Origin of the sequence: Salinibacterium sp. SWN248, assembly GCF_015864575.1 — a bacterium.
Lineage (GTDB): Bacteria > Actinomycetota > Actinomycetes > Actinomycetales > Microbacteriaceae > Rhodoglobus.
Window position 1 is genome coordinate 1988542 of the sequence record NZ_JADYWW010000001.1, and the last position, 82011, is coordinate 2070552.

The window sequence follows — 82011 nt, forward strand, 5'->3', positions numbered from 1 at the left end:
GCTGCGGCAGCAGTGCCTGCGTAAGCAGCACCGGTGCGGTGAGGTTGAGGTCGATCATCGCGGTGGCTTCTGCGGCGGTGGACTCTTCGAGTCGTCCAGCACGCACGTTTCCGGCGTTGTTCACGAGAAGGTCGATGGTGTCCCACGACTTCACGGCGTCAGCGACGTTCTGCGCGCCATCCGCCTGACAGAGGTCCTGAACCAGAATTTCGGATGTTCCACCGGCGTTCTTTACAAGGTCAGCGGTCTCCTGCAGGGTGGCTTCCTTGCGGCCAACGAGCAGCAGGTGTGCACCCTTGGCAGCGAATTCGAGGGCGATAGCCTGACCAATTCCTTGGCCAGCTCCGGTGATGATTCCGCGACGGTTGTTGAGATCCATTGTGGGGATCCTTCCTATTGTGGGGACGGGTCGCGAAGGCGACCCGGAAACAAACTCTCGTTATGTACCGAACGGTACCATAAACATCTGGCCGCGCTCCGAATAGGTCGGTATTCTGTTCCTCACACAATGACGTGCAACGGAAAAGAGGAGCTCATGCCTTACTTCACCGTAAATAAAAACGCCCAGCCCAACTCCGGCGACCACGAAGTTCATGATTTGGCATCAACTCGAGGCTGTCTGCCTAGTGTCGACAATCGCACCGATCTTGGCGAGTTCGCCTCGTGCAGCGATGCTGTGACTGCCGCGAAGAGCCAGCACCCGAAAGTCAACGGCTGCTACTGGTGCGCGATCACCTGCCACACGACCTAGCACTGCTGGCGCCAGTACTGTGTGACCATGCCGAACCGCATTCTCATTTCTGGCCCCGTGTCGTGGAACAGCATTGTCTATCTCGATCACTTGCCCGAACCTCGCCCGCACATGCAGTTCGCGTTAGAAGATTTCGAGACTGTCGGCGGCACCTCCGCCGGTAAGGCTCTGCACCTAGCCGGGTTGGGCCGAAGGGTCAGCTGCCTTACGGCGGCGGGTGAGGATGCGGCGTCTATCCGGCTACTCGCGGTGTTGGAATCGGCGGGGATTGAGCTGCGGTGCGTCACCGTTCCCGGCGCCAGTGAACGCCATCTGAATCTGATGACGCGGGCCGGTGAGCGAGTGTCGCTCTACCTGTCGACCCCCGCCTTCGTCGAGCCAGATGTCGCGCAGTTTCGCGCGCTGGCCGAAGGTGCGGAGGCGCTTGTTATGGACCCATCGGAGACCTCTCGAGCGCTTCTCCCTGAGGCTGTGGCATCGGGTATCCCTATCTGGACCGATCTCCACGATTACGACGGCCGGTCAGATTTTCACGAACCGTTCGTTCAGGCGGCGTCGCACCTCTTCATGAACGCCGATGGGATGCCGGACCCGCTGCCCTTCATGCGCGATCGGGTGAATGCGGGCGCAACGGTGGTCGTGTGCACGCTAGGTGCCGAGGGAGCTATGGCGCTCGACGCCGAGGGACTCCACCGAGTGGATGCCTCGCCTGCCGAAATCCGCGACACAAACGGCGCCGGTGACGCATTCTTCGCAGGCTTTCTGCACGCAACATTGTCGGGCTCCGACACGGATGGGGCACTCGCTTCGGCAGCCTCGCAGGCGGTAGTCGCGCTCGAGTCGAAGCACCTTCATCCCTGCGTTGAGAACACGCTTGGGTAGTCTTCGATTTTCTTCGCCGAAACCTGCCCCCGCGGCCATGATTCGCCAAACGCCTTCCACAGCATCGGCAGAAGCACGGCAGAAACGACCAACAAGACACCGCCGAACACTAGAAAAACAGTCGGCGCATCGGTCGCCGTCGCCAAAAGCCCTGCGAGCCCAGCGCCGACAGGAAGTGCGATACGAGCCAGCACTAGGTAGGTGCTGCTAACACGGCCGAGCATGTGAGGTTCGACGGTGGCCTGCCGGATGGTGATGGTCATCACATTCCACACCGTGACGGCTGCACCGTTGGACGCAAGCAATACCGATGCGAGCCAGAGGTCTCGTGTCCAGGTGAGGGCGATGATCGAGACCCCACTAACGAAAACGGAAATGGCTGCAGCACCTGGCGCGCCTAGTCCCCGAATGACCTGAATCGCGATGCGTGAACCGGCTAAGGAGCCGACTGCAGCCAGAGCCAGCATGATGCCGAACCCGATCTCGCCAGATTGCAAGTCGCGCAGCGCGTAGATCGCGGCAACTCCCCAAAACGCTCCGGATACTCCTGCCCATACCGCCAAGAGTAGGGACATGACGCTAAGCAGTCGAGAGTGCATCACTACGCGAATCCCCTCGGCCAGCTCCTCGAAGAAATCCCGGAGGCGCCCTTGCCGAAGCACTCGATGCGGCACAGCAGTTTCGGGCGCACCCTCCACTTCGCCCAGCGACACCAACGCAAGGGCAGCGGCAGCCAGCACCAGCACGTTCGCGAGTATCGGCAGTGGTTGAGCCACTGCGAACAGAATCCCGCCCAGCGCCCGCCCGACGAACATCTCGCCGACAATCTGCCCGGATTGCAGGTCAGAGTTCGCGCGTCCCAGATTGTCCGCAGCCACCAACCGGGGAAGGATCGCGTGTGATGCTGGATCCGAAACCGCCTCCCCCACCCCATACAGGAACGCGGCCGCGCACAGCATCGGGATATCGAGCGCCTCAAGGGCTATCGCGACCGCCACGACCGCCAACACGACCGCGCGCCCCGCCTGAGAGAACGCGATCAGCCGTCGCTTCCTTACCCGGTCTACGAAGACTCCGGCAACCTGCCCAAAGAGCAGCGCCGGCACGTACGTGAATACGGTCACCAACGCAATGAGTGTAGGGTTCTCGGTTACTTGAGTCGCCAGCAAGGGCAGTGCGACGAGACGGATGCCGTCGCCCACGTTGGTCGCAGTGACGGCGCCCCAGAAGACCCAGAACGGTCGCCCTTGCTTCTGCCCGCTGGACACTATTCGCTTCTCGTCGGACTGCCTACCGAATAGGTGAATGCGCCGAGCGAGACAATATCTCCGCCGTCGACCTCCAGCTGCCGGATGGATGCCAGTGCACTCTCCAGCAGGGCGACTGCGGCTTCTTTGCCAGCAGCATCCAACCTCACCTGCGAGACGAACAGTCGCTGGGACTGGCTTGCTTCCATCTGCGTTGCCAAGGCCCGGAGCACCGCGGGTCGGGCACCCGGTTCGCTGCCATCAGGATCGCCGGCAATGGACGGTGCCGTGATCCCCCAGAGTTGCTGTCGTCCGCCCCGAACCGTGCGCTCACCAACCTGGCGCACAATGCTGGCATGCTCGAGCACGCGCAAGTGGTAACTAATGCTGCCCTTGTGAAGCCCTAATTCGGTCGCGAGCTCGGCCATAGTCCACTCGCGATCTCGCAGCAGCCGAAGCATGTCGAGCCTTGCAGCGTTGGCAAGGGCGCGCAGGTCGCCCGTGCCGGATGAATCGTCAGCCGGAACCGAGGCCGCGCCATCTACCGAATTCGTCATCTCATTAGTGTCAATGAGTGTCGACACTAATGTCAAGAAATTGTGGACAAGCCCATTCGCGCGACGGCGAGGGCACCGCTACCGCGGCGTGCGCGACCGCTTCAGCGCCGCCATTGCCGCGCGGTCGAACCCGAAGGTACGGCGAGCAACGAATCCGCCGATAGTTGTTCCAGCCGCCAAGCCGAGGCCGGTCGCGAGTGCCATCACCATGGAGGGCAGTGCATCGGTGACGCCGAACTCAGAATCCATGAGTGCGTAGATACCGCGGTACAGCGCGAGGCCAGGGAGCAACGCAATAATGCCGACCATGTTGGTGGCGCCTTCTGGCACTTTGAGCCAGCGGTAGAGAAGGTAGCTCACGACGCCGGCCGCTGTTCCGGCAATGGCAGGAGCAAGCCCGGGCGACGACGCCAAGGGCAGCACGAACCAGTAGACGGCGTACACGAGGGCGGCACCCATCGCCATGATCGGGAGCAACCGCATCCGCACATAAGAGGCAAGGGCGAAGCCGACGGCGATGATGGCCGAGCCGACCATTCCCGAGATAACACTGCGGCTGTCCCCCAGCGTGTCACCGATCGCCACCGGAATTCCGAGGCGCAACGAGATGCTCAGCACGATTGAGATGCCGACAGCGAGACCGAGCGTCATCATGATGACCTCCATGCCGCGAGCCGTGGCGGTGACGTAGTAGCCGCCGATCGCGTCACTCGCCGCAGACGTGAGGCCGACACCGGAAAGCAGCATGATGATTCCGGAGATCACAATCACGGTCGGGCTGTTCGATCCGGGAATATCGATCCCGATCGAGCGCAGCCAAAACATGAACACCGCAATGACGCTAATAACGCCGGCAGCGGCCATCTGCGCGAAGAAGGCGGGGACAGACAAACGTTCAAGACGACGCGTCAGTATGTCTGAGAGGGCGGCGGATATTGCAGCTACAAGAACCAGCACAAAGCTGGCACCGAAGATCACAACAACACCTGCCGCGAGTATGCCCTTGCCAGCGGTGACGACCCAGCGTCGGTAGGGATGCGGCGTGGTGAGGATCGCGCCCAGCTCCTCGCGGGTCTCATCCACATCCCCAGGGCCGTCGGGCCCAGTGATCACGTCGATGAGCCAGTACACGTTCTGCAGTCGCGTGTAGTCAATGGTGCGCACTTTCACGATGCGCATGATCGACATGGGGTCTTCGTTCATCCCCCGGTGTATCGAGACGGTGAGCGACGTAAAGGTGATGTCGACGTGCATCCCGGTAACGCCATATGCGGTGCTGATGCGCAGCACGGTCGCCACAACGTCAGCGGCGGATGCTCCGGTCGCGAGCATCGCTTCGCCCGCGCGCAAACACAGGTCGATGACCGAGCGCGCGTGACGCTGAGACAGCTGATGTTCGCTCCCCGGCAACGACAAGAGTTGCGTGGGCGCATTGTTGGAGCGCAGGGCTCCCCCGGCCATAGTGATGAGGGATCGACTGATCCGTTGCTGGAATGCGCGAAGTCGATTGTTGCCCGTAGTCACCCCTCTAGGCTACGGGCTGCAACATGGGAATCGGTCCGCGACGGGACCAATATCCACCGCCACCTCAACTAAATCGACTACTCTGCACGATGGTGAAAAAATCCACCGCTCCGGATGCCGCACCCTGCGTTTCAGCTCAGGGCGGGCTCCCCAACAACTACGGCACGAACCACTAGCCGCTGAGAAGAAAACGAGTAAGCGATGACCCGAGTTCACCCCGTCATCCGCACTGTCGGTGATGCCTTTCGCGGCATGCTGATCGGCTTCGCTGAGATCGTTCCCGGCGTCAGTGGCGGAACCATCGGCCTCCTCGTCGGCGTCTACGACACGCTCATCGATGGCGCCGGGCACCTCGCCCGTGGTGTGGCGCTCACGATCGCCGACGGCATCCGTGGTCGCGGACTTTCGCGCGCTGGCGCCCACTTCCGTTCGGTGCGATGGAATGTCGTGCTGCCCATTGGTATCGGGATGCTCGCCGCCATCGTCATCGGCGCTGCGCTGCTCGCTCCCCTGATCGAGCAGTACCCCACCGGCACCCGCGCAGTGTCTGCCGGACTCATCGCCGCGTCACTCATCGTGCCCGCCCGCATGGTCGGCGGGCGTTGGACGTTCCCCGAGGTTCTGATCTGCCTCCTAGCGGCCGGTGTCGCTGTTGCGCTCACGGGCTTGCCGCGTGGCGGGGAAGCGGATCCCACGCTCATCGTCGTCTCGCTCGCTGCGGCCCTCGCGGTGTGCGCCCTCGTGCTGCCCGGAGTTTCGGGCTCCTACTTACTGCTGATTCTGGGCATGTATGCGCCCACTCTCGCTGCGGTCAACGACCGCAACTTTGGCTACCTCGGAGCCTTCGCCATCGGAGCCATCGTCGGTCTCGGCCTCTTCGTCTCGGGCCTGCAGTGGCTCCTCAAGAACCGCCGCCGCGTCACCCTCGTCATCATGACTGGCCTCATGCTCGGCTCGCTCCGCGCCCTTTGGCCTTGGCAGACCGAGTCCGGCGAAATACTTGCGCCCGAATCCGACTTCGGAGTCGTACTGCTACTCATCGCCATCGGTGCCGCAGTCGTGCTCGGCATCATCGCTGCGGAAGCTGCCCTCACGAAGCGGCGGATGCTCTCGCCCGAGATCGTCGCTGATCCTGAGCCGCATAACGATTAGCAGAATTGAAGCCCAAAGCCATACCGCGGTGAGCGTTTCGCCACAGGCTAGTTAGTCCGCAACAGAGGGTGTGTAAGACACGACAGTTGGAGGTTTTCCAACGATGGTGGCCGGTGACGCCAGCTGCCCCGAGAGCTTTCAGGACGAGCTGTGAGAGGCCGTCAATAAGCAATGTCAAGTGCGTCGAACTGGCTTGAAGACTGCGATGCGGCACAATGTCGATATGACATCACCTTCGGAATACGAATTGATCGCGTGGCGACACGTTCAAGATTTTAAGGGGCGCACCATTTCGCGCACGGCCAGAAAAGCCGGCGAGAAAGTTGTAGAGGGAGTCAACGCATTTGGAAAACAAGCTTCCAACTACCTCGAGAGCCACCCGAAGACGCAATCTGCTGTTGCGCGCGGACAAAACATCGTCGGAGCGGGCATCTCAGCAGCCGGCAGTGGGTTCCGAACCGTAGTCGATGCGGTGCCTGAGGGCGTCACTGATTGGAGTGGCTCAGCCTTCGACTCAATACGCAACACCACTGCTCGCGTCTCGCGAGCAGGATTGTCTCCCAAAAGGGTGATGGCACGCCACCGGAAGCGCGGACATGAGGTGAGTGCATTTGCAGACCTGCGCCATCTCGATTTGGAGCAAATTGATATCGTGCGTGGTCGCGGCGCTTCCTGGTACTACCCGGCAACCGCGGCTCTTTCGGGCATGGGAGCTGGACTTGTAATATCCGGGGGTGAGCTCGTCACAGTGGCTTCGGCTGGCGCAGCAGCTGCCCCTTCGGGAGCAGCGGTCGTCGGCGCTTTCACTGGCGATGCAGCTATCGTTCTGGGTCTTGCATCGCGGTCCGTAGGACACGTCTCATTGTTCTACGGCTACGATCCCGAGGAGCCCGCCGAAAAACTCTTCATCATGTCTGTTGTGAGTGCCGGATCAGCATTATCTGCAACCACTAAAACCGCGGCAATGGCCGACATTTCGCGTCTGACTCAGGCGCTCGTGCGCGGGAAATCTTGGGAAGTACTTAATGCGTCGATCGTCTCAAGAGTCTCAACCGCATTTGCTAAACAGTTCGGTTTCCGACTTACGAAGCAAGGACTGGGAAAAGTCGTACCAGCAGCCGGAATTTTGATTGGCGGCACCCTCAATTGGTCAACGCTTGAGGGGATCGTGGACGCTGCCGATATAGCTTACCGTCGGCGTTTTCTCCTCGAAAAGTATCCATATCTAGCTGATGATGAGAGTTCGGACTTCGTCGTTAGCGAGGATCAGGAATCCGAACATGTTGATGATCACTCGATTAGCGTGCTCGACAACCTTGCCGACGCAGGCGGACCTGATTTGCGATAGTTGTTTTTGGGGTCTGCAGAGCACTCCCCAGCGATGCACAAGGTTGAATTCATCATTGTCGCCTCCCCGTCTCCGACCGAGACGCAGCTGAGGAGCGAAGATTTGAAATGTTTGCTTTCAGTCCACACTTCCCACTACTACTCTGGTGGTGCGGGCATCGAAGATCGTCACGATTTCAGCGCCCTCAAAGTACCCACCAAAACGTGTCTGCTGAACTCTTACTGGAGTCGTTGTCTGTCGGTCAGCTCGGAGCACGAAGTATCGTGCTGCCAGCACCACGTCCTCTGAGTGCAGGCTGTCGCGGTTCACTACCGTTTCAGCCGGCCTCATTGCGGCATCCCTCATCGTTCCGGCCCGCATGGTTGGCGGACGCTGGACCTTCCTCGAAGTCGTCGTCGGCTTGCTTGCCGCCGGCGTCGCCGTTGCTCTCACAAGCTTGCCGCGGGGCGGGGATGTCGAACCTGCGCTGATCGTGGTGTCGTTCGCAGCCGCTTTGGCGGTCTGCGCTCTCATCTTGCCCGGAGTATCGGGCTCCTACCTTCTGCTGATCCTCGGGATGTACGCCCCCACACTCGCGGCCGTCAACGATCGCAAGTTTGCCTACCTCGGCGCGTTCATCGCCGGTGCGATTGTCGGTCTGGGCCTCTTCGTCTCGGGCCTGCAGTGGCTACTGAAGCACCGCCGCCGCATCACCCTCGTGATCATGACGGGCCTCATGCTCGGCTCGCTGAGCGCCCTCTGGCCCTGGCAAACCGAGTCAGGCGAAGTCTTGGCGCCCGAAGGCGACCTCGGGCTCGTACTGATCCTCATCGCCATCGGTGCCGCGGTCGTGCTCGGCATCCTGGCGGCAGAAACTGCTCTCATGAAGCTGCGGATGCTCTCGCCCGAGATCGTGGCTGATCCTGAGCCGCGCGGCGCTCAGGTGTGACGGTCGTTCGCCTAAATGCGCGATGTCGAAAACCGTGAGATTTAATTCTTCTCATTCAATAAGGCGCTAGGTCATTTCGACACTTTGAGCATGTGGCGGCCTAACAACGTCACAGCTCGCTGCAGTCTAAACTCACTCAACCTTTGGGATTTTTCTGCGGATGCGACGGCCGTTCGTTTTGTAACGATCCAGACGTGGGGATCGTTCGGACGTCAATACACGACCTAAGTCTTTAAGCCTGGCTGGAGCGTTACGGTTTTGCTCGTGAGCAACGAAAAACTTCCTCTTTCAGCCCGCCGCTTAGACCGACGCAACGCAGGTCGAGCCAGCCAGTTCGGAAAGGAGTCCTCCACACTCGATCTCAAAAATTCATCACGTTCCCGAGACCCACACAACGATCTCACCGGCTCGATGAGAGCGGGACTTCTTTGGCAATTCCTGTGTGGAGCGCTGGGATGATGGCGTTTCTCGCTAGCCACTCAACAACCGGGACACAAACTGCGTCACCGAAACCGGAGTAAATATCCCGTGTCTTTTGATCTGACAATTCGAAATAGGGCGCACCCATTAGCTTGGCGTATTCAGCGGGGGTCATCCAACGCACTCCCACCTTCCCTCGGCCCGCGAGAACTACAGCTTGGACTGACGACCCCCCGCTCGCAGTCCTGAGACAACCCGCGATGTCGTCGCGTCGGATCTCCCAGCGCGCCGCCCCATTCCGCATACGCCGAAAAGCGGTTCTGAAGGTTGGTTCATCCTGAGAAGCGAGGTGGGCCAAACGTGTTGATTGGATTGCTGTCAACGAACTTGTAAAAGACGCAACCTTCGTCTTGTCCCACCAACGGATGTCGTGCTCATCCACCCGGTCAGCCAGTGCTGAGAAGCCAGATGCAAGAAGCTCCGGGGGCTCAGGAAGCGCCGCCCGATGCGTGCGCAAAGCAGGATCCGCAAAAATCCACTCGAGGGCATGCGGACGCAATACCGAAGGGCGCGGATCCTCGATGACCTTTCCGAGAACTGCTAGCAAAAATAGCCGGGGCCGGGACTGCGGGACAAACCTTCGGGAATCGATTGACAGTACATCCACCGAGTACCCAAGCCCGTTTAGTGCAGATATCGCGGTTGAGATGTCTCGCCCTTGGTTGCTGTTCGCGAAACCAGTGACGTTCTCAATCGCGAGCACTTTTGGTTTAGACGTTCCTAGCGCAGAAATGTTTCTAATAAAGCTCCAATACGCCGCGCTAGATCCGGCATGAATGCCGCCCCGTGCGCCCGCTAGAGAAAGATCTGTGCAGGGAAATGAAGCCCAGCCAATATCTATTCCGCTAGGCATTTCCTCCGCAGAGACATCAGCAAGATCGCCAACGAGGAGTTCATGCCCTGATTCGTCATCTCCGAATTGCGAACGAAACAGAGCAGCCTTCTTCCGGGAAATATCGTTCGACCAAACGACTTCGATTCCAGCATTCTCAAGCCCTATTCGTGCCAACCCGATACCGGCAAAGTATTCGCTGGCGCGCAACTTGCCCATTCTTGTGTTCTGCAACGCTTGCCGCCTCAACAATCCCGAAACTCGAGGGCCATGGCCAAACATTTGACCCGAAATATGCACTCTAGTCGCGTAGCTGGAATGTGGACTATTTCAGCTGTCTAGATTCGCCCCTTGACTCCGTCAGCGTGCGCACCGATACTCTGGCAGCGGAGGTTCGAATGAGTGATGAGAATTCTGTTGAGTTTAGCTTCAGCTGGCTTGCGCTTCGGCTGTTGGGGAGAGGACTGTACTCAAATCCTTGGAGTGCATTATCCGAGCTTGTCGCTAATGGGTTCGATGCGGGCGCGGACACGGTCTATCTATACATAGACATGAAAGACAAGACAAAGGCAACTGTCGAAGTATTTGACAATGGCACGGGCATGGACGTTGACGGCCTAAAACTTTACGCGACAGTGGGTTACGACAAACGAGCCGCTGCGCAAGTATCACTCGATGCTCAGATGAAAGACGATGACAGCGACGTCATCGAAAAGCCTCCGGCTACCGATTACATGGGCCGAAAAGGCATCGGCAAATTAGCCGCCTTATACCTATCCCAGGAATTTTTCATACGAACGAAGACCAATACCTCAGACTCAACATGGACACTCGACGCTGGAGCGGCATCCAATGAGCCGGACGGGATCCCATCTCTACAACGCTCAGAAGGCTTGCCGCCGAGTCCAGTCTTGGGCAGGTGGGAGCCGTTCGATACGGGGACGTTCGTGAGCCTCCGCAACGTCGATTTGCGCGGGTACGGTGAGCAAGGGCTGAAGATGCTACGCGCTCGACTCGCGAACCAATTCCTGCTAAAAGCACGAGATAAGAATGAGTCGACTCGCGAGATCAAAGTTCGGGTAGATGGCAATGACGATACAAAAGAATCTGACTTTAAACGAGCTCAAAAACGAATCGCGTTCGGCAACTTAGCCTACGTGGAAACCAATTTTCCCAACTATGCGGACATGCCTAAACAGCTCACTAACGAGGCAGCCGAAGTTCTCTTGCCCGCGCCAGGCTTGTTGGACAAAATGTACCGGCACGAACGCTCGATCCATCGTTTTGTCGCAAGCCCCGATACGGCAAGCCCTGAATGGAAGAATATTGCGGAACGGGTTGATATCGAAAAGTCCGAGTTCGACGGGTACAAATACGAACTAACTGGCTGGCTAGGTGTGCACGCGAGTATTGAGAAAGATGCGGCGCGACTGAACGACCCGTTATTCGACAAGAATCGTTACTATAACCCCGCACAAATCCGACTCTACGTTCGAGGAAAGCTGGCGAGCGATCGCCTTCTCGGGCAACTCGGCCTCACCGGAACCTACACAAACTACATCGAAGGCGAGATTAGTTTCGACTTCCTAGACCACGATGAATTCCCCGACATCGCCACATCAAATCGCCAGGATTACGATGAAACCGACGGCAGAGTAAAGCTGCTTCGCGCATTGCTCAGGCCACTCGTGCGCGGGCTCGTCAGCAAGCGACAGAATCTCGCGAAAGAAATTCGGAAGCTCGAATCCGACCGCAAACAGAAAGCCGCAGCCGCGGGAAAAGAGCAATTCGCCAAGACGCTCAACAGCGACCTTGCCAGCATGAGCGAGCTATCGGAAGACACGAGAAACGAAATCCAATTTCTCGCAGTCAACAAAATCAAGGGGGCTGTAGAAGCCAAGACGGATTACCGGATTTTTATCTCGCACTCAAGTGCCGACGCTGCATTCACGAACTTCCTGTACGAACTCTTGCTTTCTCGTGGAGCCCAGCCGAACGAAATCTTTTACACATCGAAGCCCGATGAAATATCGCAATACAGCGACCCGAACGCGCTCGCGTCCGTGGTGCGAGAATCAATCAGATCGGCAAATACACTTCTTTTCTACTTCGTGAGCCACAACTTTCGAGCGAGTCAATACTGCATGTTCGAGGGCGGAGCTGGCTGGGTTACCCGCTCAGTTAGGGAGTTCCTAATGCTCTCGACGACCTACAGTGAGATTCCGAGCTTCCTGACACAGGGCGAGTCCCAGATGAGTTTGCTGGATGGCACAGGTGGAATTACTCTCCGCCCAGACCTTCACAATTACATAATCGAATGCCTACTGAACCCGATGATTTCACACCTCAATCGAGGTCGAGAAATTGAGGGAACAAGGGAGATGAACCTATTCGAGAAGAGTGAGTTCCCGACGCAAGTTATCTTGGATCGTGAGAGTAAGGTGAAGGAAGATTATTTCGATCCAACAATTGTTGAGCACTGGGCTTCGCATATCGGGCCGAAAGCTACCGAATATATCGAGCTCCGCGCTAAAGCAAGCAGGCGGGCGAAGGCAGCCAGCGACGCTGAATAGAACTTTCTCTGCCACGACTCGCGTGAAAAAGTTGCGGGCTAGTAGGACTGTGTTCTCGCGTCAAGTCAAGCCGTCATGAAGAGGCTCAATCGTTTTTGTTCGGAGCGCGGAAGCCGCGGCGAAGACCCTCTAACTGCCTGTTAGCGTTCGAAGCTTCTCCGCTGCCACACGGCTTTCGTTTCGGATAGACGAGGGAAGAATCAGTTGCCGCCAGAACGCATTTTATTTATGTCGCTGGTTATTTATCGGCGACGAAATGGGTCGACTCACTCCAAAACTAGTGAGCTTGCGCAACCGCAGCACCGCCGCAGCACGACTAGTCACCTCAAGCACCCGAAACACCCCTTCGAGGTGCTTCTTCACGGTCGACTCCGACATGCCTAGTTCGCGCGCGAGCTCGTTATTCGAACCTCCGGTGCGCGCGAGGGTGAGCAGCACTTCGGCCTGACGACGGGTGAGGCCCGCCACCAAGAGCGCGTTCGTGTCGGCAGCGACATCCTGTTGCCGGCGCAGCAGCAGCACCGTAGGGCCCAGCCGCACCGGATGCACGATGCAGTGCCACCGGTGCGTGCCGATGAGCACATCGTGACGAGAATCGTTGCCGGGCGCGTGCGCGGTGTCGGCGATGATCGACGCGAGGCTGTCGGGAACACGGGCTCCGGCATCCAATACCGTTGACGACGACGCCTCCACCACGCCATCCGAGCGCACTGAAACGACCGCCCAGGCGTAGCGATCCATCTCCGCATCCACGAGGCGGGAACGCTCCGCGTCGAGCGAAGAACGGTGGTGCATCGCGAGATGACCGCTCAGGGCGTCCATGACGGCAACGTCGCGGTCGCTGAACTCCCCCATCTGCTCGCTACGGTTCAGGGCATAAGCGACCACGACATCCGGCGGCGACGGCAACTGCGTCACCAGCTGAAAGCGCACACCGAACGGTCCATAGAAGTGGCGGTAGAGTTCGGTTTCGGTGAAAGCCGCGCCACCCGCAACATCGCAGAAGCGAATAGCGCCGAGCCCGCGCTCGGAGTTCGCGGCGGCGTTCAACGGGTGCTGGTGAAAGTACTTGTCGTACTCGGGCTTGAGCCGGGTCGCTTTAGCAATCTCGCTGGCGGGGGACATGACGTAGCGAAAGTCACTGGCGGCGAGCACCATGTCATTGAAGGATGCACTGTCGCAGTCGATGACTTCGCGCACAGCCTTGAGCACATCCGCAAATTCGAGGGGCGGATGCTGCGTAAGCCGACTGGCAACTCGCAGGACAGCTTGCGCATCAGAATCGCTGAGTCCCATGCTCAAATACCCTACCCGCGCGGCTACGCCGAAAGACGTATTGCACAACCACTCTGCCGGCGAGGAACCTTGATCTCATGACAACTGCGCACTCATCCCTCATGCCCTTTTCCGTTCTCTGGGCGCGCAAAGCACGGCTCGCGGCGATCGTGCTCGCCATCAGCGCGACGCTCGCAGCGTGCTCCCCCGCCGCCGACCCCGCAGACTCCACCACGACTGAGGAAACGACGACAGCGGATGAGACCACGGGTGACGAGGAAACGACAGAGGAGCCCGCTACCGGCGGCCTCAGTACCGACGATGTCGGTAACGCCACACTCCGCATCAATGGCGTCGAGTTTCCGGACTTCACCGGGGACTGCGAGATCAGCCGCGGGTTCGGCGCCGAAGACGTGGGAGATCTCAACGACGGCGACATCGTCACGATCATTGGCATCGACAACGTCGACGCCCACGAAGACATGCTGATGAACTACATCGCGCTCAACGAGGAGAGCTTCCGCTTCCGTGACCAAGAGGCGGCCGCTGGGGTCGGCAACAACGCCAACGGCACCATCTCGACGTTGACAGAGATCAGCGAGAGAACGCCCGATGGAAGCCGCGACATCGTCGAAGTTCGCTTTGCCGGCGCCTTCGAAGACGGCACGCCGATCGAGGCAGATGTCGTCTGCGAACTGCAGAACAAATTCTAGTTCGCGTCCTCAGCCGCCGACTGTCTCGCGACACGCGCGAACGCCGCTCGCGCTACCAGAAGGCAAGGCTCAGCCAACTGGCGTAAACTAGGCCTCTTGCTTACTGAGCCCGCGGGGCTCGCTCGACGGAGGTTCCGTGGCCGGAAATGCCAACACGCGCTTCAACAATGTTTCCCTGTTGTCGGTCGCGAGCACACTACCCAGCCGGGTAACCACATCAGAAGACCTTGAGGCGCGCCTCGCGCCGGCGTTTTCGCGCCTTGCGCTGCCCAGCAGACTTCTGCAACGGGTGGCCGGTGTACTTGAACGTCGCAATTGGGCTCTCGGCGAAACATCCGACGACGCCACCGTCGCCGCGGGTCAACGCGCGCTAGCCGAAGCCGGAGTGGATGCCTCTGAAGTCGGTCTCCTTATTAACACCTCAGTCAGCCGAAAGCACCTTGAGCCTTCGGTGGCGGTGCGCCTGCACCATGGCCTCGGACTGCCCAGCTCGGCCATCAACTTCGACGTCGCGAACGCGTGCCTCGGCTTCGTGAGCGGCATGAACCTTGCGGCGAACATGATCGAGTCGGGCCAGATCCGCTACGCGATCATCGTCAATGGCGAAGACGCCGACGACATCCAAACCAATACGATCGACCGTCTCCTGAAGCAGGATTCCGATCGTGACGGCTTCATGAGTGAATTTGCCTCGCTCACGCTCGGTTCCGGAGCCGCTGCTGCCGTACTCGGACGCACCGACGAGCACCCGGCCGGGCATCCGATTCTCGGTGGCGTCACTCGCGCGGCAACGCAGTTCCACGAACTCTGTGTCGGCAGCGTCGACGGTATGTTCACCGACGCGAAAGCCCTTCTCAAAGGTGGCCTCGACCTCGTCGTTTCGGCGTGGAAAGAAGCATCCACCGAATGGGACTGGTCCGCCATGGATCTCTACGTCACGCACCAGGTGTCGTCCGTGCACACCAACGCGATCGTCAAGGCTGCGAAGCTCGACCGCGATCGCGTGCCCACCACCTTCCCGCAGTACGGCAACGTTGGCCCCGCGTCGATTCCCATCACCCTCGACGAAGCGCAAGGGTCTCTCAAGAAGGGCGACCGCGTTCTCCTGATGGGCGTGGGTTCCGGCCTCAACACCGCAATGATGGAGCTCGCATGGTGACTGAAGCCGCTTCCCGCCCGCCGCACGACCTGCCCGGGCTCGACCCGCGCTTCAGCCGAGTTACCGCTGTACCCGGAAGTGGTCTGGATGCGGGACTCACCCGCGACTGGCACTACCTCGACACCGGCGACGAGTTGGCTCGCCTCGGCGTGCCCGTTGCCGGCACTATCTTGGCCGTTCACGGCAACCCGACGTGGTCTTACTACTGGCGCGAACTACTGACGCAATCGGTGCAGGCTGCTGAAGCCGAGGCTGGGGCTGGTGACGGGTCTGGGGCTACGGCACCCGCGTGGCGGATCATCGCCGTCGACCAGCTCGACATGGGCTTCTCGGAGCGCACCGGCATCCATCGTCCGCTCGCTCAGCGGGTCGCCGATCTGACCGCCTTCACCGATGCACTCTCTCTTGACGGCCCCGTCATCTCGCTCGGTCACGACTGGGGCGGCGTCGTCTCTCTCGGTTGGGCAGTCGATCACCCGGAGCAGCTCTCGGGCGTCATGCTGTTGAACACAGCGGTTCATCACGAAACCGGCAAGCCAATCCCCGCGCCGCTGCGGCTAGCTCGAGCACGCGGGATGCTGGCGGCATCCACCGTGCGCACCCCCGCGTTCTTAGAGACCACGCTGGCGCTCACCTCTGAACCGCTCGACCCAACGGTGAAGGATGCCTACCGTGCGCCGTACCGCACGGCAGCGCGTCGCGGAGGAATCGGCGGCTTCGTTGCCGACATTCCCGTTGATGCGCAGCACGAAAGCTACAACGAGCTCGACCGCATCGCGACCGCCGTTGCCAAGATCGATCTGCCGGCGCTCATGCTGTGGGGGCCGCGCGATCCGATTTTCAGCGACTACTACCTCGACGACCTCATCGAGCGACTTCCGCACGCAAACGTGCACCGCTTTGAGCGTGCCGGACACCTCGTTGCCGAAGACGTTCCCTATGCAGAATCAGTGCTGACTTGGCTCGGCGACAATGCCGCGAGTCTCGCGAACCCGGGCTCAGCCTCGCCGTCGCCGCGGGAAGCGCTCGCTGCAGCATCCGCATCCGCCGATGCAGACGATTCGAGCTTCGTGCCGCTCTGGCGCAACCTCGATGAACGCGCAGACGACACCACCACCGCCGTGATCGACATGTCGACGCGCGGGCAACGCGGCCCCCAGCAGGTCAGCTGGCGACAGCTCTCGGACCGCGTAAGCCAGATCGCCGCCGGCCTCACCGCGATCGGTGTGACGAAGGGTCAGCGGGTCTCGTTGCTCGTACCGCCCGGCCCCACGCTCACTGCCGTGGTCTACGCCTGCCTGCGCATCGGCGCCATCATCGTCGTCGCGGATGCCGGCCTCGGTGTCAAGGGACTCACTCGTGCCGTGCGCGGATCGTGGCCCGACTTCATCATCGGCGAAGCCCCCGGCCTCACCGCCGCCCGCACGCTCGGCTGGCCCGGAGTGCGCATCTCCACCGCGAAACTGCCCAAGGTTTCCGCCGCAACACTCGGAGTTTCGTACAGCCTGCGCGACCTCATCACGCTCGGCGCCGACACTCCCCTCCCCGCCGAACCGCGGTCAGGGGATGACGCAGCGATCCTCTTCACCTCGGGCTCAACCGGCCCGGCCAAGGGTGTCGTTTACCGTCACGGCCAGCTTTCTGCGCTCCGCGATGTGCTCGCACGCCACTTCGACGTCACCGCCGACACCGGACTCGTCACCGGGTTCGCGCCCTTCGCCCTGTTGGGTCCGGCACTCGGCACACGATCAGTGACACCTGCGATGGATGTCTCCTCTCCCCGCACTCTCACCGCCCGCGCAGTCGCGGCTGCAGTGGAAGCATCCGGGGGCAGCATGGTGTTCCTCTCCCCCGCCTCGATCCTCAATGTCGTGGCAACCGCGGGAGATCTCACCGCGCACGACCGCAGCGAACTCGAGCGCGTGCGCACGTTCCTCTCCACTGGTGCACCGATCGGCGCAGAACTGCTCGCCTCGGCAGCCACCATCATGCCGAACGCAACACCGCACTCGCCCTACGGCATGACCGAATGTCTCTTGGTGACGGACATCACGCTCGACGGAATTCGCGCGGCCGCCGGTGGCGCTCATACCGGTGTGTGCGTGGGCAAGCCCATCGGCGAGAACCGCATTCGCATCAGCGCGCTCGACTCCGATGGCGCCGCGACCGGAACCCCGAGCACTGAGCCCGTAGTTCTTGGCGAGATCATCGTCTCGGCGCCGCACCTCAAGGACCACTACGATCGCCTGTGGCTCACCGATCGCGCCGCTGCGCGCGAGACCGCTGTCGACACCGATGACGTTGACGCACCGACCGCACCCGACGTGCCCTCCGCACGCTGGCACCGCACCGGAGACGTTGGCCACCTCGATGAACTCGGCCGCCTCTGGGTCGAAGGCCGCCTTCCTCACGTGATTGTGACAGCAACGGGCCCGATCGCACCGGTCGGCGCCGAGCAGGATGTCGAGGGCGTCGCCGCCGTGCGCCGTGCTGCAGTTGTGGGCGTCGGCCCGCACAAGCTGCGCCAAGCAGTCGCGGTGGTGGAAACCATCTCGCCGACCCGCAAGCCTGGCCTCGCGGATCCCGAACTGACGGCAGCCATCCGCGCGAGCACGACCCTTCCGCTCGTGGCCGTACTTGCTGTTCCTCAGCTTCCGACGGACATCCGCCACAACTCCAAGATCGACCGCACACGGTTGTCCGAGTGGGCCGAGCGACTGCTGGCTGGCGGAAAGCCGACCGCACCATGATCGTGCTCGTCACCGGTGCATCCGGATTTCTCGGTCGCGCGGTTGCCGCAGAAGCAGTCGCCGCGGGGCACGACGTGCGCACGCTGCAACGACGGCCTTCTGGCGTCGACGGTGTCACCGACTTCCTCGGTTCGATTACTGACCCGGAGAACGTCGCGACTGCGATGGAAGGCGTCGAAGGCGTCATCCACCTCGCCGCGAAAGTATCGCTCGCCGGCGACCCGCACGCCTTTCACGCGGTCAACGTCGAGGGAACTCAACTCGTTCTTGCCGCGGCCGAAGCAGCGGGTGTTTCTCGCTTCGTGCAGGTGTCATCACCCTCCGTAGCGCACGCCGGCTCCGCGTTAGCCGGGGTTGGTGCCGAGCCTGCGTCACCCGAACACGCGCGCAGCGAATACGCGCGAACAAAGGCGCAAGCCGAACTGCTCGCTCTCGCCAGCGATTCCGACCGGATGCGCGTGGTTGCCATCCGGCCGCACCTCGTCTGGGGTCCTGGTGACACCCAGCTCGTTGGCCGCATCGTCGACCGAGCTCGCCGTGGACGCTTGCCCCTCCTCAATGGCGGCACCGCCCTCATCGACACGACCTACGTCGACAACGCCGCATCCGGAATTCTCGCTGCCCTGCACCGCGCCGACGTCGCCCACGGCAAGGCCTACGTTCTCACCAACGGCGAACCGCGTCCCGTTGCCGACATCCTGGCGGGCATCTGCCTCGCTTCGGGGGTTCAGCCTCCGCGCTGGAGTGTCCCGGCGGCCGTTGGACGCACCGCTGGCTCGCTCGTCGAACGAGTGTGGGCCGTGCGCCCCGGAGTCGACGAACCACCCATGACCCGCTTTCTTGCCGAACAACTTTCGACAGCGCACTGGTTCGATCAGCGCGACATCCGCGAGGCGCTGGACTGGTCGCCCGCCGTGAGTATTGACGAAGGCCTACGCCGACTCGCCCGTCACGAGCGTTAGCGGGTACGCTCGGGGCACGAGCCACTCGGCTCACAGGAGGACAACGTCATGGCCGATAAATCACCCAAGAAATCATCCGGCAAGACTGTAGCCAGCAAGTCTCTCAAAGAGAAGCGCGCTGACAAGAAAGACAAGGCCGCCGGCAAGCGCAAGGACTAACACTCGCTCAGCGGCGCGGGTGCTTCTGCAAACAGAAGCATCCTCCCCGCTGATGGGCAGTTGGGCACCAATACCGCAGCCCACGCGCCGCGCTCCATGTCCGCACTCAGCCGCGAATTAATCTGAACTACCAGTTGAAAACGTAGGTTGAACGGTGCGTAGAACTGGCGGTAGGGGTCGGTGGGGTGACATCCGCGCACTCAATAGGCGGATGCTCCGTGAACCGGCTCCGGAACTCGACCGGGAATGGTCCTGGCCTGAGAGAAGTCCTCAAAGAGAGACTGGTCTTCACATCGTTATGGGTAGCCACCCCTGAAGCACGTCCACCAAGCCAAGTCAGCGCATCGAGCCAGTTTCCTATTCGCAGGCACGCGGCTCGAAGCTTTCCGAGGATCGTTGCGGAGAAAAGGAGCGTCGGTCCGCGTGCGTCCTACCGTCGCGCTGATGCCCTAGCAAGGCCTAGGTTTGCCACCAGCCCCGTAAGTTGCGCGGAAGGGGCGACCCCGAGTTCGGTATCCAGAATCGCTGTGTAGTGCTTGACGTGGGCCAACGCGTCGGAGATATTGCCCTCGGCGAGGAATGCGGCGACGAGCGCTCTGCGTGGGCTCTCACGCATCGGCTCCACCGCGATCGCGGCAAGTGCAGACTCGATCGCCTGCGCGAACTGACCCTTGCGACGGTACGACGCGGACATCTGCTCGAGAGCGTGCAGCGCCGTCATCCGAAAATGTTCACGCTCGATGTACACCCAGTCGTCGTCCCAGTCGGGCAGGAGCTCGTGCGCAAACCAGCCAAGCGGCACCACCACGCCTTCGTCGGGGTCGTGACCAGACGCGAGTGTGTCGGCAACACGGATGACGAGGTCGACGTCGGCCTCCACCTCCGCACCGATCCATAGCATCTCGGCCTCGCCCTGAATGAGTTCGGGGAGCACCTTGCGCAGCCGCCACAGCGTAGATCTCAAGCAGGCGAATGCGTGATCCTGAGACGAATTAGGCCAGAGCACACCCGCGGCGCGTGATCGTGGCACCGGCTGATGCTGCAGTCCAAGGTAGGCGACGAGTCGCGTCGCACTGGCCGGAATCGGGCGTGGCCTCCCGTCCTGGGTTACAGCAAACCCATTTAGCAACGTGAGGTGCGTCCCACTTAGCGCGCCCATGTCCCACTCTCCACGGTCATCGTCGGCCCCTCCACGGGTCATCAATCGCGTGCCCACCACTCGCGGCTGGACCTCCACTTTATGACTGTTTGTCCTAGTTTGCTTCGATTGCGTCACCGCACTGTCACCGAGCGCTGTCGAGCGCGGAGATGCAACGGTGATGACGCGGTGATGGTCACGCGATCAACATCGATGCTATGGATGAGGCACAACCACACGACGCCATGCTCTTCATCGCGGTGTGGATCGAGGGCGGCCCGGAGCGGGCACTGCGAGTGAAAATCACCACCGTGGGCGATTACGCCGACGCAGACTTTTACGCCACCACGGTTTCGGAGGCAGTTACTCGAGTGGAGCGGTGGCTACGCCGTCAAGAAATGTCGCAGCGGTGACGCTGCCATCACGCAGCGGTAACACTGCAGGCGTCATCGTGAGTCTCGCAGCAGTCCACTACAGCGGTCGTTGGGAGCAATCATGGAAACGGTTCACGGCACGTACGGCACGACAAGCGAGTCCTACCCCCCTGCATTTACGCCGCTTGTCGAGCCAAATCAACTCCGAGAAGCGGGCGCCGACCCTCTCCATTCCCAGTCCCCTATGACCTCGCCCTTCGCTGAAAGTTTCGCGACGCTCACCGAGGAAGAGTGGGAGGGCCAGGCACTCGAAGACCTCGCGAGCGAGATGGAGGATGAACAGTTCTCGGCTGCTGTCGACAGTCTGGTTAATGAAGCCGCGCGGCGCCATCTCAGTGCGATGTCTGGGTGGCGCGAAGCCGAAGGCGGCTCTGCACTTGCTCAGAGCGACGTGGAGCAGTGGATGGAGTCCATCGTCTCCGAGGCGGAATACATGATCGATGAGTTGGAGCGAGAACACGAAGGACAGTCGCTCGAATGGTTTTCTGAACTCGAGCTCGAAAACGAGTTGTTTGGCGCCGACGAATACGAGGATAACGCTGGTAATCCGCTCGACTCTCAAGAACTCTTTTTCAAAGCGCTGCGGCGCAAGTTCAAGAAGGTAGTGGGTTTCGCCAAGAAGGCCATCAAGAAGGGCGTGAAGTTCATCGGCAATTTGAACCCGCTCAAGCGCATCTTCGCCGCCATCAAAAAGGCAGTGCGCCCGCTGCTCAAGCGTGTCTTGCGCCGCGTGCTCGGTAAACTGCCACCACCATTGCGTGCCGTCGCGGTCCGTGTGGCTAAGAGGTTGGGGATCAACACCGAGGTCAGTGAGCTCACCGAGGCCGAGGCGTTTGACCTTGACGTCGCGGGCGAACTCTTCGCCCCGGCGTTCAACACCGAGGGCGACTTTGAATACGAATCCGAGAATGAGGGCGCGCCCGGTGGCGACTCCTATGAGGCCGACGTTGCTACGCTCGATCGAGCACGCGACCGCCTTGCACACCAGCTCGCAGAAATGGAAAGCGGTCAGACGCCGCTGGCCGAGATGGAGCAGTTCCTGCCGGCCGTGATGCCGCTCCTCAAAATCGGCGTCAAGATTGTGGGCCGTAAGCGTGTGGTCGGCGTGGTCGCCAAGGCTCTCTCTGTCGTCATGGCCCCGCTGGTCGGGTCGCAGGCCGCAAAACTCCTTTCGCGCTACATCGCGGATTCGGGATTGAAACTCATCGGCTTTGAGGCTGAGTCTGCCGCCAACGACCCGACCCTCGGAACGTCCGCCCTCGTCGCGGCAGCTGAGGCGGCCGTGGCCCATGTCGCGACCCTCGACGAGTCTGTCCTTGACGACGACCGGCTGCTAGAGGGTGAGGTGCAGGCCGCTTTCGCGGAGGCGGCCGCGCAACACATACCCGCTGCGCTCCTGCGCCCTGAGTTCGTGGACCCGTCGGCTGAGGGCGGAGTGTGGGTGTCGATGCCACGGGCAACCGCGCCAGTATTTCGCTACAAGAAGTTCAGCCGGGTGATCCCACTGCGGGTGCACAAGTCGCTCGCGCAGTCGGTGCGATTCACCAACGGAGAGACCCTAGAGTCGCGGATGCTCGAAGCAGGGGTCGCGGAGTGGCCCGCTGAGGGCGAACTGGAACTGTATGAGTTCCTGCCAGGTGGTGAGGTGGGCCACCTCACGGAGTACGAGTCAGACGGTGAAGCCTCGACCGCCGACGAGTTCGACGAGTTTTCTGAGGAAGTCGCCGGGATGCTGGCTCGCAACCGGCGCCTCGGCAGCAACGCCCGCGGGCGCGGGTCGCGGCGCCGGGTTTTCCGGATCAAGGTTGCGGGCAAGCGACTGCGCAAGCGTTCGCCGTTCTCGGTTCGACTCGACCTCTCGTCGCCACGACCCGAGATCCGCCTTCTGCTGCGCGTGGGCGAGCGCAACGCCCATCGCATGGCACGCATGCTCGACGCACGCCAACTCACCGAGGTGGTGAAGGTCGCGAGGTCGGTGTTCGGCGAGACTCTGACCGCCGCGCTCGCGGCGCGGCTCGTCCACATGACCAAACGCCGCCAGATCACGATGCCCGAAGGATCCACCAAGAAATTGGCGGGAGTTCTAGTTTCTGGAGCGATGACAGCCTTCTCGAAACAGCTGCCGGGGATGGCCTCGACGCTCGGTGCCGCCGCCAAGGACGCGGCCTCCGGAGTGACGCTCATGGTGACGTTCCGCTTCGCCGACAAGGCGGCGCTGATCGCCGCGACGCCCTCGGAGCCCACGTTGTCAATCAAGGCGGGGTACCACCGTGCCTAGTGCAGCGACAAAGCGCCAGCTCGCCGCCGAAATCGCTCACTGGTCGCTCGCCATCGACGCTCTCTATGATCTGGACACAGCGGCTTCCCCCGAGGGCTGGCGATCGCTCGAAAGTTATCTGAGCCGCAAGTTGAGAGATCGCATGCACGCCATGGTCGCGGAACTGCGTTCAGAGGGAGCCGACCTAATGCGCTGGCACGATGCCGGCGGTGAACCACACGAGGTGAGGCGCCGCCTGCTCCGGCTGCGATCGCGTTACCTGCGCGCTGAGACGATCCTCGACTTCTACAGCACCGCGATCAACTCGCGATCCAATCCCACAATGGGATCGTTGCTGCGCGGCTACGACACACTGGCGACCGACTCCATGGCTGCGGCTCTGCTCCCCCTCGGGCACGAGCCCATCCCAGCACTCGTCTACGCCGCGATCGGCAAGGGAGCGAGCGTGCTGCGGGCCGATGTTCAATTGTGGGACCACGCGCACCCCTCACCGGCCGCGGCCATCAAACTCACCCGGCACAATTTGTCGCACCCCACCGCCCTGTTCCACGAGACAGGACACCAGGTATCTCACCAAATTGGGTGGAAGGCCGAGCTGGCCGAGGCGCTCGAGCGCGAGCTATCCTCGGCGTCCCGCGGCGTCGCGCTGATGTGGGCGTCGTGGTCGAGCGAGATCGCGGCTGACGTCCACGCCTGGGCGCAGAGTGGCTGGTCGTCGGTCGCGGCACTCGCCAACGTGGTGGACGGCAGCACTCGCGAGGTCTTCCACATCCGACCGGGCGACCCCCACCCGTTCCCCGCGGCACGAGTGGCATTCAACGTCGCTATGTGCCGCAGTTGGTTTGGCGCCGGTCCTTGGGACGACCTAGGTCAGGCGTGGCAGGAGCGACACGACGTCGAGAGCGCGGGACAGGCCGGCGAATTCATGACAATCAGCTCAGGGATGATGGAGCGCATCGTGGAGGTCTGCACCCGCAGGCCGATGAAGGCGTTTCAGGGCGCGACCGTCACCCACCTGATCGACCCGATGCGCGTCAGCCCTAGCGCGCTCGCCGCGCTGGCAACCCAAGCGGGACCGTCGCTCCTCACATCCACGTATCTGCGCCGGCGCGAACCGCTGCGCATCCTTGGTTTGCTCTCTGCGCGATCTCTTGAAGAGCCGCACAAGGCCGCCGAACATCGCGCGGTTCTCCGCAGTTGGGTTACCCAGGTGGGTGCCGATGCGATCGACGCCACTGGAGCGCGCACCAGCGTCACTTCGCCACCTTCAACACTAGTTGCCTAGGAAAGGAAAACCCTCATGACCACTAACGAGTCCACCGCACCCGCATCGACCGGGTGGGACGAGCGTCAATTCGAGGAGATGTTCGACAGGGCCATTGCGCGCTTCGCCGGCGGGCCGTTGTCCGCGCCTCGCGACTCCGGGCCAACGCGCGAGGAGGTGGTTCAGTCGGACACGGCATTTCGGTACGGGATGATCACTGGTTTGCTGGGGAGAACCGGGCGAGGCGGCAAGTCCACGTTCAGCGGCTTTGTGCCGTCGACGCTGCACGGCAGAACGCTCGTCATCGAAGTCTCTCCGCGTGCACGCCGCGGTGAGACGGTGGAGCTTACGCTGCGCACAAAATCGGGCGAGATCGACTACCACGACGCGGGCGAATTGTCCGACGCAGGCACCGTTGAGGTGCCAAGTCAATCGTCCGGATCCGCAGTGGTACTTGCGGTGGTGTACGACTCCGCTGGTCGCATGATCGCTGCCTCTGCGCACCCGACGAAGAGTTCGGCACATCTGCCCGAACCCGCTGTCGGCGCCCGCTCGAACTCCCCCAAATCGCCGAAATCACCCAAGAACTAGGAGAGAAGCCATGTTCCTCAATCTAGCTAACACGTTTGTAGCGCAGGGCAAGCCCGCCACATCCGTTTTTCTCGTGCACCCGGTCCAGCTCAGTCGATGGCTCGACGAGGCCTGGGCCGCGGGCGCCCTCGTGCCGCCCCTTCCGGGCGTCACTCCCCCGAACGCCGCTCCCCTGCTCGGCGCGAGCCAGATCATCGAGGACCTCAATCTGCCAACGCAGGCGGCAGGAGGGCTGATCGATCCATCCGGAATCAGCGCCACTAATCCCGACAACTGGTCGCGGGTGCGCGGGCCGCTTGAGGCTTCCCCCGGATCAGGCGGGCTGATCTGGCACCAGCTGATTTACGCGTACCTTGTCGAGAGCACCGGCGTCATGGAGATCTTCTCGGAGGTGGTGCGCCGAACGGTGCTCGGCGAGACCCTGGGCTCGCTGTCGCCCGAGAGTGTGAAGTGGCTGCGCAGCACAGAGGAACTGTTCTTCAGGGATCCACCACTGTTTTCCATCGGCGGCGTGATCAGCGAGATGCGGCCCCACGCCCGCGTGAACCGCCGCAACGCCTACTGGCGGATGTTCGGGCTCGACCTCCCGCACCAGATCCCCAGCATCTGGGGCGGCGCCACGACCCCCGACGCGTGGAAACAGGGAGTCGGGAGCGGAGTCAACCTCGACTTCCGCGAGAAGTGGACGGAGTTGTTGCGCCAGGTCTGGATGGGGCTCGAGAACCGCAAGAACGCGGCAGGAGTCAATCCCACGGATCCTTCGTACGTCGCGCTGCTGTGCCGTGCGATCCGCGACATGCTGAATCAACGCAGGCAGGGCGGCGCGCTGGCGCGCGAGGAGTTCGCGTACGTGTCCGCGCTCAGCTGGTTCGACCTGACATTGCGCTCAGACTCGCCGATCGTGAAGGACCTCAAGGCCCAGGCGAGTACGCCAGACGGGCGTCTCACGGCCATCGCAGAGCGGGTGGGAATGAAGTCCGCCACCCGAAGCCGCGAATTGCTGGAGATGGCGGAACTCTCGTCGAGCGTTCTCCGCGCCATTGAGTTGGGAATCTTCGACGATCCGGTCCAGGCCGAGGCCCTCTACTCACCCGCGTCGCAGTTGACCGAGGACATGAACGACCTCATCAACCTGTGGCAATCGGCGACGGGCGATCGGGTCAAAGAGCGTCCCACCGGCACTGCGGTGACCGCCAGCGCGCAGCCGCTGCGCGTGCCACGCCCGGAACTCGCGGCCACCCGCGCAGGTGCCTGACATGTCGACCGCAGATTACTTCGTCGCCCCGGCGTCGCCGTTTGGGGAGGTGTCGCCCGTCGATGCAGACAACGCCGCGCTGAGCGAGGGGGAGTCCTCCTCCGCCTGGGAGGACTTCGCCGACGACGAGGGACCATCTATAGCTGAACCGGTGGGTGGGGATGCCACCGCGGAGGAAGACGGTTGGGAGACATCCGAGGACGAGTGGGTGACAAGCGAGTTCTTCGACGAGGGTGCACGTGAGGCAGGCGACGAGTGGCAGCGGGAGCCAAGCGAGTCGCTGCAGGCCGAGGGCGACTTCGAGTCCGAAAAGGAGTGCGAGGTCGACGAAGAGGATGAATGGGAAGCGAGCTTTGAGGATCAGGTATCTGCCCCTGCGCCAGCTCAGGTCGGCGCGCCCCACGCTCCGGTCCCCTCTACTGGCGCCCGCTTCCCCGTGCGCTCCACCCACGCCCGGCCCACCGAGGTGAACTACAAGGCGAGCGACGGAACCGGCGTGGGAAGAAACGCGGGGCGCCGCTTCTCTGCAGGTCGACCCGCACGGGGTCCATTCACGCGGAGGCACTGCGCCGTCGATCTCAACGCCGAAATCGGCGACGAGGTTGTGGCGTGTGAAGACGGCCGCATCGTCGCGTTCTACGGGTTCTGCTGCGGACAAACTAAGACCACGTGGGCACTGCTCGTGGAACACCCACAAGTGGTCATCAACTACGGAGAGGTCTCGCCCGACTCCCTCACCCGTCACGGGCTCACGGTCGGAGACACAGTGACAGCGGGGCAAACCATCGGCCTCATTGGGCGAAACCCCGGCGGCGGGCACATGCTCCACTTCGAGATGTATACCCGAGGAACCACACGCAACAAGCGGTGGACGCACGGCCAGGCAGCACCTGCGGGACTGCTCGACCCCACGACCTACCTGCTCGCGACACTCGGCACCACAGCCTCGGTGCCGTCGCCAGCACCCCGTTCGGCCCCCACTCCGCCCACGCCAGGACCAGTGCGCCCGACTTTGAGGCGCGGCGCCCGCGGCAGTGCTGTGCGGGAGCTTCAGATCGCCCTCTCGGCGGCGGGATTCGCTACAGCCAGCGACGGCATCTTTGGCGCGGGAACGCAGGCGAGGGTCAAGGCGTTCCAGGCGGCGCGAGGGCTGAGCGCTGATGGCGTAGTTGGTCCCATCACGTGGGCGGCTCTCGTGTCACCGGCCGCAAGTGCTGCTGCGGGCGCCGCCGGGGCAGGGGCGGGATCCGCGTCGAGCACGACCTCCTCGGGAGCGGCTGGGTCTGCGTCGACGAGCGCTAACCTCGCGGGAATCGCACTCGGCACGCTCGCGTGCACGACGCCGCGGGGCACCTTCACGTACCCCTTCTCTGCGGACGACCTCATCTGGTCTGCCAAGCTGCTGGTGCACGAGGCTGGCGGCGCTGACAACGCCGACAACGCCGCCGTGCTGTGGGCGATGTTCAACCGCTTTGCGCTATTCACGCACACGGTTTATCCGACATTCACCCGTTTTATTAGGGCGTATTCCACGACACTGCAGCCAGAGTTGCGCAACCGGCGCGCGGCCGAACGACACTACAACCGGCCGAGCAGTCACTTTGTGCGCACCGGTGGCGTCTACCCGGGGACCAACATTCCCCGAGGCCAGTTGCAGCGTCACCTCGACGTGCAGCGACAGCCGTGGTCCGCCGTGAAGCTTTCCGCCCGCCAACTTGCGCAGCGCGCGCTTCAGGGCAACTTGCCTAACCCCGGCATCGGACTCGCGAGCGAGTTCGCTTCGACGCGGGTGTACTACAGGCAGAATCATGGCGGCGCGGAGCCGACACTGCAACAGTGGTTGGAGTACACCCACACGTTTGCACGGAGAAAAAACTGGCAGTTCGTGGGCGACATCTCGGGCCTCGACCCCCGCAAGAACGCTTTCTTCCTCGACAATCGCGCCCGGTCCTTGCCTACCGATGCCGTGCGTGTAATCCCGGCAACTGGCGCGCGAGAGCACGAGTGGGAGTATGAGGACGACGGAGTTGCCGAATTCGATGAGGCCTTTGGCGTGAACGAGCACTTGGATGCGGGGTGAGTGCCACGGCTAGGGACGCCAGGTTAGCCAAACCCACAATCCGTGAGTTCGGGGTATTTCAGTAGCTTGCGACAACACATAAATCACCCAAGAAATCATCCGGCAAGACTGTAGCGAGTAAGTCTCTCAAGGACTAAAACCCGCTCAGCGGCGCGGGTGCTTCTACCCACGGAGGCATCCTCACCGCTGATCGGCGGCCGGCACTGATACCGGTACCGCGATCACTCCCTGGCTTGAAGGATGACAGCTCGCGAACCGTCCACGTCGCCAGTGGCTGCCTAGTCTTCGTATAGACACTCAGCGACCGTTTCGGCCGACGCAGGGGTTGCGAGGGCGAACCAGAGAGCGTTAGCTACTCGGGGACGAACATCGTCAATATCGACTTGGCTCAGAACCCAAGTAGCGGCGGCACGAGATACATCACGGAGCGAAACGTCGCCAAGCGTGGAGATCTCCGCCGCGAGATCTGGAGCGACAGTGTTTTGTCGCACAAACTTCAACTGAGTTTCTCTCGCGCGACGCCTGCTTCGCGACAGAGGTCGCGGTAAGTGAAGAGCAAGTACACGGCGTATGCCGCCGTGGCGACCGCACCGCCGATTCCGGAGATTGCATATACAAAGGCCCACGAAGTCTCGGGGCGCGCAGCAACCAGAAACCCGATCCCCGCGAACAAGACCGCGATTGGCGCGAGAAGAAAATCAATGCGACGTCGAAAGATGAACGCTAACGGGAAGAAATGGGCTCCGATGATGAGCGCAACAGCGGGAAACACCAGACGCCACTCACCGAGTAACGCGAGCACGATCGCTACGATCCACAGCGTGCCATAAGAGATTCCCGAAAGGATTCCCATGCGCTTTCCGATAAGCGCACCTTCAGCGGTGGGCACATTGGGAAAGTTGGCGGCGTGCCGGATGTTGCGGACTGAGAGAAACACGACGACCGCGGCATAGGCGACCCCCACGACGAAAATGAGCGTCCCGACAACGGGAGCAGCGAAGATCCACCAGATCAAATACACGAGCATGAAGAACACTTGCACGATCGGCTGATACGCGGTGTTGCGCGCTGCTGAACCAAACCATTCGGGCGTGTTAGTTGACATGAGGGAATCGTAGCGGTGATGTGGAGAAGAACTCACCTCTTCGCCTCGTGAATGCGAAAAAAGGACCGTCCCGAAGGCCGATCCTTTTTCCATATTGTCGGGCTGACAGGATTTGAACCTGCGACCCCTTGTCTCAGCATCGTGGAGTCTGTCGGATACCGAGCAGTGCCGGAAACTCCGGAAACATAAGGGTCTCGATACGCCAGTGAGCGAAACTACATCTGCCGATTACTGAGGATTTAGGAGCAATCCCGAGTCAAAGTGTTGGGTAAGTGTTGGCCGAGTCTTGACGAACGACGTTTCGCAGACCGTTCACGTCGCCCGCGACTGCTTGTGCTTCGTACATGCAGTCAGCGACAGTTCCAGAGGATGCTGGGATAAAGAGGGAATACCAGAGCGCATTCGCTGTACGCGCTCGGGCAAACGCGTGGGCGTATCCCACAAGGGCTTCATCACCCGCTTCTGACTCCTGAAGGTCCCAGGCCAACTCGTCCAGTTCTTGCACGAGTTCCCACAGTTGGTCGCGAACTCGACAACTCACGCGCCGCTCCTTCAGAGCGGGGAGCGCTACGGCGGGCCAATCTCCAAATTGGATTTTGGCGTCTATCGACAACCCGAGGAAAAGCAACGGCAGCCTAAGTGCCCCCACTGTGCTCGCAGGCCGTCGGTGATCCGCACGCTCAACGGCGGATGGGCCAGCGCGGACGCCGGTACCTCGGTCAGTTCGTTCTCACTCATGCTGAGCCTCTTCATCGGATGCGACCGACGAACCCCGGATGGCTTCCTGTTGGTGAAGCCGTGGTCCAGCGAGGAGGGCGGCTGAGTATGACGGCAAGATTCAGGACGAATGCGCCGATCGGTTTCATTGTCATAAGCACATCCGGCATTGCCGATTTTTCATTCGAGTGTCGGACGCCCCGCGTACTCTGTAACTGACGCATCCCCCGATGCAGGCGGACGACGGTGAAGTAGGGATCGCAGTGGAAGAGCAGGCCAGTAACGCCAGATCAGTCTTTGTCGTGCACGGGCGCGACGAAGCACTCCGGAAGGCAATGTTCGACTTCCTCCGCAGCATCAACCTCTCCCCCATGGAGTGGAGCCATGCCGTGGAACTTACAGGCGAGGGCTCCCCCTACATCGGCCAAGTTCTGGACGCTGCGCTCGATCATGCCGCCGCTATTGTCGTGCTCATGACTCCGGATGAGATTGCCTACCTTTTGCCACAACTTGGTCATGGCGAAAACGATCCTGAGACGAAGCCCTCGGCACAAGCGCGGCCTAACGTTCTATTCGAGGCAGGAATGGCCCTGGGACGCGACGCGCGTCGGACCGTGCTCGTCGAGATAGGTGAAGTGCGGCCTTTCAGTGACGTGGCCGGACGACACTCCATCAGGCTCACAAACGATACAGCCCGTCGCCAGGAGCTCGCCACCCGCCTCAAGACCGCCGGATGTGACGTAGATCTGAAAGGAACGGACTGGCACACGACAGGCGACTTCACTGCTCCGCTGCCTCCTGGCGAGGGGCTGCCGCTCGGGCGTCGTCTGCCGTCCAACACGAAGGTGCGCAAGGCGATCGACTTTGACGTCAAGTACTTCAATAAGGGCGGGAACCGAATCGACAAGTTGCAGATCATCAACCGCGGCAGCGAAACGGCGCTCGATATCGATGTCTCACTCCCTGAAGACTCAGCCCTTAAGTTGCACGGCTTCCAGACCATCAAGAAGATCCCAGGCGGCGGACGTTCCGTGACCATCGACGTCATGGGCATGGGGCGCATGTTCGGGGGTCCGCAGATGGAGCACGCGTTCGATGTCACTGTCACCGGCCGGAGCGAAGCCGGCGAGAGCATCGTTCAAAAAATCTTCCTAGACACCAACGGTTGAGGAGCCCAACATCATGAACGACGAGATTCGAATACCTGTGAGCCTCCCACTTGATTCGGACGGCTTTATCCGCCGCGAATGCCCAAACTGCGAGCGGGAGTTCAAGTGGTTCAGCCACGAGGAAAGCGACACTAACGCTGAGGTCGTCGACCAGTACTTCTGCCCGTTGTGCGGAGCTGATGCCGGCACCGACTCGTGGTGGACGCCAGCCCAGCTGGAGTACATGAATGGCGTCAGCGGTCCTGCGATGGATCAATATGTGCAGGACTCAATCGACAAGATGTTCAAGGGCATTAAGGGAATGAAGGTCAAGCCGAACCGTTCGTTTTCTCTCGGCGTTGAGACGCCAGACGCACTCACGGAGCCGGACGACATGACGATTGTTGAGCCCCCTTGCCATCCGAACGAACCGATCAAAGTCCCGGATGGCACCCCGAAGGGGTATTGCCTGATCTGCGGCGATGCCTTCGCTGTGTAGCTGGTCGGGACGCACTTCAGCTATGGCACTCACTCTTGGTCCGCTACTGATCGACGCCGGTATTGATCCCGCGCAGGCTCTCGTAATCCGCCATGCCTTCGCACAAGAGGCCGCGGAGAGTGGCCTAACTGGCCTACATGCTGACTCGACGCACACGGAGGTCTTCGAGTACACACGGAAACAGTCGGCCGACACGAGGCGCTTCCCTGCGGTTCCGCCGCAGTTCTGGGTGGTCTTCATCAAGGAGGGCGGCGACCATGCACGCCTGTGGTCGGTGATCGAGAACCGCGGAGAGATCTCGAACAACGGCCTCATCCGGGCGTTCGATGTTGCCGAGTCCAAGCGCATGGCGGATCTGCGCAACCGTCTTGTGATCGGATGGCGGTCGCCGCGCACCTGGCGGATGAATGCGGCCACGGCCGCGAGCTATCCCGTGGTGAGCATTGCGGACGCTGAGCCAATCCCGTTTCCCGGATTCGACCGACTCGTGCTCAGTCATGTCCAGCTTCAAGCCGTCATGCGGGAGAACCGCTATGCCTCGTGGCGCACCGCGCTCTCTTCGGTGTTCGGGGTATACGTCATCACCGACACCCGAGACGGGCGCCATTACGTCGGCAAGGCGGACGGCGAGGATAGCATCCGGCAACGCTGGAGCGCCTACGCCACCAACGGGCACGGCGGCAACGTTGAGCTACGCACTCTCGACCCATCGAGTTTCCGGTTCTCGCTGCTTCGCGTCTTCGATCCTGCGACGCCGACAGGGGAAATTGACGCGGCAGAGAGTCACTTCAAGGATGCGCTCGACTCACGGCGACATGGGCTGAATCGGAACTAGTTGACACCTGTTCAGCGATCTCGGCGCGCGCTGAGATCCGCAACGGGCGCTAGCGAAGCGTCTTGAAGGTCCGCCGTCCTGCGCGACCGACCGACGCCGACGCTTTGGATGGCGAACGTCACAATCCCAAGCATCAAATCCCGCTCATCCAAGACCACGAAGTCAGAGTCGTTAGCGCCACCGCGCACGGTTTGAAGCGCCAAGTAGAACGAAAGTGCCGAGCGGTCTTCACTGGCAAGAGGGAACTCGCCTTCCTCAAGCCTTCGGATGATCATCATGGCGTCGCCTTCGACTCCGCTAAGCACCTTCTCAAATTCATCAGGCTCTGTAAGGCCCTCGACCGTGTCAAAGTGCGTACGCGCTGCAACGTTTTTGACGGAGGTTGTGAACGGTCCCCGTGCGCGGTCAAGCGGCACTGCCGTTACGCGTTCATGCTCAGCAGCGAAGCCGCGCAAGTATCCCTGCGGCACGTAGTGGTGCAGCTTAGCGGTGTTGCGCTTTTGCGGCATACTTGGATGCTCCCACAGGGGCCAGACCTCACCCAATGACGCCTTTGAAGTCATCATCTACTTTCGTGGCTGGCTCCTGAGCGCGCTTTGGCATTATTGCACGACGATCGGTCGCCCAAATTCGCACGTCCAGGAGTTCTCGGTCAGAAGCCCCGTAAAGCGGAACCCAACTAGATCGTACGGCGGGAAAACGCTCAGAGCATTCGGATTGCCTGCGCGGTAAGCCCATGGAGCTCACTGAGTTCAGCGTTATAGGTGAAGAGCGGCATTCCAACTGCTGTCGCAAAGGAGAGCGCGTCGACTGTGTACCCGGTCGAAGTGAAGAACAGCCCAATTTTCCGCTCAGAGGCGGCGACACCAAACAATTGCCGCACTTCAGGCACGCCGACCTTGCCCTTGTAGTGCTTAACCTGTGCGACGTGGGTGCTGCTGGTGGCGTCGACGCCGCCGTCGGCGCTTGCACGCGTGATTTCAGCGTCGAGGATGCCCATATGTCTCATCCACTCGACGACGATCATCTCCGCACCTCGCGGAGATACCCCGTAGCGCTGAGGACTCGGCGGGGGTGCCGGGCGGCTGCGGACGAATTCTTCCCGAGTGCGTCGCGCGTTCTCGATAGACTGCTGCTCCTCCGACTTTCGTCGGGCCTTGTCTGCATCGAGGCGCTCTCGCAACGGGGCAATAATTGCCTCGAATCGATTCGCGAGAAACTGCACAGTTGTGTCCCATTCTTCACGGTCGGGCACTTTCCGGTGCGCGCGCGGATAGTCGAAACAGCCGGACTCATCCGCCAGCCGCTGCACCGCTCCCCAGAAAATATCGATCTGACCATGGAAGCGATGATCGAAGGGCATGTGGACATGGGAATTCCCGAGTCGAGACGTGTCGAAGTAAGGCCGCTTCAATTCGTGATTCATCTGGAATCGAAAAACCGTTGCAATCGCATCTAAGGGCCTCACACTACTTCTAGTTGAAATTGCGCTGTCAAATTTAGCCCAATAGTCCAGTGACGATCGACCGAGGATCAATACCCCCGCAAGCTCGGCTGCAACTACCACGTCAGCGACCTCCTCAATGAATCTCGCCACCTCGTCGGGTGTGAGCTTTGTCGTCCACGTGTAAAAGTCGGGACGTGTTCGGCTATCCAATTAAACTCCTTCGACCCCACAAATGTAGCGGAACGCAATGACGTCGCTGCTGCCTGCGCAAGCGAAGCTCCTGGGAAAGACTTCACGCGTCAGGAGGCAACGGGTCTAAACCCGGGACCCACGGATTACCGCGCCCAGGCGTTTCGTTTTAGTCCTTGGTGTTGCTGGGTGTCTTCACTGCCGAATACTAGAAGCCACGTAACCCAAGCTCCTGGGGTGCGGGCGGTCGTGAGCGTGCTCGCCCGCCTCAGGCAGGCGGAATCGGCGGCATTCTCTTCGGTCAGGATTTAGATGTCAGCGACGCCACCGACACCACTTAGCTCTCTTACTGACGCCCGCTAGTAAATGTGGGTGGCGCTCAAACGGTCGTTTCTATCAGGCAGCGCGCGTGCCTGCCTCCACCGCTCAAAGAGGCGCGGGCTCTTGAGCTCCGACCGCCGAGCACCCCTGGATCTCCAAGGACATCTAAGGGATTGGATGACGTCTCCCCATAGTCACCGGTGCGCCCATCAACGATTAAGGGGCCGGGCCCCAGAAGAAGCTCGCCAGCACTCGGTTGAGTCTCAGTCGGCCACCCGAAACGGTGTCGTCGAATGCGCCACGCGACTGGTTCTGTGCCGACGTCGGAGCGCTCTTCCGCGCATTTGTCATAATCTAATCAAAAAGTGGGAGAGTCAAGAAAAGCTTCGATTTCAGCAACTCGAATACGGGTCAGCGAACGACCGATTTCAAGCGGCACCGCCAGAAACTCATTGCTCTCAATGAGCCGGTATATATGGTTACTTGAACAGCCAAGGAGTAGGGCGGCTTCGGCAACCGACACTAGCCTTGCAATCTAAGGTGCACTGAAATGGGAACCTGGAGTTTTTTGTGCGCATGATCGCGATGCGTTTGAGGCCTGTTCGCGCTATAGAAGCCTCTAACTCTTCTTTATGGCAGAGCCCGCTCTGTACCGACGCCCGACTCCACCGCCTAGTCCTTTTTCTCAACAGCCGAGGCCCACACCCAAGCCCGATGCTCTTCCCCCGCCGGCGTCTTCCACCTGACAGCCACCGCTCGCGGAGTCCACGCGACAACTTCGACATCGAGCTTCGTCGCCACGCCGGAGTAACGCACCCACGCCTGGGCAGAGACTGCGACCGGTGTTTTCGTCAGAGGATAGACATCGAGCTCCAGCTCGCGGTCAGATAGTGTCTCGGGCGTTCCGCGCATCGTCATCTCATCGACACGCGCATTCATACGCGCGTCAATCTGTGCGGCGTAGCGCTTGTTTGACCCGATGGCGAGGCTCCTTGTTCGGGCGTCCGGCCACGCTCAACAATTGTAAACGTTGCCCTCTGACGTTGATCAGGTCCGCTAAGAACTTGCTTCTCCATTCCGCTCAATCAATTCTGGTCAGCTCTGCTCAGGGAGCATTTCTTCATTCGCGCTTCCAGTTGGGCGCCAGCGTCGATAGCAGTCACTCCACTTTCAAACTGGCAGCGGAACGCGAACAGTGCCGCTCACACTGAACACTGCTCTAAGCAATTGCTTGGTCGGGCTAGGGACTTCAGAGTCGGTCTCGATTCGAGTCGCTCTACGCCGTAATCGTTTCCTCCGACGGGGCTTCGGTCAGGTGCCAGTTGTTGCCAGTCTTGTGCACGAAGTGCCAGCCGTTCTCAATAAGGTAGCTGGTGACTTCCCAACCGTGCGCTACGAGAATCATGAGTTCCTCGCCACCTCTGAACTTGAGCCTTATCGCGTAGCCGGCTGATGAATCGATATTGGACCAAGGGTCGAGCCACGTATCATCCAAGCCGTTTTCCAGGAGGTGGAGGGCGAAGTTATCTGCCGAAAGCGTTATGGCCTCGGCGTCCTCTGCGGAAAATAAGTCGAGCATAAGAGTTCTGTATTCCAATGTCGGCGCAACTACGAGTTGGTTGTTAGTCATAATGTTCTCCTTGTGGGCAACGGTTGCCTTCAAGGTCTCTGTAGGCGGAACGCAGTGGAAACCCTAGAATTGGGTTGCGCCCGAGGACAAACTCCACTCGTTTACTGGTCGAAATTCAGCAAACTATTTTGCAACTGGCCCGGACGATACACACATCTCTAGAAGGTTGAAGCTTTGGGCGAGATGATCGGAGTGCGAGATTTCGCGGAGCAGAACGGCGTGAGCGTTTCCCGAGTTCACCAACTGATCGTTGGAGGACACCTAGAAGCGCAGCGACTGCAAGCCGGGTGGATCGTTGCGTCAGCCGAAGATCGCTTCGTCCCACTCTCACGCCCACTTAGCTCGCCTAATGCGTGGGCGCTTTTGCGACTCCTAACGGGCCTCGACATTCCCGAAGTGTCCCCCACGGTTCGCAATAGGTTGCGGGGAAAAATCGCGCGGCTGCGAACACATCCACGCCCCGACTTGCTACTTAAATCATGGATCGCTGCCCGAGCGACGCCCCACGCTTTGAGCATCAGTTCTAAAAATATGCATGCTCTCCTGACGAGCAGCCTGTTGTCGAATGTCAGTCGGCACGCGGAGAACGCCGCGCGCCGCGGAGGTCTGGACTACACGGCCTACTTGAGCCCGGCGAACCTAAGAACTTTCATCGACGAATTCACTCAAGTGGAAAGCACTGCAAACGTCGTCCTCTACGAAACAGAGAACATCTGGGCGCATGATCAAAACTTGTCCCAAGTCTTGTCCTTGGCCGATCGGCTTGATCGAAATAGCAAAAGCGGACCAAACGATACGTTGCTGCTTCTTCGAGGTCTGGCGTCGTGAGATTTCGAGGACAGCAGGATGAGAAGAACCAATCTTTCGCGACAGCCGAAGGGATCTCCGCGGAAATTGCCAACTACGTTGCGGGTTTAGCCGACCGCTCTGCAGGGTTCTAAGAGTTACTCTCCGGCGCTCCGTAAGAGCACGTATCTCCGGAAGTTGCCTGAAGCCTCCGATTATTTTCTGGCCATCGATATGCGCATCACCGGAGGCAGATTCGAGATGCCCTTTTTGCGCCCCAAAAGGTCATCCGCCGTGAAGGCGACAATACAACGCAGCGCCGATACGCCCGCGAATTGTCTGCTCAGAGCCCGGAGTGTCGGCCGATCGGATTAGGCGATGGTTGGAAATCGGTCGAGGCGCCCGAGGCATCGCTGACGGATCGCCCACGTCGCGGCCCGTGTCTCCTACCTCTCGCGCGGCGAATATCGGCTCCCGGTCCTTTTCTTGTATGAGAGCTGTCCAGCGTTGAAGCTGGCGATCCCACGCGTCCTCGTGAGCGCTCCATTCGAAGCCCCGAGGGATTCGAGGAGAGCCATCTTGAGGGCGAGAGGCGGAGTTGATGACGTCGCTGTTCCTGAAGCCAAGCGGCTAAGCGCAACAAGTGCGCCGAGGAATAGCCGCGCACATTAGCTAGGAAACGGAACTGGTGTGCCTCTGAGTTCGCCATCCAACGTTCGCTATATATGGATCCTTGAACCAGAGAAAGCTAACGGATAGACCGGGTTCTTGTTCCTCAGCGGCGAAGTGGCAACGGTATTTTTCCGACAAAGCTGCTTCCATTAGCGGATTTAGGCTTCGCCTCGTCTGACTATTTGCGAGCGGATCGAAAATGAGCTCCAACGGCGGTGCCTGTGGACTGTCGTAACTTGCACCTCAGTCGTAGGGCGTCGATCAATGAAGCGGCTTAGAAGTCACCATCGATCACAATCGCCGGCTCTCGGACTCGCTCCGGCAGAAGCGCCAGACGATCTGTCGCCCTAATTCGAACGTCACGTAACTGGGCCTCGGTCGCGCCGTACAGCGGGACGCCCACGAGAACGGCGAGCTCGAAAACAATCCCGATAGACGCAGAGGGTATGCCTTGTTCGACGTTACGGAGCGTTCGCGGCGAGATCGCGGCGCGGCCAGCAAGCTCCCTAGCCGTCCAACGACGGTTTCGTCGACCCGCAGCGATCTGCGAGCCCAAAATTTGCAGCGCAGCAGTCGCGGAAGTAGAGATTGGGTGTTCGCGCTGAGCCACTTAGCTCCAACCTTTGTGAATTAGAATGCACCTTATCCGCATAAGTGCCATTCTAATATTGTTCTGAGCGTCTTTGCTTCATTGCGGAGAGCAGATATACGAGAGCCCAACCCCTGATGACGGCGGAGCGATTCACCCAGAACGCTTTGCCATGCGCGATGAGTTCACAGAATTCCGATACCCGTTAGTGGCCTTCGATCGGGATATGAAATTCGGTTTGGCGCCCTAGCCGTAGGCGCCCGTCTTCTATTCTCCTCAATCAACCGCCGAGGCCCCATACCCACGCACGCTGCCGCTCCCCGCTGGCGTCGTCCATTTGGCTGCTTAGGCTAGAGGCCCGCGCAACAACTTCGGCGTCGAGTTTCATCGTTCGGCCGGCGCGTCACACCCATGCGCGGGCGGACACCAGCAGCGGATTTTTCGTGAGCGGTTGAATATCGAGCTCAAGCCCCTGGCCCGAGAGCGTATCGGGCGTGCCGCGCATGGTCATCTCGTCGATGCGCGTGTCAATTCGCGCGTCGATCTGCGCAGCGTGACGTTCGTTCGAACCGATGGCAGCGATTCCCGTGAGAGCGTCCCGGTGCCCTAGGCGATTCCAGGCGCTGCCCTTCGACGTTTCACGAGCACCCGTTGTTCTGTGCGCGTCCCTCATCGATCCAAGCCGCGCCCGATCCCGTCGATGGTTCTCAACGCTTCCGCGGACAGCCATGTCTGTCGCGCTGGGTGCGGAAGTGCGTCCCGCCATTGACGCACCGCCTGAACTCGGTTCTGACGCATTCGGTTCTGTACGATTTGCGTGTTCTGCGAGCGAATCCAACCGGCGAGCTTCCGCTCATGGGGATCAGCGGACCTTCGTCGCGGCTGTCGCTCAAACGTCACTAAAAAAACCTGAGTCTTTTCAAAAACCAACGCCCACTGATCCTCCCGCGGCGACCATGAGAATCCCGGAATCGAATCAAGCCTCAGAAACTGAAATTCACTGAGGCGGGACTCATTCTTTCGCTGACGCGTGACCCAAGCATGCAAAGCTGCTTCATTTCTATCCCCACTTGCGCCCAAGGACGAGGCTCGCGGCATACGCCGGAAAGTCGAGAAGAACAAGTCGACTCGTCGGACGTAAGCAGCCCACCGTTCGGCACGTGGCCCGGATGCACTCTCGCCCCGTTCAGCACGATACTCCGCCGCAGCGAATGGATCTTCCTCCATGAACTCGGCGACGAGCTTCGATATGCCTTCAGCTAATAGCGCCACGGAAACGACCTTTCTAGGCCGGTCCTTCCGCGCCCGCCACGTCTATGCGCGGCAAGACTCGATCGAGCGTGGACAGATAAGGCTCACTGTTTGGACACCACAGGAGTAGCTTCCTCGCATGACGACACAAACGGAGCCCCCTCGCGATCCCGATTGGACCACCATCGCCGAGGCCGCAGAGATTCTCCGTTGCAGTACGAAAACGATCCGGCGAATGATCTATGACGGAGAAATAGAGGCGGTAAGAATCGGAAAACGATTGATCCGCATAAAGGTGAGCTCACTCCGAGACTTGGGCGAGCCCATGGCGTGGCGAGATCCCACGCAGAGCTGAAACGAAGATCCCTCCCGAGTCGTCACTTTCGGACTTCACTCGTCTTCGACTAGAGCCAACCAAGAGCTCTTCTTTTCGGAACAATGTTCGCGAACGCGGGCCCGATCGAGGTCGAAAGGGAAGTGAATCGGGGCCCTTGCACGATACTGGGATCGAACCAGTATCGCTCAAGCAAGTTGGAAAAGTGCTGATCAAATGACACTTGTTTCCACTAGGGTCATCTCCATGGACACCGATTCACCGTCAAAATCAGCCCGAAAGCAACGTCGAGGTTTTGGAAGCATCCGGTCCTCTTCTGGATCGCGTTTTCTCGCCGCTTACTCAGGCCCAGACGGTGCGCGCTACAGTGCCTCACGCTCATTCCCCTCCGCCGAGGATGCATCCCGCTGGCTCTCGTACGCATACGAATTGAAGTCAACCAACGAGTGGACCCCAGAAGTCGCGGCTTGGGTGCCGAGCGTCAGAATCTTGCACGAACTCGAAGTGATGCACGCGGACCAAACCGTCGAAGAACTCAAATGGCACATGCTGCACGCGGCGAACCTTGAGCGGCTGCACTGGGACCGAAAGCTGCTCTCCCATGACGTAAAGAAGCGCACAGTCGTGACCGACATCGACATCTGGTCTCTCGGGAGTGAATCCTCATACGAAGAACTGTTGAGGCTGCGTGCCGAGCGAGCGCTCCGTCGTTTGAAGTCACGCATGGACGAAGAAGCAGGGAGAGCTCATCCCGGGCCGCCTGAAGTTGCTCAGACAGCAGATTCAGAGCTCCTCGCATATTGCCCGAGCGACCTCAATGTGCACTTGTCTCTTCGCGCCACTTGGCGCGCACCACTTGTAGATGTGATCGATTTGGAGGTGCGAGTCATCTTGACTGGGGATCGTGACCGCTACGACCAAACATCGGTCAACATGATGGTGAGAGATGCACTGCGCGAGCTGTGCGAGGCAGAGTACTTAGGTGCCGACCCAACCGAAAATGTGCTTCGATTTCAAATAGTTGATGAGGTTGTCGTGTTCACCTCACCGGCCATCCCGGACTGTCTGCTTCTCGCCGATTGGTCAATTGATGCGACCGGAGCGCCGTTTGAAGCCTGTAGGTAGCTACCCCCATAGTCGGAATGTGAAAAGCGTACGATCCACCGAGACGGCCGCCGTCCGGCACATTTTTCTGCACTAGAGAAATTGGAGATTCAACCCGAGATTGACCGTGGAACTGCCCGCAGCGCAGGGGGAGGACTTTTCGCTGCTCAACGAGGTATCCAGTCGCGCTCCCTTCGGGAATTTCTTTGGCACGACAAACTCCCGAGTCTGGCTGCGAATGAAATCTCGGAATCCTTTGGGCGCACCATCGCCATCCCACAGCCATTCTGTGACCAGCCGTTTTGCTTCGGTCATCCACAGCAACGGAACTTCACTCCGGCTCACCAAAGCGTGGGTGAAAGCAGCCGCGATTAGTGTTCCGCATCGCTGGTCCGAAACCGACTACGGCGCTGCGAAACTTGCTCTAATAATTATCCAGTGGTCGGCTGGTCGAATGATTCCGATAAACGAAAAACCAAACGGCGCTGGCGCGCGACGACAGTGATGCTCGCTCGAAATATCATCTGTCCAAGCCACGCAGTTAGCCCTGAAATCCGAGCTTACCGAACCGACTACCCGTTCATGAACATCGGTGACGGGTCATCATCGCCTGGAAGTATTGGGCCCTTCACCGCCACGAAACGCTTCGCGCGATATACCGAAACATCGCTGCTGGAGAGAGTTAGCGTAGGCGTGTATGCTCCAAACGCACTATGCCGCATCTCAGCGTTTGATGTGTCACGAACGGCGGGCGGGTCCGAGCGAACGTCGTCTGAACTCGCCCAGACGAGGACGTTTTTACCGTCCTCGCCTGGACTCAGTAGGTGACTTTCCCACGCGATACCGTCGAGCTTCCTCGTTGGCGCCCAGCGGAAGTACTCGCCGATGATCTGAGTGGCGACGTACTCGACGCGCTCCTCTCCTGTCAGCCGGACAGACTGTGTCAAACGCTCGACAAAGTCGTCAGCGAACCGAGCGAACAGGAACTCTCGACGTTTACCTTGGTCGAAAATGCTGGGCAACGCAGGCCGTTTTGTGAAATCGAGAATCAACAGAGGACGTTGCGTTCTAAACCCGCCGACCACTGCTTCGTCGTACAAGCTGTGCAGGGCCGTCTCCTTGACCGCAACTTCAGCCGTCGTCGCGCCGTAGAAGAGCCCGACGCCCTCCGGGTTCAGGCGCCCAGCTGACGCCTTTCCAGCTGGCGCCGGCCCGAGGTTCAAGGCAGGGTCCTTCGAGGCTTCGGAAAGGAACAGGAACCCATCCTCGACCATGCGTGCTCGGTAGATTTTCTCTCCCGAGGAGAACTCCGTTAACATGTCATCCTGCACGTAGGTGCCCAGCCCGTCCAAAAACTGAGAGACACGCGCCGGGGGCTCGTTACGCCGCCCCTGTCGTTCTCGCGCACCAACGTACACGAAGCGGGACTGGTATTTAACGGTATCAGCGAAGCTCTGCCAGGAGAACAGAAAGTCCTCGTGCAGAGCAGCATCCACCCACCAGGAGGGGGTTGCAATAGCTTCACCTATGTCAGCCTCGACATTGCTGCTGATGCTCGGGTCGAAGACGCCGGCTGACACACTTGCCACGACGTAATCGGTGTCGTACTGCTCCTGGTAGCCCTCGTGAAAGAACTCGTCGTATCCGTCGTGGTAAAGCCATGTCGCGGCTTCAAAAACGAGGCGCCCTACAACGTTCATCGACACAGCGGAAGCCGGCTCCTCCTCGCCAGCTGATTGGGGGCAATAGGAGCACTCTCGACTATCAGCTTCGCTCAGCACAAGATCCGCAAGCACGCGATCGATAATGTGCGAGAGGCAGATGCTCTCACTCAGGTCAGTGAAACCTTCAGGTTCTTCCACGTGCCGATACTATCGGTCGCTGAAATCGTGTCGGGGATATTTCTGCGCGCACAGAGGACTTTATAGGGATGTGTCTGCTCATGAAGACGGGCGAGCCTGGTCATCATTAAACTCGGAGACCGGATTATCGTCAGAGATCAACTTGTGCCTCAACATACAGATGGGGCTCCGGAATTCGCTGGCTGCATAGTCGGCAACATCAGTCACGATCGCCCCCTTGCTCTTATGCTGCGGGAGGCTCGGAAGGGAAATCCTCTCCGCGCCGTTTGTCTCATCTCGCTACAAAATTCAACGTGATCGTCTTCGACGCACACATCGACTCGAACTATAAGTCGACAGGAACCGCTATCCCGTTTTATGCTCCGTCCGAACCGTCCACTTCCGGACTTCCGAGGTGCGCTCGTGCCGGCGTATAGCCGAGACTAAGCAGCCGACTCCACACCTCGTGCGCTCGTGCGCTGTCCTGTTCGCCCGCTTCTGTGGCGGCCTCAACGAGCAGATTGAGGAAGGATGGCAAGCGCGTTCGACCTTTAAGTAGATGCAATCCCACTCGCAAGAAGGCAGTGTTGTTATCACGGGGAAAGTCGTTCAAGTCGTAGTAGTCGAACCCTTGGTCTTCTACCGTCGGCGCCACCACAGGTCCCCTCACGAACAAATCTACTGCGAGATCGAGGTTAATGTTCGGGAGCAGCAGCCAGTACAGAAGCGAGCGCTGTTCCGCGCCATGAATCGGCGGCTGGCCATCGAGTCTGTGCCGCCAGTGTTCGAAGAGCAGCTCTTGGAACGTTGGATCTTTGCCATCAAGGTGCCGCGCGACGGATCGAATCCAGCGCACCCGCGTTTTCACGGGCGCCAAAGCCATGAAAGGGTCAGCCCAAGTGTGCTCGTCAGCGGATGTGTAGAAACAGAATTGCGCCGCATGGATTTCGATGAACGCTTCCACTGAGGCCGGGAGCGTTTTAGAGATTTCTGGCCACCCGATCCGCAGGGCATCTCGCGTGCGCGTCATCAGGGAACTGGAGAAGTAGTTGGAAGTCAGGACCCCGGCCCAAAAGCTGAGCGACCGCGGGGAACCATCAATTGCGGACAACCGAGGTTTAAGATTGAGATCAGACCATTCCGGAGCCATATCAACGATGTATCCAGCGTATCGGGCTAACATCATCGCACTGGGATCGGCCGCGGCCACGCCCTGTGCAGCCAAAAGTTCGTCGAATCCTTCCAAAAGCTCAGTGTCAATGCTGGAGTTTTCTCGTTCTTGGGTTGCGCGCAGAGCGGTCTCGACGTAGGCGTAGGCGAGTGCTCCACGCGCCGTTGCATGCGCTTCTGATGGATCAGTCGCTGGCTCGTCCGATTCCGGTATTGAGACTAATCGCCAAAGTCCCAGAAGAAAACGGCATCGTTCTTTGGGGTTCCCAAGCGGCTTCCCTTCTTCGCTCGACGGTCGCGTTACTGAATGCACAAGCTGATGGGCGATCTCGTCGACGGATAATTCCAACTGCTGAAGTCGCTTCAAAAGAGGAGCGGACCGCCATCGAGATTGCGAATGCACGGCACTTTGAAGCGCCACAGTCCACGCCGCGGCCGAATGCAACTTCTGGCCGAGGAACTCATCCAGCAAACCCAACACATCGCTCGGTTTCTGATCGAGATAATCGCGCAGCTCACGAAGCACGGGACCGTTGTCGTAGACGTCGTCGAGGGTCGAATCACCCGCTAGCGCCGCGACTACCTCCCTCATCGGCCTGCCGCGAAAAAGTCCTTCGACTTCGGAGTTGGATTCCTCGTGCGAGCCAATACTGAACCCAAAGTCGACGTCAGGGAAATCCCGCGGTGCGTAGTCAGGGTGCGCCGTCTTTGCCGCACTCAATGTTGCATGCACAGGGTCTTCTTCAGCCATGTCTGCACTTAGCCACAACAACACGTTGTAACGCTCGTAGTCGCGAACCTCGGTCTCGTTGTTACATCCGACCTGTTGCTCGACATGCGCCAGCAAATGTGACTTCGTCCCCAGCGATGCGTGGCGGTACATGACCTTAAGGAGTCGGAAGACCTCCGGCTTGTACGGAGTGTCGAAGATAAGATTTCGATCAACAAGGAGATTCAACATCGCTTCTGCCATACTGCTCTGCGCCTCAGCGAGAGAATCAAGTGCCAGCCGTCGGATCAGTTCCGATGAACTGGTGAGGAGTTGGAGCGGTCTCCCGGGGCCTTCGCTGCGAACGAATTCGCGGAGGAGATCACGCGCAATGTCCACAACCAAGACATAGGGGTCTTCGCGGCCATACTGATCGACTCCGTCCACCCTTCGGCGTCGAGCTGACAACACATGTCGGCGGTCATGGCCGCTGAATAGTGTCGCTGTCGACTCAGCACCTCGTATCAAGTCGAGCACCACTGAGAGCAGATGATCTGGACCCGTCAAGCTCGGCAGGAGCGTGGGCCACGCATCACGGATTGATGACTGCTGCAACGCGAGAACCATCTCGGCATCAAGGGAGTCCCCCTCATCGAGCCAGCCTCTGTGGGCACGGAACTGCAATTGCGGGATCAGCAAGTGATGCAGAAGCACTTCCGCAGCCGAAGCGTCCTTCTCGGCTACCTCGCGAAGCAGGCTCGACAACCGCGCAATGTCGCGAGATGACTGATCGGCAGCGAGCATCAGCAGCCACTGTCTGTGCTGCTCGCCCCTCCGATAGCCCTGGAAGAGACATAGCCAAATCTGGAACCAAAGCGCTCTTCCTAATCGCCCTCCATGGCGGGCCGCTGCAGTGAGAAGCGCCGCCCCATCGTCGGAAGCGAACGAACTAGCCGCCCAGAGCGCCCACCCGACGTCATCATCGCTGTCAAGCGCAGAAGCGTCGAAGAGTTTGTCGAGTACTCCAAGCGCGTCCAAACGCGGAATCCAGGACGCTGCGTCGGCGCCGTTCCTGAAGTGACGGGAGTGCTCTGCGTCACTCAGCAACCATAAAAGTTCGTGTTCTGGGAGTGATTGTCCGTCAGGCCCGTCGGCTAATATCGCCCGGATTCGATCAAATCGTTCAACAGATGTGCCCGTGAGACGCTTCCTCCAGTTCTCGATGAAGAGCTCTAGAGAAGCATGCGGGGCCTCCTCTGGAGAGGGATATGGGATTGGCGTCACACCGAGCCGTCCCCACCTCGCCGCCGCTGAGTCGCGCTGGCCGGCCTCGATGAACGCGAATCGTGTCTTTCCATCAGCCGGCAGGGCTCGCGTTAGGTAGCGCATTACAGTGTCGTCGGCACTGTAGCCAACGAACAGCGTGACGTATCGCTCGAACATTCGGGTGAGGAACTGCGTCGCCCATCCCTCAGTGATATAGGCCTGACCGAAGTCAGTATCCGTTACTACCATCCTTTGACCGCTTGCAGAGTCGATCGAGCCGTGTAGGTGAACTAGGCCGCTGAAGTCATCCCCCAAGGGAAGAGCGGGAGCCGTGTAGACAGGGAGGGACTGCCCGATTTCTCGCGCACTGTTTTCGAAAAGCAGATCGAAGTTCGTGGTGACGATCCTTGGGCCATCCGCTTGACTCTGGCCGATCCGCAGCAGATTCCTATGGTAAGAGTTCGGTTGTGTTGTAGTCCTGAGTCGAGCGCTCACCCGCGCATGCACATCGTGTTGGAGTTCGTTTAGTTCGCCCATCACCGCATCGAACTGAACTGGTGCATTGGGATCTGCAGGAAGAAGGTCCGAGCGGCCAAGTTCGCTGCCCACCGCCTCGACCAAGCCGCGAAACCCAGGCAGGCAAGACGGCGGAGCTGCGGAGATTCCCGCGCCGCAGAACAACACCAATGTGTTTGTCTTAAGCGCTTGTTCAAGCTCTGCGGGCAACGCTATCCCGTCGGACTGCCACTCTGCCGTCACACGTCTCCCTTCGATTGCTCGTCTGACTATTTCATCGGTTCCAGGCGAGCGGGTCCACGTGCCTCATTAAGAAACTTACGGCTAATAGGCGCCGTTGAGCAAGGGTCTTTGAACACTGCGGGTCGAGTACACGCATAGCGGCTCACGTTCGAGTTGCTTCTGCCAGCTCGCTCGCGCCTATTCTCCAAGAATTCATCAGGTAGCGGCGTGCATTCCATGATGCACTCTTCGACGTATTTCGCCTTCGATCATGGCGAACGTCCCAGTCAGTGCAAGGTGATCGACTGTTCGCCGTCCACCCCACACCGCACCGTCGCGACACGAGCTAGGCCACGTCTCCGTCAGTCAATCCGTGAACAACGACGTCGAAGAACCTGCTATCAGGTTTTGGTAAGTTTTTGAACTCGGCTTGCACGGCAATCGGGTCTCGTCGTCGTAGCGGTCATGCGGCCTACATCCGCGTGCTCTTGACAATCTGCACGTCTCACTACGAGATAGCCCGTGAATCATATGAGTGCCCCTGTGCTGGAGGATGAGAAGTAGTTTTTTCGCAACACTATCGGTTAACGCTCGCTCATCTAAATGATGAAAAAATAGAGAAACCCCCTGAATTCCGGCGAATTCTGGGGGGCATTCGCTCCTCGACTTGGACTAGAACTATGTACCTACCGTTTAAGAGTCAATAGATATCCCTGACTGTCCGATTCTCTCCGGCTGGACAATCGATGCGACCGGAGAGCCATTCGTCGCCTGTTGAGAATCAACCGAACTCCATCTTCCGGCCGCTGATGATGTCTAAGAGTTAGCTAGATGGACCATCTCCGGCTTGAAAGTCTCGACAACATCGGATTCGCCCCTTGAGGCCTCGCAGCTTCACGCTGAACCCTCCTGAGTTTTGCGACGAGCTGCTCACCATCGCGATCCGTGAGAACACATGAGACTTGCCTAAGCGTCAGGCCCGACTCCGTGCCGATTGCGTCCCGCTCTTCGCGCTCAATTACGAAGAACAGCAGTAACATCTGTTCCTCCGGGCTGCGCCGGGTTGCCTTGGATTCCAGTTCCGCATAGCGCTCGTGTGGGTCGGTGAGTTTTGGCATAGCCATGCTTTGACACTGCACGGTGCGGGGTCAGAAAACCTGTGCGCGGACGGAGCCTGTCGCCGGCGAATTAAGGCTGAAGACGGGCCGAAATTATGCCTCGCGTGTTTCTCTTGGCGCCAAGCTCTCTAGCACCGTCGCCGTCAGCGGGTTCACCATGGGGTGCACTTCGATGTAGTGCTGTTTCGTCACTTCTTCACTTGAATGGCCGAGCATCTCCGCGGCAAGGGCGGCTCCCGACCCACGCGCGAGCGTTGTCGCCACAGTTTTCCTGAACGTGTGGGGTGTCACCGCTGTTAGGTCCAATCCGCTAAGAAGCAGCGAACCATCCCGGATTTCCCTCCACTGACGCCTTACATTGTTGGGCCACAAAGCAGTTCCCTTCCGCGATCGGAAGAGGAGCGTTTCAGGGTCCGACTCCCCCATCGATGCGATTTGGCGCCGCAATGCCTCCGCAGCGAATTCCGGAATGGCAACCATCCGAGATTGCCGGGCTTTCTTCGGATGGTCCTGACGGACGAGCCCGTCCTGCTTAGTGTTGACGAGGGTGCCGGCGATCGTCACAACGGCAGGGCTTGTCGTGACATCGACGTCACAGATCCTCAAAGCCAGGACTTCGCCGATTCGCGTGGATGTTCCCAGCAATACTTCGATGATTGTTGCAAGCTGACCATCTGGACGCGGGCCAAGGACAGACTCCCCGGTTCGCCACTCCGATAGAGCAGTGCGCACAGCGTGCAGTTCATCGCCACTAAGAGCACGGGGTGTCATGTCAGACTTCGGCAGTCGGCCTGCATCCCGGACGGGATTAGACGGGATGGCGTCGTGCCTCGTCGCTAAGCCCATCATCAGGGATAGAACGACGCGGGCATGTTTACCTTTCGATACACCTTCGCGAGCCAACCTCTTCAGAGTTGCATCCACTCGCCCGACCGTGAGCTCACGAAGCCGGAACTCACCGAGGAGAGGAAGGACAAGATTTCGGGTGTCTCTTTCGTAGAGTTCCAGCGTTGTTTGGTTCAGGCGGCGTTCTGCCCGCAGCTCCTCAAGCCAGAAAAGGGCGAGGTCCTTCAACTTGGTCTCACTCGTCAGCGCCGCGTCACCCACTGGGACTACCCGGTCAGCGATCCGCTCACGTAGCGCATGTTCGGCAGCCGACTTGCTCGCGCCGGACGCCTCAATGGGTCTGACCACACCATCTAAGTCACGGATGCGAGCCTTAGCCACGAAACGACCGGCCTTCTTAGTCGTCGTGACCTTCCCGTAAGCCCCGATGGCCAAAGCCTGGCGGCCCATCAGCGCTGACCCTGAACGTCAAGCCATGCCTCGACAGCGGCCGGGCGCCAGCGAAGCTGGCTGCCCACCTTAATCGCGGGCGGGCCAGTGCGCTTCAGGCGCCAGTCATAAAGAGTTTTGGGGCTCACGCCCAGATAGTCGGCGAGGGTATCTACGGAGAAAAGGCGCTCAATTGTTGGCGCGTCGAGGGTTGAAGTATTCACGTAGAGTCATGTGCGCGGCACTTTCGAGATCGCTCGAACAATTTCACAGCTTTAGAGCGTGAACCGCGAATGCTCTTTAGAACAACGCTGCGTTTCACTATGGATTGAGCTCGTCTCGCTTGGAACTTCCCCAACAGTGGCAGCAGTGCGCCAGCCGAATCAAACTCGCACGTTACGGAATCGAGGAGGCGGCGGCGCTATTTGGTGACCCACCACACCGTAGACTGTTCGCAAGAACTGAGCGAAAATCATTGCCCATCGAGGGCGTGGGGAGAAATAGGCGAAGTGACGGGTCACAACTTGGCAGTGCTGGTTGGAAATGGACTATCCATAGCGTTCAATCCCGATTTGAATCTTCGCGTAATAACTGAGGAGATGACGACTCGGATTAGCGCGGAATCCAACGACGGGTCCGACGTAGTGGCCGCTATGAAAGAGATTGCAGAACGAGCGCTCCCATCCGGCGCTTCCAGCGATAGCGACTTCGAGGTCCTCGTCGGAGCTTTCGGTGCCGAGGGCCGCACCATGGGCTACCTCCAACGCCTCGCACAGTTGGTTTCTCCGCAAGACGAGAAATTGAAGGATTCGATTCAACGCGTGGCAGATTTCGCCGAAGAAGTTCGAGACTCAGGCATAAGCCACGTACTCCAAGTGATTTCTTCGCGAAGCTACGGCGATTGGGCCGGAGCTGAAAAACTTCACAGATTGGTCACTCAGATTGTTTCGACGTTCAAAGGGCGCGTCGTATTTGGGAATCTTAACTACGACACACTGCTGCTTTCTGCCCTGATTGCCACTTCGCAAGACATCCTCGCAGATATGGCCAGCGGATGGCGAAGAGTGTCGATCGAGGAGGACGATGGGACAACAAAACGTTATCTCGCACTCCGCACGACTGCCTCCGATTGGCCGGATGACCGACGCATTCGACTTCTACATCTTCACGGCTCGTTGACCTATTGGGGCAATCGTGAGCGAACGATCTTCGCAAAGCTCGACGCAGAATATCTCCGCCTACCAGATCAATGGGAAGCAGTCCGCAAGAATGCAACGGCCCTGCGACCGGCGATCGTCCTCGCAAACCAAAAAGACAAGTCGATACAGGTTTCGGAATTTCCTTTCTCTCTCGCATACGAGCTATTTGGTACGGGACTACAAGATGCTGATCATTGGCTGATAATTGGGTACTCCTTCAAAGACACCCCCGTCAACGATCTGCTGCGCGGAGAGTTTGCAGAAAGAGAAACCAAGCCGAGAGTGCTTGTCGTTACTTTTGAAAATGAGTTGACGCTTCTGGAAGTTGAGCGTGCGTTCGGTTGGAACGCGGAAGATGGAGCGTCGGACTCTTGGCTGAGCGTCTATCGAGGCGGTGCAAACGGGGCAGAAGATTCAAACGACTGGACCGAATTCATCGAGGGTGTCCTCCCAACGGCGCCCGAATAAGAATGACGTCAGTTCGCTCGAACGCTAGCGGATACCTGCCGCTGGATTAACTGAATCCCCTAGAATCCGAAGCATGGCTGAAAAATACTCGAAACCTCCGGCACTTCGCACCATCGATTTCGGGCGAACAGATGCGACCGACGAAGCCAGTCATGATCCGGAGCTCTTGTTGCAGGGCTATCTGGACTATCGCGAGTCGGTCTACAAAATGAGTAGCGGAATTGCCTGGTACATTCTTGGACCTAAAGGCGCTGGCAAGTCTGCCGTCTTCGAGCACGTGCGGCTCAAGTGGGAAGATCGCGATGATCGTTTCTTTGTACCTTGGGATCTCCGCGGGTTTCCTGTCGCCGATGTTACGCAGATTCAAACGGGTCAGCTCGCAGGTTCCTCTAGAACCCAGTCTGCTTGGGAATTCTTGTTGCTACTACGTGTCATGCAATCCTTGGCGCGGGACAACGGGTTAGACGGCTCGTCCGACTTTTATTCCCTCCTTCGCGAGCTTAAGCAAGCTGGATTGATTGTCGATGATTGGAAGCTCAGCGTAGCCAAATGGTCCAGCAACAAGGCAACTTTCAATTTCTCCTTTGGACCATTTGGCGTGAATATCGACAGCGATTCAACCGGGCCTCTCGAAATCGCAGCGGTTTTGCGCGCTGCGCTCGAAACGGTTAGAACCGGTAGTCGACACGTAATTTGCATCGACGGTCTCGACTCTTTCTTCCTGGAGACAAACGACGAGTGGGCATCGCTGGCAGGACTCGTCCACGCCGTGGAGTCAGTCAATCGCTTTCTCGCATCCATTCACCTTCCGGTGACCGTCGTTGCAGCTGTCAGGACCGAGGCGTTCGAAGCCTTGGAGAGTACCGATTCGAACAAGCTGAAGACACACGCCGTCTATCTAGACTGGAGCCCCTCGGGTGTCGGGGCGGACAGCAAGCTCTGGGCTCTAGTTAATTTGAAGGCGAAGGTCTCGCAACCGCAACTGAAGTCGTTTACAGACGTGTATCTAAAAACAGATATCGGCCAAGGACCTTATACCCGGATTCCAGACTACTTCTTGGCCTACACCCGTCTGCTCCCCCGAGACCTGATCGCACTTCTAATCCAGCTGCAAGAACTCCACCCCGGATCGGCGGCTGTCTCGGAGACCACTGCCGTCGCAGCAGTTCAGAATTACGCTGAACAGTATTTTGTCGGCGAGATCCGAAACAACCTCGCAGGAATTTTGACTGATCAGGTCGGCCGTCAACAAAAGACTCAAGCCTTCTTTGAGGCACTCAAAGCAGTAACGTCTGCCGAGTTTACGCTGCACGAAATCCAACAAGACCTTCAGGGCGAACTCAGCGAAGCTGAAACAAAGCGTCTCCTCCGGCAGCTATTTGAGGTGGGCGCAATTGGAATCCGCACACGGCATGGAAACCACATCGAACGCACTGACTTTATCTACCGGAAGGCTTCCCCTGTTGCGTTCAGCGCCCGCAGGATATTTCTTCTTCACAATGCGTTGATCGTCGCATGGAACAAGTCGCGGTACTGATCAATTCACCAAAATTTACGTCGAAGCAACAACAATGGCGCGAGGTCACTGTCCGAGCGTTCTCAGCACGTCCGGGTGGAATAGATATCTAGGAGTAAGTGCCGCCCTAGCGGGTGACAGGCGATAAGCCACGCCTTCCCGACAGGAGTGCAACGTCCTTCGAGCTCGACTTGCGCTCCAACTTTTCGATTACTGATTGCTGAGTCTCGGGGGTCCAGAACACCTGAAGTTTCTGCCGGGCTCGCGTCAACGCGGTGTAAAAAATGTTGTGTGAGATGTCGTCTTCGTTGGCGTCGGTGACGACCACCTTAACCGATTCGTACTCAAGGCCCTGGGCTCTATGAATGGAAACGGCGTAGGCGACTTGGAAGGGGATTGAGGTGTTCAGCGCCGCATCGTTGTCGTCGCTATTCGCCAATTCGAAGACGTCAAATGCAACGATCGAGTCCCTCACCCAGGTGAGGTCAGTGCCCCATACCGAAAGCTCAGTCACATCTCGCGCGAGGTCGATCTCGAACCGTATCCGGCCGGGTACTCGATCGATATCAACAATTACACCTTTGAGGTTGTTATAGATGAGCGGCTTAAAGCGCTCACTGTCGTTGAAGACAACCGGGTCGCCGATCTTGTAGGTGGCCGGGCCCCATTCGACTGAGGCATTCGGGTTACTACTCTGCAGGAACCGATTGATGTTGTTGATCCCGTAAAGCCCGTCGTAGTTCAAGCACAGGATGATCTCATCTTCGCGCTGCGGCTCGAACAAGGTCTCGTCCAAAACAGTGGAGTAGCCGCCCCGAGTCATGGCCTCCGTGATGTCGCCTTCAACGTCACGGACCTTCTGCCAGAGTCCGAGCAGAGCTGTGTTGGTTGTGCGGTAAGGAGTTTCGAGTTCGAAGACCGAAGTTTGAGGCACGAAGGATCGCATCATCCCGAACCAATTGCCAAACTGAATCGACTCAATCTGGTAAACGTCGCCAACAAGCACGAGCAACTTGAACCGGGTACCTTGAAGGATCTTCAGTAGGGCTTCGTTGCTGACTGTGCTGCACTCGTCGATGACAACGACTTCGAACTCAGGGTCGGACTGGTTCCGCCAGTTATGGCTTGCAATCGTCCGGAACTCTGCGTGCTGTGACTGCACTCGACGACGAAGATTGTCGACTGCCGGATGGGTATTCGCTAGAAAGAGAGTCGGCGACTCGTTGAAGTAATTTGCGATGTAGTTTACCATCGTCGTCTTACCGGTTCCGGCTGCCCCATAAATGAGCGCGACCCGCGATTCTCCAAAAAGTGACCGCAGGGCCCCGATTTTACTTGGGTCATCGATCAGCTGGGGACGCTCATCAAGCCATTGGTCGATAGCGCTCGCCCATCCGCCCACGCCGGTGGCGGTGCTAGCCTGCACCTTCTCTACAATCTCTACAATCTCGTTCTCGTAGCCGCGAATGAAGACATGACCTCGATCCACTTCGAGCGTCCTCGCTTGGTGTCGTGGGTTTCTGTAAAGGGCGTCGTTGTGTTGCTCAATCAACGCAGGCACGTCGCCGAATGCTTCGAGGTCAGCTATTGGCGTATAGAGCATCCCGAAGCGATCAACATTGTTCCTTACTCGACGGGCTAGAAGCTCATGGGCTCGATCGGTCGAGCCGATCGCTTCCATGACATCCTTGAATCGCGGGTTGTGCCCAAGGGGCGAGGTGCAAAACGGCATCTGATCGAACGGGATGCAGCCCCACTGCAGATTGAGCCCTGACAGACGCGCGCATCCATCGGAGTTGTATTGCTGCCGAATTACGACGTTCCTCAGCTGGAGCAATAGGTAGCGCAGTACTACGTAGCCGTGCCGCCTCTCTCTGATGATCTCGCGAGCTTTGTCCAATGTGGGGAAGATTCTGGGTTCTCGGGCGCGCTCGGTTATCTTGGCTTTTACACGCTCGTAGCGCCGATCGGACAGATCCATGAGATCCGCTAAGTTCGACTCTGTTGACGTGAGGTATTTCATAAGGGCCCGGTACTCCGGCCCACTAGAACTGACACTCCTATGCGGGCCGACGAGACGCCCGAAGTTCTCAAGCTCACACGGACGGATGGAAACAGCCCAGTTGCGGATCAACGTGACGGGCATAGTTTGCCCGAGCACGTCGATCGAATCAGCGCGAAGTGTCAAGTACGCGGCGTACTTGTCGCCGACATCCTGATCAGTGAAAGCAATAACGCGATCGAACTTGTTATTTCGGTCGATTGGGTTCGTGAAGGTCACTTCGTAGTAGATCCGACCGTTCACGAAGAACGGACGCGTTTTTAGGACGTAATACCTAGAGGACGAATCTCCGACTTCTGGAAGCTCACGCACAGCTACGATTCGCGCTGCGATCTTCTCGTGATATTCCCGAAGCGACGGATCGAGGTCAACCGGAAATGACTCCAAATTCGCTAACACCTCAACGCCGAACGCGTCACTGAGGAATGCACGGACGCGCAAGAGATACTCGTAGTACTTCAGCATTAAACGTTCAGAACTATCGCCATCGAAGGTGTAGTGCGAGGTGCTCGGCTGGAGCAGCGTGTAGAAGCGGTTCAAGAAGGCGAGCTTGCCGTGTGATTTGATGTGTAAGAGTGCGGCTGTGATCGCACCATAATCGTGCTCGGTGTCTGGGGCGTTCGTATGCGCTAGAACCGCGACACCCTCAACCAGATTTCGCAGCTGCAAGAGCATGTTCTGAGATAGAAGGCCGCGGTCATCACCCAGCGCGTCGATGTTGTTGCAAACTGCCCCGTCGATGCTGCTGATGTGCGCCTGAACGGTACTCATGAGATGACACCTGCTTCTTCTGGACGTTTATTCGGCTGCTACGGCAGTTTCCGTGGCTTTCGGGCGCACCGTCGAATGACTCTACTGCGAAGCGTTAAGTTCAGGTTCGGTCAAGGGCTGGCCGTCGCATCGAGTTTTGCGGTCCTGAATTCGCAATGCAACGTATCGGACTCCGATATCTAAACCCTTCTCAAGCGCCGCCGCGACTAGGCCGATCGCGATATCGGCCCCCACTTCGGCGCGAACTCCAGTTCTGTGAAGATTCTTGTCGCCTTGAGCTATTCCACCGCCTCCGTTGTCCTTAGATCCCCCGCCAATTAGGGCACGTATAGCGCGGTCCTTAGGCGCGCCATTGATCATCGGGATCGGCCGACCAGTCCCCGCATTGCCCATCGCTGCTTTGTCATACTTAGCTCGCTGTGCCGCTGCCCCAAACGCTGAGGTTTCGACATGAGGCGACGCCACGGAGATAGAGGCGTCTGTTCCGAACGACTCACTTATGGCACGAAAGAGCAGCGGCTCCATGGTTTTCCTTAGGTCGCAACCGCCTGCTCAGAGTGCGGTTGTTCGAGTATTGCTTGCGCGGCCGTATATTACGACCGTTCGAACACAATAGCGCTAGCGATACACCCGTTGAAAGAGGCGTGGCTACGGCCCGCAACTCGGTGCCTCTCACCGACACGCATCTCGCGGACTATCCAAAGACGCAGACGGCGCGATTCGATCATGGGGCGGCAGGGCTGTTGCACCTCAACTAGTCGTCTCTACTCGTAGATCTCGATAGAACTGGGGTCGTACAGTTCGATCTGAGCTACACCTTCATGAAGCGTGATGGGACCTGAAGTGCATAGAGTCAGTCCGCCTGCGATTGGGTCTAACGAACCGATATCCCACACCACGATTTGGAAGCGAGCGGGGTCCGGATAGTCGCGACCGAGATTCAGGAATACGTCATCATAGGAATTTCCACCGCCAGCCAACGGTCCGCAAACGCGTTGAGTTGTCCCGGCGTGCGCGACAGCTTCATTCCACGCAATGCCGCCACCTGGCTGGCTTTCCGCCACAGGTTCGGGGACCACTGGCGCTTCGTTTCCCTGATATTCCCAAACGTTGTCGCCAACCTCAACACAACCGATGTCGGCCGCTTTCTGTTGCGCGAGACCTCTTGGGGCCGCGATGAGCATTTTGCACGCTTGAACCGGGTCAAGGACGGCGGGCACATCAGCTAGCTCTGGCTCCTCGTAGGCGCCCGATCCCCCAGTGCAAGCCGCAAGCAGCAGCGTTGTTAGGAGCGCAGCGGCAGCAACGCCAACGCGAGTCGATCGCAACATAGCCAAATATGAGGACATGGGGAACAATCTATTGGCGCCGCCCAAATATAACTAGTTGAGTTGCCGCGCTTGCGGGCCGTTAAATGAGCAGGCAGTGCATTCCATCGGCAAGTAGCCCCCAAAGCGCGTCCACTACTGTGGGCATCATGACGCTTGACCTATCGTTCCTTGAGGTTTCCTTGCGACCAGCAGGAATTGTCGAGCGGCCAGTGAATGTGTACGACATCCTCCGTGAGGGATGGCGGGAGACCCGTGTCGACATGACCCTTCAGTTCTTCCTCGACCCGACAGAGCGCCATGGCCTCGGCACCCTTGTCATAGACGCCCTCCTTCGCCTCCTCGATGGAGCACCGAGCATAGGTCTTAATGGTCGAACCAGTAAGCATCTAATCGCGCAAGACGCGGAAGGCTCTGACGCGTGGGAGGTTGCTACTCAGGTCGACTTCATCGACGTGTTTGCGTCGAACAGGGATTCGGGCATTGCGCTTGTGCTGGAGAATAAGATCGGCCACGTCCTCGATAACCCGCTGAGGAAGTATGCCGAATACGCCCGCAACAAAGGATTCGACACCGTAATCGTGGCGGTACTCGCGCCCGAGGCGCGAGATCACCCCGACCCGGTGCAGAAGAACTACCTATCCAGCGCTATCACATACGCCGAGTTGAGCGCTGAGATCAAGAGCGCACCAGAGTTGGTCGAGTTCCTGATGAGCCCCGGGGATCGGGACCAGCGCCGCAGCCTCGAACTCTTACAGCAGTTCATCGAAGCCCGACACGGGAAGACGGAAATGACAGACCTTGAAGATCAAGCACAGCGACTCGATGAATGGCGGGACGTTCTCGAAGAACACAGAGGAGCGATCACCGCCTTCGAGGAAGCGAGGAGCAGCATCGGCCGTCTTATACGAGATCGGAGGAAACGCCTTGAACCCCTAATCACCGATCGTCTCGAAGCACTAGCACTAGAGACAGGATGGCAAGCGCACGGCGGCGGTAAAGAGGAGACGTGGAATGCTTATCATTTCCCAGCAGCAGACTGGTCGGTCGAACTCAAATTCTCAGCTGACCCGACCCGCCCGATGATCTTCGTCTACGACCGACGTGGACTCACCTACAAGGATTCCACTATCGAACCGCTCGGCCTCACATGGACCAACACCGACGAGAGAATCGCCGACGCTTTCATCGAACGCGTTGTTCATATTCTCGGCGAGGTGAAGGCGGGTACCCGGCTCCCCGCAGGCGGGCACGAAACGGTGTAGCGGCCTCCAGACGCTGATCGCGCTCGTGCTGCACGACGCAAGTACCGCCGACTCTGTACAACTCGATCCAACGCCACGACGGTGCGTCGGCTTCGCGAAGTGCAGGGACACCGCTGCACAAAGTTTGTCAGTCTCTATGCTCTTCACACCAGGGACCCGAAGGCGACGCTTGCTGCAATAGACCCTGTGGGGCCAAATAACGATCGAGTGCTCGCCCATTGCGCCGGCACTTTTGTTGCGGGCAGTGCGCCATTCCACAGCCAGCGCGTGTGGCCGAGACGTTGGCGTTTCTGCCGCGACTTCATTCCTTCGTCAATTGAAAAAGGACAAACCCGGCATCCGCTCGATGTACGCGCCGATGCGTCGCTGATCGAATGGCTACCGCAATTCCGTGGACGAGGTCGAGTTATAGAAATCCACCCCGCACCACGGCCGCGTGCATCGAAGTAACCGTTGATAAGACCGCGCTCGTCGGACGACTACAACCACATTCCTTATGAACCGAGAGAGTAAGACATCTCGCAGATCAGAGCCCACACATCGCACTAATTAAATGGGCTATCGATGCTCCGGAGTTCAAAGTGTTGGGAAAACGTTGGATCGGGGTTCTGAACCCAAACGCTCCATAGAAAAAGCCCCGGACTTCGTGAGAAATCCGGGGCACATTGTCGGGCTGACAGGATTTGAACCTGCGACCCCCTGACCCCCAGTCAGGTGCGCTACCAAGCTGCGCTACAGCCCGCGACAACTCGAATAGCTTACCGCGAAATCTGAGCGCCGATGTTCAGTTTTGCGCCAAAACGGCAACTCCGGCCAAATCAGTGAGACGAGATGCCGTGCGCGGCGGCGAAGAACTCGCGTTCATGCTCCGTGGAGGCCACGAAAGCGGTGAGCATTGCATCCCGAACCGGAGGGGTCGCGTCTGCGGCGAGCGCCGTCACTATCGTGATGGCCTGCTCTGTGGCATCCGTGAATGCGTCATCGGCATACGTGGTGAGCCAGTCGGCATAGGGGTGCTCAGGGTGCGCCAGCGGGTGCAGTCGCGACCCGACGTCGTGGTAGACCCAGAAGCACGGCAACAGGGCTGCGGCAAGGACCGCGTAGTCACCACGGGCTGCCGTCGCCAGTAGATGATTCAGGTACCCCGTCGTTATCGCACTGGGCGTAGCCGCGAACAGCGCACCGGCCACCGACCACGACTCGTGCAATTGCAGTTCCGTCACGATGCAGCCCTCAGCACTCGATGCCCAGAACGCTTGCTCCGCCGCCGTGGGTGCCAGCCGGGCAGCTTCGGCGAGCGCCCGCGCGTAATCGCGCAGGTAGAGCGCATCCTGAGCCAGGTACCAGACGAAATCACCCCGCTCGAGGGAACCATCCCCCAGCGCCCGCACAAAGTCACCATCGTCGATCTGCGCGCGCACAGAAGCGATCTCCGCCCACCACTGCTCGCGCACCTCAGCAGCGGTCAACGCCGTCTCTAGGCCGCCGCGCTCCCACAACCCCGCAAAGTGACTAACCGGACCACGCCCCTCACCCACCTGCAGCGCCGCACCGGCACGGATGCTCTCGCTCAACCAGCGCTTCGACTCCCCCACAGCGGCCGCCCACTCACCGCCGGCCGCAATCCGGGTCGCGAGCGCACTCGACAGCGAACATCCGGTTCCGTGGGTGTTGTTGGTCTCTATGCGGATGCCGTCAAACTCAGTCACGACAGCAGCATTCCCCAAGCGAGCATCCACCAGCGCATCCGGAGCCTCGGCCCCACTCAGGTGTCCGCCCTTAGCGAGTACGCGCACCCCGTAGGAGGCAGAGACTCGCGCCGCCTGCTCCAGCACCTCGGGCCACGTCTCAGCGGCGGGTTCCGCGGCGATGATCGCGAGCTCAGGGATATTCGGCGTAACAAGGTCACACAGCCGCACTAGGTCGCGCAGCGCCTGCTCGGCTTCGGCATCCAGCAGCCGGTCACCACTCGTGGCGACCATGACCGGGTCAAGCACGATCAACGGAGGCCGCACAGCCTCAAGCCACGCCCGCACGACACCGACCACCTCAACGGTGCCGAGCATGCCGATCTTCACGGCATCGATTGCTACATCGTCGCTCACCGCATCCAGTTGCTCGCGCAAGAACTCAGCGGGCGGCACATGCACTCCGCGCACCCCCTGCGTGTTCTGCGCCGTCAGAGCCGTGATGGCCGCCATCCCGTAGCCACCGTTGGCTGCGATCGACTTCAGATCGGCCTGGATACCCGCACCACCCGAAGGATCGCTGCCAGCAATACTCAGAACGCGAGGAACCCGCAGACCGCTACCGCTACCGCTTTCGCTCCGTGCCTGGCCCCGTAGCCCGCTCCGTGCCCCGCTCATGCGTCTTCTCCTTCGTCTTCGGCCGCTGGTACGCCAGCCCACGCTGCGGCGAGCGCGCGAGCCGCCTCTCGCGGATCAGCCGCACCACAGATGGCAGACACCACTGCAGCACCGTCTGCACCGCCCGCACGCAGCAGCGCGAGGTCATTCGGCCCCACCCCACCGATCGCCACGGTCGGTCGCTTACTCGCCGCAATGAGCTCGGCCATGCGATCGTGCCCGAGAGCATCGGGAGCGTCCTTCTTTGTCGTCGTGGGATGCAAGGCCCCGATGCCGACATAGTCGACACCCGCCGACCCCACACTGGCGTCGTACAGTTGGTCGTCAGTCGATGCGCTCAGACCCACAATCGCCCCCGGGCCTACGAGCGCCCGCACCGACGCTGCGGGCAGATCGCCCTGCCCGACATGCACCCCAGCAACCCGAGCACCCATCTCGCGCGCAGCGAGATAGACATCGACTCGGTCATTGACGAGCACGGGCACCTTCAGTGCCACCGCCGTTGACACCCGCAGCACCAGATCAAGGAAGTCGCGGGCGGGCATGTCCTTCTCGCGCAGCTGCACGATCGTCACTCCCCCGGCCACAGCCTCGTACACGAGATCAACGAGGTCATGCCCGGCAGCTTTCGCCTGAGCCGAATCTGTCACTAAGTAAGTGGAAAGGTCGAAACTCTCTCGGAAGCCACTCATGCGATGACCGCCCGTTCTGCAATATCGTCCACCGAAACTTCGCTCAGGGCATCCAACAGCGCTACCGCAAAGCTTCCCGGCAGTGCCGAACGCTCCGCAGCGAGGTCGGCCGCTACCGTGTACACGCTCGTTGCCGCCACAGCAGCAGTCAGCGCATCCGGAGTCACCGCCGCAAACGCCGCCATGATCGCGCCAAGCGCACAGCCACCGCCCGTCACCTTCGTCAGCACCGGATGCCCGTTAGAGAGCCTCACGACACTCACGCCATCGGTCACCATGTCCGTCGCTCCCGATACCGCGACGGCGCCGCCGGTCACCCGCGCGAGCATCTGCGCGGCGGTGAGCGCGGCATCCACGGTGCTTGTGCTGTCGACGCCTCGACCTCCCGTGCCCAATTCGGCGAGCGCCAGAATCTCTGAGGCGTTGCCCCGCACGATGGAGGGCCCGAGGTCACGCAGGCGATACGCGAGTGGTGTGCGCACCGGCAGAGCCCCTATGGCGACCGGGTCGAGCACCCACGGCGTTCCGGCAGCGTTAGCCGCGGGAGCCGCTTCGAGAGCCGCAGCGCGCTGCTCTTCGCGACAGGTACCGAGATTGATCAGCACTCCGGAGGCTACCCCGGCAAACATGCCGGCTTCTTCCGGGATATCCACCATGGCCGGCGCTGCTCCAACCGCCAGCAACGCATTAGCGGTGAAGCCCACCACCACGCTATTGGTGATGCACTGCACGAGCGGCGACGTCGATCTCACCGCCTCGAGCGCGTCTTGAGTGGCGGTCAAAAAGTTTGGTGGCGTACGCGACATGCACGACATCCCTTCGCTAGTTCTAACTAGATCAGGTTCGACGGGTGTGTTCTCAGCCCCGCAGGGCACCCCGTGTCACAAGTTGTGCCTCAACGATAGCGGCTTGGCACGGTGTCGTGTTCGCCTCAGGCGAAAGGCAATGTGGACTATTTCAGTGCCGGATGTCGTTGCACCAAGCGACAATAAAGATGACGCAAGATCTGTGCACCCTTTTCAATCCCGGCTGCTGCTTCGTCCTACCGCTTCACACACGACAGGATTTCTATGACCAGCACGGCGCCGATCACCGGCAGCATCCCTCTTTTTGACCCCAACGATGACGGGCCAGCCACCCCGGTCGATAACAGCGGCCGCAACCGTTTGGTCATCGGCCTGATGCTCGCTGCCACCTTCGTGGTGTTCCTCAACGAAACCTCGCTCGTCGTGGCCATCCCCCGCATCATGGAAGACCTCAACATCGAGCCGAGCACCGCTCAGTGGTTGTCGACGTCGTTCATGCTCACGATGGCCGTGGTGATTCCGATTACCGGATTCCTCATCCAACGCTTCACGACGCGTGGCATCTTCATCACCGCAATGTCTCTCTTCACCATCGGAACTCTGCTGGGGGCTATGGCGCCCACCTTTGCCGTGCTGATTGTGGGACGGGTGATTCAAGCCTCCGGTACCGCCATGATGCTCCCCCTGCTGATGACAACCGTGATGACTCTGGTTCCTGCCGCAACTCGTGGCAAGACCATGGGCAACGTTTCCATCGTCATGTCGATGGCCCCTGCCGTCGGACCAACCGTTGCTGGCCTCGTCTTGGCCGTCTTCGACTGGCGCTGGGTCTTCATCGTCATGATCCCCATCTCTGTCACCGCTCTCCTGCTCGGCATCACGAAGGTAAAGAACGTCACCGACCCCCGCAAGGTATCGATTGACATGCTGTCGGTCATCCTCTCGGCCATCGCCTTCTCCGGCCTGATCTACGGGCTCTCCAGCCTCGGAGAATCAGCCGCCGGAGACTCTGTTCTCATCGCCCCAGCCATCCCCATCAGCGCCGGCGCCATCAGCCTCGTGCTGTTCATCATCCGCCAACTAAAACTGCAGAAAACAGACAGCGCCCTTCTCGACCTCCGCACTTTCGCCGCCCCCGGCTTTGCCGTCGCAATCGGCCTCATGATGGTCATGATGGCTGCCCTGTTTGGCACCATCATCCTGCTTCCCATGTTCACGCAAAACGTTCTCGGGCTCGAACCCATCCAGAGCGGACTGCTCGTACTGCCCGGCAGCCTCGTCATGGGGTTCTTGAGCCCCTTCGTTGGCCGCCTCTACGACAAGGTCGGCCCGCGCCCCCTCATGATTCCGGGCTCGATACTGGTGAGCGCATCGTTGTGGAGCTTCACGCTGCTCTCCGAAACCAGCTCACCGTTCATGGTCGTCGCCATCCACGTACCCATGAGCATCGGACTCGCCTTCATGTTCACGCCGCTCTTCACCTCGGCACTGGGCACGCTCAAGCCACACCTGTACTCGCACGGCAGCGCCACCATCAGCACCGTGCAGCAACTTGCCGGCGCTGCAGGCACTGCGCTGTTCATCGCGCTCCTCACGGTGCAGTCGGTCGCCCTTGCCGCTGAAGGCGCGCCAGAGGCCACAGCGCTTGCTGGTGGTGTGCGCCTCGCGTTCATGGCCGGCGGCATCATCTCGCTCTTCGCGATCGTCGCCACGTTCTTCGTGAAGCGTCCCGAATCAGAAATGACTCCGAGCGACGCTCCCGTCGCTCACTAGCCGCACGGTGTGAGCGGACCGCCAACCGGCATCCGCTCACTCCCGGGCGTCACACTCCGGGTGTCACTCCCCGGCTGCACACCCCGACGGTTAACGCACAAACGGCGAGCCCCTCTCGAAAGAGAGCGGCTCGCCGTTTGGCGTTAAACCGAAGCCTGTGACTTCAAGAACCTACTTGCGCTTGCGCTTCTCACGCACACGCATGTTGACCTGGATGGGGCTGCCATCGAAGCCGAAGATCTCACGCAGTCGACGCGTAATGAATCGACGGTATTGCGGGTCCAAGAACCCGGTTGTGAAGAGCACGAACGTTGGCGGACGGCTTGAGGCCTGCGTACCAAAGAGGATGCGCGGCTGCTTGCCACCACGAAGCGGGTGAGGGTGCTCCTGCGTAAGTTCGGCCAAAAGCGCGTTGAACTTACCGGTCGGAATGCGGGTATCCCACGACGCCAACGCCAGCTCGAGAGCCGGAACGAGCTTCTCCATGTGACGACCGGTCTTAGCCGAGATGTTCACGCGAGGAGCCCAGGCGACGTGCGCGAGGTCCTTGTCGATTTCTCGCTCAAGCAGGTCGCGACGTTCGTCGTCGAGAAGGTCCCACTTGTTGAAGGCCAAAACGAGCGCACGGCCCGATTCGAGCACGAGGTCAACGATCTTGAGGTCTTGAACGCTGAGCGGCTGGCTGACATCGAAAATGACAACGGCAACTTCAGCCTTTTCCAGTGCAGCACTGGTGCGCAGCGTTGCATAGAAGTCAGCGCCCTGCGCCAAAGCAACACGACGACGGATGCCGGCCGTGTCAACGAAGCGCCAGAACTTGCCGCCGAGCTCAATCTGCTCGTCAACCGGATCGCGAGTCGTGCCGGCGAGGTCATTCACAACAACGCGCTCTTCGCCAGCAGTCTTGTTCAGCAGGCTCGACTTGCCGACGTTGGGGCGACCGAGGATAGCAACGCGGCGCGGGCCACCCACTTCTTCCTTGGCGACGGTTGAAATCTTCGGCAGAACCGTGAGCACGTGGTCGAGCAGGTCAGCAACACCACGGCCGTGAACGGCGGATGACGGCCACGGCTGACCGAGGCCGAGGCTCCAGAGCGCTGCAGCATCCGATTCCTGGTGGATGTCGTCAACCTTGTTGGCGACCAAAATCACGGGCTTCTTGGTGGCGCGAAGCATGCGCACGACGTGCTCGTCGGTGGAGGTGGGGCCAACCGTGGCGTCCACAACAAAGAGCACAGCGTCGGCGAGGTCGATAGCGATCTCAGCCTGAGCCGCAACAGAAGCGTCGATGCCCTTAGCGTCGGGCTCCCAGCCGCCGGTGTCGACGATGGTGAAGTGACGGTTGTTCCACTCGGCCTTGTAGTTGACGCGGTCGCGGGTTACACCGGGGGTGTCCTCCACAACAGCTTCACGGCGACCGATGATGCGGTTCACGAGTGCTGACTTGCCAACGTTCGGGCGACCAACGATCGCGAGAACCGGCAGGGCAGGCAGGTAGTAGATGGCATCCGGGTCATCGGATGCGGAGTCGAGAACCGCGAGGTCGTCGTCTTCGAGGTCGTAGTCGCTCAGGCCGGCGCGGAGCGCAGACGTGCGCTGAGCAGCCTCTTCTTCGTTCATTCCCGAAAGACGCTCAACCAGATCTGGGTTCAGTTCGGGAAAGTCGTCTTCGGCGGGCGAATGATCGGCCATGGGTAGTCCTTTGTTTACATGCTGGAGCGAACAAAACTCGCGACGGCCGTCACGGTTTGATCGAAGTCAAGATTGGTGGAATCAATGGTGATGACTCCATCGGCGGCGTTCATGAAGTCCACGACTTTGGAGTCCTGCGCATCTCGATAACTGAGTTGTTGCGCGGTTGTCGTGCTCGATTCTCCGGAGAGTTCGGCCGCACGTCTTCCCATCCTAGCTTCTTCACTGGCTGTGAGCAGAATTCGAGCCTGTGCGTCCGGTGCGACCACGGTTGTGATGTCGCGTCCTTCGACCACAATTCCGGGTTTTTCGCTTCCCGCGATGATGCTGCGGAACAGGTCGACCATGTACTCCCGCACCTCAGGCACCCGTGCAATGTTCGAGACAACGCCCGTGATGCGGGGTTCGCGGATGTCGTCGGTCACGATCTCCGAGTCGACCTTCACAAAGTAGTTGTCAGGGTCAATCCCGATCGAGTACTCAAAACGTGGGAGCGTCTCAATGACGTCGCCGGGCCCGAGGGTGTCGACACCGCGCTCGAGGCAGTGCAGGGCAAAACCGCGGTAGGCAGCGCCAGTGTCGAGGTAGTCGAAGCCGAGTTCACGAGCGGTAGCTTTCGACACACTCGACTTTCCGCTGCCGGCCGGGCCATCAACGGCCACCACAACAAACGACGGATTCTTGTTCACGCGAAAGTCTCTGCAATCTTCCAACCACGAGCTTCAAGCTCGCTTATCAATACGGCTTCCTTTTCGGGCAGCACCGAGATTTCGGCCAAACCGAACTGGGCACCCGGTGAATGCTCAAGGCGCAAGTCTTCCATGTTCACGTCGGCTTCGCCGATTTCGGTGAGCAGTCGGGCGAGCTCGCCTGGCTTGTCGTCGACCATGACGACGAGTTGGCTGTAGTGCTTACTCGTTCCGTGCTTACCGGGAATACGCGCGACTCCGGCGTTGCCGCCGGCCAGAACTTCAGCGAGGGCACGACGGGCACCCGGAGCATCCGGAGTCTCGAGCGCCTCAATCGCCACACCGAGTTCGGTCTGCAGCTCGCGCAAAATCTCCGCGACAGGGCCCGAGTTTGCACCCAGAATCTGCACCCAGAGCTCAGGGGCACTCGAGGCAATGCGGGTCGTGTCGCGCAGCCCTTGACCCGCAAGAGCAACAGCGGCATCGGATGCTCCCGCCAACCGGTGCGCGAGCAAACTCGCCACCACTTGGGGAACGTGCGAAATCAGAGCCACCGCGTTGTCGTGATCGGAGGCTGACATTGCGACGGGAATAGCACCCAGCTCAATAACGACATCTTCGACTGCGCGACGGCGGAAGGGCTCTCCCCTGCCGATAACCCAGGGCCGACCGATGAACAGGTCCGCGCGGGCCGCAATGGCGCCGCCGCGTTCGCGTCCAGCTAGAGGATGCGAGCCAACGTAGCGATCAAGATCGGCACCCAGCGCAATAAGCTCCTCGAGCACGCCCACCTTCACACTCGCGACATCCGTCACCGTGGCACGCGGCCAGGCAATCAGTTCGCGAGCGACAACCTCGGCGGTGACGTCCGGCGGAACCGCCACAATCACGAGCGTCGGCTTATCGTCAGCCTGCGGAGCACGACCAGCGCCATAGTCAATCGCGAGGGTTGCGTTAGAGCGCGACGCATCGTGCAAAATAACATCGACGCCCTTGGCCCGCAGGCCGTGGCCGATGCTGGCACCGAGCAATCCCGCACCAACGATGCGTACTTGCCCAGTGATGCGGCCTAGGTTCACGACTGTTCCTCGGCCTCGCGGGCAATCGTCAGTACTGCACCCAACTCCACCTTCGTGAGGTTGCGAGTCTTTCCCAATCCGAGGCTTCCGAGGTTAAGCGGCCCAAACTGGCGACGAACGAGTTCGATCACCGGGTGGCCGACTTCTTCCATCATCCGGCGCACAATGCGGTTGCGGCCCGAGTGCAGGGTGAGCTCGACCATTGTTTGGTCGTTGGATGCTCGGCCGAGCGATCGCGCCTTATCGACGGCAATCGGGCCGTCCTCAAGCTCGATGCCCTTCATGAGCTGCGAAATTGTTTGAGCGCTCACAGTTCCTTCGACCTTGGCGATGTAGGTCTTCATCACGCCGAAGGAGGGGTGGGCAAGCACGTGGGCAAGTTCGCCGTCGTTCGTGAGGACGAGCAAGCCAGAGGTCTGCACGTCGAGACGGCCGACGTTGAAGAGTCGTTCGTCGTAGTTGCCGGTGTACTGCATCAGGTCGGGGCGACCACTCTCATCCGCCATCGAGCTCACAACGCCGACTGGCTTGTTGAGCATGACGTAGCGCTTGGTGGTGTCGAGCTGGATCGCACTACCGTCTACCGTCACGCGGTCGGTCGGCTTTACTCGACGGCCAGCTTCTTCAACGACCTTGCCGTTGACCGCAACGCGGCCCTGGTAGATCAAGTCTTCCGAAACGCGACGCGATGCCACACCGGCAGCGGCCATTACTTTTTGAAGGCGTTCGCCCTCGGGATTGCTGGGGCCTGAGCCATTAGCGTTGTTCATCAAAACCGTCCGTACCATCAGATAAAAGTGGCGAGATGGGAGGCAGCTCAGCAATGGAGTTGATCCCCAGTTGCACGAGCATGAGCTCCGTTGTTTCGTAGTGGATGGCGCCCGTCTCGTTGTCGGTAAACGCTTCCGTAATAAGTCCTCGACTCAGTAGCGTACGCACTACTGAGTCAACATTCACCGCACGCACGGCAGCAATGGCTCCCCGGCTGATCGGTTGCTTGTACGCAATGACCGCGAGAGTCTCCAGCGCGGCCTGACTCAACCGCGATGGGTTTTGCGTATAAACGAAGTCGTGCACGGCCGAGTCGTAGTCTTCGCGCACGTAAATTCGCCAGCCGCCACCAACTTCACGGAGTTCAAAACCGCGTCGCGGGCCATCGCCCTCACCGTCGAAATCGGCGCACAGTGCAGTGATTGTCTTGCGGATTGCCGCCACGGGTGCGTTCAGGGCCGTTGCGAGGCTCACGAGGCTCTGCGGCTGGTCGGCAACCATGAAGATCGCCTCGAGCCCGCGGGCGAGGTCGACAACGGGGGTGGCTGTATGTTCGTCAGTTTCCATAATCTGCTCCCAGATTAGCGAGGCTATCGTCTGACCAGTGTTCTGCAGTCCAGCGCACGGTCAGTTCGCCTAAGGGTTCAATCTGTTCAAAGGCAACGTTGCCGCCGCGATACAGCTCCAGTACTGCCAAGAAACGCGCCACAACAACGCCCTTCAACTCGGCGCCCGCGATCAATTGGCGGAACGTCTTCGGCTCCCCCGCGCGCAACAGCGCGACAACATGCGCAGCTTGTTCGCGGATGCTGATGAGCGGTGCGTGCAAATGATCGAGTCCCACGCTCGGAATCTCTCGCGGCGTGAACGCGAGGGTCGCGAGTGCGGCGAAATCGTCGAGGCTGAGCGTCCACACGAGTTCGGGAGTTTGAGTTCGGTATTTCTCTTCCAAGCGCACCGACCGCACGGTGCGCGTCGCTTCCGCCTCGAAGTGCGAACCGAACCAGTCGCTCGCCTGTTTGAACGCGCGATACTGCAGCAGACGCGCAAAGAGCAGGTCGCGTGCTTCGAGCAGCGCGACGTCTTCGGCATCCACGAGCTCACCCTGCGGAAGAAGTCCCGCTACCTTGAGGTCGAGCAGCGTGGCAGCAACGACCAAAAATTCGCTGGCCTGATCGAGCTCATCGATGTCATCCGATCCGTTTTCGGATTCGAAATCGCGCAGATACGCAATGAACTCATCCGTGATGCGCGACAGCGACACCTCGGTGATGTCGAGCTCATGCTTGGTGATGAGCGACAGCAGCAGGTCGAATGGACCGTTGAAGTTGTTGAGAGAGACCGAGAATCCTGGTGCGGATGCCTCAGTCTCGTCCACGTCGCTAGGCGACGGCGCCACGGGCGATCAGCTCTCGCGCCACCTGGCGGTAGGAGTGCGCCGCAGAGTGGTCGGGGGCGAAGGTCGTGATGGGGGCACCGGCCACGCTGGCATCCGGGAACTTCACGGTGCGACCGATAACGGTCTCGAGAACGTCGTCTCCAAAGTTTTCGACAACGCGTTCGAGCACTTCACGCGAGTGCAGCGTGCGCGCGTCAAACATTGTCGCGAGGATGCCGTCGAGCTTGATCGCGGGGTTCAGGCGATCCTGAACCTTCTCGATTGTCTCCACGAGCAGGGCAACACCGCGCAGCGCGAAGAATTCGCATTCGAGCGGAATGAGAACGCCGTGAGCTGCCGTCAGCGCATTAACGGTGAGCAAACCGAGCGAAGGCTGGCAGTCGATGAGGATCACGTCGTACTGGTCGCTGACCTTGCGCAGCACGCGCGCCAAGATCGTTTCGCGAGCGACCTCATTGACGAGGTGCACTTCAGCGGCCGAGAGGTCGATGTTGGCTGGGATGACATCGAGACCGGGCACTTTGGTGTGAACGATCGCTTCTGCCGGGTTCTTGATCGTGCCGAGCAGCAGGTCGTAGATCGTGGGCACATCGTGGGTGGGAACGCCAAGGCCCGCCGAGAGCGCACCCTGAGGGTCGAAGTCGATGGCCAACACGCGGCGGCCATATTCAGCGAACGAGGCGCCAAGGTTAATCGTGGTGGTTGTCTTGCCGACGCCACCCTTTTGGTTGCACAGCGAAATAATGCGTGCCGGGCCGTGGCCCGTGAGCGGTGGGGGTTCCGGAAAAACCGTGAGCGGCCGGCCGGTTGGGCCCATTGCCTGAACATCCAACCCCGCCAGCGTCGATTCGTTCTCGCGCTGTGTCGTCATACCAAAAGTTTACGTCGCGCATCCGTCGCAGCCCGCGCTCCCACGCGCGGACACGGCAGGGTCGCCTCTACCAAAGGTTGAAGGTTTGGCAGCGCGACACGCGGGCTAGCGGGGTCGCCGATCAGCCAGCCACGGCATCCCGTCACTCCCCCGGCGCTCGCTAACGTGCTCGCGGATGCGCCGTCGTGTACATGTCACGCAGCGTGTCAGCGGTGACCATGGTGTAAATCTGGGTTGTCGCCACCGAGGAGTGACCCAGCAGTTCCTGCACCACGCGAACGTCGGCACCGCCCGAAAGAAGGTGCGTCGCAAAGGAGTGCCGAAAGGTGTGCGGCGAGATATCGATCTCAAGTTCTGCACGCTCGGCAGCGGCCTGGATGATCAGCCACACGTTCTGACGAGAGAGTCGGGCTCCCCGTGCCCCGAGGAACAGTGCCGGGGTGGCCGCCCCCCTCGCCGACAGCACGGGACGAGCACGCACGAGGTACTTCTCGATAGCCGACTGTGCAAAGCTGCCAACGGGAACGATGCGCTGCTTGTTTCCCTTGCCGAGCAGGCGCACGATGTCGCCGTCGATCATGTCATCGACATTGAGCGCCGTGACTTCAGAGACCCGGGCGCCGGTGGCATAGAGAAGCTCAAGCAGCGCAGTGTTGCGAAGCGAAATGACCTCATCGCCCGGAAAAGATGCCAGAACGGCAACCATCTGGTCGATCGTGATCGCCTTCGGCAATCGCATCGCTTGCTTCGGGATCGCGACGGTATGGGCGACGTCCTCCACCGCGAGCGATTCGTCGACGAAAAACGTGTGCAGCCCCCGCACTGTCGAGAGCATGCGCGCGACCGAGGAGGCCGCGAGCGGACGCTCGGCATTGACTCGCAAGCTGTGCGCAAACGCGGTCACGTCATCCGCTGTCACTGCGGCGGGCGTGCTGAGGTCGCGCGTGCTGAGAAACGCCAGATAGCCGTCAAGATCGCGGCGATACGCTGCGAGAGTGTTCGCCGAAAGGCCGCGTTCGATTGCCAGATGCCGCAGATAGCGTTCTGCGGCGATCGCAATCGCGCTTTTCGCTACGGGTCGCGCTGGCTCGGTCATGTCGCTCAACCTACCGCGAGAGGCTATTCAGCGTAGTTTCGCGGATGCCGTGGCCACGGTGCGTCTGGTGCGCCCAGCGTGTTCCAGCCACGGTCGCGTCCGAGTTGCGCCGCCAAGAGTCCGAGGCACAGGATCGAGTTCTGCACGCGCCGCTCGAGAACCGCCTCAACGGCATCCTCCAGCGGAACCCAGCGCAACTCGATACCGGCTTCCTCCGCATAGCGGTCAAATACTTCGCCGGTCGCGCTCACACCACGGGCCAAGTAGATGCGCACCGCTTCGTTGCTTCCGCCGGGCGAAGTCAGCATTTCGCTGAGCACATGCCACGACTCGGCTTGCAGGTCGGTTTCTTCGGCCAATTCGCGCTGAGCCGCCAGCAACGGCGACTCATTCACGACATCGAGTAGACCAGCGGGCAATTCCCAATCGCGCAGGCGCACCGGATGACGGTACTGCTTGATCAACAGCACCCGGTCACGCTCATCCATCGCCAGCACCGCAACGGCGCCGGTGTGGTTCACGAATTCGCGAGTGATCGCAGAGCCATCGAGCTGAAAGCGCTCGCGATCCACATTCCACACGTGGCCAGCGAACACCGTTTCGGCGCTCAGCAGCTCCGGGATGACGCGGTCGTCGCTGAGTTCGTTATGCATCATCCTGCTCAGTCACCTCAAAGAGGCGGCTGGACTTTTGGCGCTCGATGGCAGCGGCGACCAGTCCGCGGAACAATGGGTGAGCACGGTTGGGGCGCGAGAGCAGCTCGGGGTGAGCCTGCGTTCCCACGTAGTAGGGGTGCACCTCGCGCGGCAGTTCGACGAATTCGACGAGGGTGCGGTCGGGCGAGATTCCGGAGAAGTTGAGTCCAGCATCCGCAATCTGCTGGCGGTATTCGTTGTTGACCTCGTAGCGGTGACGGTGACGCTCGGCGGCCGTCGGTGCTCCGTAGATTTCTTCAACGATCGAGCCGGGCTCGAGGTTGGCGTTGTAGAGACCGAGACGCATCGTGCCGCCCATGTCTCCGCCCGCGAGGATGTCAACTTGCTCGGCCATCGTCGCGATAACCGGGTACTTGCTGTCGGCATCGAATTCCGTTGAAGATGCGCCTTCGAGGCCGGCCATGTCGCGAGCGTACTCGATGACCATGCACTGCAAGCCGAGGCAAATACCGAGGGTGGGGATGCCGTTCTCACGAACGAATTTGAGGGCGCCGAGCTTGCCTTCAATGCCGCGAACACCGAACCCACCGGGAACAATGATCCCGTCGAGGTCGGAAAGCTGCTTGGCTGCACCTTCGGGAGTTTCGCACTCGTCAGAGGGAACCCAGCGAATATTGACCTTGGCGTTGTTGGCGAACCCACCGGCGCGCAGTGCTTCAGTGACCGAGAGGTAGGCGTCGGGCAGGTCGATGTACTTGCCCACGAGGCCGATCGAGACCTCGTTCTTGGGGTTGTGCACGGCTTCGAGCAGTTCGCTCCAGCCATCCCAGTTCACCGACTTCGCTTCGAGGCCGAGCTGGTTGATGATGTACGCGTCGAGTCCCTGGCTGTGCAGCATCTCGGGGATGTCGTAGATGCTGGAAGCGTCGGTGGCGTTGACGACGGCATCTTCTTCAACGTCACACATGAGCGCGATCTTGCGCTTGTTGGACTCGGAGACGGGGCGGTCGCTGCGCAGCACGAGAGCATCGGGCTGGATGCCGATCGAACGCAGCGCGGCAACCGAGTGCTGCGTTGGCTTGGTTTTCTGCTCACCGGATGCCGCCATGAACGGAACGAGCGAAACGTGGACAAAGAACACGTTCTTGCGCCCGAGCTCGTGGCGTACCTGGCGAGCCGACTCGATGAACGGGAGGCTCTCGATGTCGCCAACGGTTCCACCGATTTCGGTGATGATGACGTCGGGCTGCGGGTCTTCATCGCTGAAGGGACCGGCGGCCTGCAGGCGCATACGGCGCTTAATTTCGTCGGTGATGTGCGGGATGACCTGCACGGTGTCGCCGAGGTATTCGCCGCGACGCTCTTTGGCAATCACTTCGGAGTAGATCTGTCCGGTAGTGACGTTGGCTGCCTGATTGAGCTTGATGTCGAGGAAGCGCTCGTAGTGCCCGATGTCGAGGTCGGTTTCGGCGCCATCATCGGTGACAAACACTTCACCGTGCTGGAAGGGGTTCATGGTGCCGGGATCCACGTTCAGATAGGGATCCAGCTTCTGCATGACGACGCGGAGCCCGCGTGCTGTCAGCAGGTTTCCGAGACTCGCCGCCGTGAGGCCTTTACCGAGAGAAGAGACGACTCCTCCGGTGACGAAGATGTGCTTTGTTACGACCGCGTTTGTATTGTCCACCACGGGGTTCCATCCTATGCCTCGTCGAGCAGTTTTGTCGCCGCGCAGGGGTGTTTCGTTATCGGCTTAACAGCTAAGACCAGCAGCGCGGCCGGAAAAGTGGCTGAAAACGTGCGCGAAAGTGAGTCCGAAACTGTGCACGAAACTGCATCCGAACGTCAGCGACCGAGAGCAGCGTTTTCGAGGTCGTGCGCGGTCTGAATAAGCTCGCGGGCGTGGGCAAGGCCAGACTCCGAGTCGGGCAATCCCGAGAGCAGTCGCGCCATTTCTGCGATGCGCGCCTCCCCCTCAAGTTTGTGAACACTGGAGGCCGTCACTGATCCGTCGTCGCCCTTGATGACGCTGAGGTGGTTGTCTGCAAACGCGGCCACTTGGGCCAGGTGCGTGACAACAATCACTTGGGCTGTGCGGCTCAGCAGAGCAAGCCGCTTGCCGATTTCGATCGCAGCGGCACCACCGACACCGGCATCCACTTCATCGAAAATAAAGGTCGGAACCGGATCGTTGCCCGCAATGACAACCTCGATCGCGAGCATGACCCGCGAGAGCTCTCCCCCTGAAGCACCCTTGCCAAGAGGACGCGGCGGTGCTCCCGGGTGCGGCTGCAAAAGGATCGCCACTTCATCTTTGCCGCTCAACGAATAATCGCTGCGGTCTTCGACCGTGACGACGATCTCGGCGTTGGCCATCGCAAGGTGGGTGAGTTCGTCGGTGACCGCGGCAGCAAGGCGCGCAGCGCTGCGAGATCGCACGTCGCTCACCTTGGCTGCGAGCTCGATGAGCTCTGACTGACCTGCTTCGACCTGAGCCCGCAGCTCGTCGATGCGGGTGGAGTCGTTATCGAGTTCCAGCAAGCGTTGGCTGCCGGTGTCGAGCACATCGACGACATCGTCGAGGCTCACGCCGTGCTTGCGCACGAGAGCGGCAAGTTGGCTGCGGCGCTCTTCAACCTGTTCTAGTTCGCGGCTGCCATCGGAATCCAGCCCGGCGAGGTAGCCAGAAAGATCAGTTGAGATTTCTCCCAGTGTGATGGATGCTGCCGCTAACGCTTCAGCGATGGCGGCAAGTTGCGCGTCGTGCTCGGCGACCCGCTCAAGCCCTCGCTGGGCGCTGGCAAGCAGGGCCACCACATCGGAGCCTTCCTCCGCGTCATCCGCCGACAGCACCGCGTGGGCGCCTTCAGCGGCAAGTCTCAGACCTTCGAGGTTCGCCAGACGATCAGCTCGTTCTGTCAGCTCGACGTCTTCGCCGCGACGCACGTCAGCGGCTTCAATCTCATCGATCGCGACGCGCAGCTCGTCTGCCTCGCGACTGCGAAGATCGCTTTCCGCAACGAGTACATCGAGTTCGCCCTGGGCCGCCTGCCACAGACGGAACACTGTTTGATACTGCCCGAGCACGGTCGCGAGTTCGGCTCCCGCATAACGGTCGAGCGCGTTGCGCTGCGCCGTCGACGACTTGAGGCGGATCTGCTCAGACTGGCCATGAACGACCACGAGCTGGTCGCCCAGCTCGGTGAGCACCCCGACCGGAGCACTACGACCGCCGACGACAGCACGACTGCGCCCTTCACGCGCAACGGTGCGCACAAGAAGAAGCTCTCCGTCATCGAGGTCACCGCCGGCGTCGCGCACGCGCTCAGCGACCGCAGACGTGGGGTCAATGACCCAACGACCCTCCACGGATGCTTGATCGCTATCGGCCCGGATGGCGGCAGCATCGGCCCGCTCCCCGAGCAGGAGGCCCAGGGCGGTCACGACCATCGTCTTTCCCGCGCCCGTTTCGCCCGTGAGCGCGGTAAACCCGGGGCTCAGCGGAAGTCGTGCTGAAGCGATAACACCGAGGTCGCGAATGGAGATCTCTTCGATCACGAGTCGGTTCCCTCCTCCGATGCTGGCCCACGCCATCCGTTGACCGGCAAATTGAATTTCTTGACAAGACGATCGGTGAATGGTCCTTGCGACAGTCTGGCTAGTCTCACCGGCACCGGTGAACGTCGCACGATCACACGAGCACCGCGCGGAAGATCGAAAGCGCGTCGGCCATCGCACCACAACACGCCAATGCCCATATTGCGATCGAGAACCTCGACGGCGAGGGCCGAGTCTGGCCCCACGACAATGGGGCGCGCAAACAGCGCGTGAGCGCTCAGCGGAACGAGCAAGAGGGCGTCGAGGCTGGGCCACACCACCGGGCCACCAGCGGAGAACGCGTAAGCGGTAGAGCCGGTCGGTGTTGACATGACAACGCCGTCGCAGCCGAAGGATGAAAGCGGTCGGCCATCGACCTCGATGACCACTTCGAGCATGCGCTCGCGACTAGCTTTTTCGACGGTAGCTTCGTTCAGCGCCCAGGTTTCGTAGACAACCTCAGAATCGACCTTCACTCGCACCGACAGCGTCATGCGCTCTTCAACGAGGTAATCGCGAGCCAGCGCGCGCTCCACAGTGGACGTGAGTTCTTCGCGTTCGCTCTCGGCCAAGAAACCGACGTGGCCCAGGTTCACGCCGAGAAGCGGTGCGCTGCAGCCCCGCGTCAGTTCGGCGGCACGAAGAATTGTGCCGTCTCCACCAAGCACGATGACGAGCTCGAGCTCTCCGGTTTCGACCTCGTTGCCGAGGCGTCGCACCGGCGAGAGGTCGGGCTCCGCCTGCAGAATCGTTTCGTAGCTATCCGGCGCTAGTACCGGCACGATGCCTGCGCTGATGAGTTGATGGCACACCGAGATGGCGGCCGTCAGCGACTCCGCACGACCAGTGTGAGCGATGACCAGAATGTGACGATCAGAAGCATGAGAGTTCTCGGACTGCACCGTGCACCTCTCATTCGTAGTGATTGTTCGATTTGCCGCCACCGGCTGGCGGGTCGCGGCGATCGCAGAAACCTGCGTTAACCATTCTGTCGGATTCCCACAGTCACGTGCGCCCTGCACACGATTTTGGGGATATTGCTCCTGTGCACACGGGCGAATCCCAGCGTGGAGCCGAATCAGTTCACGCCCAGCCGCCTGTATACCTCCGGGGGTATTGTGTGCTGTACGGCACAATCCGATGCGAGAGGAACCAAATCTAATGATGTGGAACTACGGAAACATGGGATGGGCTTGGGGATACGGCGTGCTGGCAGTTGTCGGCGTCGCCCTGCTGGTCTATGTCATTGTTCGTTTGGCGTCGAGCACGTCAAAGAGCAACGAAAAACCAGCGGACCCGAGGCACGATGATGCCTCCGGCACCAAACGAATCCTCCAAGAACGCTTCGCTCGCGGGGAGCTCACTGAGGAACAGTACCGAGAACATCTTCGGGTACTCGACGAGTCCCCGTAATGCCCGACATCAGCCGGCGTAACGCGCTGATCCTCGGCGGGGTCGGAGTAGCCAGTGTCACTGTAGGCGGCACCGGTTTCTTCATCAATCAACGTCTCCCCACGTCATCGTCGTCGGGAACCATATCCGGCAACGCCTTCACGGAGCCTGTAGAACTGCGCAGCAGCGACGGCGTGCTCACGGTCGACCTCGAATCATCGCCCCAACGGGTAAGCATCGCTGGCCGGGACGTAAACGCACTGAGCTACAACGGTGGCCTGCCGGGGCCCACTCTGCGCGTTCGAGCGGGAGACACCCTCAACGTGAAGCTCAACAATGGGTTGGCAGACCCCAGTAATTTGCATGTTCATGGGCTCCACGTCTCCCCTAACGACAACAGCGACAACATGTTCGTCACGGTCGCAGCAGGAGAGTCCTTCGACTACCAATACACAGTGCCGGCCGACCATCCCCCTGGCGTGTACTGGTATCACCCGCACCTCCACGGTTTTGTCGCCGAACAGGTCTTCGGCGGGCTTTACGGCGCCATCATCGTCGAAGACGCAGAAGAGATCCCCGCTGACCGAGAGCGCCTCCTCGTCATCTCCGATATCACCATCACCTCAGGCGGAAACATCCCATCGGCCTCGCCAATGGACGAAATGTCTGGGCGTGAGGGAGACCTCGTGCTTGTCAACGGGCAGCTCACGCCACATCTGACCGCGCAACCTGGTGAACGCGAGCGATGGCGCATCGTCAACGCCAGCGTTTCCCGCTACTTGCGACTGCGACTTGACGGACAGCAAATGACCCTGCTCGGAATCGACTCCGGGCGGTTTGAAGCCCCACAGGAAGTCGACGAAATCCTGCTCGCGCCCGGCAACCGGGCAGACCTTCTGGTCACCGGTAGTGCCGGAACAGCCACACTGCGCACCCTCCCCTATGACCGCGGCTCGGCTGGCGGGATGATGATGGGCGGCGACACCTCTCGAAGCATCGAAGAAATCGAACTGGCCACGTTTACCGTGGTCGGCGAGAACGTCGACGCGCAACCAACGATCCCGCGCCAACCTGCCCAGCGCGACCTACGAACAGAAACTGTGAACGCGAGACGCGAATTGGTCTTCGCCATGGGCATGGGCGGCGGTATGGGCGCAGGCATGATGACCCCCACAATCAACGACCGCCCATTTGATGCCAGCCGCATCGATACCACCGTGCAGTTCGACAGCGTCGAGGAGTGGCTGCTGACAAACACCAGCACCCTCGATCATCCGCTGCACCTGCACGTCTGGCCAATGCAGATCATTGAACAGGATGGGCAGCCCGTCGACACCCTCCTGTGGCAAGACGTCGTAAACATTCCCGCACGCAGCACCACCCGTGTGCGGATCGCGTTCGAGGACTTCAGCGGAAAAACCGTCTACCACTGTCACATTCTCGACCACGAAGACAACGGGATGATGGGAATCATCTCCGCCAACTAGCACCAAGGAGACAACAATGAACTACGCACTCACCGTCACAGTCCCGCTCCCTTACGAGGAAGCGATTTCCGTGACGAAGCAAGAACTAGCGAACCAGGGTTTCGGCGTTCTCACCGAAATTGATATCCGAGCGACCTTCACCACAAAACTCGGGGCCGAAAGCGCGGATGCGGTCGGCGATTACCTGATTCTGGGTGCGTGCAACCCGGCCCTCGCCGAGCAAGCACTCGCCGCCGATCCCGACATGGGTCTGCTACTCCCCTGCAACGTCGTCATCCGTCGAAGCCAGTCGGCAGAGTCGACTACGGTTCAGACGATCAATCCCCAGACCATGGTTCAACTGAGCGAGGTCGCAGCAGTTCAGGCTGTTGCCGATCAAGCGGATGAACGCCTTCGCGCCGCGCTAGCAGCTATCGAGGGCGCCAACGGCAAGTAGACCGAGCTCAAGGCCTTCATCGCTCAGGCGATGGCAGCAACCTGCGATATCCACTCCGTCGGGTTGCTGCCGGCTGGGGCACTCAGCCACACAAGATACTCACGGTTTCCCGCGTTTCCCGCGATCGGTGACGAGATGACGCCTGCCGTGCCGAGACCAAGATCCCACGCCGCCCAGAGCACCCCCATGATCGCTTCGTCGCGAAGTGCGGCCCCATGCACGATGCCCTCACGAATGTTGGTTCGTCCAACTTCGAACTGCGGCTTCACAAGCAAAACAAAGTCTGCGGTTTCGCCCACCGAAGAGTGAAGCGCCGGGAGCACGGTGCGAAGCGAGATGAAGGACAGGTCAGAGACCACAAGGTCAGGAATTTCGGATGTTCCGCTCAACTCCGCCAGCGATTCCGCGGTGAGATAGCGAGCATTCTTTCGCTCGATAACGCGCACTCGGGCATCCGACCGGATCAGGTCGACGAGTTGCCCGTGGCCGACGTCGAGCGCGATAACTTCGCGAGCACCGCGTTCGAGCAAAACTTGAGTGAAGCCGCCGGTCGACGCGCCAACATCGAGCGCGAGCTTGTCAGTCGAGTCGATGCCGAAGGCGTCGAGACCCGCCACAAGTTTGTGGGCGGCCCGGCTTACGTAATGATCGGTCTCAGCGACCTCGATGACGTGGTCGTCGCTCACCGGAGTGGACGCTTTCGGAATCGCGATTCCTGACACCGTGACGAGACCGTCGGCAATCAGTTTGGCGGCGTGTGTGCGAGAACGCGCAAGACCGCGAGCAGCGAGAGCTGCGTCGAGCCGCACGCTAGCCATTGCGCGAAAACGCGTCCTTGCCCTCGAGCTGCTGCTGCAGTTCGTCGTGAACCTGAGTAAACGCGGCAGCTCGAGTTTCGAGCGGTTGGTCTTCGATCAGGCTCAGTCGTGACATCAGTCCGTCTACCGGTGATTCATCGCTCATGCTCATGAATATAGCTCCGCTGGTACTTCAAGGGCGTAGATGGCGCTCCCCGAGTTCCAAATTGCTGCTGCGCCAGCGCGCAATCGGTCGATGGATGTTCCGGCCGCCGTCACGGTCAGCCGTTGCCCTTCAAGGCGCACCGTCGCCGTTCCTACCGTCGTCACCACGGCGGCGCCGTCGTGCGTGACGATCGTTTCTGGATAGGGCTCATGCAGCCCGCGCAGATCATCAATGATCATCGTCGGTCGCTCATCCGGGATACACGCCAGCACTTGCTTTGCTTGGTCAATGCCCGTCAGAACGAGAAGCGACGGGATGCCGGCGCGGTTCGCGCCGAGAATGTCGGTGTCGAGGCGGTCGCCAATCATCAGCGCTTCGCGTGACTCGTAACGAGCAAAGGCCTCCTCGAAGATGGCCACTTCTGGCTTGCCAGCGACGATCGGCAGACGCCCAACGGCGGAATGCACAGCTGACACGAGAGTGCCGTTGCCGGGCGCTGTTCCGCGAGCCTGGGGAATCGTCCAGTCGGTGTTGGTGGCAATCCAGGGGATGCCGGAGTCGCCACCCTTGAGGGCGAACGATGCTTCTGCGAGATCTTTCCACCCCACATGCGGAGCGAAGCCTTGCACGACGGCCGCCGGTGAATCATCAGCCGACCGGGTGACCACGAAGCCTGACTTTTCAAGTTCGTTCGTCAGCCCGTCGCCGCCTACAACCATGATGGTCGAACCGGCAGGAACGATATCACGCAGCAGTCCCATGGCCGCTTGCGGTGAGGTCACCACATCGCGCGGTTCCACGGTCAGCCCGAGTTCGCTCAAGTGCTCAGCAACGGATGCGTCGGTGCGCGACGCATTGTTCGTAATGTAGGCAACTTGCGGGCCATCGATCGCGTTCACGCTCTCGACGGCATACGGAATCGCGTCCGGTCCGCGATAGATCACTCCATCAAGGTCCGCGAGCACCAGCGCGACGCCCGACAGTGGTGTCTTAGTTGACACGCTCGTCGTTTTCGTCGTCGTTCCCGTCAGTTTCATTAGCGACTTCCAGAGGCCCATTTGCATCCTCAACTTCTACTGCGGTGTCGTCGGATGCCTCGAATTCGAGCTCTTCTTCAATGACTTCGATGGTGGCGTCTTCGTCGTCGCCGAGCGCCGCTTCTGCGACATCCGCGCGAGCAAACCAGATGGCCGCTTCATCGTCACGGCCGAGCTCTTCGAGCACGGTGCCATAGGCGCCGAACAGGGCAGGGCTGTAGGTGAAGGCCTTATCGGGGTCGAGCTGCGGAATCTGCAACTCAACGAGCGCTTCTTCTGTATGGCCGAGGTCGAGGCGTGCTCCCGACATGGCAATAGCAAGCTCAGCCTGGACTGCCGACGACAGCGTGCTGCGCTTCACCGAGCGACCAAGCTCGAGGGCCCGTTCCGGGCGCTCGAGTCCGCGCTCGCTATCGACCATCATCGGCAACTGGTCGTCACGACCAGTGATGCGACGGTACGTACGCAATTCGCGCAACGCCAAAGCGTAGTCGCCGGTGGCATAGGCGGTGATGGCGAGAGTCTCGCGCACAACTCCGATGCGGCCTGCACGGCGCGCCGCAGAAATCGCATGCTGATGAGCAAGTTCAGGGTCATCCTCGATGAGGCGCGACACCATTACAAGGTGAAGGGCGACACCCTCGGCGTTCTCTTTACTGAGGGTCTTGAGTTCGTTCGAAGCAACCCGGTCAAGCATTTTAGGCGTAACGCCCTCCGGAATCTCGGGAGCCTGGTGGTAGGCCCGAACCGAGCGGATGCCGAAGGGATCGCGATCCTCTTCAAGCTCACGTGCGCTGGCATCGCGGTCTCCGCGTGCGGGCGCTCCGCCCTTGGTCCAGAGTCGTTTTTCGTCGGGGCCACCGCGGCGATCGGATCCGCGGTCGGGACGTCCGCCGCGCTCGGGGCGCCCTGAGCCATCGGAACGGAACGGGCGTGCCGGCCGGTCTCCCCTGTCGGGACGATCGCCGGAGCGTGGTGGACGGCTATCGCGGTCCCCTGAACGTGGTGGACGCGAGTCACGGTCACCGGAGCGTGGCGGGCGCGAATCACCATCGCCGGAGCGCTGCGGGCGACCATCGCGGTCACCGGCGGCATCGCGGCGTGGACGGCGGTCGTCACCCTCAGGCTTGTTGCGCCAAGGGCGGTCGGAGCCGGATGCTGGCTTTCCGCGTGCGGGTCCACCAGCGGCGTTGTCGCGGCGTGGTCTTCCATCGCTTGGTCGTCCCTCACCCGGACGTCCACCTGTGGGGCGTCCTCCAGATCGGGGCGCGCCAGAGCGGTTCCCGTGGGGTCGGCTGTCTTGCCGGCCGTCATTTTCTGAGGAATCGGTCATTCGTTGCTCCTGATTTTAGGGTGGGGACTTAACGCAAAATAGCCACCAGCTGTGTCTATGAAACACAGTGGTGGCTATTTTACAATTGAAGTCCGGCGGTGTCCTACTCTCCCACAAGGTCCCCCTTGCAGTACCATCGGCGCAGAGAGTCTTAGCTTCCGGGTTCGGAATGTAACCGGGCGTTTCCCTCT

The 82011-nt window shown here is 60.2% G+C and carries 71 protein-coding genes, 1 tRNA gene, 1 rRNA gene and 1 riboswitch (1 of these 74 only partly in view); of the genes, 29 read left to right on the forward strand and 44 right to left on the reverse strand.

Going from position 1 to position 82011, the window contains the following annotated elements:
• Nucleotides 1-379, reverse strand: partial view of an SDR family oxidoreductase gene (locus tag I6E73_RS09570; RefSeq protein ID WP_197124852.1) — the 5' end (the start) only. The gene continues 422 nt to the left of window position 1, outside the view; only the first 379 of its 801 coding nucleotides appear in the window; the start codon lies at nt 377-379; its stop codon lies off the left edge, out of view.
• A 156-nt stretch (nt 380-535) separates the two neighbouring features.
• On the opposite strand from I6E73_RS09570, the gene I6E73_RS09575 reads away from it, so the two are divergent.
• Nucleotides 536-751, forward strand: a complete 216-nt coding sequence (locus I6E73_RS09575; RefSeq protein ID WP_197124854.1) for a hypothetical protein — start codon at nt 536-538, stop codon at nt 749-751.
• Nucleotides 752-778: 27 nt separating this feature from the next.
• Entirely contained in the window at nt 779-1633 is an 855-nt protein-coding gene (locus I6E73_RS09580; RefSeq protein WP_197124856.1) for a carbohydrate kinase family protein, read from the forward strand.
• On the opposite strand, the gene I6E73_RS09585 is transcribed toward I6E73_RS09580, so the two are convergent.
• From I6E73_RS09585 to I6E73_RS09595, 3 genes are all read right to left on the reverse strand, one after another.
• Nucleotides 1603-2901 (reverse strand): MFS transporter, encoded by a 1299-nt coding sequence (locus I6E73_RS09585; RefSeq protein ID WP_197124858.1) that lies wholly within the window; start codon nt 2899-2901, stop codon nt 1603-1605. The genes I6E73_RS09580 and I6E73_RS09585 overlap by 31 nt on opposite strands.
• Nucleotides 2901-3437, reverse strand: coding sequence for a winged helix-turn-helix domain-containing protein (locus I6E73_RS09590; RefSeq protein ID WP_197124860.1), 537 nt, complete (start codon nt 3435-3437; stop codon nt 2901-2903). The genes I6E73_RS09585 and I6E73_RS09590 overlap by 1 nt, the downstream gene beginning before the upstream one ends.
• A gap of 78 nt (nt 3438-3515) precedes the next feature.
• Nucleotides 3516-4961, reverse strand: a complete 1446-nt coding sequence (locus tag I6E73_RS09595; RefSeq protein WP_307784278.1) for a threonine/serine exporter family protein — start codon at nt 4959-4961, stop codon at nt 3516-3518.
• Between the two features lie 201 nt (nt 4962-5162).
• On the opposite strand from I6E73_RS09595, the gene I6E73_RS09600 reads away from it, so the two are divergent.
• From I6E73_RS09600 to I6E73_RS09610, 3 genes are all read left to right on the forward strand, one after another.
• Complete coding sequence (locus I6E73_RS09600; protein WP_197124862.1) at nt 5163-6113, forward strand: DUF368 domain-containing protein; 951 nt, start codon at nt 5163-5165, stop codon at nt 6111-6113.
• 223 nt (nt 6114-6336) lie between these two features.
• A complete protein-coding gene (locus tag I6E73_RS09605; protein ID WP_197124864.1) occupies nt 6337-7461 on the forward strand; it encodes an EcsC family protein in 1125 nt (374 codons plus the stop codon).
• Between the two features lie 328 nt (nt 7462-7789).
• Nucleotides 7790-8389 (forward strand): DUF368 domain-containing protein, encoded by a 600-nt coding sequence (locus I6E73_RS09610; RefSeq protein ID WP_374189166.1) that lies wholly within the window; start codon nt 7790-7792, stop codon nt 8387-8389.
• A 400-nt stretch (nt 8390-8789) separates the two neighbouring features.
• Here the strand turns inward: I6E73_RS09610 and I6E73_RS09615 are convergent, their stop codons facing one another.
• Entirely contained in the window at nt 8790-9920 is a 1131-nt protein-coding gene (locus I6E73_RS09615) for a DNA cytosine methyltransferase (protein ID WP_197124866.1), read from the reverse strand.
• Between the two features lie 179 nt (nt 9921-10099).
• On the opposite strand from I6E73_RS09615, the gene I6E73_RS09620 reads away from it, so the two are divergent.
• Nucleotides 10100-12274, forward strand: a complete 2175-nt coding sequence (locus I6E73_RS09620; RefSeq protein ID WP_197124868.1) for an ATP-binding protein — start codon at nt 10100-10102, stop codon at nt 12272-12274.
• A gap of 222 nt (nt 12275-12496) precedes the next feature.
• Here the strand turns inward: I6E73_RS09620 and I6E73_RS09625 are convergent, their stop codons facing one another.
• Complete coding sequence (locus I6E73_RS09625) at nt 12497-13570, reverse strand: LuxR C-terminal-related transcriptional regulator (RefSeq protein ID WP_197124869.1); 1074 nt, start codon at nt 13568-13570, stop codon at nt 12497-12499.
• A gap of 77 nt (nt 13571-13647) precedes the next feature.
• Here I6E73_RS09625 and I6E73_RS09630 point away from each other — a divergent pair, with 77 nt between their 5' ends.
• From I6E73_RS09630 to I6E73_RS09645, 4 genes are all read left to right on the forward strand, one after another.
• Nucleotides 13648-14262, forward strand: coding sequence for a hypothetical protein (locus tag I6E73_RS09630; protein ID WP_197124871.1), 615 nt, complete (start codon nt 13648-13650; stop codon nt 14260-14262).
• A gap of 136 nt (nt 14263-14398) precedes the next feature.
• Nucleotides 14399-15421 carry a 3-oxoacyl-ACP synthase III gene (locus tag I6E73_RS09635; RefSeq protein WP_197124873.1) on the forward strand — a complete coding sequence of 341 codons (1023 nt, stop codon included), beginning with the start codon at nt 14399-14401 and terminating at the stop codon, nt 15419-15421.
• Nucleotides 15415-18171: an alpha/beta fold hydrolase gene (locus tag I6E73_RS09640; protein ID WP_197124875.1), complete on the forward strand. Its 2757-nt coding sequence runs from the start codon at nt 15415-15417 to the stop codon at nt 18169-18171. The genes I6E73_RS09635 and I6E73_RS09640 overlap by 7 nt, the downstream gene beginning before the upstream one ends.
• On the forward strand, nt 18168-19133 hold the full coding sequence (locus tag I6E73_RS09645) for an NAD(P)-dependent oxidoreductase (protein ID WP_197125265.1): 966 nt from the start codon (nt 18168-18170) through the stop codon (nt 19131-19133). The genes I6E73_RS09640 and I6E73_RS09645 overlap by 4 nt, the downstream gene beginning before the upstream one ends.
• Nucleotides 19134-19722: 589 nt before the next feature.
• Here the strand turns inward: I6E73_RS09645 and I6E73_RS09650 are convergent.
• The gene (locus I6E73_RS09650) at nt 19723-20256 is read right to left on the reverse strand and encodes a bacterial transcriptional activator domain-containing protein (protein WP_197110055.1); all 534 of its coding nucleotides are present in this window, start codon (nt 20254-20256) and stop codon (nt 19723-19725) included.
• A gap of 392 nt (nt 20257-20648) precedes the next feature.
• On the opposite strand from I6E73_RS09650, the gene I6E73_RS09655 reads away from it, so the two are divergent.
• The 6 genes from I6E73_RS09655 (at nt 20649) to I6E73_RS09680 (ending at nt 28332) form a co-directional block, all read left to right on the forward strand.
• On the forward strand, nt 20649-20843 hold the full coding sequence (locus I6E73_RS09655; protein ID WP_197124877.1) for a hypothetical protein: 195 nt from the start codon (nt 20649-20651) through the stop codon (nt 20841-20843).
• A gap of 205 nt (nt 20844-21048) precedes the next feature.
• Complete coding sequence (locus I6E73_RS09660) at nt 21049-23142, forward strand: hypothetical protein (protein WP_197124879.1); 2094 nt, start codon at nt 21049-21051, stop codon at nt 23140-23142.
• Nucleotides 23135-24427 carry a hypothetical protein gene (locus I6E73_RS09665; protein ID WP_197124881.1) on the forward strand — a complete coding sequence of 431 codons (1293 nt, stop codon included), beginning with the start codon at nt 23135-23137 and terminating at the stop codon, nt 24425-24427. The genes I6E73_RS09660 and I6E73_RS09665 overlap by 8 nt, the downstream gene beginning before the upstream one ends.
• A 15-nt stretch (nt 24428-24442) precedes the next feature.
• Nucleotides 24443-24997: a hypothetical protein gene (locus I6E73_RS09670; RefSeq protein ID WP_197124883.1), complete on the forward strand. Its 555-nt coding sequence runs from the start codon at nt 24443-24445 to the stop codon at nt 24995-24997.
• 10 nt (nt 24998-25007) lie between these two features.
• Nucleotides 25008-26252, forward strand: coding sequence for a hypothetical protein (locus I6E73_RS09675; RefSeq protein WP_197124885.1), 1245 nt, complete (start codon nt 25008-25010; stop codon nt 26250-26252).
• Nucleotide 26253: 1 nt separating this feature from the next.
• Nucleotides 26254-28332 carry a peptidoglycan-binding protein gene (locus tag I6E73_RS09680; protein WP_197124894.1) on the forward strand — a complete coding sequence of 693 codons (2079 nt, stop codon included), beginning with the start codon at nt 26254-26256 and terminating at the stop codon, nt 28330-28332.
• Nucleotides 28333-28828: 496 nt separating this feature from the next.
• Here the strand turns inward: I6E73_RS09680 and I6E73_RS09685 are convergent, their stop codons facing one another.
• Nucleotides 28829-29437, reverse strand: coding sequence for a hypothetical protein (locus tag I6E73_RS09685; protein WP_197124896.1), 609 nt, complete (start codon nt 29435-29437; stop codon nt 28829-28831).
• Between the two features lie 256 nt (nt 29438-29693).
• Entirely contained in the window at nt 29694-29978 is a 285-nt protein-coding gene (locus tag I6E73_RS09690) for a hypothetical protein (protein ID WP_197124898.1), read from the reverse strand.
• Nucleotides 29979-30104: 126 nt separating this feature from the next.
• Here I6E73_RS09690 and I6E73_RS09695 point away from each other — a divergent pair, with 126 nt between their 5' ends.
• From I6E73_RS09695 to I6E73_RS09710, 4 genes are all read left to right on the forward strand, one after another.
• Nucleotides 30105-30260, forward strand: coding sequence for a hypothetical protein (locus tag I6E73_RS09695; RefSeq protein ID WP_197124900.1), 156 nt, complete (start codon nt 30105-30107; stop codon nt 30258-30260).
• Nucleotides 30261-30384: 124 nt separating this feature from the next.
• Nucleotides 30385-31323, forward strand: a complete 939-nt coding sequence (locus I6E73_RS09700; RefSeq protein ID WP_197124902.1) for a TIR domain-containing protein — start codon at nt 30385-30387, stop codon at nt 31321-31323.
• 13 nt (nt 31324-31336) lie between these two features.
• Nucleotides 31337-31801, forward strand: a complete 465-nt coding sequence (locus I6E73_RS09705) for a hypothetical protein (RefSeq protein ID WP_197124904.1) — start codon at nt 31337-31339, stop codon at nt 31799-31801.
• Between the two features lie 22 nt (nt 31802-31823).
• Nucleotides 31824-32636, forward strand: coding sequence for a GIY-YIG nuclease family protein (locus tag I6E73_RS09710; RefSeq protein ID WP_197124906.1), 813 nt, complete (start codon nt 31824-31826; stop codon nt 32634-32636).
• A gap of 11 nt (nt 32637-32647) precedes the next feature.
• Here I6E73_RS09710 and I6E73_RS09715 read toward each other — a convergent pair whose 3' ends face one another.
• From I6E73_RS09715 to I6E73_RS09745, 7 genes are all read right to left on the reverse strand, one after another.
• The gene (locus tag I6E73_RS09715; RefSeq protein WP_197124908.1) at nt 32648-33202 is read right to left on the reverse strand and encodes a DUF4238 domain-containing protein; all 555 of its coding nucleotides are present in this window, start codon (nt 33200-33202) and stop codon (nt 32648-32650) included.
• 137 nt (nt 33203-33339) lie between these two features.
• Entirely contained in the window at nt 33340-34203 is an 864-nt protein-coding gene (locus I6E73_RS14765) for a restriction endonuclease (RefSeq protein WP_197124910.1), read from the reverse strand.
• Between the two features lie 748 nt (nt 34204-34951).
• Entirely contained in the window at nt 34952-35116 is a 165-nt protein-coding gene (locus tag I6E73_RS14970; protein WP_197124912.1) for a helix-turn-helix domain-containing protein, read from the reverse strand.
• Nucleotides 35117-35265: 149 nt separating this feature from the next.
• Nucleotides 35266-35532 (reverse strand): hypothetical protein, encoded by a 267-nt coding sequence (locus tag I6E73_RS09730; protein WP_197124914.1) that lies wholly within the window; start codon nt 35530-35532, stop codon nt 35266-35268.
• A 337-nt stretch (nt 35533-35869) separates the two neighbouring features.
• Complete coding sequence (locus I6E73_RS09735; RefSeq protein WP_197124916.1) at nt 35870-36223, reverse strand: hypothetical protein; 354 nt, start codon at nt 36221-36223, stop codon at nt 35870-35872.
• Nucleotides 36224-37955: 1732 nt separating this feature from the next.
• Complete coding sequence (locus I6E73_RS14975; protein WP_197124918.1) at nt 37956-38291, reverse strand: helix-turn-helix transcriptional regulator; 336 nt, start codon at nt 38289-38291, stop codon at nt 37956-37958.
• 382 nt (nt 38292-38673) lie between these two features.
• Nucleotides 38674-38943, reverse strand: coding sequence for a hypothetical protein (locus tag I6E73_RS09745; protein ID WP_197124920.1), 270 nt, complete (start codon nt 38941-38943; stop codon nt 38674-38676).
• Nucleotides 38944-39660: 717 nt separating this feature from the next.
• On the opposite strand from I6E73_RS09745, the gene I6E73_RS14980 reads away from it, so the two are divergent.
• Together I6E73_RS14980 and I6E73_RS09755 are read left to right on the forward strand one after the other, a co-directional pair.
• Complete coding sequence (locus I6E73_RS14980; protein WP_197124922.1) at nt 39661-39876, forward strand: helix-turn-helix domain-containing protein; 216 nt, start codon at nt 39661-39663, stop codon at nt 39874-39876.
• Nucleotides 39877-40284: 408 nt separating this feature from the next.
• Nucleotides 40285-40980 (forward strand): hypothetical protein, encoded by a 696-nt coding sequence (locus I6E73_RS09755; RefSeq protein ID WP_197124924.1) that lies wholly within the window; start codon nt 40285-40287, stop codon nt 40978-40980.
• 72 nt (nt 40981-41052) lie between these two features.
• On the opposite strand, the gene I6E73_RS09760 is transcribed toward I6E73_RS09755, so the two are convergent.
• The 5 genes from I6E73_RS09760 to I6E73_RS09780 all read right to left on the reverse strand — a co-directional run bounded on the left by I6E73_RS09760 (nt 41053) and on the right by I6E73_RS09780 (nt 49300).
• Nucleotides 41053-41274 (reverse strand): hypothetical protein, encoded by a 222-nt coding sequence (locus I6E73_RS09760; RefSeq protein ID WP_197124926.1) that lies wholly within the window; start codon nt 41272-41274, stop codon nt 41053-41055.
• A gap of 257 nt (nt 41275-41531) precedes the next feature.
• Nucleotides 41532-42821: an RES domain-containing protein gene (locus tag I6E73_RS09765; RefSeq protein WP_197124928.1), complete on the reverse strand. Its 1290-nt coding sequence runs from the start codon at nt 42819-42821 to the stop codon at nt 41532-41534.
• Nucleotides 42822-43176: 355 nt separating this feature from the next.
• On the reverse strand, nt 43177-46704 hold the full coding sequence (locus tag I6E73_RS09770) for an SIR2 family protein (RefSeq protein ID WP_197124930.1): 3528 nt from the start codon (nt 46702-46704) through the stop codon (nt 43177-43179).
• Between the two features lie 1190 nt (nt 46705-47894).
• Nucleotides 47895-49028, reverse strand: coding sequence for a tyrosine-type recombinase/integrase (locus I6E73_RS14870; protein ID WP_197124933.1), 1134 nt, complete (start codon nt 49026-49028; stop codon nt 47895-47897).
• 68 nt (nt 49029-49096) lie between these two features.
• On the reverse strand, nt 49097-49300 hold the full coding sequence (locus tag I6E73_RS09780) for a helix-turn-helix domain-containing protein (RefSeq protein ID WP_307783896.1): 204 nt from the start codon (nt 49298-49300) through the stop codon (nt 49097-49099).
• Between the two features lie 429 nt (nt 49301-49729).
• Between I6E73_RS09780 and I6E73_RS09785 the strand changes: the two genes are divergently transcribed.
• Both I6E73_RS09785 and I6E73_RS09790 read left to right on the forward strand, forming a co-directional pair.
• The gene (locus tag I6E73_RS09785) at nt 49730-50743 is read left to right on the forward strand and encodes an SIR2 family protein (protein WP_197124934.1); all 1014 of its coding nucleotides are present in this window, start codon (nt 49730-49732) and stop codon (nt 50741-50743) included.
• Between the two features lie 73 nt (nt 50744-50816).
• Nucleotides 50817-52280 carry a P-loop ATPase, Sll1717 family gene (locus tag I6E73_RS09790; protein ID WP_197124936.1) on the forward strand — a complete coding sequence of 488 codons (1464 nt, stop codon included), beginning with the start codon at nt 50817-50819 and terminating at the stop codon, nt 52278-52280.
• A 106-nt stretch (nt 52281-52386) separates the two neighbouring features.
• On the opposite strand, the gene I6E73_RS09795 is transcribed toward I6E73_RS09790, so the two are convergent.
• Together I6E73_RS09795 and I6E73_RS09800 are read right to left on the reverse strand one after the other, a co-directional pair.
• The gene (locus I6E73_RS09795) at nt 52387-54861 is read right to left on the reverse strand and encodes an ATP-dependent RecD-like DNA helicase (RefSeq protein ID WP_231600621.1); all 2475 of its coding nucleotides are present in this window, start codon (nt 54859-54861) and stop codon (nt 52387-52389) included.
• A 995-nt stretch (nt 54862-55856) separates the two neighbouring features.
• Entirely contained in the window at nt 55857-56276 is a 420-nt protein-coding gene (locus I6E73_RS09800) for a hypothetical protein (protein WP_197124940.1), read from the reverse strand.
• Between the two features lie 293 nt (nt 56277-56569).
• Here I6E73_RS09800 and I6E73_RS09805 point away from each other — a divergent pair, with 293 nt between their 5' ends.
• Entirely contained in the window at nt 56570-57685 is a 1116-nt protein-coding gene (locus tag I6E73_RS09805) for a PD-(D/E)XK nuclease family protein (RefSeq protein ID WP_197124942.1), read from the forward strand.
• A gap of 668 nt (nt 57686-58353) precedes the next feature.
• Here the strand turns inward: I6E73_RS09805 and I6E73_RS09810 are convergent.
• The 4 genes from I6E73_RS09810 to thiM all read right to left on the reverse strand — a co-directional run bounded on the left by I6E73_RS09810 (nt 58354) and on the right by thiM (nt 61549).
• Nucleotides 58354-58427: transfer RNA gene (locus I6E73_RS09810), tRNA-Pro, on the reverse strand.
• A gap of 76 nt (nt 58428-58503) precedes the next feature.
• Entirely contained in the window at nt 58504-60051 is a 1548-nt protein-coding gene (locus I6E73_RS09815; protein WP_197124944.1) for a bifunctional hydroxymethylpyrimidine kinase/phosphomethylpyrimidine kinase, read from the reverse strand.
• The gene (gene thiE / locus I6E73_RS09820) at nt 60048-60701 is read right to left on the reverse strand and encodes a thiamine phosphate synthase (RefSeq protein ID WP_307784279.1); all 654 of its coding nucleotides are present in this window, start codon (nt 60699-60701) and stop codon (nt 60048-60050) included. The genes I6E73_RS09815 and thiE overlap by 4 nt, the downstream gene beginning before the upstream one ends.
• A 38-nt stretch (nt 60702-60739) precedes the next feature.
• Nucleotides 60740-61549 (reverse strand): hydroxyethylthiazole kinase, encoded by an 810-nt coding sequence (thiM, locus tag I6E73_RS09825; protein WP_197124948.1) that lies wholly within the window; start codon nt 61547-61549, stop codon nt 60740-60742.
• A riboswitch (TPP riboswitch) is annotated at nt 61541-61632 on the reverse strand. Its footprint overlaps the gene before it by 9 nt.
• Before the next feature lie 181 nt (nt 61633-61813).
• On the opposite strand from thiM, the gene I6E73_RS09830 reads away from it, so the two are divergent.
• Nucleotides 61814-63322, forward strand: a complete 1509-nt coding sequence (locus tag I6E73_RS09830; RefSeq protein WP_197124951.1) for an MDR family MFS transporter — start codon at nt 61814-61816, stop codon at nt 63320-63322.
• A gap of 171 nt (nt 63323-63493) precedes the next feature.
• On the opposite strand, the gene der is transcribed toward I6E73_RS09830, so the two are convergent.
• From der to I6E73_RS09890, 12 genes are all read right to left on the reverse strand, one after another.
• Nucleotides 63494-65014, reverse strand: a complete 1521-nt coding sequence (gene der / locus I6E73_RS09835; RefSeq protein ID WP_197105410.1) for a ribosome biogenesis GTPase Der — start codon at nt 65012-65014, stop codon at nt 63494-63496.
• 14 nt (nt 65015-65028) lie between these two features.
• The gene (cmk, locus tag I6E73_RS09840) at nt 65029-65703 is read right to left on the reverse strand and encodes a (d)CMP kinase (RefSeq protein ID WP_197124952.1); all 675 of its coding nucleotides are present in this window, start codon (nt 65701-65703) and stop codon (nt 65029-65031) included.
• Complete coding sequence (locus I6E73_RS09845) at nt 65700-66782, reverse strand: prephenate dehydrogenase (RefSeq protein WP_197105408.1); 1083 nt, start codon at nt 66780-66782, stop codon at nt 65700-65702. Before I6E73_RS09845 ends, cmk begins: the two co-directional genes overlap by 4 nt.
• Complete coding sequence (locus tag I6E73_RS09850; RefSeq protein ID WP_197124954.1) at nt 66779-67552, reverse strand: pseudouridine synthase; 774 nt, start codon at nt 67550-67552, stop codon at nt 66779-66781. Before I6E73_RS09850 ends, I6E73_RS09845 begins: the two co-directional genes overlap by 4 nt.
• On the reverse strand, nt 67539-68120 hold the full coding sequence (locus I6E73_RS09855; RefSeq protein ID WP_197124956.1) for an SMC-Scp complex subunit ScpB: 582 nt from the start codon (nt 68118-68120) through the stop codon (nt 67539-67541). Before I6E73_RS09855 ends, I6E73_RS09850 begins: the two co-directional genes overlap by 14 nt.
• Nucleotides 68110-68952: a ScpA family protein gene (locus I6E73_RS09860; protein WP_197110084.1), complete on the reverse strand. Its 843-nt coding sequence runs from the start codon at nt 68950-68952 to the stop codon at nt 68110-68112. Before I6E73_RS09860 ends, I6E73_RS09855 begins: the two co-directional genes overlap by 11 nt.
• A complete protein-coding gene (locus tag I6E73_RS09865; protein WP_197105404.1) occupies nt 68936-69823 on the reverse strand; it encodes a ParA family protein in 888 nt (295 codons plus the stop codon). The genes I6E73_RS09860 and I6E73_RS09865 overlap by 17 nt, the downstream gene beginning before the upstream one ends.
• 160 nt (nt 69824-69983) lie before the next feature.
• Nucleotides 69984-70919 carry a site-specific tyrosine recombinase XerD gene (locus tag I6E73_RS09870; RefSeq protein WP_197124958.1) on the reverse strand — a complete coding sequence of 312 codons (936 nt, stop codon included), beginning with the start codon at nt 70917-70919 and terminating at the stop codon, nt 69984-69986.
• A 23-nt stretch (nt 70920-70942) separates the two neighbouring features.
• A complete protein-coding gene (locus tag I6E73_RS09875) occupies nt 70943-71575 on the reverse strand; it encodes an NUDIX hydrolase (RefSeq protein ID WP_231600622.1) in 633 nt (210 codons plus the stop codon).
• On the reverse strand, nt 71565-73265 hold the full coding sequence (locus tag I6E73_RS09880; protein ID WP_197124960.1) for a CTP synthase: 1701 nt from the start codon (nt 73263-73265) through the stop codon (nt 71565-71567). Before I6E73_RS09880 ends, I6E73_RS09875 begins: the two co-directional genes overlap by 11 nt.
• Before the next feature lie 155 nt (nt 73266-73420).
• Nucleotides 73421-75133, reverse strand: coding sequence for a DNA repair protein RecN (recN, locus tag I6E73_RS09885; RefSeq protein WP_197124963.1), 1713 nt, complete (start codon nt 75131-75133; stop codon nt 73421-73423).
• Entirely contained in the window at nt 75130-76074 is a 945-nt protein-coding gene (locus I6E73_RS09890) for an NAD kinase (protein ID WP_197110088.1), read from the reverse strand. Before I6E73_RS09890 ends, recN begins: the two co-directional genes overlap by 4 nt.
• 259 nt (nt 76075-76333) lie before the next feature.
• Between I6E73_RS09890 and I6E73_RS09895 the strand changes: the two genes are divergently transcribed.
• The 3 genes from I6E73_RS09895 to I6E73_RS09905 are packed head-to-tail and all read left to right on the forward strand — an operon-like array spanning nt 76334 to nt 78487.
• On the forward strand, nt 76334-76585 hold the full coding sequence (locus I6E73_RS09895) for an SHOCT domain-containing protein (protein ID WP_197124964.1): 252 nt from the start codon (nt 76334-76336) through the stop codon (nt 76583-76585).
• The gene (locus I6E73_RS09900) at nt 76585-78051 is read left to right on the forward strand and encodes a multicopper oxidase family protein (protein WP_197124966.1); all 1467 of its coding nucleotides are present in this window, start codon (nt 76585-76587) and stop codon (nt 78049-78051) included. Before I6E73_RS09895 ends, I6E73_RS09900 begins: the two co-directional genes overlap by 1 nt.
• Before the next feature lie 16 nt (nt 78052-78067).
• Entirely contained in the window at nt 78068-78487 is a 420-nt protein-coding gene (locus I6E73_RS09905; protein WP_197124968.1) for a DUF302 domain-containing protein, read from the forward strand.
• Nucleotides 78488-78510: 23 nt separating this feature from the next.
• Here I6E73_RS09905 and I6E73_RS09910 read toward each other — a convergent pair whose 3' ends face one another.
• The 5 genes from I6E73_RS09910 to rrf all read right to left on the reverse strand — a co-directional run.
• The gene (locus tag I6E73_RS09910; protein WP_197124970.1) at nt 78511-79305 is read right to left on the reverse strand and encodes a TlyA family RNA methyltransferase; all 795 of its coding nucleotides are present in this window, start codon (nt 79303-79305) and stop codon (nt 78511-78513) included.
• Nucleotides 79298-79450 (reverse strand): hypothetical protein, encoded by a 153-nt coding sequence (locus tag I6E73_RS09915; protein WP_197110193.1) that lies wholly within the window; start codon nt 79448-79450, stop codon nt 79298-79300. Before I6E73_RS09915 ends, I6E73_RS09910 begins: the two co-directional genes overlap by 8 nt.
• A 2-nt stretch (nt 79451-79452) precedes the next feature.
• Complete coding sequence (locus tag I6E73_RS09920) at nt 79453-80487, reverse strand: HAD-IIA family hydrolase (RefSeq protein WP_197124979.1); 1035 nt, start codon at nt 80485-80487, stop codon at nt 79453-79455.
• A complete protein-coding gene (locus I6E73_RS14615; RefSeq protein WP_231600623.1) occupies nt 80441-81820 on the reverse strand; it encodes a hypothetical protein in 1380 nt (459 codons plus the stop codon). Before I6E73_RS14615 ends, I6E73_RS09920 begins: the two co-directional genes overlap by 47 nt.
• Nucleotides 81821-81910: 90 nt before the next feature.
• A 5S ribosomal RNA gene (gene rrf, locus I6E73_RS09930) occupies nt 81911-82011 on the reverse strand; the annotation flags it as partial.

Excerpts from the sequence above, each read along its gene's own strand:
- I6E73_RS09575 (WP_197124854.1), top strand. The coding sequence starts at position 536 with ATGCCTTACTTCACCGTAAATAAAAACGCCCAGCCCAACTCCGGCGAC.
- I6E73_RS09580 (WP_197124856.1), top strand. The coding sequence starts at position 779 with ATGCCGAACCGCATTCTCATTTCTGGCCCCGTGTCGTGGAACAGCATT.
- I6E73_RS09590 (WP_197124860.1), bottom strand. The coding sequence starts at position 3,437 with ATGACGAATTCGGTAGATGGCGCGGCCTCGGTTCCGGCTGACGATTCA.
- I6E73_RS09600 (WP_197124862.1), top strand. The coding sequence starts at position 5,163 with ATGACCCGAGTTCACCCCGTCATCCGCACTGTCGGTGATGCCTTTCGC.
- I6E73_RS09605 (WP_197124864.1), top strand. The coding sequence starts at position 6,337 with ATGACATCACCTTCGGAATACGAATTGATCGCGTGGCGACACGTTCAA.
- I6E73_RS09615 (WP_197124866.1), bottom strand. The coding sequence starts at position 9,920 with ATGGGCAAGTTGCGCGCCAGCGAATACTTTGCCGGTATCGGGTTGGCA.
- I6E73_RS09620 (WP_197124868.1), top strand. The coding sequence starts at position 10,100 with ATGAGTGATGAGAATTCTGTTGAGTTTAGCTTCAGCTGGCTTGCGCTT.
- I6E73_RS09625 (WP_197124869.1), bottom strand. The coding sequence starts at position 13,570 with ATGGGACTCAGCGATTCTGATGCGCAAGCTGTCCTGCGAGTTGCCAGT.
- I6E73_RS09630 (WP_197124871.1), top strand. The coding sequence starts at position 13,648 with ATGACAACTGCGCACTCATCCCTCATGCCCTTTTCCGTTCTCTGGGCG.
- I6E73_RS09640 (WP_197124875.1), top strand. The coding sequence starts at position 15,415 with ATGGTGACTGAAGCCGCTTCCCGCCCGCCGCACGACCTGCCCGGGCTC.
- I6E73_RS09645 (WP_197125265.1), top strand. The coding sequence starts at position 18,168 with ATGATCGTGCTCGTCACCGGTGCATCCGGATTTCTCGGTCGCGCGGTT.
- I6E73_RS09655 (WP_197124877.1), top strand. The coding sequence starts at position 20,649 with ATGGATGAGGCACAACCACACGACGCCATGCTCTTCATCGCGGTGTGG.
- I6E73_RS09660 (WP_197124879.1), top strand. The coding sequence starts at position 21,049 with ATGACCTCGCCCTTCGCTGAAAGTTTCGCGACGCTCACCGAGGAAGAG.
- I6E73_RS09670 (WP_197124883.1), top strand. The coding sequence starts at position 24,443 with ATGACCACTAACGAGTCCACCGCACCCGCATCGACCGGGTGGGACGAG.
- I6E73_RS09675 (WP_197124885.1), top strand. The coding sequence starts at position 25,008 with ATGTTCCTCAATCTAGCTAACACGTTTGTAGCGCAGGGCAAGCCCGCC.
- I6E73_RS09680 (WP_197124894.1), top strand. The coding sequence starts at position 26,254 with ATGTCGACCGCAGATTACTTCGTCGCCCCGGCGTCGCCGTTTGGGGAG.
- I6E73_RS09685 (WP_197124896.1), bottom strand. The coding sequence starts at position 29,437 with ATGTCAACTAACACGCCCGAATGGTTTGGTTCAGCAGCGCGCAACACC.
- I6E73_RS09700 (WP_197124902.1), top strand. The coding sequence starts at position 30,385 with ATGCAGGCGGACGACGGTGAAGTAGGGATCGCAGTGGAAGAGCAGGCC.
- I6E73_RS09705 (WP_197124904.1), top strand. The coding sequence starts at position 31,337 with ATGAACGACGAGATTCGAATACCTGTGAGCCTCCCACTTGATTCGGAC.
- I6E73_RS09710 (WP_197124906.1), top strand. The coding sequence starts at position 31,824 with ATGGCACTCACTCTTGGTCCGCTACTGATCGACGCCGGTATTGATCCC.
- I6E73_RS09715 (WP_197124908.1), bottom strand. The coding sequence starts at position 33,202 with ATGATGACTTCAAAGGCGTCATTGGGTGAGGTCTGGCCCCTGTGGGAG.
- I6E73_RS09730 (WP_197124914.1), bottom strand. The coding sequence starts at position 35,532 with ATGAATGCGCGTGTCGATGAGATGACGATGCGCGGAACGCCCGAGACA.
- I6E73_RS09735 (WP_197124916.1), bottom strand. The coding sequence starts at position 36,223 with ATGACTAACAACCAACTCGTAGTTGCGCCGACATTGGAATACAGAACT.
- I6E73_RS09745 (WP_197124920.1), bottom strand. The coding sequence starts at position 38,943 with ATGAGGGACGCGCACAGAACAACGGGTGCTCGTGAAACGTCGAAGGGC.
- I6E73_RS14980 (WP_197124922.1), top strand. The coding sequence starts at position 39,661 with ATGACGACACAAACGGAGCCCCCTCGCGATCCCGATTGGACCACCATC.
- I6E73_RS09760 (WP_197124926.1), bottom strand. The coding sequence starts at position 41,274 with ATGACCGAAGCAAAACGGCTGGTCACAGAATGGCTGTGGGATGGCGAT.
- I6E73_RS09785 (WP_197124934.1), top strand. The coding sequence starts at position 49,730 with ATGAAAGAGATTGCAGAACGAGCGCTCCCATCCGGCGCTTCCAGCGAT.
- I6E73_RS09790 (WP_197124936.1), top strand. The coding sequence starts at position 50,817 with ATGGCTGAAAAATACTCGAAACCTCCGGCACTTCGCACCATCGATTTC.
- I6E73_RS09800 (WP_197124940.1), bottom strand. The coding sequence starts at position 56,276 with ATGCTCATCGCGGCCCCAAGAGGTCTCGCGCAACAGAAAGCGGCCGAC.
- I6E73_RS09805 (WP_197124942.1), top strand. The coding sequence starts at position 56,570 with ATGACGCTTGACCTATCGTTCCTTGAGGTTTCCTTGCGACCAGCAGGA.
- I6E73_RS09815 (WP_197124944.1), bottom strand. The coding sequence starts at position 60,051 with ATGAGCGGGGCACGGAGCGGGCTACGGGGCCAGGCACGGAGCGAAAGC.
- thiM (WP_197124948.1), bottom strand. The coding sequence starts at position 61,549 with ATGTCGCGTACGCCACCAAACTTTTTGACCGCCACTCAAGACGCGCTC.
- I6E73_RS09830 (WP_197124951.1), top strand. The coding sequence starts at position 61,814 with ATGACCAGCACGGCGCCGATCACCGGCAGCATCCCTCTTTTTGACCCC.
- der (WP_197105410.1), bottom strand. The coding sequence starts at position 65,014 with ATGGCCGATCATTCGCCCGCCGAAGACGACTTTCCCGAACTGAACCCA.
- I6E73_RS09850 (WP_197124954.1), bottom strand. The coding sequence starts at position 67,552 with ATGAACAACGCTAATGGCTCAGGCCCCAGCAATCCCGAGGGCGAACGC.
- I6E73_RS09855 (WP_197124956.1), bottom strand. The coding sequence starts at position 68,120 with ATGGAAACTGACGAACATACAGCCACCCCCGTTGTCGACCTCGCCCGC.
- I6E73_RS09865 (WP_197105404.1), bottom strand. The coding sequence starts at position 69,823 with ATGACGACACAGCGCGAGAACGAATCGACGCTGGCGGGGTTGGATGTT.
- I6E73_RS09870 (WP_197124958.1), bottom strand. The coding sequence starts at position 70,919 with ATGACCGAGCCAGCGCGACCCGTAGCGAAAAGCGCGATTGCGATCGCC.
- I6E73_RS09875 (WP_231600622.1), bottom strand. The coding sequence starts at position 71,575 with ATGATGCATAACGAACTCAGCGACGACCGCGTCATCCCGGAGCTGCTG.
- I6E73_RS09895 (WP_197124964.1), top strand. The coding sequence starts at position 76,334 with ATGATGTGGAACTACGGAAACATGGGATGGGCTTGGGGATACGGCGTG.
- I6E73_RS09900 (WP_197124966.1), top strand. The coding sequence starts at position 76,585 with ATGCCCGACATCAGCCGGCGTAACGCGCTGATCCTCGGCGGGGTCGGA.
- I6E73_RS09905 (WP_197124968.1), top strand. The coding sequence starts at position 78,068 with ATGAACTACGCACTCACCGTCACAGTCCCGCTCCCTTACGAGGAAGCG.
- I6E73_RS09910 (WP_197124970.1), bottom strand. The coding sequence starts at position 79,305 with ATGGCTAGCGTGCGGCTCGACGCAGCTCTCGCTGCTCGCGGTCTTGCG.
- I6E73_RS09915 (WP_197110193.1), bottom strand. The coding sequence starts at position 79,450 with ATGAGCGATGAATCACCGGTAGACGGACTGATGTCACGACTGAGCCTG.
- I6E73_RS09920 (WP_197124979.1), bottom strand. The coding sequence starts at position 80,487 with ATGAAACTGACGGGAACGACGACGAAAACGACGAGCGTGTCAACTAAG.
- I6E73_RS14615 (WP_231600623.1), bottom strand. The coding sequence starts at position 81,820 with ATGACCGATTCCTCAGAAAATGACGGCCGGCAAGACAGCCGACCCCAC.